Genomic DNA, 114915 nt, shown 5'->3' on the forward strand with positions numbered 1-114915 from the left:
AAACGCCCGGTTACATTCCGAACCCGGAAGCTAAGCCTTACAGCGCCGATGGTACTGCAGGGGGGACCCTGTGGGAGAGTAGGACGCCGCCGAACTCCTTTTAGAGCTCTGGCTCTTGGGCATGCAGCCCAAGAGCCAGAGCTTTTTTGCGTTGGGGTAAGGTCAGGGGGCATCGTCGGCTCGTTTTCCCCACAGGAGGCCCCCGGGTGGAGGTCCAGGAGACCCGCGTCCAGACAGACCGGGTGCTCACCATCCCGAACATCCTCAGCATGGCACGCCTGGTCGGCGTACCCATCTTCCTGTGGTTGATCCTCAGGCCCGAGTTCGGAGGCCCCAAGAGCGACGGCTGGGCGCTCCTGGTGCTGATGCTGAGCGGGATCAGCGACTACCTGGACGGTAAGCTCGCGCGGCGCTGGAACCAGATCAGCAGCCTCGGCCGGCTTCTTGATCCCGCTGCGGACCGGCTCTATATTCTCTCGACTCTCGTCGGACTCACCTGGCGCGAGATTCTGCCAATCTGGTTGACCGCGGTACTGCTGGCGCGGGAGCTGGTTCTGCTCGTGGTGGTGGGCATCCTCAGGCGGCACGGCTATCCGCCGTTGCAGGTGAACTTCCTGGGTAAGGCCGCGACCTTCAACCTGATGTACGCGTTCCCGTTGCTGCTGCTCAGTGACGGAAGCGGATGGCTTCCGTCACTCGCAGCGATTTTCGGATGGGCGTTCGCCGGATGGGGTACAACGCTGTACTGGTGGGCAGGAGTCCTCTACGTGGTACAAGTCCGCCGCCTGCTGCGCGCGGATGCCACGGCCGACTGACCTTGCCGATGGGGCGGTAACAGTCGCTCGATGGCCCGTTGCGCAAAAGTGCGGGACAATCTGGACTGGTGAAGTCGGCTAGACCGTCGTCTCTCAGAGGAGGACGCTTCCGACATGAAGGCCGTAGTGATGGCCGGAGGCGAAGGCACACGCCTTCGCCCCATGACCTCAAGCATGCCCAAGCCACTGTTGCCCGTGGTCAATCGACCGATCATGGAGCACGTGCTGAGGCTGCTCAAAAGGCATGGGCTCAATGAGACCGTAGTCACCGTGCAGTTCCTGGCCTCGCTGGTCAAGAACTACTTCGGTGACGGCGAAGAGCTCGGCATGGAGCTCTCGTATGCCAATGAGGAGAAGCCACTCGGTACCGCCGGAAGCGTCAAGAACGCCGAAGAGGCGTTGAAGGACGATGCCTTCCTTGTCATCTCCGGTGATGCCCTGACCGACTTCGACCTCACCGAACTGATCAATTTCCACAAGGAAAAGGGCGCGCTGGTCACGGTCTGTCTGACCCGGGTGCCCAATCCGCTGGAATTCGGCATCACCATCGTCGACGAGGAGGGAAAGGTCGAGCGTTTCCTTGAGAAGCCGACCTGGGGCCAGGTCTTCTCCGACACGGTGAACACGGGCATCTATGTGATGGAGCCCGAGGTCTTCGACTATGTCGAGGCCGATGTTCCCGTCGACTGGTCCGGCGATGTCTTCCCGCAGTTGATGAAGGAGGGCAAGCCGGTCTACGGCTTTGTCGCCGAAGGCTACTGGGAGGACGTCGGCACTCACGAGAGCTATGTGAAGGCGCAGGCCGATGTCCTGGAGGGCAAGGTCGACGTCGAGATCGACGGCTTCGAACTGTCGCCGGGCGTATGGGTGGCCGAGGGCGCCGAGGTGCACCCCGACGCGGTTCTCCGCGGGCCGCTCTACATCGGTGACTACGCCAAGGTCGAGGCCGGCGCCGAGATTCGTGAGCACACCGTCGTCGGGTCCAACGTCGTCGTGAAGACCGGGGCCTTTCTGCACAAGTCCGTGGTGCACGACAACGTCTACGTCGGCCAGCACAGCAATCTTCGTGGCTGTGTGGTGGGAAAGAACACCGACATCATGCGTGCCGCCCGGATCGAGGACGGCGCCGTCATCGGTGACGAGTGCCTGATCGGTGAAGAATCGATCGTGCAGGGCAACGTACGGGTCTACCCGTTCAAGACGATCGAAGCCGGTGCCTTCGTCAACACCTCGGTCATCTGGGAGTCCAGAGGGCAGGCGCATCTCTTCGGTGCGCGCGGTGTGTCCGGCATCCTGAACGTGGAGATCACTCCGGAACTGGTGGTGCGCCTCGCCGGTGCCTACGCCACGACCCTCAAGAAGGGCTCCACGGTCACCACGGCCCGCGACCACTCCCGAGGTGCCCGTGCGCTCAAGCGGGCGGTGATCTCCGCCCTGCAGACCAGCGCCATCGACGTACGGGACCTGGAGAACGTGCCGCTGCCCGTGGCCCGGCAGCAGACCGCGCGGGGCAGTGCCGGCGGGATCATGATCCGGACCACGCCCGGTGTGCCGGACTCCGTCGACATCATGTTCTTCGACAGCCAGGGCGCCGACCTCTCACAGGGGAGTCAGCGCAAGCTGGACCGGGTGTTCGCGCGGCAGGAGTACCGGCGTGCGTTCCCCGGTGAGATCGGCGACCTGCACTTCCCGGCCAGCGTCTTCGACTCGTACACCGGTTCTCTGCTGCGGAATGTCGACACGACCGGGATCGCGGACTCGGGCCTCAAGGTCGTCGTGGACGCCTCGAACGGCAGCGCCGGGCTCGTGCTGCCCAGCCTGCTCGGCAAACTCGGGGTGGACTCGCTGACGATCAATCCCGGTCTCGACGAGTCCAGGCCGACCGAGACCGCGGACTCAAGGCGGTCGGGGCTGGTGCGGCTCGGTGAGATCGTGGCCTCCGCGCGGGCCGCGTTCGGAGTGCGGTTCGACCCGGTCGGCGAGCGGCTGTCGCTCGTCGACGAGAAGGGGCGGATCGTCGAGGACGACCGGGCGCTGCTGGTGATGCTCGACCTGGTGGCCGCAGAGCGGCGCAGCGGGCGGGTGGCGCTGCCGGTGACCACCACGAGGATCGCCGAGCAGGTGGCGGCCTATCACGGGACCCAGGTCGAGTGGACGACGACCTCGCCGGACGACCTGACCAGGGTCGGGCGTGACGAGTCGACCATCTTCGGCGGGGACGGCAAGGCCGGGTTCATCATCCCGGAGTTCAGCAGTGTCTTCGACGGTACCGCCGCCTTCGTACGGCTTATCGGGCTGGTGGCGCGGACGCAGCTCACGCTGAGTCAGATCGACGCCCGGATTCCGCGGGCGCACGTCCTGAAGCGGGACCTCGCGACTCCCTGGGCCGTGAAGGGTCTTGTGATGCGCCGGGTCGTGGAAGCGGCCGGCGATCGCTTTGTCGACACCACGGACGGAGTACGGGTCGTGGAGACCGACGGGCGCTGGGTGATGGTGTTGCCCGACCCGGCCGAGGCGGTCACGCATCTGTGGGCCGAAGGGCCCGACGACGCTTCCGCGCAGGCCCTGTTGGACGAGTGGTCGGCGGTCGTGGACAGCGCCGGACGGTAAAACGCGGAGCACGCGCGCGTGCCGGACATGTCTCCCCAAGGGGGCCTGTCCGGCATGCCGGTGGGGCCATTCGGAGGTACAGGCCACCACGTGCGACGATGTGCGGCATGCCGCAGCAGCCCCCCGTTCGGAGCACACCCGCGCGCCCTTCGCGCCCGGACGCGTCCATGTCGCTGCTCACCAACGTCATGGACCACAGCCTCGACGATGGCTACGCCGAGGCCGCCGCCCGGAAGAAGGCGGCGGGCGCGGGCGGCCTGCCCAAGACGCTCCAGGCGAAGCTCGGGCTCGCCGCCGGCCTGGTACTGGCGGCCCTGGTGGTGACCCTGGGTGCGGCACAGGCGCGGGTGGCCGCCCCCGTGGTGGCCAAGGAGCGCCAGGAGCTGATCGACCGTATCGACAAAGAGACCAAGTCGGCGGACAAGCTGGAAAGCACCGTCGACACGCTCCGGGACGATGTGAGCGCGCGGCAGCGGGCCGCGCTGAGGACGAGCGGCGGCAGCGGCCAGGCGGACCTGGTGAGCATGCTGTCCGGTGCCACCGCGGTGCACGGCCCCGGCGTGAAGCTCGTCGTGGACGACGCGAAGGAAGCCAGCAGCGGCGGAGGCGACGACCCGCGCGAGACCGCCGACTTCTCCGACACCGGGCGCGTGCGCGACCGGGACATGCAGCGCGTCGTCAACGGACTGTGGGCGGCCGGTGCCGAGGCCGTCTCCGTCAACGGGCAGCGGCTGACGGCACTGTCGGCGATCCGGGCCGCGGGCGACGCGATACTGGTCGACAACAAGCCACTGGTGCCGCCCTACACGGTCCTCGCGGTCGGGGACGGCAGGCACCTGAGCACGAGCTTCCAGAACGGTGCCGACGGGCTCTATCTGAACGCTCTGGAAGACAACTACGGCATCAGGGCGACCATCGCCGTGGAGAGTGATCTCCGGCTGCCCGCCGCGCCGAGTGTGATCGTACGTACAGCACAGCCGAGAACTGAGAAGGGCACATCGTGATCGCCGTACTGGGCCTCATCGTGGGAGTGGTGGCCGGAATCCTGGTCCGGCCTGAGGTGCCGGTGGTCGTCGAGCCCTATCTGCCGATCGCCGTCGTCGCGGCGCTCGACGCCGTCTTCGGCGGTCTGCGGGCGATGCTCGACGGCATCTTCGACGACAAGGTCTTCGTGGTGTCGTTCCTGTCGAACGTCGTGGTGGCCGCGCTGATCGTGTTCCTGGGCGACAAGTTGGGCGTAGGCGCCCAACTGTCCACGGGCGTGGTGGTGGTTCTCGGGATCCGGATCTTCTCCAACGCCGCGGCCATTCGCCGGCACGTCTTCCGGGCGTGACGTCGATGAGCAACGAGGACGAGCGGCCGGAGAACAGGCTGCGCAGGGAACTGCCCGAGGAGGTACCGGCGTCTGCCTCTTCGGAGGCGCCGGTCGCCGAGGAGCCGTCCGCTCCCACCCTCACGGGCCGGCAGCGGCTGGTGCAGGGCCTGTGGCCGCCGCGCGCCAGCAGGGCCCAACTCATCGTCGCCGTGCTGCTATTCGGCCTCGGCTTCGGGCTGGCCGTACAGGTGGCCTCGAACAGCAACAGTGACAGCGCGCTGCGCGGGGCCCGGCAGGAAGATCTTGTACGCATCCTCGATGAACTGGATGACCGTACTCAGCGTCTTGAGGACGAGAAGCAGGGTCTTCAGAAACAGCGCGACGAGCTGGAGAACAGTTCCGACCAGGCCGAGGAGGCCCGCAAGCAGACGGCCGAGAAGGAGAAGCAACTCGGCATTCTGGCGGGCACCGTGGCCGCGCAGGGACCCGGCATCACGATGACCATCGACGACACGAAGGGAACGGTCGAGGCGGACATGCTGCTCGATGCGGTCCAGGAGTTGCGCGCCGCGGGCGCGGAGGCGATCCAGGTGAACGGTGTACGTGTGGTGGCCGGCACCTATCTGACGGACTCCGACAAGAGCGTGAGCGTCGACGGGAACAAGATCAACGCCCCCTATCGTTTCAAGGTCATCGGCAATCCGCAGGATCTCGAACCGGCGCTCAACATCCCTGGAGGTGTGGTGCAGACTCTTGAGAAGGAGCAGGCCACCGTCACCGTCGGGCGGTCGAGCAAGATCGTCGTGGATGCCTTGCGGGCCGCGAAGCAGCCTGACTACGCTCGGTCGTCCTCCCGGTGAACCGGGGGTGCATGGGGACCGTCCGGCGAGGGCATGAGGTTGCGGGGGGTCGACGCACCGATTGGGTGGTGCGTGGTGGAAACTGTCTGGTGGATACGGACGTTGTGAGGATGTCCGGGTCGACCGGTGTGTTCAATCAGGGTTCGTCCTGCCCCACGGGCGGGTCTGTTTCGGTCAAGGGGAATCGCCCGTGAAGTTGTTTGCGAAGTTGTTCGGCAAGAGTGCGAAAGAGGGCAGCGACAATCAGACCGCTCGCCACCGCTCACAACCGGACGCGGAGGGCCAGCGCCCGCTGTTCCGCGACCAGGTCGCTGGTCAGGGCGCGCCGTCGGTTGACCCTGCGCAGTCCGGCGACATAGGTTTCGGGCAACCGTCAACCTCAAGTACGGGTGGAGGGTTTTCCCCTATGTCGGCCCTGGTGTGTACGAGGTGCGGTAACCGCAACGCGGAGAACAGCCGCTTCTGCTCCAACTGCGGTGCGCCGCTGCGACCCGGCGTGACCCCGGAGCGCGCGTCCGAGACGACGTCCACGATCTCCATCTCCGGTCTTGAGGCCTACGACGCCGAGGTGACCGGTCAGACGCAGATGCCCACGCTCTCCCCGGAGGCGCAGGCGGCCGTCGACGCGCTGCCCCTGGGCTCGGCGCTCCTGGTGGTGCGTCGCGGTCCGAACTCGGGCAGCCGCTTCCTGTTGGACGGCGAGCTGACCACGGCCGGCCGTCACCCGCAGAGCGACATCTTCCTGGACGACGTGACGGTCTCGCGCCGTCATGTGGAGTTCCGGCGCGTCGCCGACGGTTCCTTCACGGTCGCCGACGTCGGCAGCCTCAATGGCACCTACGTCAACCGTGAGCGCATCGACTCGGTTCCGCTGGCCAACGGTGACGAGGTGCAGATCGGCAAGTACCGGCTGGTGTTCTACGCGAGCCAGCGGGGTTACTGACCCTCCCTCGGACTGGGTCCGGGGGGATTCCCCCAGGAAGGTCCATGCTTCAAACACCGAGCGGCGGTGCCGGGCACGGCACCGCCGCCACGGACACCGGCCTGATGAGCATCGGCACGGTGCTGAACACGCTGCACGACGAGTTCCCCGAAGTCACCATCTCCAAGATCCGTTTCCTGGAGTCGGAGGGGCTCATCGAGCCGCAGCGGACCCCTTCCGGCTACCGCAAGTTCAGCCCCGCCGATGTCGAACGCCTCGGCCATGTCCTGCGCATGCAGCGGGACCACTATCTGCCGCTCAAGGTGATCCGCGAGCACCTCGACGCCATGGAGCGCGGGGAGGCCGCCCCCTTGCCCACCGTGGGCCGTCAGCGGGACGGCGAAGTCGTCCTGGAGCCCGTGGAGGCGCCCACGGTGGCCCGGATCGGGCGGGCCGAACTGATGGCCGCCGCGGGGATCGGCGACAAGGAACTCGACGAGTGGGAGTCGTACGGACTCATCGCTCCACTGCCGGACGGCGTGTACGACGCGGAAGCCGTCACCGTCGCCGGGCTGGTCCTGGAACTGGGGCGGTTCGGGATCGAACCCCGGCACCTGCGCGCGATGAAGGCCGCCGCGGACCGCGAGGCCGGGCTCGTCGACCAGGTGGTCGCCCCGCTCAAGCGGCACCGCAATCCGCAGACCAGGGCCCACGCGGAGGCTCGTACGAAGGAGCTGGCGGGGCTCACGGTGAAGCTGCACGCGGCACTGGTGCAGACCGCGCTCGGTGTCCGGCTGCCCTGAGCCGGGCCGGATCGACGGCGCTTGATCGGTCACCCGATCCCGGCCCGACTACCCAAACGTCCCGGGCACGGCCTAGGGTTGCTGTGTGAACGAGCTCGATGTCGTAGGTGTCCGGGTCGAAATGCCCTCCAACCAACCGATCGTGCTCCTGCGTGAAGTGGGAGGCGACCGCTACCTCCCCATCTGGATCGGGCCCGGGGAGGCGACGGCGATCGCCTTCGCGCAGCAGGGCATGGCCCCCGCACGACCGCTGACCCACGACCTGTTCAAGGACGTGCTGGAGGCCGTCGGCCAGGAGCTCACCGAAGTGCGCATCACGGATCTGCGTGAGGGCGTCTTCTACGCCGAGCTGGTGTTCGCCAGCGGAGTCGAGGTGAGCGCCCGTCCGTCCGACGCCATAGCGCTGGCGCTGCGCACCGGGACGCCGATCTACGGCAGCGACGGCGTGCTCGACGACGCGGGTATCGCGATCCCCGACGAGCAGGAGGACGAGGTGGAGAAGTTCCGCGAGTTCCTCGACCAGATCTCTCCCGAGGACTTCGGCACCAACAGCCAGTGAGATCGAGGGCCGGAGCGGAAATGCCGGCATTTGCCACCGGCGTGTGAGAGCGTCCTGCGGCTCCCCGCGAGCGCATTCGGCTAGCCTTTCCCCGCGGTGGGGTACGGGAAACCACCCCAAGGGTGATTATCACTCGGCGTGCCTAGCGTGGCGATCGTTGACGCACCCCGGGTGACTGCCTACCGTCGTGAAGGCAGGTCAAGGACGGAGGTCGGCGTGAGAAGCAGCGGCGACGGTACGGCTGGGGGTGCCCCGGAACGCAGTTTCGGGGACAGTGGCCCGTACCCGCTTCATGGCAGTGCGGCCGATCACGCTCCGCATCGACCCACTGCCGTGCCGAGCAGCGGAGGGGCGGCGTCCATGGCGTCCGAGCAGATCGGCTACCGGGGCCCCACGGCCTGTGCGGCGGCCGGCATCACCTATCGGCAGTTGGACTACTGGGCACGCACCGGGCTCGTCGAGCCCAGCGTGCGGCCCGCGCACGGGTCGGGGACGCAGCGTCTCTACAGCTTCCGGGACGTGGTCGTCCTGAAGATCGTCAAGCGGTTCCTCGACACGGGCGTGTCGTTGCAGAACATCCGCAGCGCCGTCCTGCACCTGAGGGAGTGCGACTTCCGCGATCTGGAGCGCATGACGCTGATGAGCGACGGCGCCACGGTCTACGAGTGCACCTCGCCCGACGAGGTCCACGCCCTGCTCCAGGGCGGCCAGGGCGTCTTCGGGATCGCCGTGGGCGTGGTGTGGCGGGACGTGGAGAGCGCCCTGTCGCAGCTGCACGGGGAGCGTGTCGACACCGGCGAGACGCTCGTCGGCTCCAACCCCGCCGACGAGCTGGCCAGGCGGCGCAACCGGGCCGTCTGAGCCCCGCCGGAGCCGTAGCGGGGCATTGTCAGTGGCGTAGGGCAGCATCGGAGATGTGAGAACCGCGCCCACGATCCTGCATCTCGACATGGATGCCTTCTTCGCCTCGGCGGAGCAGGCGTCCAAGCCGAGCCTGCGCGGGAAGGCCGTCGTCGTGGGCGGGCTCGGACCGCGCGGTGTGGTGGCCACCGCGTCGTACGAGGCGCGGGTCTTCGGGGTGCACTCGGCGATGCCCATGGCCCAGGCGCGCAGACTCGCTCCGAACGCGGCCTATCTCGTGCCCCGCTTCGGGTTCTACCGGTCGATCAGCGAGCAGGTCATGGCGCTGCTGCGGGCGCTGTCGCCGCTCGTGGAGCCGTTGAGCCTGGACGAGGCGTTCGTGGACCTGGAGGCCGGGCGGGCGGCCTGGGACGGCGAGTCGGCCCGCCGGGCCGGGGAGCGGCTGCGCGCCGACATACGGGCCGTCACGGGACTCACCGGCTCGGTCGGCCTGGCCGCTTCCAAGATGCTCGCGAAGATCGCCTCCGAGCGTGCCAAGCCCGACGGGCTGGTGCTGATCGAGCCCGGGAGCGAGCGGACCCTGCTCGGGCCGCTGTCGGTGCGCACGCTGCCGGGGGTCGGACCGGCCACGGGCGACCATCTGCGGCGGGCCGGGATCACCACGGTCGACGAGATCGCCGAAGCGGGCGAGGACGAGCTCGTACGGCTGGTGGGCAAGGCGCACGGGCACGCGCTGTACGCGATGGCGCTGGCCCACGACGAGCGGCCCGTGGTGGCCGAGCGGGAGACCAAGTCGGTGTCGGTCGAGGACACCTACGACGTCGACATCCACGACCGGGTCCGGGTGGGACTGGAGGTGCAGCGCCTCGCCGACCGGTGTGTGCGGCGGCTGCGGGGCGCCGGCCTGTCGGGGCGCACCATCGTGCTCAAGGTGCGGCGGTACGACTTCTCGACGCTGACCCGGTCCGAGACGTTGCGCGGGCCCACCGACGACCCCGGTGTGGTGCGGGAGGCTGCGGCCCGGCTGCTGGACTCCGTGGACACCACGGGTGGGGTGCGGCTGCTCGGAGTCGGGGTCTCCGGGCTCGCCGACTACACGCAGGAGGACCTGTTCGCACAGGCGGCGGGGGAGCAGGTCGACCTTCTTGAGGAGGAGCACACCGAGGAGGAGGACGGTGAGGGGGAGCAGCCCGCGCTCGTGGAGCGACGCTGGCCCGCGGGGCACGATGTGCACCACCGCGGGTTCGGGCACGGGTGGGTGCAGGGCAGCGGGCTGGGGCGGGTCACCGTGCGGTTCGAGACGCCGGGAGATGTCGGACCGGGGCGGGTCCGGACGTTCAGGACGGACGATCCCGAGCTGGAGCCGGCTCAGCCGTTGCCGTTGGTGACGCTGGACACGGGTGAACCGGCCGACGGGTCAGGGCAGTTGGTGCCGCCCCCGGAGGACCGAAGACCCGTCGGCCCGCCCGCCGTTTCGGCTCAGCCGTCGTCCGAGCCCGCCAGTTTGCCGAAGTCCCTGTCCGGGAGGGACGGCGGCGGGGCCACGTCCAGGCCGTAGTGGTGGTAGAGCTGGAGTTCCTGGTCGGGGGAGAGATGGCGGCCCACGCCGAAGTCGGGGGCGTCCTTGATCAGGGAGCGGTCGAAGGGGATGTGCAGCGTGCCCTCGATCAGCTCGCTGGGCTCCAGGGGGACGAAGGCGTCCCTGGAGAACAGGCCGGTGCGTACGGCCGCCCACTCCGGCACGCCGGTCGCGTCGTCGAGGTAGACCTCGTCGATCGTGCCGATCTTGGCGCCGGTGCGGTCGAACGCCTTGCGGCCGATCAGGTTGCGCGGATCGATATCGGTCTGCACGGGCCCTCCTCCTGGTCGCAACTCATCCGTAAACTCTACAAAAGAGCACATTCGGGCCGGTGGCCACTCGAAGGCCCGGCTTCGTCGCTCGCTGGTAGGCTGGCCAGCGGCTGCTGACCCCGTGCGGGAGAGTCCTCCAGACTTCATCGGAGGCGCCGAAGGAGCAAATCCTCCCCGGAATCTCTCAGGCTCACGTACCGCACGGACGAGGTCACTCTGGAAAGCAGGGCGGGTGCCGGCGACGGCCCTCGCTCTCACCGACGGTGAAAACCGGTGACCTTCGGGTGGCCGGTGAAGCTCTCAGGTTGAGATGACAGAGGGGGAGGCCGTCCGGGCACCCCACTGTCGTGGTGCCCTCGAAGGTCGTGTCCGACCAGGAGGCCTCCCGAAATGACCGCCCCTCGCCCCTCGCTCTCCGAGCTCGAACAGGGCATTCCGTTCGAGCAGCGCCACATCGGCCCCGACCAGGAAGCACGGGCCAAGATGCTCGCGCAGGTCGGCTACGGCTCGCTCGACGAGCTCACGGCCGCCGCGGTCCCCGATGTGATCAAGAACGCCGACTCCCTGGACCTGCCCGGTGCCCGCACCGAAGCCGAGGTGCTGGCCGAACTGCGCTCCCTCGCGGACCGCAACGAGGTCCTCGGCTCCATGATCGGGCTCGGGTACTACGGCACGTTCACCCCGCCCGTGATCCTGCGCAACGTCATGGAGAACCCGGCCTGGTACACGGCCTACACGCCGTACCAGCCGGAGATCTCGCAGGGTCGGCTCGAAGCCCTGCTGAACTTCCAGACCATGGTCGCCGACCTCACCGGGCTGCCGACCTCCGGCGCCTCCCTGCTCGACGAGGGCACCGCCGCCGCCGAGGCCGTGGCCCTGTCCCGGCGCATGGGCAAGAACAAGAAGGGCCTCTTCCTGGTCGACGCGGACGCGCTGCCGCAGACCATCGCCGTGATCGAGACCCGCGCCGAGCCGGCCGGTGTCGAGGTCGTCGTCGCCGACCTCGCCGAGGGCATCCCGGCCGACCTCGCCGAGCGCGAGATCAACGGCGTGCTCGTGCAGTACCCGGGCGCCTCCGGTGCCGTACGCGACCTCAAGCCGCTGATCGAGCAGGCGCACGGACTCGGAGCTCTCGTCACCGTCGCCGCCGACCTCCTCGCGCTCACCCTGCTCAAGTCGCCGGGCGAACTGGGCGCGGACATCGCGGTCGGTACGACCCAGCGCTTCGGGGTGCCGATGGGCTTCGGCGGGCCGCACGCCGGATACATGGCGGTGCACGAGAAGTTCGCCCGCAGCCTGCCCGGCCGGCTCGTCGGAGTCTCCGTCGACGCCGACGGACACAAGGCCTACCGCCTCGCCCTCCAGACCCGCGAGCAGCACATCCGCCGTGAGAAGGCCACCAGCAACATCTGCACCGCCCAGGTGCTCCTGGCCGTCATGGCCGGCATGTACGCCGTCTACCACGGGCCGGACGGGCTGCGGGGCATCGCGCGGCGCACGCACCGCTACGCCACGATCCTCGCCGCCGGGCTCACCGCCGGCGGGGTCGAGGTCGTGCACGGCGGCTACTTCGACACGCTGACCGCACGCGTGCCCGGCCGGGCCGCCGAGGTCGTGGCCGCCGCCCGCGAGGACGGCGTCAACCTCCGTCTCGTGGACGCGGACCAGGTGTCGATCGCCTGCGACGAGACCACCACGCGTGCCCAACTGGCCGCCGTATGGACCGCGTTCGGGGTCGACGGAGACATCGAGGCGCTGGACGCGAGTGCCGAGGACACGCTGCCCGAGGCGCTGCTGCGGACCGACGCGTACCTCACGCACCCCGTCTTCCGGGACCACCGTTCCGAGACCGCGATGCTGCGCTACCTGCGAAAGCTGGCCGACCGCGACTACGCGCTCGACCGGGGCATGATCCCGCTGGGCTCCTGCACGATGAAGCTCAACGCGACCACCGAGATGGAGCCTGTCACCTGGCCCGAGTTCGGGCAGCTGCACCCCTTCGCGCCCGCCGAGCAGGCGCAGGGATACCTCACGCTCATCCGGGAGTTGGAGGAGCGGCTCGCCGAGGTCACCGGGTACGACAAGGTGTCGTTGCAGCCCAACGCAGGCTCGCAGGGCGAGCTGGCCGGGCTGCTGGCGGTGCGCGGGTACCACCGCGCCAACGGGGACGAGCAGCGGACCGTGTGTCTCATCCCGTCGTCCGCGCACGGCACGAACGCCGCGAGCGCGGTGATGGCCGGGATGAAGGTCGTCGTGGTCAAGACCGCCGAGGACGGCGAGATCGACGTAGCGGATCTGCGGGCGAAGATCGAGCAGTACCGCGACGAGCTGTCGGTGCTGATGATCACCTACCCGTCCACGCACGGGGTGTTCGAGGAGCACGTCGCCGACATCTGCGCGCAGGTGCACGAGGCCGGCGGGCAGGTCTACGTCGACGGCGCCAACCTCAACGCCCTGGTGGGGCTCGCCAAGCCGGGGCACTTCGGCGGCGACGTCTCGCATCTGAACCTGCACAAGACGTTCTGCATTCCGCACGGCGGGGGCGGGCCTGGTGTCGGGCCGGTGGGCGTGCGCGCGCACCTGGCGCCGTATCTGCCGAACCATCCGCTCCAGCCCGCCGCCGGTCCGGAGACGGGCGTGGGGCCCATCTCCGCCGCTCCGTGGGGCTCGGCCGGGATTCTGCCGATCTCCTGGGCGTACGTCCGGCTCATGGGCGGCGAGGGGCTCAAGCGCGCCACGCAGGTGGCCGTGCTCTCCGCCAACTACATCGCCAAGCGGCTCGAACCGCACTACCCCGTGCTCTACACCGGGCCCGGCGGGCTCGTCGCGCACGAGTGCATCATCGATCTGAGGCCGATCAGCAAGGCGACGGGTGTCTCCGTCGACGACATCGCCAAGCGGCTCATCGACTACGGCTTCCACGCGCCGACCATGTCGTTCCCGGTGGCCGGGACGCTGATGATCGAGCCGACCGAGTCCGAGGACCTGATCGAACTGGACCGGTTCTGCGAGGCGATGATCGCGATTCGCGGGGAGATCGAGAAGGTCGGCGCGGGGGAGTGGCCCGCCGAGGACAACCCGCTGCGGAACGCGCCGCATACCGCTGCCGCGCTGGGCGGGGAGTGGGGGCACGCGTATTCGCGTGAGGAGGCGGTCTTCCCGGCCGGGGTGTCCGTCGCTGACAAGTACTGGCCGCCGGTGCGCAGGATCGACCAGGCGTTTGGGGACCGGAACCTGGTTTGCTCCTGCCCGCCGTTGGACGCGTACGAGGACTGAGTTTTTCGGCTGCTGCGCCGTCGTGGCTGGTCGCGCAGTTCCCCGCGCCCCTAGAAACGGGGCGCGGGTGCTCACGCGGGATACGAGTGAGTCTGGGTTGCCTTGACCGTTGCCCAGACCAAAGCCCCCTGGTGCAGGTCCAGTTCGGCTGCCGCGACTGTCGTCAGGTCCGCCGCCAGGGGGAGTTCGCCCGTCAGGTCCACGCGGATCTGGTCGCCGTGGGTCTCCAGGCCCGCGACCTCGCAGTGCCACAGGTTGCGGGCGCTGGCGCCGGTGGGGCGGTCCCGGAACAGGGTCACCGCGCTCGGCGGGAACGCGACGAACACCTCGCCGTCGAGATCCTCCGTGGTGGTGATCGTCGGGCCGCTGTCCAGGGTGACCGTGTGGCCGTCGGAGCGGCCCTTGTAGAGGTTGAGGCCCACCAGTTGGGCGATGTAGTCCGTGCGCGGGCGGCGGGCGATGTCGGCGGGGGCGCCCTCCTGGACGATCGTGCCCTGCTCGATCACCACCAGCCGGTCGGCCAGCACCATGGCGTCCAGGGGGTCGTGGGTGACCAGGACCGCCACCGCCTCGAACTCAGCCAGATGGCGGCGGAGTTGGGCCCGCACGTCCAGGCGGGTGCGGGCGTCGAGGGCCGCGAGGGGTTCGTCGAGGAGCAGCAGGCGCGGGCGGGTCGCCAACGCCCTTGCCACGGCGACGCGTTGGGCCTGGCCGCCGGAGAGTCTGCGGGGCTTGGCACCCGCGTGCGCGGCGAGGCCCATCCGCTCCAGCCACTCGGCGGCAACGGCCCGGGACTCCGCCTTGGTCGCGCCCTGGCAGCGCGGGCCGAAGCCGACGTTGTCCAGCGCGGTCAGGTGCGGGAAGAGGAGATAGTCCTGGAAGACGACTCCCACCGGGCGTGACTCCGGTGGCGTACGGTCCAACTCGGCGCCGTCCAGCCGTAGATGACCGTCCGTCAGGTCCACCAGGCCGGCCAGGGCGCGCAGCGCGGTGGTCTTTCCGGCGCCGTTGGGGCCGAGGAGGGCGACGACGTCGCCGGGGGCGGCGGCCAGTTCGACGTCCAGGCGGAAGGTGCCGCGGTCCACGACGAGATGGGCGTCGAGGCCCTTGTCGGGTGAGGTCATGAGGTCGTCATCCAGCGGTCCCGAAGTCCCGCCAGCACCGCGATCGACACGGCGAGCAGGACCAGGCTGAGGGCGATGGCCGCCTCGGGGTCGTTCTGGAGGGCCAGATAGACCGCGAGGGGCATGGTCTGGGTACGGCCGGGAAAGTTGCCGGCGAAGGTGATCGTGGCGCCGAACTCGCCCAGCGCGCGGGCCCAGGCGAGCACCGAGCCCGCCGCGATGCCCGGGGCGATCAGGGGTAGCGTGACCCGGCGGAACGCGGTGAAGCGGGAGGCGCCGAGGGTCTGGGCGGCCTCCTCGTAGCGCGGGTCGGCGGCGCGCAGGGTGCCCTCGACGCTGATGACCAGGAACGGCATCGCCACGAACGCCTCCGCGACCACGACACCGGTCGTGGTGAAGGGCAGCGTGATGCCGAACCACGAGTCCAGCCACTGGCCCACCACGCCGTTGCGGCCCAGCGCCAGGAGGAGCGCCACACCGCCCACCACCGGGGGCAGGACCAGCGGGAGGGTCACCAGCGCCCGGACGACTCCCCGGCCGGGGAACTCCGTGCGGGCCAGCAGCCAGGCCAGCGGCACCCCCAGGACCAGGCACACCGCCGTCGCCAAGGTCGCGCTCAGCAGGGAGAGTTGGAGGGCCTGCCAGACCTGTGCGCTGGTGAGCTGGGACGGCAGGGACCGCCAAGGGGCCCGGACGAGCAGGGCGATCAGGGGGAGGAGCAGGAACGCCAGGCCGATGAGCGCGGGCAGCAGCAGGGGCAGCGGCACCCCGCGTCCGGCCGTCCGGACACGGCGACGCCGCGGCCCGCCCTTCAGGGTCTCGGCCGCGGCGTCGCAGGTGTCGGGCTCGGTCACGGCTTGAGGAAGCCCGCGGCCGACAGCACCTTCTGGCCCTCGGCGGACTGCACCAGCGCGATGAACGCCTTGGCGGCGACCGCGTTGGGCGCGTTCTTCAGGAGGACGATCGGGTAGTCGTTGATGGCGTTGGCGGACTCGGGGAACTCGACGCCCTCCACCTTGCTGCCGGCCGCGTGCACATCGGTCTTGTAGACGACCGCCGCGTCCGCCTCCTTCAGCACCACCTTGTTGAGGGCCGACTTGACGTCCGCCTCGTAGGAGACCGGGGTGAGCTTCAACTTGCTCGCGGTGAGCGCCTTCTGGGCCGCCGCGCCGCAGGGCACGGTCTTGTCGCAGAGCACGACCTTCAGCGAGGACTTGGTGAGGTCCTTGAGGGAGGTCACCTTGTCGGGGTTGCCCGGCAGGGTCGCGATCTCCAGCTGGTTGCGCACGAAGGTGGCCGGGGTGCCGACGCCGTCGCCCTTGTCGGTGACGATCGCCATGGTCTTGGGGCTGGCGGCGGCGAACACGTCGGCCGGGGCGCCGCCGGTGATGCTCGCGGCGAGGGTGTCGCTGCCGCCGAAGTTGAAGGTGACCTTGGTGCCCGGGTGGGCCGCCTCGAACTCCTTGCCCAGGGTCGTGAACGACTCCTGGAGCGAGGCGGCGGCGAAGACGGTGACGGTGCCGGACATCTTCGGGGACGCGGACGCCGAGGTGTCGGACTTCGAGGAGGACGAGTCGTCGCTGGAGGAGCAGGCGCTCAGGGCCAGCAGCGCGGCGGCTCCGGCCCCCGCGACCTGAAGGGTCCGGCGGGTCCGACGCGCGGAACGGGTCATCACGGTTCTACTCCTCTGATTCTGCTGATAAGGGGTCGTCGCGCCCTTGCCCGGCCGCAACGGCCGTGCCGCGATGATACTGCCGCATATGCAAGGCATAAGTCTCCTGTCGCATCGCATGAGCTGCGCTGTTCGCATGTGGGGTGTGCATGTGCGTTTGTACGGGACCGTCGTCCGGGTACCACATTCCGGGAGGTGACGGCTCGTGACACTCGCGCAGCTCGACCTGACGGGGGACCTCGCCCGGCCCACCCGGCTGACCGTGCCGGACCTGCTGAACTGGCCGCTGCACCGCGTCCGGGTCAGCTTCGAGTGCGCCACCAGCGGCACCCAGGTCCACCGCTTCGCGGGACCACGCCTCTACGACGTGCTGTCCTCGGCCGGTCCCGGCTTCGACCCCGTCCGCCGCAAGGACCGGCTGCGCTTCCTCATCGCGGTCAGCGGGACGGACGGGCACCACGCGCTGCTGTCCTGGGCCGAGATCGACCCCGACTTCGCTCATGCCCCTGTTCTGCTCGCCGTGAGCATCGATGACACCCCGCTCGACCGTGCCGGTCCGCAACTCGTGCTCCCGCAGGACCGTTGCGGGGCCCGGCACATCAGTGGGATCAGCGCGATACGGGTGGACGGGGGGTACGGCGCGGCGAGTCGGCCAGTGCCAGCCACACCCGGTCGCGGGTCAGCGGAAGTTCGGTGAAGCGGACGCCCGTCGCGTCCCGCAGCGCGTTGGCGAAGGCGGGCGCGACCGGGTTGAACGGGCTCTCGCTCATCGACTTGGCGCCCAACGGCCCGATGGTGTCCGCCGTTTCCATGAAATGCACCTCGGTGCGGGGCACGTCCGCGTACTGCGGGAGCCGGTAGCGCCGGAACGCGGCCGTCTCCACCGCCCCCCGCCCGTCGATGCGGACGTTCTCGAAGAGGGTCGCGCCGAGCGCCTGGGCGACCCCGCCCTCCACCTGGCCCCGGCACTGCATCGGGTTCATCACCTTGCCCGCGTCCGCCGCGTGCACACTGCGCAGGATGCGGATCTCGCCCGTGTCCGGGTCCACGGCGACCCGGAACCACTGCGCGTTGAAGGCCACCGAGCGCGGGGTCCCGCCGAAGTGCCCCTCGGAGGCGAACTCCACGCCGACCGCCGCGCCCGCCGCGTACAGCTCCTTCAGCGTGAGGCGCCCGTTCCGGTGCAGTACGGCCTCCTCCGCCAACCGGCAGTCCGCGCGCGGGAGTCGGAGATGGGCGGCGGCGAAGTCGAGCAGCTGGTCGGCCAGGGCGCGGGAGGCGCGCAGTGTGGCCTTGCCCGCGACCACCGTGCCGGTGGAGGCGAACGCGCCCGTGTCATGGCGTACGACGTCCGTGTCGGACTGGCGGACGGTGATCCGGTCGACGGTGGTGGCGAGTTCACCGGCCGCGATCTGGCGGTGGACGGTCGTCGTGCCGTTGCCGAACTCGGCGGTGCCCACGGCGAGATCGAAGCCGCCGTCGGGCAGGAGGCTCGCCCTCGCGTCGGCGATGTGGCCGCCGGGCGGGCCCGTCGCGATCATCGCCAGGGCCGTGCCCTCGCCCACCAGCCAGCCCTCGGGAGCCGCCTGCGCGGGCTCGCTCTGCGCGCGGCGCACGATCGACAGGCACTGGTCGAGACCGTAGCTCGCGATGTGCAGGTCCTCCTCCTCGCCGCCGGGGGTGATCATCGCCTCGCCGGGGCCGATGATGTTCCTGGCCTTGAACTCCAGCGGTTCCAGGCCGAGTTGCCGGGCGAGTTCGTCGAGGGCCGACTCGACGGCGAACATGACCTGGCCGAGGCCGTAGCCCCGGAAGGCGCCCGCCGGGACGGTGTGCGTGTAGACGGAGAAGGCGTCGACCTTCTTGTGCGGGGCGCGGTAGACGGCCATCGACTCGCCGACGCTGTGGAACATGACGGCGGGGCCGTGGTTGCCGTAGGCGCCCGTGTTGGAGACGACGCGCAGTTGGAGGGCGGTGAGCCGGCCGTCGCGGCGGGCGCCGGCCTTCACGTGGATCGTGAACGGGTGGCGGGTGGTCGCGCCGAAGAACTGCTCGGCGCGGGTGTACTCCAGTTTCACCGGGCGGCGCAGGCGCAGGACCGCGAGGGCCACGATGTCCTCGACGAGCATCTCCTGCTTGCCGCCGAAGCCGCCGCCGACCCGGCCGGCGATCACCCGCACCTGCTCCTCGGGGAGGTCGTAGAGCGCGCACAGGGCGCGGCGGGTCAGGAACGGGGTCTGTGAACTGGTGCGTACGGTCAGCCTGTCGTCCTCGTCGAACCAGGCCACCGCGCCGTGCGTCTCCAGGCTCGCGTGCTGGACGCGCTGGGTGCGGTACGTGTCCTCGTACACCGCGTCGGCCTCCGCGAAGCCCGCCTCGACACTGCCGATCTCGCCGTGCGCCTCGCCCACCACGTTGTCCTGCGGGCGGGAGATGCGGGCCGTGGCCGCGTCCTTGTCGTGGACGACGGGCGCGCCGGGCCGCATCGCCTCCTCCGGGTCGAGGACCGCGGGCAGGATCTCGTACGTCACCTCGACGCGGCGGCAGCCCTCCTCGGCGGCGGCCTCGCTGTCGGCCACCACGGCGGCGACGCGCTGGCCCACGTAGCGGACCGTGTCGTCGAGGACGCGGGTGTCGTCCGGGTCTTCGGTGGGGTGCTCGTGGCGGGCCGTGGAGAAGTGCCGCTCCGGGGCGTCGTGGTGGGTGAACACCGCGTGCACGCCCGGGACTTGGCGGGCCGCCGTGGTGTCGATCGCGGTGATCCGGGCGTGGGCGTGCGGGGAGCGGAGGAGCTTCATGTGGAGCAGGCCCGGGACGTCGATGTCGAAGGTGTAGCGGGCCGTGCCGGTGACCACCTGGGGGCCCGCGGGGGCGGGGAGGTTGCGGCCCACCGCCTCGCCCGCGCCCGGCGCTTCGGCATGGCACACCCCGCGTACCGCGTCCTCGATGGCGCGGTAGCCGGTGCAGCGGCAGAGGTTGCCCTTGAACGCGCGGGGGAGGTCAGCGAGTTGGTCCTCGTCTAGGGCGGCCGTCGTCATCAGGAAACCGGCCGTGCAGAAGCCGCACTGGAAGCCCTGCGCGTCGAGGAACTTCCGCTGCACCGGGTGGAGTTCGCCGTCCTCGGCGGCCAGCCCCTCGACCGTGGTGACGCTACGGCCGTCCGCGCGGAAGGCCGGGTAGAGGCAGCTGTGCACCGGCTCGCCGTCCACATGGACCGTGCAGGCGCCGCAGTCGCCCGCGTCGCAGCCCTTCTTCACCCCGAACCAGCCGCGCTCGCGGAGGTAGGTGCGCAGGCACTGGCCCGGACGGGGCTCCTCGGCGAAGGAACGGCCGTTGATGTCGATCCTCATGCTGCTGCCCCTTCCGGCACAAGCTCCCGGCGGATCTCCTCCGCGTGGCGGAACGTCATGTGCGCCCGCCATTCCGGCAGCCCGTGGATGTCGTCGAACCAGTCGTCGTCGGCCACGGCGGCGGAGATCGCCGTCCGCAGTTCCCCGGCCGTGGGCGGCAGCGGGAAGCGCAGCCGGAACGGGCGGACCGTCGAGGCCGTGATCGTCAGCGCGAACGAGCCGTCCCCCGGGTCCACCGTGCCGATGACCAGGACCCCGGAGCGGCCGAGGCCGTAGAGGGAGGCCTGCCGGAAGGCCGTACGGCAGGCCAGGGCGCGGGCCGGGACGGTGATCGAGCGCAGGAGTTCGCCCTCGGCGAGGTCCTTGCGGCCCGCGCCCGTGACGAAGTCGGCGACGCGGACGCGGCGGCGGGCGCCGTCCTGGGCGAGGAGCAGGCACTCGGCGTCCAGGGCGGCCGTGAGGGAGATCATCGGGCCCGCGGGCAGCGCGTTGCAGAGGTTGCCGCCGACCGTCGCCATGTTCCAGATCTTGAAGGAGGCGAGGAAGGCGCGGCAGCACTGTTCGAGGAGCGGGGCCGCCTCGGCCGTCAACTCCGCCGCGAAGCGCGAGAGTTGGGCGATCGTGCAGGTCGCCGCGATCTCCAGCGAGCCGTCCGGGAGGCGCTGGACGGGCGTCCAGCCGGTGCGGCTCAGGTCCACCAGGCGGCGCAGGTGCGGCTGCGGCTCGGAGAAGAGATAGGTGCCGCCGCCGAGCCAGGCGTCGCCCGGCCGCCAGGGGGTCGGCTGCCGGGCGTCGACGATCTCCGCCACCGTGTTCAGGTCCATGACCGCCAGTGAAGCAACGCCGACCCGGCCGGGACGACTGGTTCACAGCACGGAAACACCGATGTTCCAAGGCCCGGCACTGGAGGATTCACCAAGAGGCGTTTCGGGCGATTGGTCTTGCACTTACCATGCAATCACTCGTGTTCACCTGGCGAATGCGAGATGCGAGGAGCCGGAACCATGCACGTCGAACACCTCCTTCAGGACGAGTCCCTCGGCCTGCGTCTGCTGTGGGCCGAGGACGCCCAGCTGGCGCGGGAGATCAGCGGAGTGACCGTGACCGACCTGGAGGACCCCGCGCGGTTCGTGCGCCGGGACGAGGTGGTGCTCAGCGGACTGGTCTGGTGGTCGGCCGAGGACGGGCCGGGGCGGGCCGAACGCTTCGTGTCCGCGCTGCGCGGAGCGGGCGCCGCCGTGCTGCTCGCCGGCGAGGAGACGCACGGCTCGGTGCCGGACGACCTGGTCGAGGCGTGCGTCCGGCACGGAATGCCGGTGGCCGCCGTACCGGCGCACATCATGTTCCGCGCGATCACCGACACCGTGTACCTCGGGCGCTGGGGCGAGCTGAGCCGCCGGCACGCGCTGCCGGACGGGGTCCGGGGGCGGCTGAGCCGGATGGCCGCGCAGGGCGCCGGCCCGGAGGCGGTCATGGCGACCGCCTTCGCCCACCTCGAACGCGCCGTCGCCTACGTCCTCACCCCGTCCGGCCGCACGGTCGCCGCCACTCCGGGCGCGGCCGTGATACCGGCGCACAAGGCCGCCGCGCTGCTCGCGGAGGCCCTGCCCGTCGACGCCGACGGGGTCTCGCCGTACGAGCGCTGGCACCTGTGCCTGCCCGACCCCGACGACGCGCCGCCCCGCATGCTGCACGAACTCGCCTCCGTCCTCGGGCGCTGCCAGGAGGCGCGGGTCCGGTCGCGGGCCGAAGAGCGGCAGACGGCCGACGAGTTGGGGGCGCTGCTCGCCGCACCCGGCACGGACACCTCGGCCGTGACGACGGCGCTACGGGCCTGTGGGCTGCCGGAGGAAGGGCCGTATCGCGTGCTGGTCGCGGAGACCGGGGCACAGCGGGCCGGGCTCGCGGAGGGGGCGTTGGCGGAGGTGGTCGCCCATGTGGTTCCCGAGGCGGGAGTTCGGGACGGCGCGGCGGCCGTGGGACGGCTGCCGGACGGAACCGCGTTCGCGGTCCTCGCGGGGGACGCGGCCGACGCGCTTCGTGACGCCTGGCCGCTCGTCGCCGGGAGTGAACCGGCCGTGCCGCTCCACGGCGGGACCGGGACCCCGGTGCCCGGGGCGCGGGAGCTCAACGGGGCACTGGCACAGGCGCGTTACGCGCTCACCTCCGCGCGCGGCACCGCACACGGAGGCTCCGTGCTCACCGACGCCTCGACACTGACCGGGCTCGGCGCGCTGCTCACCGGAGTGCCCGACGAGGTCCGGACCGCCTTCAGCCGCACCGTACTCGGCGAACTGCGGGGCAACGCCGTCCTGTTGGAGACCCTGGAGACCTTCCTCGCCTGCGACGGCTCCTGGGCGCGGACGGCGGAGGCACTCCATCTGCACGTCAACTCCGTCCACTACCGCATCGGCCGCATCGAGCACTTCACCGGCCGCGACCTCTCCCGCCTCTACGACCGACTCGATCTGTGGGCCGCCCTGTTGTGCCGGCCGGACAGCGCCTAACCTGCCCGTCACAGGGGAGGTCAGGGATGCTGTTGCGTCAGCTGGAGTACCTCGTCGCGCTCGCCCGTGAGCGGCACTTCGCGCGCGCCGCGGCGGCCTGCTATGTCTCGCAGCCCTCGCTGTCGGCCGCGATCCGGCGCCTGGAGCACGAGTTGGACGTGCCGATCGTGCGCCGCGGCAGACGGTACGAGGGACTGACCCCCGAAGGCGAGGTGGTGCTCGTCTGGGCGCACCGCATCCTGGCCGAACGGGACGCCCTGCACCAGGAGTTGTCCACCCTGCGCGGCGGCCTCACCGGCACCCTGCGGCTGGGCGTGGTGCCGACCGCGCTGCCCGCCGCCTCCCTCCTCACCACCCCGTTCTGCGAACGGCACCCCAGGGCCCGGGTCGCCCTGGAGTCGCTGGCGTCCGTCGACATCACCCACGGGCTCGCCGAGTTCGAGCTCGACGCGGCGATGACGTACCTCGACGACGACACCCTGCGCAACGTCCGCCGCTTCCCGCTGTACGAGGAGCGGTACGTCCTCCTGACCCCCGTGGACGGGCCGCTCGGCGGTGTGTCCAGGGCGAGTTGGGCGCAGGCGGCCACCCTCCCGCTGTGCCTCCTCAACTCCCGGATGCGCAACCGCCGCATCATCGACGAGTGCTTCGCCGCCGAGGGAGCGACGGCCGCACCCGCGATCGAGTCGGACAGTGTCGCCGGGCTCTACACGCTGCTCCCGGGCGGCCGTTGGTCGAGCGTGATCTCCCATGCGTGGCTGCGCATGTTCGACGTACCCGACGGGATGCGGGTGGTGCCGCTGAACGGGCCCGCGCACGGGCCCCGGGTCGGACTCGTCGTCCCCCGCACCGAGCCCCGATCGGTGCTCGCGGAGGCCCTGTTGAAGGTGGCGCGGGAGGCGGGCGTACGGGACGCGCTCGACGAGCTGCTGCGCGCCTACCTGGGCGACGGGCGCTGATAGACGCGGGCTATCCGGGCATAGCGACGTTCGCTTTGACCAGGGCGATTCACTCCGAGGATCGTGAAGTACACCTTCCGACAACGGAGTTGAGGAGCCGCGACATGGCCAAGGTTCTCTGTGTCCTGTACGACGACCCCACCGACGGTTACCCGACCTCGTACGCCCGCGACGACCTGCCCGTGATCGACCACTACCCGGGCGGCCAGACCACCCCCACCCCCGAGGCCGTCGACTTCACCCCCGGCCACCTCCTCGGCAGCGTCTCCGGCGAACTCGGCCTGCGCGCCTACCTGGAGGCCGCCGGGCACACGCTCGTCGTCACCTCCGACAAGGACGGCGAGGGCTCGGTCTTCGACCGCGAACTGGCCGACGCCGACATCGTGATCTCGCAGCCGTTCTGGCCCGCCTACCTCACCCCCGAGCGGATCGCCGCCGCGAAGAACCTCAAGCTCGCCGTCACCGCCGGCATCGGCTCCGACCACGTCGACCTCGACGCGGCCATCGCGCACGGCGTGACGGTCGCCGAGGTGACGTACTGCAACAGCATCAGCGTCGCCGAGCACGTCGTGATGATGACGCTGTCCCTCGTGCGCAACTACCTGCCGTCCCACCAGGTCGTGCTGGACGGCGGGTGGAACATCGCGGACTGCGTGGCCCGTTCGTACGACCTCGAAGGCATGCACGTCGGGACGGTCGCCGCCGGGCGGATCGGACTCGCCGTGCTGCGGCGGCTCGCGCCCTTCGACGTGAAACTGCACTACACCGACCGGTACCGGCTGTCCGAGGACGTCGAGCGGGAGTTGGGGCTGACCTGGCACGACAGCGCCGAGGCCATGGTGCCGCACTGCGACGTCGTCACCATCAACGCACCCCTGCACCCCGAGACCGAGGGGCTGTTCGGCGACAAGCTGCTCGCGCAGATGAAGCGCGGCGCGTATCTCATCAACACCGCGCGGGCGAAGATCGTCGACCGGGACGCGGTCGAACGGGCGCTGCGCAGCGGGCAGTTGGCGGGGTACGCCGGTGACGTGTGGTTCCCGCAGCCCGCTCCGGCGGACCACCCGTGGCGCACCATGCCGCACCACGGGATGACTCCGCACATCTCCGGTTCCTCGCTGTCGGCGCAGGCCCGGTACGCGGCCGGTACCCGGGAGATCCTGGAGGCGTTCTTCGCGGGGCGGCCGATCCGGGACGAGTACCTGATCGTGGACGGGGGCGCGCTGGCCGGGACCGGTGCGCACTCCTACTCGGTCACCAAGTGACACGGTGACGTCCGGGACCCGCGTCCCCGGACGACGGCCGGGGCCGCCGCACGTCTCACACGCGGTCGATGTGCACGTTCGTCGACTTCACGCGCGCGGTGGCCTCCATGCCGACCTCCAGGCCGAGTTCCTCGACGGCCTCCCGGGTCAGCAGTGAGACCAGCCGGTGCGGGCCGGCCTGGATCTCGACCTGGGCGGCGACGTCACCGAGCTTGATCGCGGTGACGATACCGGGGAACGCGTTGCGCACCGAGGTGTAGGACGTGCCCTCCTCGACCATGCCCGACTTCGCCAACTCGACCGAGAACGCTGCCAGATCGACACCGTCGATGAGCCGCCGGCCGCCCTCGTCGCGATGGGTCGTCACCCGGCCCGCGTCCGCCCACCGCCGCGCGGTGTCCGGACTCACGCCGAGCAGCCGCGCCGCCTGGCCGATTGTGTAGGACTGCATACGCGCCACCCTAGGGGCAGAAACGGAAGTCGGTGGACGAGGGGTCGACCCTGGGGTATAACGCGATATAGCGTCAGTGTGTCGATCGGGGTGAGGGTATGTCGGGTGAGCTGATGGGCACGACCGGGTTGCGGGCCTCGCATGCGGACCGGGACCGGGTCGTCGACGTGCTGACCGGTGCGGCCGGCGACGGGCGGCTGACCGCCGAGGAGCTGGACGAGCGGGTCGGGGCCGCCCTGTCCGCCCGCACGCTGGGGGAGCTGGCGGTACTGACGGCGGACCTGCCGGTGGCCGCGGGCGCGACCCCGGCCGAGGTGAAGGACGTCGCCCGCATCGAGCAGAACGGCGGCTCGACCCGGCGCGGGGACGGCTGGGTCGTGCCGCGCCGGCTGGAGATCCGGTCCCGCCTGGGCGATGTGACCCTCGACCTCACCCAGGCGGTGATCACCCAGGCCACGCTCCGCGTCGACCTGGACATGCACCTCGGTGCGCTACGACTGCTGCTCCCGCCGGGAGTCGTGGTGAACACCGACGACCTGGTCCTCAACTACGGCAAGGTCAAGACGCGCGGGCCGGCGGACGCGGGGGCTCCGGTCCGGCTGCGGGTGGAGATCGTCGGGCAGTTGGGGTTCGGGAAGGTCCTGGTCCGCCGGACCCGGCGCGGGGTCAGGAAATCCCCGACGCCCTGAGCACCGACCGGGCACCCTCGTCGTCGACCAGGTGGCCCAGACGCCGCCGGACATCGGTTCCCTGACGCAGCGTCCCGCGCTCCATCGAGTGCCGTATGCCCGTGTCCAGTTCGTGCCAGAGGAGGGGGTTGGCGACCAGGACCCGGGGGTCCAGTTCCAGCCACTGTCCGTAGGTGTCCCGCAGCACCAGCCGCACGGAGACGTCGCCGTACTGCCGTACGACCGTCAACGCGTCCGTGTGCACCGTGCGGCGCAGCAGCGGGCTGTCCACGGTGAGCCAGCCGGGGCCCGCGGTGACGCGGTGCGGGAGGAGTACGGCGCAGAGCGCGGCCGACAGGGCGAACCACAGCAGCCCGCGGGTCAGGGTCAGGGTCCCGGCGTTCCAGTCGACCAGCAGGGTCATCCCGAGGAAGCCGAGCGCGCAGCCCACCGCCAGCCGGGCGTCGCCGCGCCAGTGGCGGTCGCCGGTCGGGTCCGGTGGTGGGGTGCTGTGCCGCATGAGGCCGACGGTAGGCCGCCCCGCCCTCGCCGTGCGGCCCGCTGACGGGCCTCTTACACTGTGCGGCCGGATTTTGTCGTGTCTCTTACGCTCCCGCCCGTCCGGCTCAGCCGGTGTGCACCCGCGGGCGCATCTCCCGGTTCGGTTCCGCCTCGCGCAGCACCTCCCGGGTGACGGGGGCCACCTCGCCCTGGCCGAAGAGGAAGAAGCGCAGGAAGTTGGCGAAGGGGTTGCCCTCGGTCCATTCGAAGTAGATGTGGGGGAGGCGGCCCGTCGTGTCGCGCACGTGGAGCAGCAGCGCGGCCAGGGCGTTCGGGATGGACGAGGACTCCAGGGTCAGCACCCGGTAGCGGTCGTGCAGCACCTCGCCGCGCACGGTCAGGCCCGCCTCGAACTCGGAGGCGTCGAGGACCGTCACCTCCACGAACACGAAGTCCTCGCCGGGGATGTCGTTGTCGGCGCGGATCTGCTCGATCTTCTCCCGGTACTCGGCCTTGTCGCGGCGGTCGGGCTCGTTGGCGACGAAGCGGATCTTCCGGCTGGCCATGTCCCGGATGAACCGTTCCGCCATCGGGTCCAACTGCACACTCGTGACGCGCAGTTCGAACGCGCGGGCCAGCCGGGACAGCAGCGAGACCAGGATGATGCCGGCGATGAAGCAGGCGCCGATCTTCACACCGTCCGGGCGCTCGATGACGTTCACGACGGTGACGTAGAGGAGGACCGCCGAGACGACCCCGAAGGCGATGGTCCAGTTGCGCTGGCGGGCGCGGCGGGCGGAGATGGTCACCGCGATGGCGGCCGAGGACATCAGGACCAGCACGCCGGTGGCGTAGGCGCCGCCCTGGGCGTCGACGCTCGCGTCGAAGATCCAGGTGACCAGGAACGCGATCAGCGTGAAGACGATCACCATCGGGCGGACCGCGCGCGCCCAGTGCGGGGCCATGCCGTAGCGGGGCAGATAGCGCGGCATCAGGTTGAGCAGGCCGGCCATCGCGGAGGCACCGGCGAACCACAGGATGGCGATGGTCGAGAGGTCGTAGACCGTGCCGAAGGCGTTGCCCAGGTACTCGTGCGCGAGATAGGCGAGCGCGCGGCCGTTGGCCTGGCCGCCCGTCTTGAACTCCTTCTCCGGGATCAGCACGGTGGTGATGAAGCTGGTCGCGATCAGGAACACGCTCATGATCAGCGCGGCCGTCGTCAGCAGCTTCTTGGTGTCCCGGATACGGCCCTTGGGATGCTCGTGGGTGTCGTCCGGGTCGCCCTCGACGTGCGGCATGACGGCCACGCCGGTCTCGAAGCCGGAGAGGCCGAGGGCCAGCTTGGGGAAGACCAGCAGGGACACCCCGACCATGGCGAAGACGTTGCCGTGCTCGGTGGTGAGGGCGCTGGTCCAGTCGGTGACCACATGGGCCTCGGTGAGCACGTGCCACATGCCGACGACCACGACCACCACGTTGAGGCTCAGGTAGATCGCCACCAGGTAGAGCGCGACACCGATCGCCTCCATGAAGCCCTTGAGGAACACCGCGCCGAGCAGGGCGACCAGGATGAGCGTGATCAGCATCTGCTTGTCGTGCAGCACGCTGGTGAGATGCGGGTTCTCCACGAGGTGGGTGGAGGCGTCCGCCGCCGACAGGGTGATGGTGATCAGGAAGTCCGTCGCCGCGAACCCGAGCAGGGTCAGCACGAACAGCTTGCCCTTCCAGAACGACAGCAGCCGCTCCAGCATCGCGATCGAACCCTCGCCGTGCGGGCTCTCCTCCGCCACCCGCCGGTACACGGGCAGCGCGCCCGCCAGGGTCACGATCACCAGCACGATCGTGGCGACCGGCGAGAGCAGCCCGGCCGCCAGGGCGGCGATGCCGGGCTGGTAGCCGAGGGTGGAGAAGTAGTCGACACCGGTCAGGCACATCACCCGCCACCAGCGCTGGCCCTGGTGCGCCTGCTGTTCGGGTTCCGGCGCGGACTGCGGCACCTGCCGGCCGCCGCCCTTGCCCATGTCGGCCAGGCCTTCCAGCATCCAGGCGCGCAGGCGACTGGGAGGGTGTTCGGTCGTGACCATGGGCGTGCTCCTGGGGTGCGGGTCAGCGTGCGGTTTCTGGCCATCACGCGGACGGCGGCACCAGCGTAAGCGGAGAGTGACGCGTGGGCCCATGGATGTCGGGGCCCCTGGGCGTCAATCTTCCGTTAAGACTGGCCGGGCGGGCGGAAGCAGCGCGTCAGGAAGGGGTGGCCGGGGGTGGTTCGGGGCGCGTTGGGCTGTATGGGGGGTGTGGGGAGGGCCGTACGGGACGGTGGACGGAAGGTGGACACCGAGCGTGACGACGGGCCGGACGCGGATGCCGGAGCGAGCGGCCACCCGGACCCGGCCCGCCGTGACCCGCTCCCGTGCCGTCCACCGCCTCACACGTCCGCCAACCTCGCCTCCTCCAGGTCCAGCGACCGCTGAAGACGCCTGCGCGTCGTGTCGCTGATGGCGTGGTCGTCGTAGAGCCGCCGGAGTTCCACCGCCTCCACGGCGATCAGGTCGCGGCGCAGCTGGCGGTAGACCAGGTCGGCCGATTCGGCGTGCGCCGCTTGGCCGTTGGGCTCGGCGAGGCGGTCGCGGGCGTCGTCGAGGCGGGCGTTGAGGCCGCGGCGCAGCCGGTCCAGGACGACGTCCGGCACGGCCTCCAACTCGGCGAGTTCGTCGAGGCGTCGGATGCCCGCGTCGGCCAACTTGCAGCGGGCGGACGCCTCTTCGCGTTCCGTGTGATCCGGTTCCAGCGCGATGCCGGAGCGGCGGACCACGGGCGCGAGGGTGAAGCCCTGCACGACGAGGGTGACGACCACGACCGAGGTGGTGAGGACCAGGACCAGCGCGCGGTCGGTCAGCGCGGCGCCGCTCCTGGTCACCTCCGGGATCGACAGGGCCGCCGCCAGCGGCAGGACACCCCGGGTGCCCGCCCAGGTCAGCACCATCGGCACCCGCCAGTTCACCCGCTGAGTCCCGCCCTTGCGCTGCACCACCGCCGACAACGGCGCCAGCCACAGCAGCCGTACGGCGATCAGGGTGCCCGCCACCGCGAGCGCGTACAGCGGCCAGGCCCGGTCGCCGTCGGACAGCGCCCGCACCTGCGTGGGCAGCGCCAGTCCGATCAGCGCGAACACCACGCTCTCCAGCAGGAACACCAACGTGCCGTAGACGGCGTGCAGTTGGAGCCGTATGCGGGCGTCGGTGAGCCGGTCGCCGCGACCGCCCAGCACGACGCCCGCCACCACCACCGAGGTCACACCGGAGGTGTGCGCGCCCTCCGCCAGCAGGTAGGCCGCGTACGGCGTGACCAGGGCGATGACCGTCTCCAGGACCGGGTCCTCGGTGCGTCGCCGGATCAGGGTCACGGCGTGCGCGACGGCCGCGCCGATGACCGTGCCGCCGCCCGCGAGCACCACGAACTCACCGCCCGCGGCCCCCCAGCCGACCGCCGCCGAGGCCACCGCGACACTCACCGCGACCCGGAACAGGACCAGCGAGGTCGCGTCGTTGAAGAGGGACTCCGCCTGCACGAGCATCTGGACCCGGGGCGGCAGCGCGAGCCGCCGGCCCAGCGCGGTGACGGCGACCGGGTCGGTGCTCGCCAGCACCGCGCCGAGCACGAACGCCATCCGCCAGGACAGCGGGGTCACCGCGGACGCCACCCAGCCCACCGCCGCCGCGGAGGCGACGACCAGGCCGATCGCGAGGATGCCGACCGGCTGCCACACGGCCTTCAGCTCGCGCCACGACACGTCCTCGGCACTGGCGTGGAGCAGCGGCGGCAGCACCACCAGCCCGATCACGTCCGGGCTGATCCCGATCGCCGGGGTGCCCGGCAGCAGGGCCACGGCCAGACCGGCGACGACCAGGAGCGAGGGGGCTGGCAGCCGCCACCGGCGGGCGAACGTCGCGACCAGCGTGGCGAGTACCACGAGAGCGAGAACCGTACCGACGCCGCGCATGCCGTCCCCTCGTGGTCCCGGACGAGCCCATGCGGACTCCCCGCCGACCAGACTTCCCGGCACACCGCGCCCAACCTAACCCGCCCCGACCTCCCGCACCCGGGCGAACGCGGTCGCCCCGGTCACACCCTCGTCAAATTCGTGTCAAGGAACGCGTGTTCGGCGCGAAGAAGCCGCAAGGAGAAGGAGGAACCAGTGGTGGTGGGACAGAACCTTGAGCGCACGCGCGCGTTCCCGTCACCGCGCGACCGTACGCGAAGGAGCCACCAGCATGACCGTTCTTGCTGTCCAGCCCGGCGAGACGCCCGCCGACGAGGAGCCCCCGGATACCGGCGAGCGCCACCGGCTGACCGCCCTCGCCGGGTTCGCCGCCCTCTCCCTGGACGCCATGGCGTCCGTGGCGTACGGCCCCGAGGCGATCGTCCTCGTCCTGGCCGCCGCCGGGGCGCACGGACTCGGCTTCACCCTGCCGGTGACGCTCGCCATCGCCGCCCTGCTGGCGGTCCTCGTCGCCTCCTACCGGCAGGTCATCGCGGCCTTCCCGGACGGCGGCGGCTCCTACGCCGTCGCGCGGACCCATCTGGGCGCCCGGACCAGCCTGGTGGCCGCCGCCTCCCTGGTGCTGGACTACGTCCTGAACGTCGCCGTCGCCGTCACCGCCGGAGTCGCCGCCCTGACCTCGGCCTTCCCACGCCTGTACGACGACCGGCTGGGACTGTGCCTCGTGGTGCTCGTGCTGGTCACGGCCGTGAACCTGCGCGGGATCGTCGAGTCGGCGCGCGCCTTCGTCGTGCCGACGCTCGTGTTCGTCGGGTCCGTCTTCGCGCTCATCGCGGTCGGCCTGTTCCGGTCCGCGCCGGTCAGCACCGCGACCGCCGACGGTCACCCCTCCGCGCTCGCGGACAACGCGACGAGCGTCGGCACCCTGCTGTTGCTGAAGGCGTTCGCCTCCGGGTGCAGCGCCCTCACCGGCGTCGAGGCCATCGCCAACGCGGTGCCCTCCTTCCGCGCGAACCGCGTCAAGCGGGCCCAGCGCGCGGAGGTCGCCCTCGGCGCGGTGCTCGGCGCGATGCTGATCGGGCTGTCGGTGCTGATCTCCCGCTTCCACCTCCAGCCGGTCCAGGGCGTCACCGTCCTCGCCCAGCTCGCGGACGCCTCCCTCGGCCACAACTGGGCTTTCTACGTCATCCAGTTCGCGACGATGATCCTGCTCGCCCTGTCCGCGAACACGTCCTTCGGCGGGCTGCCCGTGCTGCTGAAGCTGCTCGCCCGGGACAACTACCTCCCGCACGTCTTCGCGCTGAAGGCCGACCGCCAGGTGCACCGCCACGGCGTGCTCGCGCTGGCCGCGGTCTCGGCGGCGCTGCTCGTCCTCTCCGGCGGCGACACCAACACCCTCGTGCCGCTCTTCGCGATCGGCGTGTTCGTCGGCTTCACCGTCGCCCAGGTCGGCATGGTCCGGCACTGGCGCGGCGAGCGTGGCACCGGGTGGCGCGGGAAAGCCCTGCTGAACGGGTTCGGCGCGGTCCTCACCGGGGTCGCCGCGGTCGTCGTCACCGCGAGCAAGTTCGAGGAGGGCGCCTGGCTGATCGTGATCACCCTGCCCCTCCTGGTCGTGGCCTTCGAGACGGTCCACCGCGCCTACGCGCGCATCGGCGAACGGCTCGGCCTCGGCCGTATCCCCGAGCCGCCGCACCGCGACCGCTCCGTCGTGATCGTGCCCGTCTCCTCCCTCACCCGGCTCACCTCCGAGGCACTGACGGCCGCCGCGTCCCTCGGCGACGAGGTCCGCGCGGTCACCGTCTGCTACCCCGACCCCGAGGACCGCGCCCACCTCCACGCCCTGGAACACGCCTGGGCCGAGTGGAACCCCGGCGTACCCCTGGTCCGCCTCACCTGCGAACGCCGCACCCTGGGCCGCCCGATCGCCGCCTACGTACGGGACGTCTCGGCCACCGAACCGGACACCCGGGTCACCGTCCTGATCGCCGAGGTCGAGCCGGTCCGCCTGTGGCAACGCCTGCTCCAGAACCAGCGCGGCGCCGTCGTCGCCCACGCCGTACGGCGCGACACGGACGCGGTGATCTGCCGGCTGAGGTTCCGGCTGCTCTGACGCGCGGGGCGGCACCGGCCGAGGGCCGGTGCCGCCGTAAGAGTCCCGTCAAAGGCGTGGGTGCCGCCGTATGGGACCCGTCAACGGCGGCCGGATTCGGGCGGGAGCGCGGTTACCTCTAAACGTCCGTTCCATCCGCACCTCATTCCAGGAGCTCACGATGGCCGATCTGGCCTTCGTCGTCACCACGGTCGCGGTCTTCGCGCTGGTGGCCCTCGTCGCCAAGGGGGTGACGAAGCTGTGACCGCCGAGAACATCGTCGGCCTCGTCGTGGCCGTCGCTCTGCTGGGCTATCTCGTCCTCGCCCTGATCTTTCCGGAGAGGTTCTGAGCAGCGATGGGTCCCGTCCTTTCCGGTGTGCTCCAGCTGATCGCGCTCATAGCGGCACTGGCGCTCGTCTACGTCCCCCTCGGCAACTACATGGCCAAGGTCTACTCCTCCGACCGGCACTGGCGGGTCGAGAAGTGGATCTACAAGGGCATCGGCGCCGACCCGAACACCGAGATGCGCTGGCCCGCGTATCTGCGCGGAGTGCTCGCCTTCTCGGCGGTCGGGGTCTTCTTCCTGTATCTGCTCCAGCGCCTTCAGGGCATCCTGCCGGGCTCGTTGGGCTTCTCCTCGGTCGATCCGGCGCAGTCGTTCAACACGGCCGTGTCGTTCGTGACGAACACCAACTGGCAGTCGTACTACGGCGAGCAGACCATGGGGCACGTCGTGCAGACCGCCGGTCTCGCCGTGCAGAACTTCGTCTCCGCGGCCGTCGGCATCGCCGTGGCGGTGGCTCTCGTACGGGGCTTCGCGCGCTCCCGCACCGGTGAACTCGGCAACTTCTGGGCCGACATGGTGCGCGGCACGATCCGCATCCTGGTGCCCTTGTCCGTCGTGGCCGCGATCGTGCTGGTCGCGTGCGGCGCCATTCAGAACTTCTCCGGCATCCACGAGGTCGGCCAGTTCATGGGCGGTCACCAGCAGTGGAACGGCGGCGCGGTCGCCTCCCAGGAGGCCATCAAGGAACTCGGCACCAACGGCGGCGGCTACTTCAACGCCAACTCCGCCCACCCCTTCGAGAACCCGACCCCGTTCACCAACCTCTTCGAGATCTTCCTGCTGCTGGTCATCCCGTTCGCGCTCACGCGCACCTTCGGCGTGCTGGTCGGCTCGATCAGGCAGGGCTACGCGATCCTCGCCACCATGGCCACCATCTGGGTCGGCTTCGTCGCCCTGATGATGTGGACCGAGTTCGCCCACCACGGCTCGGCGCTCCAGATCGCCGGCGGCGCGATGGAGGGCAAGGAACAGCGCATCGGTGTCGGCGCCTCCTCGATCTTCGCGGTGTCGACCACCCTGACCTCGACGGGCGCGGTGGACTCCTTCCACTCATCGTTCACCGGTCTCGGCGGCGGAATCACCATGCTGGGCATGCAGTTGGGCGAGATCGCCCCCGGTGGCACCGGCTCCGGCCTCTACGGCATGCTGATCATGGCGGTCATCGCGGTGTTCATCGCGGGGCTCATGGTCGGCCGTACACCCGAGTACCTCGGCAAGAAGATCGGCACCCGCGAGATGAAGCTCGCGGCCTGCTACATCCTGATCACCCCGGCCCTGGTGCTGATCTTCGCCGCCGCCTCGATGGCACTGCCGACCCCGCCGCACTCCATGCTCAACTCCGGCGCGCACGGCTTCTCCGAGGTGCTGTACGCCTTCACCTCCGCCGCGAACAACAACGGTTCGGCCTTCGCCGGGCTGAACGCGAACACCGACTGGTTCAACACCATGACCGGGCTCGCGATGCTGCTCGGCCGCTTCCTGCCGATGGTGTTCGTGCTGGCACTGGCCGGCTCGCTCGCCGAGCAGCGGCCCGTCCCGGAGACCGTGGGCACCCTCCGCACCCACAAGCCGCTCTTCGTGGGCCTGTTGGTGGGCGCGATCCTGATCATCACCGGTCTGACCTACTTCCCGGCCCTGGCGCTGGGGCCGCTGGCCGAGGGGCTGGCGTCATGAGCACCCGTACCGGTAACACAGAGAACCAAGAGGACGCGATGTCCACAGCCACTCCGACCAGGGCGCCGCACAGCGATCTGCCGACCGGGCACAAGCCCTCCGAAAGCCGGGTCGGCGCGGGCCTGTTCGACCCGAAGCAGCTGATCAGGTCGCTGCCCGACGCGTGCCGCAAGCTCGACCCGCGGATCATGGTCAAGTCGCCCGTCATGTTCGTGGTGTGGATCGGGTCCGTGCTGACCACGGTCTTCTCCTTCAAGGACCCGGGCGACTGGTTCGGCTGGACCATCAGCGCCTGGCTCTGGCTGACCGTGATCTTCGCCAACCTCGCGGAGGCCGTCGCCGAGGGCCGCGGCAAGGCGCAGGCCGACACCCTGCGCAAGGCCAAGACCGACACGGTGGCCCGGCGGTTCGTGGGCGATCGAGAGGAGCAGGTCCCCGGCACCGACCTGAAGATCGGTGATCTGGTCGTCTGTGAGGCGGGCGACATCATCCCCGGCGACGGGGACGTCGTCGAGGGCGTCGCATCCGTCGACGAGTCGGCGATCACCGGTGAGTCCGCGCCCGTCATCCGCGAGTCCGGCGGCGACCGCTCGGCCGTCACCGGCGGCACGAAGGTCCTCTCCGACCGCATCGTCATCAAGATCACGACAAAGCCCGGCGAGACCTTCATCGACCGGATGATCGCCCTGGTCGAGGGCGCCGCCCGGCAGAAGACACCCAACGAGATCGCCCTCAACATCCTGCTGGCGTCCCTCACCATCGTCTTCCTGCTGGCCTGCGCCACGCTGCCTCCGTTCGCGGACTACGCGGGCACCCACCTCACGATGATCGTGCTGGTCGCCCTCCTGGTCTGTCTGATCCCGACCACGATCGGCGCGCTGCTCTCCGCGATCGGCATCGCGGGCATGGACCGGCTCGTCCAGCGCAACGTCCTGGCCATGTCCGGCCGGGCGGTCGAGGCCGCCGGCGACGTCTCGACCCTCCTCCTCGACAAGACCGGCACCATCACCCTCGGCAACCGCCAGGCCTCCGAGTTCGTACCGGTGAGCGGCACCACCGCGGCCCAGCTCGCCGACGCCGCCCAGCTCTCCTCGCTCGCCGACGAGACGCCCGAGGGCCGTTCCGTCGTCGTCCTGGCGAAGGAGAAGTACGACCTGCGCGAGCGCCACCAGGGCGAGTTGGCGCACGCCGAGTGGATCGCCTTCACCGCCCAGACCCGGATGTCGGGTGTGGACGTCGACGGGCGCAAGATCCGCAAGGGCGCGGCCGGTTCGGTGATCGCCTGGGTCCGGGAGCGGGGCGGCGAGGTGTCCGAGGACGCCGGCGCGCTCACCGACCGGATCTCCGCGGCGGGCGGCACCCCGCTGCTCGTCGCGGTCGAAGACCTCGACGGCGCACGGGTGTTGGGCGTCATCCACCTCAAGGACGTCGTCAAGGCCGGGATGCGCGAGCGGTTCGACGAACTGCGCCGGATGGGCATCAAGACCGTCATGATCACGGGCGACAACCCGCTGACGGCGAAGGCCATCGCCGACGAGGCGGGCGTCGACGACTTCCTCGCGGAGGCCACTCCCGAGGACAAGATGGCGCTCATCAAGCGGGAGCAGGCCGGCGGCAAGCTGGTCGCGATGACCGGTGACGGCACCAACGACGCGCCGGCCCTCGCGCAGGCGGACGTCGGCGTCGCGATGAACACGGGCACGTCGGCCGCGAAGGAGGCCGGCAACATGGTCGACCTCGACTCGAACCCGACCAAGCTCATCGAGATCGTCGAGATCGGCAAGCAACTCCTCATCACCCGGGGCGCGTTGACGACGTTCTCGATCGCCAACGACGTCGCGAAGTACTTCGCGATCATCCCGGCGCTGTTCGCGGCCGTCTACCCGGGCCTGGACAAGCTCAACATCATGCACCTGGCCTCGCCCGACTCCGCGATCCTCTCCGCGGTCATCTTCAACGCGCTGGTCATCATCGCGCTGGTCCCGCTCTCCCTGCGGGGCGTGCAGTACCGGCCGGTCAGCGCCGACAAGATGCTCCGCCGCAACCTCACGATCTACGGCGTCGGCGGGCTGATCGCGCCCTTCGTCGGCATCAAACTCATCGACCTCCTCATCTCCCTCATCCCCGGGATCGGCTGATCCGACATGAACAACTCCGTTACGAACAGCGCCCGGTTGCTCTGGGCGGCCCTGCGTGCCCTCCTCGTGCTGACCCTGGTCACGGGCGTCATCTACCCGCTGGTGGTCACCGGTGTGGCCCAGGCCGTGTTCAACAACAAGGCGAACGGCTCGGAGATCAAGGCGGACGGCAAGGTCGTCGGGTCCTCGCTCATCGGCCAACAGGGCTACAGCCTCGACTACTTCCAGGGGCGGCCCGCGAACGGCCTGGGCACCAACTCGGTCAACACCCAGTACAAGCTGATCCTCTCCGGTGCCACCAACCTCGCCGCCGACAGCAAGGTGCTCGTCAAGCAGGTGGAGGACGCCAAGGCGGCGGTCGTCAAGAACAACTCGACGGCCGACTACAAGGTCAGGCCCTCCCAGGTCCCGGCCGACGCCGTCACCTCCTCCGGCTCCGGCCTCGACCCGGACATCTCCCCGGCCTACGCCCGACTCCAGGTCCACCGGGTCGCCGAGCGCAACCACCTCTCCGTGGCCCGGGTGGAGAAGCTGGTCGAGCAGCACACCGACGGCCGCACCCTCGGCTTCATCGGCGAGCCCACGGTGAACGTGCTGGAACTCAACATCGCGCTCAAGTCCCTTGTGACGAAGAGCTGATGGCGTTACGCGACCGGCAGGGGAGCCGGCGGCCCGGGGCGGATCCCGGTGCCGCCGACTCCCGGCGCCGTACCAGGGACCACAGGAAAGGCACACCCCCATGACAAGGGTGCTGGTGGTGGAGGACGACCCGCAGCTGGTACGGGCCCTCGTGATCAACATGCAGGCCCGCCAGTACGGGGTGGACGCGGCCCCGGACGGTGCCACCGCGCTGCGGCTGGCCGCCGTACGGCAGCCGGACGTCGTGATGCTCGACCTCGGACTGCCCGACATGGACGGCGTCGACGTCATCAGGTCGCTGCGCGGCTGGACCCGCGTCCCGATCCTGGTGCTCTCGGCCCGCCAGGGCTCCGCCGAGAAGGTCGCCGCCCTCGACGCGGGCGCCGACGACTACATCACCAAGCCGTTCAGCATGGACGAACTCCTGGCCCGGCTGCGGGCCGCCGTCCGCCGCGTGGAGGACGCACCGCTCGCCCCGGCCACCACCCTGGTCACCACCGACGACTTCACCATCGACCTGCTCGCCAAGAAGGTCACCCGCGCCGGACACGACATCCGCCTCACCCCCACCGAGTGGCATCTGCTGGAGATCCTGATCACCAACCCGGGCCGCCTCGTCACGCAGAAGTACCTGCTCCAGGAGGTGTGGGGGGTGTCCCAGAGCAACAAGACCAACTACCTCCGGGTCTACATGGCCCAGTTGAGAAGGAAGTTGGAGGGGGACCCGTCGAGCCCCCGCTATCTGATCACCGAGCCCGGCATGGGCTACCGCTTCGAAGGATGACATGGGACGCGGCAAGCTCCGGATCTACCTCGGCGCGGCACCGGGCGTCGGCAAGACGTACGCGATGCTGTCCGAGGCCCACCGCCGGACCGAGCGGGGCACCGACTGCGTGGTCGCCTTCGTCGAGCACCACGGCCGGCCGCGCACCGAGGTGATGCTGCACGGCCTGGAAGAGATCCCGCGCCGCGAACTCGCCTACCGGGGAACGACGTTCAGCGAGATGGACGTCGACGCGGTGCTCGCCCGCCACCCCGAGGTGGCCCTCGTCGACGAGCTCCCGCACACCAACATCCCCGGCTCCCGCAACACCAAGCGCTGGCAGGACATCGAGGAACTCCTCGCCGCCGGCATCGACGTCGTCGCGACCGTCAACATCCAGCACCTGGAATCCCTGGGCGACATCGTCGAGTCCATCACCGGCGTCCGGCAGCAGGAGACCGTCCCGGACGAAGTCGTCCGCCGCGCCGACCAGATCGAACTCGTCGACATGTCACCACCCGCGCTGCGCCGCCGCATGGCACACGGCAACATCTACCAACCGGACAAGGTCGACGCGGCCCTGTCGAACTACTTCCGGCCCGGAAACCTCACCGCCCTGCGGGAGTTGGCGCTCCTCTGGCTCGCCGACCGGGTCGACGCCTACCTCCAGGAGTACCGCAGCGAACACCGCGTCTCGGCGATCTGGGGCTCACGGGAGCGGATCGTCGTAGGCCTCACCGGCGGGCCGGAAGGGCGCACGCTGATCCGCCGGGCCGCCCGGCTCGCCGAGAAGGGCGCGGGCGGCGAGGTGCTCGCGCTCTACATCTCCCGCAGCGACGGCCTGACCTCCGCCTCCCCGAAGGAACTGGCCCAACAGCGCACGCTCGTCGAGGACTTGGGCGGCACCTTCCACCAGGTCGTCGGCGAGGACATCCCGGTGGCCCTGCTGGAGTTCGCGCGCGGGGTCAACGCCACCCAGATAGTCCTCGGCGTCTCCCGCCGCAAGGGCTGGCAGTACGTCTTCGGACCCGGCGTCGGCGCGACGGTCGCCCGGGACTCGGGACCCGATCTCGACGTCCACCTCATCACCCACGACGAGGCGGGCAAGGGACGCGGACTGCCGGTGAACCGGGGTGCGCGGCTGGGCCGGGCCCGGATCGTCGGCGGCTGGCTGGCCGGTATCGGCGGCCCGCTGCTGCTGACCTGGCTGCTGAGCGGAGTCGCGCCCGAAGTGGGCCTGGCCAACGACATGTTGCTGTATCTGTCGCTCACCGTGGCGGCGGCCCTGCTCGGCGGACTCCTGCCCGCGCTGGCCTCGGCGGCGGTCGGATCACTGCTGCTGAACTGGTACTTCACCCCACCCGTGCACACCTTCACCATCGCCGACCCGAAGAACATCGTCGCCATCGCGATCTTCGTGTCGGTGGCGGTGTCCGTCGCGTCGGTGGTCGACCTCGCGGCCCGGCGCACCCATCAAGCGGCCCGGCTGCGCGCCGAGTCGGAGATCCTCTCCTTTCTCGCGGGCAATGTGCTGCGCGGCGAGACCAGCCTGGAGGCGCTCCTGGAACGGGTCCGGGAGACCTTCGGGATGGAGTCCGCCGCCCTGCTGGAGCGGGCGAGCGACGTCGAGCCCTGGACCTGCGCGGGCAGCGTCGGCCCGCGCCCCTGTCAGAATCCCGAGGACGCGGACGTCGACGTACCGGTCGGCGACCACATGGCCCTCGCGCTGTCCGGGCGGGTGCTCCCCGCCGAGGACCGCCGGGTGCTGGCCGCCTTCGCCGCGCAGGCCGCCGTAGTGCTCGACCGTCGACGGTTGCGCGAAGAGGCCGACCAGGCGCGCGCGTTGGCCGAGGGCAACCGCATCCGCACGGCCCTGCTGGCGGCCGTGAGCCACGATCTGCGCACCCCCCTCGCCGGCATCAAGGCGGCCGTCACCTCGCTCCGCTCCGAGGACGTCGACTGGTCGCGGGAGGACCGGGCCGAGCTGCTGGAGGGCATCGAGGACGGCGCCGACCGGCTCGACAACCTGGTCGGGAACCTCCTCGACATGTCCCGCCTCCAGACCGGCACGGTCACCCCGACGATCCGCGAGGTGGACCTCGACGAGGTCGTCCCGATGGCACTGGGCGGAGTCCCCGAGGACACCGTCGAACTCGACATCCCGGAGACACTGCCCATGGTCGCCGTCGACCCCGGGCTCCTCGAACGCGCGGTGGCCAACCTGGTCGAGAACGCGGTCAAGTACAGCCCGGGCTCAACTCCCGTCCTGGTCAAGGCGAGTGCCATCGCCGACCGCGTCGAGATCAGGGTGGTCGACCGCGGCCCGGGCGTCCCCGACGAGGCGAAGAACCGCATCTTCGAGCCCTTCCAGCGCTACGGCGACGCCCCGCGCGGCGCCGGAGTCGGCCTCGGCCTCGCGGTGGCCCGCGGCTTCACCGAGGCCCTCGGCGGCACACTCGGCGCCGAGGACACCCCCGGCGGCGGCCTCACGATGGTCCTCAGCCTGCGCCGCGCCCCCGCGCCCGACCTTGCCCCCGCACAAGGATCCACCTACAGTCCCGCTCCGTAAGATTCGCGGAGCGGCCCGAAACTTTCGCCGGGCCGGACGGAGGGGCGGACACCCATGCGGACCTACGACAACCCGGTCATCGGCGGCTTCCACCCGGACCCCAGCGTCTGCCGGGTCGGCGAGGACTACTACCTCGCGTGCTCCAGCTTCGAGTACTTCCCCGGCGTCCCGCTCTTCCACAGCCGGGACCTGGTGCACTGGCGCCAGATCGGCAACGTCCTGGACCGGCCGAGCCAGTTGGACCTGCCGGCCGACACCCCCGCCTCGGCCGGCATCTACGCCCCGACCCTCCGCCACCACGACGGCCGCTTCCACCTCGTCACCACCGACGTGGGCGGCAGGGGCACCTTCATCGTCACCGCCGAACGGCCCGAAGGCCCCTGGTCGGACCCGGTGTTCGTCGATGTCCCGGGCATCGACCCCGACCTGGCGTGGGACGAGGACGGCACCTGCTGGTGCGCGGTCGCCGGGGTGAAGGTCGCCCGCATCGACCCCGCGACCGGCAAGGTCCTGGAGGGTCCCTTCCCCGTCTGGTCCGGCACCGGACTCCAGCACCCGGAGGCCCCGCACCTCTACCGCGTCGGCGACTGGTGGTACCTGATGCTGGCCGAGGGCGGCACCGCACACGGCCACAGCGTCTCGATCGCCCGCGCCCGCTCCCCGCGCGGGCCCTACGAGCCCGCCCCCGCCAACCCGATCCTCTCCCACCGCAGCACCGACCTCCCGGTCCAGAACACCGGCCACGCCGACCTGGTCACCGCGCCCGACGGCACCTGGTGGATGGTGCTGCTCGGCACCCGGCCCCGGGGCTGGTTCCCCGGCTTCCACGTGCTGGGCCGCGAGACGTTCCTGATCCCGGTCGAGTGGGCCGACGGCTGGCCGAAGGTCGGCCCGGTACGGGAACGGCACCCGGCGCCCGAGGCCTGGCACCCGGTCCAACTCCCGCCGGTCCGCGACGACTTCGACGAGCCGGCGCTCGCCCACTGCTGGATCTCCCCGTGCGCCAGGCCGGACGACAGCTGGTCGTTGAGCGGGCGCCCGGGGTGGCTGACCCTCCACGCGCGGTCCGGCCCCGCCTTCCTCGGGCGGCGGCAGCAGCACCCGGACTGCCGGGCGGCGGTCCGCGTCGACCCCGGCACCGGGCGGGCCGGCCTCTCCGTCCGCATGGACGGGGCCCATCACTACGACATCGAGATCGCCGGGGGAGTGGCGGGCGTGGTCGCCCGGATCGGCCCGGTACGGCAGCGGATCGCCGAACGGCAGGTGCCGCCCGGTCCGCTCACCCTCGCCGTCGCCATCAGCACGGCCGACACCGGCACGCGCGGCCCCGACACCCTCACCTTCTCCGTCGAGGGCCCCGAAGGCGCCGTGGAACTGGCCGAGTTGGACGGCCGCTATCTCTCCACCGAGGTCGCCGGAGGCTTCACCGGCCGGGTGATCGGCATGTACGTCACCGAGGGCACGGCGGCCTTCGACTGGTTCGACTACGAACAGCGGTAGCGCGGCTCGCCGCATCCATAGCGGTCGGCTACGCGGAGTGACCGGCCCCGGATACGCGTCGGGGCCGGTGCGCACCGAAGTGTGTGCGGCCGGCCCCTCATGTTCTCGAAATGCTCAGGCGGCCGTCATCACCTGGCGGTGCGGGGCGATGATCTGGCCGTCGGGCAGAAGCTCACCGGTGTCCTCGAACAGGAGGACGCCATTGCACAGCAGGCTCCAGCCCTGTTCCGGATGGCTCGCCGTGAGGCGGGCGGATTCCCGGTCGGCTGATTCGGCTGTGGGACACGGCGGCTGGTGCTTGCACATTGGTGGGATCTCTCGCTCAGTTGTGGTCATGTTCGTCCCCCGTGGTGTTGAGTTGGTCTGAACCCAGTGTTGCCCCACGGGCGTCAATCCGCAGGGATTTCGCGGCACCGCTTCTCACAGGTTGATGACGCATCACCCGCGCGGACGGTTCAGCCCAATTCCCGGCTCGTACGAGCTTTTTCCTGCTCGTACGAGCGATACGAACACAAAGACGATCGGAAACGCGATCGTACCCCGCCGCCGGGAATTCGGCGGCGGGGCACGGGGATGACAGCGGAGAGAAGTCAGGCGGGTGAGCCGAGTAGCGGTGCCGGAGTCACCCGATGTGTCAGCATCGGCAGCAACTCGGCGACCCGGTGCGGACGGTGGGCCGCGATACCGGGGGGTGCCGGGGCCAGCGGGACCAGCAGATCGGTCGCGGCGGGGTGGCCGCCGGCGCCGTCCGCGGCGAGGTCGCCGTGCAGCCACAGCGTCAGCATGTAGAGGCCGGGCACGGACAGCAGACGCGCCTGGTGGGCGCCCGGCATGGTCTCGGCCTGGCGCAACGCCTGCTCGGTCGCGGCGATGTAGGGGCCCTCGAAGAAGTGCGAGAACGCCCAGCCGTCGGGGGTCAGCATCGTCTCGGCGGCGGCGACCGCGCGGTCCCCGCAGCGGATCAGGAACCGCCATCCGGCCAGCGAGGTGACGGCGGTCCCCTCCGGCGTGACGCGGTCCAATACGTGCACGGGCAGGGGGAGTTCGGGTGTGGCGGGTCCCTGGGCGGCGCGCAGGGACGGCGTTCGGGCCTCGCGGACCGCGGTGGGGGAACCGAGTGCCGTGAGAACGGAGCGCAGGGCGGGCGCGGGAGCCGGGGGGACATGCAGCGGCATGGTGGGTCGCCTCTCATTCGACAGGCACGGTGGCGCGAGGGCGGGACGGGGGCGGACGGCGCTGTCAGCTCTCGGGGTCAGAGAGGCGGGGGCCGGGGGTGCTGTGGACATGGGCAGGGCCTGCCGCACGTCACCTCGACGGCAGGACCAGGACCGTGGGCGCCAACCTTCTGCCTTGTTCGCGGAGTTTATACGACACGTGTTCAGACGATGTTTCGTCTAACCGTTTCCCGTATGAACAACAAGGGGCTATTCGGCCAGCGATTCGCGGGAATCATCCCGGTTCCGAACCGGGGAAACAGCGATGACCTCGGGATATGTCGGCCGGGCGGTCGGCCAATTCTCGTCGGCGTTTTTCACGAGGTCCGCATTGTGCCCGGAACCGCGCATCGCGCCATGCCTCGTGAATGTGCCGCGGGTCACTTCGGACCAGAGTAGCGGGCGCCGGGCCGCCGCGGGACGTTATCGATCGCCAGGTCTGGGCATCATCCTTCCTACCCGGAACGAGGAGGTGCGGCTTCGATGGGGGAGAAGGTCGTGGCAGGGCCGTTCGAGCTCGCCGACCGCCAGCGCTACCGCGCCAAGCTGCGGCGGTGCCTGACGGGACTGGAGCGGCTGCTGGCCGAGAAGCGGTTCGACCGCCCCAAGAACCTCATGGGGCTGGAGATCGAACTGAACCTCGTCGGCACCGACGGCATGCCCAGAATGCTGAACGGGCAAGTACTGGAACGCATCGCGAGCCGAGATTTCCAAACAGAACTCGCCATGTTCAATCTGGAAGTCAACATTGCCCCACATCGATTGGAGAGCCGGGTATTCGACCGGCTCGCCGAGGAGATCCGTACGTCACTGGCATATGCCCACCGGAAAGCGGGCGAGGTCGACGCCGGAATAGTGATGATCGGCATTCTGCCCACGCTCGACCGGGACGACCTGGTCTCCTCGAACCTCTCCGCGGTCGACCGCTACACGCTGCTCAACGACCAGATCGTGGCCGCCCGCGGCGAGGATTTCGTGCTCGACATCGACGGCGTCGAACACCTCACCTGCACCTCCGGCTCCATCGCGCCCGAAGCCGCCTGCACCTCCGTGCAACTGCACCTCCAGGTCACCCCGGACCGGTTCGCCGACGTGTGGAACGCGGCCCAGGCCGTCGCCGCCGCCCAGGTCGCCGTGGGCGCCAACTCGCCCTTCCTGTTCGGCCGCGAGCTGTGGCCCGAGTCCCGCCCGCCGCTCTTCCAGCAGGCCACCGACACCCGCCCGCCCGAACTCCAGGCGCAGGGCGTCCGCCCCCGCACGTGGTTCGGCGAACGCTGGGTCACCTCCGCCCACGACCTCTTCGAGGAGAACCTGCGCTACTTCCCGCCGCTGCTCCCCGTCCACGACGACGAGGAACCCCTCGACGTCCTCGACGCCGGCGGCATCCCCACCCTCGCCGAACTCGTCCTGCACAACGGCACGGTGTACCGCTGGAACCGCCCGGTCTACGGCATCGCCGACGGCGTCCCGCACCTGCGCGTCGAGAACCGCGTCCTGCCCGCCGGACCCACCGTCACCGACGTCATCGCCAACACCGCCTTCTACTACGGCGTCGTCCGCGCCCTCGCCGACGAGACCCGGCCGGTGTGGACCCGGCTGCCCTTCGAGACCGCCGCCGCCAACTTCGACACCGCGTGCCGCCACGGCATCGACGCCCGCCTGCACTGGCCCCGGCGCGGACGGCTCGGCGGCACCACCGAGATCGACGCGGTGGCCCTCGTACGCGACGAACTGCTGCCGCTCGCCGAGGCCGGTCTCGACGCGTGGGGGGTCGAACCGGCCGACCGGGACCTGTACCTGGGCGTGATCGACGAACGCTGCCGACGCCGGACCAACGGCGCGACCTGGCAGTCCGCGACCTTCCACCGCGCCCTCGAACAGGGCCTCACCAGGGAAGCCGCCCTGGCCGCCACCACCCGCCGCTACAGCGAGTTGATGCACCTCGGGGAACCGGTCCACACCTGGCCGGTGGGCCTGCCGGAACCGGCACCGCTGGGGTGAACTCCGCCTGCCTCAGCCCGCGTCGGCGGCGGCGCCCGCCGCGCCCGCCGCCACGATGGCCTGGAGGATCACCGACTGGATCTGGGCCGGGTCGCTCACCTCGTGGCCCGAGCCGCCGGTCGCCTCGGCGATCTGCCGGGCCTCCTCCTTGTCGGCCTCGGGACCCACCGCGATCATGATCAGCGGCACCGGCCGCTCCGGGCTGGCGAGTTGGCGCAACTGCTTGAGGAGCGCGGTGCGCGAGATGCTGCCCGGGTCCTGGTTGACACCGTCCGTCAGAATCACCAGCGCGTTGAACTTCCCCTCCGCATACGAGGACGTGGCCGCCCTGTATGCGGCGAGCGTGGTGTCGTAGAGCCCCGTCGCCCCGTTCGGCACCGGCTTCAGCGCTCCGAACGCTGCCGACAGCCGGTCGCGTTGGGTGCCGCCGCCCGCGCGGTCGCCGAGCCGTTCGGTCGGCACCAGGACGCGGTAGTCCTTGTCGCCGTCGAGCTTCGTGGCGAACTCCCACAGCCCGATCTCGTCCTCGGGCGTGAACGTGGCCAGCGCCTGGAGCAGCGAGGCCTTGGTGACGTCCATCCGCGACTGCCCGGTCCCCGGCACCGACTCCGCCATCGACGACGACGCGTCCACGACCGTGGTGATCCGCGCGCTCTGCACCGTGATCGTCCACGTCCCCAGCGCCTCCTGGAGCGCCGCGTCCGAGGCCGGCTCGGCGGGCGCCACGGCGTACGGCTGCGGACTGCTGCCCCCGGCCTTCGCGACCACCGCCTCCGGCACCGCCTCGTCATCGGTGCGGAAGCCGTACTTCTCCATCAGCCGCTGCTGCGCGGGCCGGCTCAGATACGTCATGAACCGGATCGCGGCCCGGCTCTGGTCGGTCGTCAGCCGCTCCCGGTCCACCAGGTTGTACGGGTAGTCCAGCCGGGGCGAACCGTCCTTCGGATAGAACAGGTCGAGACTCGCGCCGCCGTCGGACGCGTTGTACGCGAACGCAGACTGTTCGCTGAGCACCAGCGCCTGGTTGCGCTTCGGATTGCCCTGCTCGGTGCCCGAGGAGTCGCGCGGCAGCGTGTCCAGCACCTGGCCGTCGGTGTCCGAGATCCGCTGCGACAGCGTCTTCATCATCGCCGCCGCCTGCGTGGCACCGCCCTTGACCTTGGCGGCGGCCGTACTCAGCCGCGTCAACGCGAGCAGCCCGGTCGCGCTGCGCGCCGGATCGGCCGCGCCCAGCCGCAGCGAGTCGTCCTGGAGGGTGGCCCCGGCCAGGTCCAGCCAGGTGTACGTCTTCCCCGGCCACCCCAGCGACTTCGCGGCGGCCGGGACCATCGCCACGCCGACCGGAGTCGAGGCGACATTGCCCGCGGGCGTCACCTCCGTCGCCTCCGAAGCCGCGCCCGACGTGACCCGGTCCACCCACAACTCCGAGTCGGGCACCCACACCTGCACGTCCGGGTGCCGGCCCGACGTGAGCGTGTCCGCGAACTTGTACGACTCCTGCGCGGTCACCGAGATGTTCAGGCACTGCCCGTCGGACGTGATGTTCTCCTCGCGCGCCTGCCCGGCCGCCGCGCGCAGGGCGGGCGCCATGTCGGGGGAGGCGGCCAGTTTCAGTCGTACCGCGTCCTCGCGGCAGGAGGAACCGAAGGAGAGGAGCCCGCTCCGCACCGCGAACGCGGTGCCGCCCGCGACGGTCAGCACGAGCACCGTGGCGAGGGCCACCGAGCGGCGCCGGGCCCGAGGGCGGGGGTCGCTGCCGCCCGCCCGCTGTGGATCGGGCAAGCTGTGACGTCCCATGACGGTGGTGCCCCTCCCTGTTGAACCTCGTGCCTCCGTCTCCCCCAACGGCCTGTCGCGCACGATCTTCGTAAGTTCTTTCGAGACCCTAGCGGGACGAAGATGGGCATGAGGCGGGATTTCCGAACTGAAGGCAGGTGTGCAGGTGGAGGCAGGGCAGGTGGCCGAAACTTTTCCGCTGGAGCGGCCCACACGGCGGATCCTCCGGTCCGAGACACTGCTCGTTCTGGGGCTTTCGCTCGGTGCGAGTGGAGTGTCCGCCCTGATCAGCTTTGTCGGATCGGTCACGAAACCGGGCGGCCTCAAGGACCAGGCGGCCACCCTCAACGCCTCGGCCGCGCCCGGCCGTCCATGGCTGGATCTCGCCTGGCAGCTGTTCGGCATCGCGTCGGCACTCGTCCCCGTCGCCCTCGTCGCGCACTTCCTCCTGCGGGAGGGCGAGAGCCTGCGCACGATCGGCTTCGACCGCACCCGCCCCTGGCCCGACCTGGGGCGCGGAGCGGCCATCGCGGCGGTGATCGGCAGCACCGGCATCGCCTTCTACCTGGCCGCCCGCGGCCTAGGCGCCAACCTCACGGTGGTGCCGGAGGCACTGCCCGACGTCTGGTGGAAGTACCCCGTCCTGATCCTCTCCGCGATGCAGAACGCGATCCTCGAAGAAGTGATCGTGGTGGGCTATCTCCTGCGCCGCCTCGGCCAGTTGGGCTGGACGCCGGGCACCGCGCTGGTGGCCAGTTCCGTACTGCGCGGTAGCTACCACCTCTACCAGGGCATCGGCGGCTTCGTCGGCAACATGGTGATGGGCGTGGTCTTCGTCTACCTCTACCGCCGCTGGGGCCGAGTGGGCCCCCTGGTCGTGGCGCATTCCCTGCTCGACATCGGGGCGTTCGTCGGCTACGCGCTGCTCGCGGGGAAGGTGGGCTGGCTGCCCACGGCGTAACTCCCGCACAGGGAAGTCAGGTTGCGCCCTGGGCGAGCAACTCCCCGTCGACGACCGTCACCGCCCGCCCGGTCAACAGGGTCCGCGCACCCCGCAGTTCGGTCCGCACGAGTCCCGACCGGGACGAGGCCTGGAGCCCGGTGAGCACGGTGCGGCCGAGCCGCTCCGACCAGTACGGGGCCAGCGCGGTGTGCGCGCTGCCGGTGACCGGGTCCTCGTCGATCCCGACGTTCGGGAAGAAGCCGCGCGAGACGAAGTCGTAGCCCCGCGTGGGGTCTTCGGCGCGCGCGGTGGCGATGATGCCCCGCTCGGAATGGGCGGCGAGCGCCCGGTGGTCGGGCGCCAGTCCTACGACGGTCCGCTCATCGGCGAGTTCGACCACCAGGTCCCGGATGTTCGGCCCGGTGTCGAAGGCGGCCAGCGCCTCGGCGCCCAGGGCCTCGGCCACGCCGTCCGGGATCTCGACCGGGGTGAGCGGGGCGGTCGGGAAGTCGAGAGTGATCGAACCGTCCGGCGCCGGCGTGGCGACGAGCACGCCACTGCGGGTGCTGAACCGCACGGGCCCCTCGTGGGTGCCGGTGCTGTGCAGCACATGGGCCGTCGCCAGGGTCGCGTGCCCGCACAGCGCGACCTCGGTGGCCGGCGTGAACCACCGCAGCGCCCAGTCCGCGTCCCCGCCCTCGGGCAGTCGGTGCGCGAACGCCGTCTCGGCGTGATTGACCTCCATCGCGACCTTCTGCAACCAGTCGTCCCCCTCCGGGAAGGCGTCGAGAAGCACGACCCCGGCCGGGTTCCCGGCGAAGGGACGATCGGTGAACGCGTCGACGATTCGAATCCGCATACTGCGACGCTAGGAGATCTCTGGCCTGATGGACCAAGGCCAATTCGGACGCACTGGACTGATTCGGTGGCGGGTCGCTTCGGTGGCGTGGGATTGAGGCGACGGTGTGCGACCGGTGCGGTGGCGGTGGATCGGGTTGGGCGGTGGCGCGCGCTGGACCGATTCGGCGGTGCGGCTCTGATTCGGTAGCGCGGTACCGGATCGTCCGCAGAGGCCGTTACGCCGGCGACGGACGCTCCGGCTTCCGGGCAGGACGGTGGCGTACGTCCTGGCCGATCCCAGGGCCGGTTCCTGGACCAACCGGGCGGTGATCGCGAGCCCGGCCCGCCTACGAGGCCGGCCCGAGCTCCGCCGACCGAACAGTCTCCGCGAACGCGGCCAGCATCGCCCGTGACAGCGGGTCCAACTCGGTCGGATCCTTGACGAGTTGGGCGTAGTCGGCGGCGACGGTGTCGTAGGACTCCCGGATCGCGGCGAGGTAGGAGGGGGTGGTCATGGGAGCGACCTTAGGGCAGGGAGGGAGCGCGGCCCGCCCGTTGTTCTTCCTGGACGTCGACGGGACGCTCCTGCCCCTCGGCGGGGCGCGGATTCCGTCGGGTCCTCAAGGGTGGGCCGACTGGCAGGCCCCGTCGAATCCGCAGTTGGCGAAGATCGACGCGAGCCATGTGCCGCGTCTGCTGGCCCTGCCCTGCGAGCTGATCTGGGCGACCGCGTGGATGGCCGACGCTAACAAGGTGCTGTCCCCGCTCTTGGGGCTGCCACACCTCCCCGTGGCCGACCTCCCCGACCCGCCGCCGCGGTACGGGCCCGACGTACTCAACTGGAAGACCCGAGCCCTCGTCCGAGCCGCTGCGGGGCGCCCCTTCGTCTGGGTCGACGACGAGATCGGCGAACTCGACCACACCTGGGTGTCGACACACCACGGAGGACACGCCCTGCTCCACCGCGTGGATTCGGCGACCGGCCTCACGGAGGCGGACTTCGTGGTGATCGACGAGTGGGTGCTGGGGCGGAGTTGGAGCCGGGGTCGGGGTCGGGGTCGTACGCGCGGGTAACGCTCAGTCCATCGAATAACCCTCAGTCTCCATCGAGTCCAGAACCCGGTCGAGCGTCACGCGCCCCACCCCGCTCAACGCAGGATTGCTCTCGGCGTAGTACCAGACGAGACCCATCGCCTGCTCGAACGCCCAGGCCTTTCCGCGTTCCCACTCCAGGTCGTCGCAGGCCAGGGTCCGCCGGAGCACGTCCCGGGGGCCCGGGCGGAGCAGGTGCCAGGCGCTGACCAGGTCCAGTGCGGGGTCGGCCGGGGCGAAGCCGCCGGTGTCCAGGATGCCGCTGAGGCGGTCTCCCGCGACCAGGACGTTGCCGGGGATCAGGTCGCCGTGGCTCATCACGTCGGCGGCCGTGCGCGGCAACTCCCGGAAGTGGAGCCACAGTTGGCGCAGCCGGGGCACGTCGAGCAGGTCCGCGCTCTCCTCGAAGCACTTCGCCATCCAGTCGTCGTGTCGGCCGAGGTCGCCGCCGCGACGGTCGCCGTCGAAGACCCGTCCCCGGGTGTCGGCGCCCCGCAGGGCCGTGAGGAAGGACGCGAGGTCCGTGGCGAAGGCGTACGAGTCGCCGAGGTCGGCGTCCAGGGCGACCGTTCCCGGCAGCCACGTCTGGACCGACCACGGCATGGGGTAGCCCGCTCCGGGCCTGCCCAGGGCGACGGGTTCCGGGACGGGGAACGGCGACACCCGCGCCAGCTCGGCGCTCGCCCGGGCCTCCCGCTCCAGCACCGCCAGCGTCTCGGCGGCGTCGGCCGAACGCAGGGGGAAGCGCGCGGAGAGGTCGTCGCCGATGCGGAAGACGGCGTGGACGGTCCCCGTCGAGGACAGGGGCCGGATCGTCAGGCCGCTCCACCGGGGGAACTGCTCCTGGATCAGGGCGGCGACGTTTTCGGTGGTCAGGTCCACTTGGTCGGCATGCATGGGCGTCCAGTTGTCCACGCGTCCGGGGCCGGTGCAACCGAGATTCCGCCCGGGGCTTGTCATCCGAACGGTTGCGATATATCGTTGACGCATCGCGACAGATCAACGATGGAATGGAGTGATTGCGATGCGTACCCACGGATACGAGCGTGGACATGGACAGGAAGGCCACCCCCGGCGCGGCTGGGGCGGCCCCGACGGGCGGCGCGCGGCGTTCGGTCCCTTCGGGCCGGGTGGCCCGGGCGGTCCCGGTGGCCCCGGCTTCGGACCGGGCTTCGGTCCCGGCCCCTGGGGCGGACGAGGGCGCGGCGGCCCGCGAGGCAGGGCACGGCGCGGCGACGTACGCGCGTCGATCCTGGCCCTCCTCAAGGACCGGCCGATGCACGGCTACGAGATGATCCAGGAGATCGCCGAGCGCAGCGGCGGCGCGTGGAAGCCGAGCCCCGGCTCGGTCTACCCCACCCTCCAGCTGCTGGAGGACGAGAGCCTGATCGCCAGCGCGACGGAGGGCGGCAAGAAGCTCTTCTCGCTCACCGACGCCGGTTGCACCGCGGCCGAGGAGGGTCCGGACGCGCCCTGGGAAGAGGCTTCCCGCGGTGTCGACTGGGAGGCCCTCAGTGAGATCCGCCAGGCCGGTTTCGGTCTGATGGAGGCCTTCGGCCAGGTCTGGAAGACCGGCAGCAAGGAGCAGCGCGAGAAGGCGCTGACCGTCATCAACGACGCCCGCAAGAAGCTGTACCTGATCCTGGCCGACGAGGACTGATGTCCTCGGGGTCGGAAAGGGCGGCAGGCCAAGGCGCCCCACGGGAGTTCCGTGGGGCGCCTTCCCTGTGCGCGTTCCCGTTCCTGCGGTGCCCCGGCGCCTTCCTCAGGCCACCAGCCCGCCCAGCTTGCGCAGCGATTCGTTCAGGGCGGCCGTCCCCGAGTCCTTCAGCTTGCCCGCCATCAACGTCACCGCCGCACCCGTGAACTCACCGTCGATACGGACCGTCGTGGCGTCGCCGTCGGGCGTGAGCGTGTAGCGCGTGGCGACGTTCACGGCCATCGGGCCCTTGCCCCGGATGGCCAGCACCCGGGCCGCCGCCACCTCCTCGACGGTCCACTCGACCTCCGCCGGGAAGCCCATCAGCTTCATGTTCTCCTGGAAGGTCGCGCCCACTTCGAGGGTCTCGGGGCCGCCCTTGGGGAAGTTGGTGTGGGTCGTGTTCCACTCGCCGTACGCGGGCCAGTCCGTGAGCTGGGTCCACACCTTCTCGGCCGGGGCCTCGATGCGTGCCTCCGCGCTGATTTCGGCCATACGACCACCTCTTCCTGTCGGGCTACGGTGCTGTCGGGCTACGGTGTCGCGGAACGTAGCCGCAGGGCGCGCAACATTCAATACTGATGAACCGTCAGGAAGTGTCCTCGGTCCTCGGTCCTCGGCCTGCGGTCTGCGGTCTGCGGTCCGCGGTCTCCGGTCCCTGAGCGGAACGAGCGCGTCGGCCTCAGCCCACGCGCCGTATCACCGCCGCGTCGAACAGGTCCCACGCGCGCGGGTGGGCGCTCTCGTCGTGGCAGTGCCACGCGTCCCAGAACAGGTCGGCGGGCAGCGCGTCCTCCGGGGCGTACACCCGGTACACGTACTGCCTGCCGTCGATCGCCGGCAACCCCACCAGCCAGCACCTGCTCTCCACGTTCGCGGTAGACGTACGCCGGGTGCGGGGCGGTTGCGCACGGGGCGCGCGGCAAGGCGGCGCGCGCCTCTCGGGGTTGACGCCCGTGATCTCATCCGTAAGGAGGAGATCGCGTCGCCCGGAGTCCACTCTGTGTGGGATGCCGAAATGCTTCCCTCCGGGGATGCCCTCAATGCGGGGGACTGATGGGGTAAGAGAGTGCAACCCCGTATTCCCAGGCAGTCGCATCGCGAGCAGGGCATCCACCGCGCGGACAACGATGCCAGGCTCAGTGCAGAGCTGGCAGCGGTGGTGGCGGGTGCCCGTCGCCGCGCGCTGCGGGACGGGGACCGCCAGATCGACACGGCGCATCTGCTGCACAGTCTCCTGGAGTCGGACCCCCAGGCGCGTGCCGTCTTCGGCGACGGCCCCCAGATCGCCAGACTGCTCGGCTACCTGGTGCAGCGCAGCATCGGCTACGGCCTGCGCTGGCAGGGCAGTGTCGAGGACTCCGGCGCGCTCCCCGTGATCCCGGCGGCGGAAGGCTGGTCGCCGCTGGCCGCGAGCGCCCTGGAGGACGCCTGCGAGCGCGCCGGACTCCGCGACGGCGACCTGGCCCGCGGCCTCGACCTCCTCGCCGCGCTCGTCGCCGAGCCCGAGGCCCGCGCGGTGGAGGTCCTGCACCGCGCGGGCATCGAGTCCCCCGAGGTGCTGGTGTGGATCGAGAGCCGGCCCGGGGAGTACGTCAGGGGCGGCGAGCCGGGCTGCTGACCGGGCGGGCCGTCCGCCGCGCGGAGACCGTCCACGCGCTGAGACAGGTGTCAACGGGGATGACGCTCATGTCATCCCCTGTCATCATGTGGCCGTGCATACGTCTGAGAGCAGTGCCGCCGGTGGTGCCAGGGGTGTCGGGCTGGGTCTGGCGCTCGGGTCCGCGCTGGCCTTCGGCGGATCCGGAGTCGCGGCCAAGCCGCTGATCGAGGCGGGCCTCGACCCGCTGCACGTGGTGTGGCTGCGGGTGGCGGGCGCCGCCCTGGTCATGCTGCCGCTCGCGCTGCGCCACCGCGCGCTCGTCCGCCGCCGCCCCGCACTGCTCCTCGGCTTCGGCCTGCTCGCCGTCGCCGGCGTCCAGGCCTGCTACTTCGCCGCGATATCCCGCATACCCGTGGGCGTCGCCCTGCTCGTCGAGTACCTCGCGCCCGCCCTCGTGCTCGGCTGGGTCCGGTTCGTGCAACGGCGTCCGGTCACCCGCGCCGCCGCGCTCGGGGTGGTCCTCGCGGCCGGCGGTCTCGCCTGTGTCGTCGAGGTCTGGTCGGGGCTGAGCTTCGACGCCGTGGGACTGCTGCTCGCGCTCGGCGCGGCCTGCTGCCAGGTCGGCTACTTCGTCCTCTCCGACCAGGGCAGCGACGCGGGCACCGAAGCACCCGACCCGCTCGGCGTGATCGCCTACGGCCTGCTCGTCGGCGCCCTCGTGCTGACCGCCGTGGCCCGTCCCTGGACCATGGACTGGTCCGTCCTCAAGGGCGAGGCGCACATGAACGGCACCGCGGTCCCCGCCGCGCTCCTGCTCGCCTGGATCGTCCTGGTCGCCACGGTCCTGGCCTACGTCACCGGAGTGGTCTCCGTCCGCCGGCTCTCCCCGCAGGTCGCGGGCGTCGTCGCGTGCCTCGAAGCGGTCATCGCGACGGTACTGGCCTGGATCCTGCTCGGCGAACACCTCTCCGCACCCCAGATCGTCGGCGGGGCGGTCGTCCTGCTGGGCGCGTTCATCGCCCAGTCCTCGGCCCCCGCGAAGACCTCCGGCGAACCGGTCGCCGTGGGCGGCCCCGAAAGGGAACTGTCCCGCCGGGGAACGGCCGCCTAGCAGGCCCGCCCCAAACCGACCCCTCCCCCCCTCCGAACCGACCCCTCCTCACCCGCCCCTGCTCACCTCGCCCGCCGCCGCAGCACATGCCCCCGTGCCACGTCGTCCCGCACCCCGCCCCGCCCCGCGAGCCCGTCCGCGATGCGGTCCTGGACCTCGGTGGAGCGTTTGCCCGCGTACTTGAACTTGGCGCGTACGCCGGTGACTTCGAGGCGTAGGGCACGGATGCCGGACAGCAGACGGCCGTTGGGCGGCTCGCCCGCGGCGACCGGCGCGGTGCCGCCCTCGGGCTGGAAGTGGCCGACCTGGCGGTTCAGGAGGGCCGCCTTCTCGGCCGGGTCGTCCACGAGGTGGGCGGTGCAGCGCAGTTGGACCGCCGCGTAGAAGCTGGTCGGCACGCCGTGTTCCGGTGGGCCGTCCGGCTCCGCCTGCCAGGGGCCGGGGATGTAGACGTAGTCGTCGACGACGCTCAGCACCACCTGGGGATCCGCCTCCAGCGCGGGCCACAGGGGGTTGGGGCGCGCCAGGTGGGTGATCGCCTCGCCGCGCCCGTGGTCGTAGGCGAAGTGGAGGGGCTGGACGAACGGCGGTTCGCCGGGCGGGCCGTTGACGGCGAGCTGGCCGAAGTCGTGGGTGGTGAGCCAGTGTTGCCACTCGCTGTCGTCGTGGGGCGCGTCCCAGGGGTGGATCAGCATCACAACTCCGCCAGGTAGCCGGGGACTTCGATGCCGGGGGACAGGTCGGTGTTCGGGAGCGGGGTGCCGTGGCCGGTGCGCAGCGGGAGGACGCCGGCCCAGTAGGGGAGGTCCAGGTCCTCGGGGTCGTCGTTCGCGCCGCCGGTGCGCAGCTTGGCGGAGACCTCGTCGAGGTCGAGGCGGATCACCATGGTGGCGGCGAGTTCCTTCTTGTCGCCGGGCCGTGAGTCCGCCGAACGGCCGGGCACGACATGGTCGACCAGCGCGTCCAGCGCCGTCCGCTTCTCCTCGGGGTCCGTGACCTGGTGGGCGATGCCGTGCACCATCACGGAGCGGTAGTTGATCGAGTGGTGGAAGGCGGAGCGCGCCAGCACGAGCCCGTCCACATGGGTCACCGTCAGGCACACCGGGAGCCCCGGGTCGGCCTGCCCCGTCATCCGCAGCGGGCGCGACCCCGTCGACCCGTGCACGTACAGCCGCTCGCCGACCCGCCCGAACAGCGTCGGCAGCACGACCGGCCGCCCGTCGCGGACGAATCCGAGATGGCAGACATAGGCCTGGTCGAGTATCGCGTGCACCAACTCCTTGTCGTACGACGCCCGTTCCGCGGAACGGGTCGGGACGGTGCGGTCGGTCGGGGTGTAGGTGGCGGGCTGTGACGTCGGGTGCGGGGTGGTCGCCTGCATGGCGCTCTCCGTGTTCGTCGCGGTGCGGATCGGCTTGCGATTTGTATTGCACTAGTGCATAGTGTGCTTTGTGCTAGGAGGATATCGGATCGAAGGGCGACGCGCAGCCGACATCGCTGCCGACGTCGAGCGCGCGGTGGGCTCGGGCCAGCTGGAGCCGGGGCAACTACTGCCTCCCATGCGGGAGTTGGCCGTAGAGCTCGGGGTGAATCCCAATACGGTCGCGGCGGCGTACCGGACCCTGCGGGAGCGCGGGGTCATCGAGACCGCCGGGCGGCGGGGCAGCCGGGTGCGGCCCAAGCCGGCCACGACCGGGCGTGAGTCCATCCGGGTGGAGGTGCCGGAGGGGGTGCGCGAGGTGGCGCACGGCAATCCGGATCCCGCCCTGCTGCCGTCCCTGGTGGGCGCGTTCGCCTGGGCGGCCGAGCTGTCCGGCCGGGAGCCGGTCCTGTACGGCGACGACCCCGTCGAACCGGAGCTGGCCCGCGTCGCGCGGGCCGCCCTGGACGCGGACGGAGTCCCGGCCGGTCCCGTGGCCGTCACCTCCGGGTCGCTGGACACCATCGAGCGCGTCCTCGCCGCCCACCTCAAGCCCGGTGACACCGTCGCCGTCGAGGACCCCGGCTGGGGCAGCCTGCTCGACCTCGTACCGGCGCTCGGACTGCGCCTCGCCCCGGTCCGGGTGGACGAGGACGGACCCCGTCCCGACGACGTGCGCGCCGCGCTGGAGTCCGGCGCGCGGGCCCTGATCGTCACCGACCGGGCGCAGAACCCCACCGGGGCCGTGGTGAGCGCCGCACGCGCGCGTGCCCTGCGTGCCGTGCTCCGCGACCACCCGGAGACCCTGCTGATCGAGGACGACCACGGCCACGGCTTCGTCGACCAGCCCCTGCACCCGCTGGCCGGCGCCACCCGCCACTGGGCCTTCGTGCGCTCGATGGCCAAGGCCTTCGGCCCCGATCTGCGCCTCGCCGTGGTCACCGGGGACGCGGTCACCCTCGACCGGGTCCGTGGCCGCCAGCGGCTGGGGCCGGGCTGGGTCAGCCGGATCACCCAGCGCGCGGTGGCCCGGCTGTGGGCCGACGGCGCGGTGGACACCCGTGCGGTGGCCGCCGCCTACGGCGCCCGCCGCGACGCGCTGATCGCCGCGCTCGCCGACCACGGGGTCACGGCGTACGGCCGCAGCGGCCTCAACGTGTGGATCCCGGTACCCGACGAGACCGGCGCCGTCTCCCGCCTTCTGCACGCCGGTTGGGCCGTGGCCCCCGGCGCCCGCTTCCGGCTGGGCGCACCGCCCGGCATCCGGATCACCGTCGCCACCCTGACGCCCGAGGAGACCGGGCCGCTGGCCGGGGCCGTCGCCGCCGCCTGCGGCCCGACACCGATGCGCGGCTACGCCTAGTCAGGGCCGACGCCTCGGCCGCGCCTGCGTGAGTGCCGCCCCCGCCAGCACGACCACCGCGCCGACCGGAGTCGACCAGGTCAGCGACTCGCCCAGGACGGCGACACCGGCCGCCGTGGCGATGACCGGGATGAAGTACGTGACCATCTGGGCGGTGGTCGGGCCGACTTCGGCCACCAGGCCGTACTGGAGGAGGACCGCGAGACCCGTCCCCAGGGCGCCCAGCGCGGCGACCGCCAGCAGCGGCAGGACCGGGAAGCGGGTCGGTATGGACGTGAACAGCGGGGTGATCACGGCCAGTTGGAGGGTGGCCAGCAGCAACTGGGCGCCCGTGAGGGAGAGATGCGAGGCGCTGGTGCCCGCCAGGGTCCGGCGGACGTAGATCCAGCCGATGGGATAGCTGAGCGAGGCGAGCAGGGCCATGGTGGTGCCCCTGGCGTCCAGGCCGTCGAAGCCCTGCCAGGCGCCGAGGACCGTCAGGACGCCCAGGAAGCCGAGGCCGAGCCCGGCCACCCGGACCCGGGTCGGCCGGTCCTCGGAGAGGGCGACCAGGGACAGCGCCATGCCCCACAGCGGCGAGGTCGCGTTGCAGATGCCCGCGAGCGTGGACGGGATCGTCAGCTCCGCGTACGCGAAGAGCGAGAACGGCAGGGCGTTGAGCAGGAACGCGGCCACCGCCAGATGACCCCAGGTGCGCGCGCCGCGCGGCAGCCGCTCCCGCTTCAGCGCCATCGTGCCCGCGAGCACCAGCGTGCCGAACAGCAGCCGCCCGAACGTGACTTGGAAGGGCGCGTAGCCGTCCGTGCCGACCTTGATGAACAGGAAGCTGAAGCCCCAGATGAGGGAGAGGGCCCCGAAGCGCAGTCGCCAGTCCAGGGCGGTCCGGTGGCGGGGCGGGGCGAGCGGGCTGGTGGCGGTGGCGACTGTGCTCATGGCGTCAACCGTGCGGCACCCGACCTCGTAGCACAAGCGAGATTTCGCGCGTGGTATCTCGTAGTATCGCTTACATGTTGAATCTGGAGCGGCTGCGCACCCTGGACGCCCTGGCCCGGCACGGCTCGGTCAGCGGTGCCGCCGAGGGGCTGCATGTGACGACCTCGGCCGTGTCGCAGCAGATGTCCAAGCTGGAGCGCGAGGTGGGTCAGCGGCTCCTCGCCAAGCACGGGCGGGGGGTGCGGCTCACCGACGCCGGCCGGCTGCTCGCCGAGCACGCGGGCCGGATCCTGTCCCAGGTGGAGCTGGCCCAGGCCGACCTGGAGGCCCAACGCGGCCAGGTCGTGGGCGAGTTGCGGCTCTCCGCGTTCCCGACCGCCGCCCGCGGTCTGTTCCCCACCGCGCTCGCCGCACTGCGCGCGCGGCACCCCGCGCTGCGCGTCCGCTCGGCCGAACTGGAGCCGGAGAGCGGTATCGCGGGCGTCGTGCGCGGCGATCTCGATCTCGCGGTCGTCCTCGACTGGTACAACAAGCCGATGCCGCTGCCCGACGGCCTGGTCAAGGCGCCGATCCTGGACGATCCCGCCGACGTGGCGATGCCGGTCGGGCATCCGCTCGCGGACCGAAACGAGGTGGATCTCGGGGAGTTCGCCGAGGACGAGTGGATCACCTGGGCCGAGGGCGAGTTCTGCCACGAGTGGCTGATGTTCACCCTGCGCTCCCGGGGCATCGAGCCGATCATCGGCCACCGCGCCGCCGAGACGCACACCCAACTGGGCCTGGTGGCCGCCGGGTTGGGCGTCTGTATCGCCCCGCTGCTGGGCCGCAGCCCGATGCCCGCCGGAGTCGTCACCGTCCCGCTGAAGCAGCGGGTGCGCCGGCACGTCTATGTCGTCTGGCGCGCGGACGCCGACCGCCGCCCCTCCATCCGCGCCGCGGTCGAGGCGCTGCGGGCGGCGGCCGAGACGGTCGTGTGACGGCCCGCCCGGCGATGGCTCGCCCGCGGCGCCCCCGACTCGCCCACCGCGCCGCCGACCCGCCTACAGCGTGGCCAGCTTGCGGAAGTCCCAGGAGGTGACGGTGTCCGGCGTCAGCCGGATCCACGCGTGCCGGCCGTCGTACGGCATCGAGTCCAGGCCGAAGTTCTTCTGCGCGAACAGCTTCTCCACCGCGACGAGTTCGGGATGCGGCTCACCCGTGCGCGGGGACTCGCCCACGAACTCGACGGTCCCGGACAGCTCCACGCCCCGCAGCTCGTCGTAGGCGTGCCCGCCGTCGACGACCACGGCGACGCGCGGGTCGCGGCGCAGATCGGCCCAGCGCTTGCTGCGGGTGATCGAGTACAGCCAGAACGAGGTGCCGTCCCAGGCGAACCAGAGCGGGCTGACATGCGGGGCCCCGTCGGCGGAGACGGTCGCGACCCGGCAGGTGCCCTCGGTGGTGAGGAACTCGTCCAGTTCCCCGGGCGTCATCATGATCTTCCGGCCTCGACGCTGAGTGGCGGTCATGCGATCCCCTTCGGCTACGGCACGAGCGGCGGGCAGCCGCTTCTGACGGTTCGTCAGAAATCCGGCCGGATGGGCGTCGGCCGTCTTCCGAACGCACGCGATGCTCGTTACTGTCACCCGCCCCGGCCGTCGGCGACAAGGGAGTGCCATGCCGTCGCACGCACAACTCGGTGAGATCCTCGACACGGTGAGCACTGCCCTGCTCACCGTCGAATGTCAACAGGGCGTGGTCGGCCCGGACAGCGCACTGCCCGAACTCGCCCTGGCCGCACGCTCGTCGGGCGCGCTCACCAACGTCGCCCGGCTGGTCGCCGCCGCGCACGAGAGCGGGGTCCAGGTGATCCACGCGCTCGCCGAACGCCGCCCGGACGGCCGGGGCGCGAACCACAACGCCCGCCTGTTCCGCGCCGCCGAACGCCTGCCCGTCCAGCAGCTCTCGGGCACCGCCGCGGTCCGCGTGGCACCCCCGATCGAGGTCGCCGAGGAGGACTTCGTCGTACGACGGCTGCACGGTCTGTCGCCGATCCAGGGCACCGAGGTCGACGCGCTGCTGCGGAACCTGGGCTGCCGCACCCTGATCGTCACCGGCGTCTCGGCCAACGTGGCGATCCCCAACGCGGTGTTCGACGCCGTCAACCGCGGCTACACCGTCGTCGTACCGAAGGACGCCATCGCGGGGGTGCCCTCGGAGTACACCCCCGCGATGATCCGCAACACCCTCGCATTGGTCGCTACGGTCGCGACCACGGACGAGGTGCTGGGCTGTCTCAAGCGACCGCGCGGGGCCGCTCGACGCTGACCGTCACGCCAGCGTGATGGAGTCCCCGGTCACGGTGATCTGCTCGGCGGGCAGCGCCTGCGTCGCGGGTCCCTGCTTGACACTGCCGTCGGTGATGGAGAACTCGCTCTTGTGGCACGGGCAGCCGATGACACCGTTGCTGATGGTGGTCACGGCACAGCCCTGGTGGGTGCACTTCGACGAGAACGCCTTGTAGGTGCCCGCCGTCGGCTGGGTGACCACCACGCCCTGGCTGGCGAAGATCTTGCCGCCGCCCTCGGGGATGTCGGTGGTCTTCGCCAGTTCGGTGCCACCGGCGTCGCCCTGCGCGGTGGACGCGCCGGCCGTGGTGGTGGAGCCCGAGGTGTCCGAGGAGTTCGACGACGAGTCGTCGCTCGACGAGCACGCGGTCAGCGCGACGGCGAGTCCCGCCGCGCCGACCGCCGCCAACGCGGTGCGACGGGAGGGCGACGTGACGGGTTCGATCGAATCGCTGGTCATGCTGACGTTCCTTCCAGAAGAAAGCATTCGTGGGTCTGCAAAGGGGTACGGGACAGGGATGACCGTCGTTCAGACGGTGTCGAGAGCTTGGCCTGATCGAGATCAGGCAGGCGTAAAACGTCGCTGTCGTTCCGCTGTCAGTACCGCACAAGCCCTGACCAGGCGCCCGTGCGGCACACCAGTAATCTGGGGCGATGCTCAAGGAAGTCATCGCGACCCGCTACATCACCCCCCTGCGGGAGGGCGGCTCGCTGCCGGGGCTCGTCGAGGGCGACGACTTCGCGCCGTACGTCATGAAGTTCAGCGGCGCCGGACAGGGCCGCAAGACGCTCGTCGCCGAGGTCGTCGTGGGGGAACTGGCCCGCAGGCTGGGTTTCCGGGTGCCCCGGCTGGTGATCCTGGACCTCGACCCGGTGCTCGGGCTCGGTGAACCCGACCAGCAGGTCCAGGAGTTGCTGAGGTCCAGCGGCGGCACCAACCTCGGCATGGACTTCCTGTCCGGCGCCCTCGGCTTCGACCCCCTGGCCTTCACGGTGAGCGCCGAGGAGGCGGGCCGGATCGTCTGGTTCGACGCGCTGGTCAACAACGTCGACCGCTCCTGGCGCAACCCCAACCTGCTGATGTGGCGCGGCGAGCTGTGGCTCATCGACCACGGCGCCACCATGATCTGGCACCACAACTGGCCCGGCGCGCAGGCATCGGCGGCCCGCCCCTACGACGCCGCCGACCACGCCCTGGCCCGCTTCGCCCCCGACCTCGCGACCGCCGCCGCCGACCTGGCCCCGAAGGTCACCGAGGACCTCCTCGCCGAGGTCACGGCCGAGATCCCCGACGCCTGGCTGACCGGCGAACCCGGCTTCGAGCACCCCGACGACCTCCGCCGGGCCTACGCGGCGCCCCTCCTCGCGCGCGCCGCCGCCGTCCACGAGCGCATCAAGGGGGACCAGTGACCGAGCGCCACATCATCCGGCCCAGCGAGGCCAACGAACGGGACGTCTTCGAGTACGCCCTGCTGCGCGTCGTACCGCGCGTGGAACGCGGCGAGTGCATCAACGCCGGAGTGCTCGTCTACTGCCGGGCCCGGTCCTACGTCGGCGCCCGCACCCATCTGGACGAGGCGCGGCTGCTCGCCCTCGACCCGGGGGCCGACGTGGCCGGGATCAGGGCCGCGCTGGGTGCCGTGGAGGGCGTCTGCGCCGGGGGCGACGCGGCCGGTCAGGCGGCCGGGGACGACGCCGGGCGGCGCTTCCGCTGGCTGATCGCGCCCCGGTCCACCGTCGTGCAGCCAGGGCCCGTGCACACCGGTCTCACCGTCGATCCGGCGGCCGAGACCGAGCGCCTGCTCGACCTGCTGGTGAGGTAATGGATCACACCCGGCCCTGCGCACGTTGACACCGGGTGCCAGGGCTTCTAGCGTCACGTCTGCCGAAGGTACTAAGCGGTCGCTCACCAGCGGGCCGCGGTTTTCGGGGCGAGAGTCTCTCAAGGGCGAGGAGAACCAGGAATGTCCACCACTGAGCAGCGGGTCGCGATCGTCACCGGCGGAGCGCGGGGCATCGGCGCCGCCACCGCCGTACGCCTGGCGGCCGAGGGCCGCGCGGTCGCCGTGATCGACCTCGACGAGGCCGCCTGCAAGGACACCGTGGAGAAGATCACCGCGGCCGGCGGCAAGGCCCTCGCGGTCGGCGCCGACGTCTCCGACGAGGCCCAGGTCGAGGCCGCCGTCGCACGCGTCGTCGCCGAACTGGGCGCGCCGACCATCCTGGTCAACAACGCGGGCGTGCTCCGCGACAACCTGCTCTTCAAGATGAGCGCCTCCGACTGGGACACCGTCCTGAACGTGCACCTGCGCGGCTCGTTCCTGATGACCAAGGCCGTCCAGAAGCACATGGTCGACGCGGGCTTCGGCCGGGTCGTCAACCTCTCCTCGTCCTCCGCCCTCGGCAACCGCGGCCAGGCCAACTACTCCGCCGCCAAGGCCGGTCTCCAGGGCTTCACCAAGACCCTGGCCATCGAGCTCGGCAAGTTCGGCATCACGGCCAACGCCGTCGCCCCCGGCTTCATCGCCACCGACATGACCGCCGCGACCGCCGCCCGCGTCGGCATGGGCTTCGAGGACTTCAAGGCCGCCGCCGCCACCCAGATCCCGGTGCAGCGCGTCGGCGAGCCCGACGACATCGCCAACGCCGTCGCCTTCTTCACGAACGAGGCGGCCGGCTTCGTCTCCGGCCAGGTCCTCTACGTCGCCGGCGGACCGCTCAACTAGGGAATGCGGGAACACGGAACCATGACTGAACAGCCTGAACTGCCCGCGCTCTCCGGCAAGGTCGCCGTCATCACCGGCGCCAGCCGAGGCATCGGCTACGGCGTCGCCGAGGCGCTGCTCGCCCGCGGCGACCGGGTCTGCATCACCGGCCGCAACGAGGACGCCCTCAAGGAGGCCGTCGAGGCGCTCGGCGCCGAGCGGGTCATCGGCGTGGCCGGCAAGGCCCACGACGAGGCCCACCAGGCCACCGTCGTCGAGCGCACGATGGAGGCCTTCGGCCGCGTCGACTACCTGGTCAACAACGCCGGTACGAACCCGGTGTTCGGCCCCATCGCCGACCTCGACCTCAACGTCGCCCGCAAGGTCTTCGAGACCAACGTCATCTCGGCGCTCGGCTTCGCCCAGAAGACCTGGCACGCCTGGCAGAAGGACAACGGCGGCGCCATCGTCAACATCGCCTCCCTCGCCGGGATCTCCGCCTCGCCGTTCATCGGCGCGTACGGCGTCAGCAAGGCCGCGATGGTCAACCTGACGCTCCAGCTGGCGCACGAGTTCGCGCCGGGCGTCCGGGTCAACTCGATCGCCCCGGCGGTCGTGAAGACCAAGTTCGCCGCCGCCCTGTACGAGGGCCGCGAGGCCGAGGCCGCCGCCGGCTACCCGCTGGCCCGGCTCGGCGTGCCCTCCGACATCGGCGGCGCCGCCGCGTTCCTGACGTCGGACCAGTCCGAGTGGATCACCGGCCAGACCCTCGTCGTCGACGGAGGCATCCTCCTGAACGCCGGAGTGGCCTGAGCCGACGACCCGGGCGCCGGTCCCTTTGCTGTTCCCTGTACGGAACCGGCGCCCGTGTCGAGGTACGAAAACGCGCACAGCGGACTGACAACGTCGTCATGAAACCGCTGATCAAGCGCCCTGCCCGAACCACGCTCGACCGGCCGGGGCACTGCGGTATGGTCTGCCGACCCTTGGTACGGCGGATCGAGGAGCGTGCGCGTGTTCAACCGGAACCGAGGCCTGCGGAGAGCCGCGGCGCTCACGTCGATATCCCTGGTGGCCGGATGCGGGGTGTTCTCGGACGGGAATCCGGACGACAAGGGACCCATCGTCGTCGGCACCACCAGCGCCCCCAGCACACTCGACCCGGCCGCCTCCTGGGACGGCTCGTGGGAGCTGTTCCGCAACATCTACCAGACGCTGCTGGCCTACCCGACGGGCGCCACCGCCCCCGAGCCGGACGCCGCCAAGAGCTGTGGTTTCACTGACGGTTCGAACACGACGTACCGCTGCGAACTGCGCGCGGACATGAAGTTCGCCGACGGGGACACCCTCGACGCCCAGGCCGTCAAGCACTCCATCGACCGCATCCGGCAGATCGACGTGCCGGGCGGACCCGCGGGCCTGCTGGGCAGCCTCGACCGCGTCCAGGTGACCGGGCGGCGCGAGGTCCTCTTCCACCTCAACAAGCCCGACGCCACCTTCCCGTTCGTGCTCGCCACCCCGGCCATGTCGATCGTCGACCCCGACGACTACCCCGCCCACTCACTGCGCAAGGACGGCAAGGTCTTCGGCTCCGGGCCGTACGTCCTGAAGTCCTACGACGACGGGAAACAGGCCGGGCTCGTCCGCAACGACCGCTACAAGGGCTTCGCCGAACGGAAGAACGACGCGGTGACGATCCGCTACTTCCAGGACTCCGGTGCCATGGTCAAGGCGCTGCGGGCCGGGAAGATCGACGTCACCTACCGCGGCCTCGCCGCCGACGACATCGTCACCCTCCAGGGCAGCCCCTCCAAGGACCTGCAACTGGTCGACGGCTCCGGCACCGACATCAACTACCTGGTGTTCAACCCCAAGGACCAGTGGGCCAAGAACCCCGCCGTCCGCAAGGCCGTCGCGCAGGTCGTCGACCGCGGGGCGATCACCCACAAGATCTACCGCGACACGGTGGACCCCCTCTACTCCATGGTCCCCAAGGGCCTCACCGGCCACACCACCGCGTTCTTCGACGACTTCGGGGACCCCAGCGTCCCCAAGGCGCGGAAAATCCTCACCCGCGCGGGCATCACCCAGCGCGTCCCGCTCACCTTCTGGTACACCAGCGACCGCTACGGCTCCGAGACCGCCCTGGAGTTCAAGGAACTCAAGCGGCAGCTGGACGCCTCGGGTCTCTTCACCATCACCTTGAAGAGCCGCCCCTGGAAGACGTATGTGACGGGCTACCAGAAGGGCGAGTTCCCGGTGTTCGGGCGGGGCTGGTTCCCTGACTTCCCCGACGCCGAGAACTTCATCGCGCCCTTCGTGGGACAGCAGAACGCGCTCGGCACGCCCTACCCGTCGCCGAGGATCACCGACGTCCTGCTGCCCGAGTCCCGCAAGGAGACCGACCGGGCCGACGTGGTCAAGGAGTTCGAGGAGGCGCAGCAGATCCTGGTCGACGACACCCGCCTGCTGCCGCTGTGGCAGGGCCGGCAGTACGTCGCCGCCAGCGACGACATCTCCGGCGGGGAGCAGGCCCTCGACCCGTCGACGATCATGATGATGTGGCAGCTGTACCGCAAGACGAGCTGGTGACGGGCTTCCGGCACCGGTTGTCAGTGGCCGCCTGTAGGTTCTGGGACATGGAAGCGACCGCACTCCGCGCTCGCTCCGCATCGCAGTCGCCGCACACGGTAAGGAAGTTGACGTGACCGACATCTCCATGCTCCCCGAGTCCTGGCGCGGAGTCCTGGGCGACGAGCTTCAGCAGCCCTACTTCAAGGAGCTGACCGAGTTCGTCGAGGAGGAGCGGGCGAAGGGTCCGGTCTACCCGCCGCGCGAGGAGGTCTTCGCCGCCCTGGAGGCGACGCCGTACGACCAGGTGAAGGTGCTGGTCCTCGGCCAGGACCCGTACCACGGCGAGGGCCAGGGACACGGCCTGTGCTTCTCGGTCCGCCCCGGTGTGAAGACCCCGCCCTCCCTGCGGAACATCTACAAGGAGATGAAGGAGGAACTGGACCTCCCGATCCCGGACAACGGCTATCTGATGCCGTGGGCCCAGCAGGGCGTCCTGCTGCTCAACGCGGTGCTCACGGTCCGCTCCGGCGAGGCCAACTCCCACAAGGGCAAGGGCTGGGAGAAGTTCACGGACGCGGTGATCCGCGCGGTGGCCGACCGCCCCGACCCGGCGGTCTTCGTCCTGTGGGGCAACTACGCGCAGAAGAAGCTCCCCCTGATCGACGAGGAGCGGCACGTGGTGGTCAAGGGCGCGCACCCCTCCCCGCTGTCCGCCAAGAAGTTCTTCGGCTCCCGCCCGTTCACCCAGATCGACGAGGCCGTCGCCCAGCAGGGCCACACCGCGATCGACTGGCGCATCCCGAACCTGGGCTGACCTCGCCGGGGGCGGGCCGGGGCCGCCTGACGGGGATTGTCAGTGGCTCCGGTTAGCGTCGACGCAGACAGTCGACGAGGCGCGGAGGACGCTGTGACGGAGCGACAGGAGCAGGCGGCACCGGACGCCCTGCTGACGCGGATCGGACAGGTCGTCATGCTGCACCACGGGGGCGACCGCGAGGAGGCCAGGGAGCGGCTGCTCGGCCTGTGGGCGGAGCTGGGTGAGGACGGCGACCCGCTGCACCGCTGCACCCTGGCCCACTACCTGGCCGACACCCAGGACGACCCGAGCGACGAACTCGCCTGGGATCTGCGGGCGTTGTCGGCGGCGGACGAGCTGACGGACGGCCGGGCGCCGGGGGACACCGGCCGCCAGGGGGCGAGCGCGGTGCGCGCCTTCTACCCCTCCCTGCACCTCAACCTCGCCGCCGACTACGTCAAGCTCGGCCGCTCCGACGCCGCCCGCACCCACCTCCGCCGGGCCCGCGGCGCCTGCGCGGTCCTCACCGACGACGGCTACGGCAACGGCGTACGGGCCGCGATCGGCCGACTGGAACTCCGGCTCGACACAGCGGACGGCACGAACGGGGACGGCACGAACGGGGACGGGACGTCCGGAGGGGGGACGTGGGGACCCCCGGGACAGCGGTCCTAGAGGCCTGCGGATCCGTCCCCGCGGGCCTCAACGCCCGTACGTCTGGCCGCAGATGATCGACTGTGGGCTGTCCGACCGCCAGCCGCCGTACTTCCTGCCCAGGGCGCACACGTCCGAGGTGTTCTTCGGGACCGACCCGACCACGTCGGGGATGTCCGCGCCCGACTGCCGGGGGTGCCGGGGCTTCGGGTGCGGATGCGGGTGGGGGCGCGGCTGCGCGTGCGAGCGGGGGACCGGTACCGGCGCCTGCGCCGCCCGGGAGGGCGGGGCGGGCGCGTGGCGCGGTGGGTGCGCGGTCGGGTCCCTCCGGTGCGAGGGGTCGATCAGCTCCAGCGCCTCCCGGGCCGGGGCCTGCACGACCTGCGGCGCCGCGCTGCCGTCCGGGCGCGGCACCGACGCTTGGGACGGTACGGCCGGGGGAGCGGGAGCCGGAGGCCGCTGGACGGTCACACAGCCGGACAGGGCCGCGACAGCCACGGTGACCAGGAGCGTTGCGGTCGTCGTCGTTCGATGCACCCGCGCAACTCTGCTGGTTCGGGCCCCGTTCGGGACAGCGGACGGGCGGATGATGCCCCGCACGGGTGATCTCCGCCCCCTTACGGACGGCCCGCGCCCGCCCCGGGTGACGTGCCGTGACCTCAGTCGCCGGTGCTGCCGTCGATCCGCTCCCGGAGCAGATCCGCGTGGCCGTTGTGCCGCGCGTACTCCTCGATCATGTGGGTGTGGATCCAGCGCAGGTTGAAGCTCTCCCCGGTGCGCCGGTGCTTGCCGAGGGAGATGTCGTCCAGCGTGAACCGGGCCGCGTGCTCGTCCGCCGCCTGGATCTCGGCCCGCCAGGTCGCGTGCGCCTCCGCCCAGGTGTCGCCCTCGGTGACATGGAAGTCGCCGTCCGGATCCTCCTCGGTGTAGTAGATCGGGCCCACCTGCTCGTCGGCCATGACCCGGCGGTACCAGCCCCGCTCCACCTCCGCCATGTGCCGTACCAGACCCATGAGGGACATCGAGGACGGCTCCACGGCGGTGGTCCGCAACTGTTCGTCGGTCAGGCCCTCGCACTTCAGGGCGAGGGTCTCGCGGTGGTAGTTGAGCCAGCCGTCCAGCATGGTGCGTTCGTCGGCGGTGGTCGAGGGTTCACTGCGCTCGATGGTCATCCCCGCATCCTCGCGTGCCCGCTCCGCCCGCACCACCGGATATCGACCCGCCGTATGCTTCCGGGAACGTACCGCAGGGCGAGCGCCAGGGAGGCTCCGTGAAGGTCGGCTGCATCGGACTCGGTGACATCGCGCAGAAGGCCTACCTGCCGGTGCTCGGCGCCCTGCCCGGTGTCGAACTGCATGTGCAGACCCGCACCCCCGCCACCCTCGCCCGCGTCGCCGACGGCCTCCACCTGCCGGCCGACCGGCGGCACGCGGACCTCGACGCGCTCCTCGCCCAGGACCTCGACGCCGCGTTCGTGCACGCGCCCACGACCACGCACCCCGATATCGTCACCAGGCTGCTGACGGCGGGCGTACCGACGTACGTCGACAAGCCGCTCGCCTATCAACTCGCGGACTCCGAGCGGCTGGTACGGCTCGCGGAGGAGCGGAACGTGTCGCTCGCGGTCGGCTTCAACCGCCGCTACGCCCCCGGGTACACGCAGTGCGCCGACCATCCGCGCGAGCTGATCCTCATGCAGAAGAACCGGATCGGGCTCCCGGAGGAGCCGCGCGCGATGATCCTGGACGACTTCATCCACATCGTGGACACCCTGCGCTTCCTGGTGCCCGGACCCGTCGACGACGTCACCGTGCGCGCCCGCGTCCAGGACGGACTGCTGCACCACCTCGTGCTCCAGCTCTCCGGTGACGGCTTCACCGCGCTCGGTGTGATGAACCGGCTCAGCGGCTCGGTGGAGGAGATCCTGGAGGTCTCCGGCCAGGACACCAAGCGGCAGGTCGTCAACCTCGCCGAGGTCGTCGACCACAAGGGCCAGCCGACGCTGCGGCGCCGCGGGGACTGGGTCCCGGTGGCCCGCCAGCGCGGTATCGAGCAGGCCGTGCTCGCCTTCCTGGACGGTGTCCGCGCGGGGAAGGTGCTCAGCGCCCGGGACGCGCTGGCGACTCATGAACTGTGCGAGCGGGTGGTACGAGCGGTTGCGGAGCGGTCCGCCGCAGCCTGACCGCCCGCGCGCCCTCCCCGGCGCACATCGCCGCCAGCACCAGCAGGGCCAGGCCCACCGGCCAGGCGCCGTAGCGGACGTACGGGGTGATGCCGTGCGCGAGCGGGACGTCGTAGACCTCGGTGGTGCTGGAGTCCGTGCCGAGCCAGGGGCCGACGCGTTCGCCGCTCGGGCCGTAGACGGCGGAGACGCCGGTCAGGGTGGCGTGGACCATCGGGCGGCCGGTCTCGGCGGCGCGCAGCGCGCCGAGCGTGGCGTGCTGTTCGGGGGCCCAGCTGTTCTGGAAGGACGAGGTCGAGGACTGGGCGAGGAGGACGTCGGCGCCGTCCTGGGCGAGATGGCGGCTCATGTCGGGGAACGCGGTCTCGAAGCAGATCAGCGGGCCGATCCGCAGCCCGTGCCCGACGTTCATCACGACCTGCTGGGTGCCGTGCCTGCGGTCCACGCCCGCCGCCTTGCCGACGGAGGTGGCCCAGCCGAGCAGCGAGCGGAACGGGATGTACTCCCCGAAGGGGACCAGCCGCATCTTGTCGTAGCGGTCGCCGGTGAGCCCCTTCGGGCCGACCAGGACCGAGCTCTTGTAGATGCCGGGCTTGTCGGAGCGTTCGGCGTCCACGTTGACCAGGATGTCGGCGCCGGTCTCCTGCGAGAGGGCCGCGAGCCGGCGGGCCAGGTCGGGCCGCTTGACGAGGTCGAAGCCGACGCTGCTCTCGCCCCAGGCGATCAGGTCGACGTGCCGGCCGGCGAGTTCGCGGGTCAGCCGCTCCTCGCGGTCGAAGCGCCGGTCCCCGCTGGCGTCGCCGTCGACGACCCCCGGCTGTACGACGGCGATCCGCACCCGGCCGTCGACGTCGGGGCGCGGCGACCACACCCAGGCCGCCGAGGTCACGGCGGCGGTGGCCACCAGCCCGGCGACCGCCGGCACCCGCACCGCGCGGACCGCGACCAGCACGGCGACCGCCACATTGACGGCCACCACGAGGAAGCTCAATAGCCACACCCCGCCGACCGAGGCGAGCCGCAGCGCCGGTTCCACCTGCCACTGGGTGGAGCCGAGCAGCCCCCAGGGGCCGCCCAACCCCTGCCAGGACCGCACCAGTTCGACCATCAGCCAGCCCGAGGGCAGGACCAGCAGCGCGGCGGCGCCACGGCGCGCCGAGGGCACGCCCCCGAGGAAGCGCCGCACCAGCCAGCCCCACGGCGCCCACAGCGCGCCCAGCAGACCCGCGATGACGACGATGAACACACTCAGGCTCGGCACCAGCCAGCTGTGCACGGCCAGCATGAACCCCAGCCCGCCGCACCAGCCGTCGTAGACCGCCCGTCGTGGGGTCGGTGCCGAGCGGGTCAGCAGGATCCAGGGGACGAGCGCGACGTAGGCGAACCACCACCACGACGGCGCGGGGAACGCGAACACGGGCAGCGCGCCCGCGAGCGCTGCGAGCAGCGAGCGCCGCCATGGGGAGGCGAGCCAGTCGCCGAAGGTCTTCATACGGCACCTCCCTACCCGCTGATCGCTCCAGTGTGCGTGTTGCGGACGATCTCGCACAGAGGGCTTCGCGCCGACCACGTCAACCGGCTCAGTTGATCACGGCTTCCGGGCGCCGCTCGGGAAGACGCCGCCACTTCTCCTCGACGACGACCTCGGTCAGCCGCCAGCCGTCGGGCGTCCGCAGCAGCCCGAACCGGTACCGCCCGCCGCACACGAAGTCGGGCGCGGTGGACGTGTCGTCGCCGTCCTCCTTGGCGAAGCGCATCGGATTGACGTAGTCGGCGCCGACGCGTGCCGTGTCGTCGGTGTCGTGGTCCAGGGTGCCGAAGCGGATCCGCCGGTTGACGATCAGGTGCTGCCGCATCGGGAACAGCCGCATGCTTTCGGCGAGCCACCCGGCGACGTCCGCCGCGGTCCCCTCGATGCCTCCGGCGGACCGGTAGTCGGCCCGTCCGTTCGGTGCGAACAGTTTCCGGTACGCCTCCCAGTCGCCGTCGTCCACCGCCACCGCGTACTCGGTGATCAGTTCGTCCACGGCCAGCCGGTCCATCACGATCGCCAGTTCCACACGCTGCGTCATCGGCCAAGTGTTGGTCACGCGGTGTGCCGAGCCAAGAGGTGCGCGGGGACAACGTGGGGAACATTCGGTGGTGTTCGGTGGTGTTCGGTGGCACGGGGACCGCGGCGCGCGCCGCTGCGGCGCGAGCGCGGCCGGTCCGCCCGTCAGCTCCGATGCCGGTCGCCGGGCGCCTCCAACAGCCGTTCCAGCTCGTCCGCGGCCCCTTCGTACCCGGCGTCGGAGATTCGTTGCAGCCCGCGCAGGTCCCCTGCGGCGGTCGCGCGCCGGGTCAGGAGGAACCCGGCGCGCGAGGATCCCTCGTCCAGCAGTTCGCCCAGTTCCGCGAGGTCACCGGCCTCGTCGGCGAGGTCGGCCAGCCGGTCCAGGGCCCTCTCGTTGCCGTTGTCGGCCAGCTCGCGCAGGGTCTCCCGGTCGATGTGCGTGTTCGTCATGCCCCCATGCTGCGACCCTGCCCCAGGGGCGGGGTCAAGTGGGACGATGGCCGGGTGATCACCATCGGGCAGCTGGCCGGGTACGCCGGGGTCTCGGTCAAGACGGTCCGCGTCTACCACGCCAAGGGACTGCTGCCCGAACCCGGCCGGGACGCGTCCGGATATCGCCGCTACGGCGCGCAGGACGCCATCGACCTCATCAAGATCCGCGCGCTCGCCGAGGCCGGTGTCCCCCTGTCCCGGATCCGCGAGCTGAGAGCGGCGGACGAGGAGGAGTTCGGGCGGGCGCTGCGGGCCGTAGACGACGACCTCACCGCCCGCATCCGCGAGCTGCGGGCCACCCAGGCCCGGCTGCGCCGACTCGCCGCCGGTGACCTCTCCCCGCTGCCCGACGAGGTGACCGCCCACCTGGCGGAGCTGAGCGGCTGGGGGTTCACCCCGCGCTGGGTGGAACTGCAACGGGACCTGTGGATCCTCGTGTTCGCCACCCACCCCGACCACGCGATCACCCTCTTCCACGACCAGGCCCGGACCTTGGCCGACCCGGAGCCGCGACAGCTCTTCCTGGACTACGACCGCGCGCACGATCTGGATCCCGACGACCCGCGCGTCGACGACCTGGCCGGCCGTATCGCCCGGGCGCACCGGGAGCGCTACGGACCGGCCGGACCGCCCGGGCCCACCGACTCCGAGATCCCCGCCCTCATCCAGGGCACGGTCAACGCCTCGTCCCCGGCATGGCGGCGACTCGACACACTGATCCGCGCCCGCCTCGGCCTGCCGAGTTCCTGAACGGGCCCGCTCCTGAACCGAACAGGCCCGTTCTTGAACAGGCCCTTTCCTGAAGGGGAGTTCGCATGAAACGTCTCGTCACGGTCGTCACCGGCGGCAGCCGGGGCATCGGCGCCGCGACCTGCGCGCGCCTCGCGCAGGAGGGACACGACGTGGTCGTGGGGTACCTCCGGGACGCGGCGGCGGCCGAGCAAGTGGCGGACCGGGTACGGCAGTCCGGGGCACGGGCCGTGTGCGTCGGCGCGGACACGTCCGTGGAGGCCGACGTGGAGCGGCTGTTCACCACGGCGGAGCGGCAACTCGGGCCTGTCACCGGGCTGGTGAACAACGCCGGGGTGACCGGCCCCTTCGGCCGGCTCGCGGACGTCGGCACCGCCGAGCTGCGCGAGGTGGTCGAGGTCAACCTGCTGGGCACGCTGCTGTGCGCACGCCGGGCCGCACAGGTCATGACGGCCCGGGGCCGGGGCGTGATCGTGAACGTGTCGTCGTCCGCCGCCACGCTCGGCAGCCCCGGGGACTACGTGCACTACGCGGCGACGAAGGCCGCCGTGGACGCCCTCACTCTGGGCCTGGCCAAGGAACTCGGCCCCGACGGCATCCGCGTCAACGCGGTCGCGCCCGGCGTCGTCGAGACCGGGATCCACGCCAGGAGCGGCGACCCGGACCGCGCCAGACGGGTGTCGGCGTCGATCCCGCTGCGGCGCCCCGGACAGCCGGAGGAGATCGCCGCGGCCGTCGCCTGGCTGATGTCACCGGACGCGTCGTACACGACGGGCACGGTGCTGCGGGTGTCGGGCGGACGGTGACCGCTCGGCCGCTCGGCTGTTCGGCCGCTCCGCTCGGCGCCCGCGCTCAGGCCGCTTCGATGACCTCGTCGCGTATCGCCGCGGCCCACTCGACCACCAGCAGTTCGTATTCCTCCCGCTCCTGGGTGGAGAGCGATCCGCCCGCGCGCAGCCAGAGAGCCCGGATCTGCTCGTTCACCTCGTAGGCAGACCGCACGGAACCAGGGGGCACGGAATCGGGGGACATGCGGAACAGCCTAGGGGCAAGGACTGACACTGCGCTACCGGACGGCTACTCAGACCGTATGGGGTTGGTCACGGGCGAGGCGATCACCGAAGTCAGTGGCCTTGGTCGGCTCCCGCTCGTGTCTCGGCCCACGTCCGCGACCAGTCGAGCAGCGGCCCCATCGCCGTCACCAGGTCCGTCCCGAGCGGGGTCAACTGCCATGCCCCGTCCGGTGTCCGACCCGCGATGCCCGCCTCGCGCAGCTCCGTGAGGCGGGTGGACAGGACGCTGGAGGACATGGCGTCGCAGTGCCGTCGCAGGTCGCGGAAACCGATCGGCGCGGGACGGCGGTGGAGCTCCCAGATCACGCGGAGCGTCCAGCGTCGCCCCAGGAGGTCGAGCGCGGCCATGACGGGACGCCCGGTGTCCGACCCGCGCACGGGACGGCCCGGAGCGGGGACCGGTTCCAACAGGGCCTCCTCGCACGGTTCTTGGCGATTTCCCGACACGCGACGCAGTCTTGCGCTTCGATTTCAGAAGCGCAAGAGTCGGTGCCCATGAGACAGCGCATCGAGAAGCAGAGCCCCGAAGGGCAGCGCATCGAAGGAGTCACCCCGCCCTACGCCCCCGACACCGGCCGCGCCCTGCGCCGCTGGATGCCGCCCGGCGTCACCCACGAACCCCTCATGCTCTTCAAGGTCCTCGAACGCCACCCCGAACTCGCCTCCCGCATGCGGGCGTTGGGTGCCGGACTCCTCGTCCACGGCCGCCTGGACGCCGCCGACCGCGAACTCGTGATCGCCCGCGTCTGCGCCCGCGCGGGCTGCGCCTACGAGTGGGGCGTCCACATGGCGGCGTACGCGGAAGCCGCCCGACTCACCCCGGAGCAGGTCACCTTGACCGCGACCGGCACCTCGGACGACCCGGCCTGGTCGCCGCGGCAGTCCGCGCTGCTCCGGGCCGTCGACGAACTCGACGACGGCGCAGGGCTGGGCGACCCGGTCTGGTCCGCCCTGCGGGAGCACCTCGACGAGCCGGAGGCCCTCGAACTCCTCGTGCTGGCGGGGTGGTACCGCACGATCGCCTACGTCGCCAACGGCGTCCGGATCGCGCCCGAGCCCTGGGCCCTCGCCCTGCCCGAGCGCTGACTCAGCCCGCCGACTCCGCCGCGTGCGGGCTCAGTACGCCCGCCGTGACCAGCGCGATGATGACGATGCCGAGGGCGATGCGATACCAGACGAACGGCATGAAGCTCTTGTGCGAGATGAACTTCATGAACCAGGCGATGACCGCGTATCCGACCGCGAACGCGACCACCGTCGCGAACATCGTCGGCCCCCACGCGATGTGCCCCTCCTCGGCCGCGTCCTTCAACTCGAAGGCGCCGGAGGCCAGTACGGCCGGCATGGCGAGCAGGAAGGAGTAACGGGCCGCCGCCTCACGGGTGTAGCCCATGAACAGGCCGCCGCTGATGGTCGCGCCCGAGCGGGAGACGCCGGGGACCAGCGCCATCGCCTGGCAGACGCCGTACAGCAGGCCGTCCCTGGCGTTCAGGTCGACCAGTGTCTTGCGCTGCTTGGGTGCTCGGTGTCGGCCGCCCGTCTCGTCGCGGGCCGCGAGGCGGTCGGCGACGCCGATGACGACACCCATGGCGATCAGCATCGTGGCGGTGATCCGCAGGTCCCGGAAGGGTCCCTCGATGTGGTCCTTGAGCGTGACCCCGAGCACACCGATCGGGATCGAGCCGACGATCACCAGCCAGCCCATCTGGGCGTCGTGGTCGCGCCGCATCTCCTTGTTCGTGAGCGACCGGAACCACGCGGCGAGGATCCGCCCGACGTCCTGGCGGAAGTAGATCAGCACCGCCGCCTCGGTGCCGAGCTGGGTGATCGCCGTGAAGGCCGCGCCCGGGTCCTTCCAGCCGGAGAAGGCCGCCGTCAGCCGCAGGTGGGCGCTGGACGACACGGGCAGGAACTCGGTCAGCCCCTGGACGAGCCCGAGGATGAGGGATTCAAACCAAGACATGGATTTACGGAGTCCAAGTGCTGCTCGCGGAGGGGCAAAGGACACACCAAAACGCCGCGCACGGTGATCGAGTGTGTGTGAGGGGCAGCGTAGCGTCCCGGTGTGACAGGCCCGACACAGGGGTTTGGCGGGCGGTCCGCCGACTCCGCGTGTGTGGTGTTGACCAGGCGCGGGGGCGGCGCATACGTTGCAGCGGAGGAAAGCGCTTGCTGACGCGCTCGCTGCATCCGGAGGAGTGCTGATCACGCCCATGTCCACACCCGCCACCCGCCCCGGGGCGTCCGAGCCCCTGGCCCCCTTGGCCGGCCGACGCGTCAGGGCCGCCGTGGTCGGCGCCGGTGCCATCGGCCGCGGCTCGCACTTCCCCGCGCTCGCGCGGCTCGCCGAGGAAGGCGAGACCGAGGTGGTCGCGGCCGTTGACATCGATGCCACCGCCGTCGAGTCCTTCTGCGCCGAGGCCGGGATCCCGCACGCCTACACCGACCTGGAGCGGATGCTCCGGGAGCAGCGGCCCGACCTCGTCACCATTTGCACCCCGCCCACCCTGCACCGCGCGCAGACCGTCGCCGCGTTGCGGGCCGGCGCCTGGGTCTGGTGCGAGAAGCCGCCGGTGCCGTCCCTGGCCGACTTCGACGCCGTCGAGGACGAGGAGGGCAAGGACGGCGGGCCGTACGCCTCCATCGTCTTCCAGCACCGCTTCGGGTCGGGCACCCGGCATGTACGTCGGCTGCTCGCGGAGCAGGCCATGGGACGGCCGCTCGTGGCGCACTGCCAGACCACCTGGTACCGCGACACCGCCTACTACGCCGTGCCCTGGCGCGGGCGCTGGGCGACCGAGGGCGGCGGACCCGCCATGGGGCACGGCATCCATCAGATGGACCTGCTGCTCGATCTGCTGGGACCGTGGCGCGAGGTCAAGGCCATGGCCGGGCGACTGGTCCACGACGTGGAGACCGAGGACGTCTCCACCGCCCTGGTCCGCTTCGAGAACGGCGCGATGGCGACCGTCGTCAACAGCGTCCTGAGCCCCGACGAGGTCAGCCGCATCCGCATCGACTGCGAGCGCGCCACCGTCGAACTCACCCACCTCTACGGGCACTCCAACGACAACTGGCGCATCACGCCCGCCCCCGACGTCCCGGGGGACCAGGCCGCCGCCTGGCGGAACTTCGGTCCTGACGTGCCGAGTTCGCATCAGGAGCAGCTGCGCGAACTGGTCGCGAGCATGCGCGCCGGTGAACGCCCGCGCAGCAGCGGCACCGACGGGCGCACCAGCCTGGAGCTGATCACCGCGCTCTACAAGTCGGCGTTCACGGACACGACCGTACGGGCCGGCGAGATCGGCCCCGGTGACCCCTATTACACGGCGCTGCACGGCGGTGCCCCCGGCTGGGCGCCCGTGGCGCGCGAGGAGGTGTCGGCATGACCGGCCTGCGTATCGTCCATGCCCACGGCGACCGCGTCACGGTGACCGAACCGGCCACCGGCGTCGAGCTGTTCAGCTACGTCTACCGGCCCGAGGCGGCCTGGGAGGCGCCGAAGCCCTACCTCCACCCGATCAGGACGCTGGCCGGCGACATCGTCACGGACTACCGGCCCAACGACCACCGCTGGCACAAGGGCCTCCAGTTCACCGCCTCGCATCTGTCGGGCCAGAACCTGTGGGGCGGCAACACCTACGTCCACGGCGAGGGGTATCTCGAACTCCCGGAGCGGGTCGGCTCGATGGCGCATGTCGCCTTCGACGAGCTCTACGCCGACGAGGAGCGCCTGGTCATCGCCGAACGGCTGACCTGGCACCCCCACAGCGGTGAACTCTGGGCCGACGAACGGCGCCGGATCGAGGTGCACGACGTCGACGTGGAGTCGGGCTCGTGGGCGCTGACCTGGACCAGCGCGGTGACGAACCGCCGCGACGAGCCCCTGCTGTTCGGCAGCCCGACCAGCCACGGGCGGTCGGCGGCCGGCTACACCGGTCTGTTCTGGCGCGGCCCGCGCGCCTTCCGCGACGGCCGCATCATCGGCCCCGAGGGCGAGGGCCCCGAGCTGATGGGCTCCCAGGGCCCCTGGCTCGCCGTCTCCGGAGAGCACGACGGCACGGACGGCCACGCCACGGTCGTCTTCGAGCACGCCCCCGAGAACGACCAGGCCGGCGCCGAGGGCGCCCACCCCGCCCACTGGTTCGTGCGCAACGAGCCGTTCGCCGGGATCGCCCCCTCCTTCGCCTTCCACGACGAGCTGGTGCTCGACCCCGGCGACACGCTCACCCGGCGCTACCGGGTCGTCGTCGCCGACGGGGCATGGGAACGGGAGGAGATCGCCAAGTACCTTGAGGCGCGGCCGTGGTGAGCGCCGAGGGTTTCGGCGGACTGCCGGGCGGGGTCGCCGTCTCGCACCTTTCCGTCTACGACTGGCCCGCCGAGGCCGACGGCCACGGCCGGGTGTGCGGCGGAACTCCCCATATGCACCTGACCTGTTCGGAGGGGTACGTCGTCACCGGCGGGCGCGGCGCGGTGCAGACGCTCACGACGTCCGGGTACGAGGTCACCCCGCTCACGGCCGGAACCGTCGCCTGGTTCACGCCCGGGACCATCCACCGGCTCGTCAACCAGGGCGAGTTGCGCATCACCGTCCTCATGCAGAACAGCGGGCTGCCCGAGGCGGGCGACGCCGTGCTCACCCTGCCGCCCCGGTACCTCGCCGACCCGGAGACGTACGCCGCCGCCACCGCCGTCCCGGCCGACGCGCCCGAGGCGGAACAGGAACGGGCCGCCCGCGCCCGTCGCGACCTCGCCCTGGAGGGCTACGAGGCGCTGCGCTCCGCGAAGGGCCCGGAAGCGCTTGCCGCCTTCCACCGGGCCGCCGCCGCGCTGGTGCTGCCCCGGCTCGCGGAATGGCGCGAACGCTGGGAGCGGGGCGCGCGGGCCGCCGCCGAGGCCACCCGGGAGCAGCTCGACCGGCTCGGCCGGGGCGACTTCTCCCACCTCGCCGACGCCGTCGTACGGGCCGAACAGCCCGCGCAGCACGGCAGGTTCGGGATGTGCGGGCGGCTGGACGTGTACCGGGGGACCGGCTGAGACCGAGGGGTTCCGCGACCCTGCCGGGCGCGTCACGGTCCCGCCCGTCGCGGTCCGGCCCGTCAGCGGGCGCGCAGGTGGTGGCGCTTGCGCCAGGCCACCACCGCGCCGCCGAGGGCGGGCAGGGCGATGCAGGCCATCGCGATCAGGAAGGCCGGAGACGTGGGGCTGGAGGCCCGGGCACCGGCGACGACGTACGCGGCGGTGTTGGGGAGCGAGCCGAGCGCCGTCGCGAGCAGGAACGGGGTCCAGCGCATACGGGAGACGGCGGCGCAGTAGTTCACGCCCCAGAACGGCAGTCCCGGGAAGAGCCGGGCCGCCATCATCGAACGGAAGCCGTGCCTGCTGAGCTGGCCGTCCGCGGCCCGCAGCCACCGGCCCCGCAGCAGCGGGCGCAGCGCGTCCTGGCCCAGCACCCGGCCCAGGCCGAAGGAGATCCCGGCCCCGAGCACCGTCCCCGCCAGCGCCGCGCCGGTGCCCAGCTGGGAGCCGAACAGCGCGCCCGCCGCGAGGTTGAGCAGCGGGCGCGGCACGAACGCCACGCTGCACAGGCCGTAGGCCGCGGCGAACACCAACGCGGCCGTGGCGCCGGTGAGTTGGGGTGGCCAGCCGTTGGAGAGGAGCCGCTGCGGGTGGAAGAGCAGCACGCTCGAAGCCGCCCCGGCGAGCAGCACGAGGAGCAGCGACAGGCGGGACCACGGCGAGAGCAGGGCTCTTGTGCAGCGCGCGGCGAGGCCGGTCGGGGCGACGGACGGCTGAGGCGTGACGGGGACGGTCACGACGGCGGCGCGCTCCGTGGCGGTCATCTGGGCCGGGGCCTGGGGAATGGCCGTGGCGGTGCCCCCGGAGCGGGCGGTGGCATCGGCGAGCATGTCGGCGACCCTAACCGACCCGTGTATGTGATCGCCGTATGGTTCGTCTCATGAGCGTCACAGGTGCGGGCACCCCGAAAGTGCCGGGAAGTGTTCTCGCCGACACCGTGCTGGAGCGGCTCACCGCCACGTACGCCGCCGCGGCCGACCCGGAACGGGCCGTACCGATGCGTGCCTACATGAAGGACGTCGCGCCCTTCCTGGGGCTGACCACGCCCGTACGCAGGGCTTTGTCCCGCACGGTCCTGGAGGGCACGCCCCGCCCCGACGAGGCCGACTGCGCCGCGGTCGCGCTGCGCTGCTGGCAACTGCCGGAGCGCGAGTACCAGTACTTCGCCGTGGACTACCTGCGCCGCCATGTGAGGCACTGCACGTCCGGCTTCCTCCCGGTCGCCCGCCATCTCGTCTCCACGAACCCGTGGTGGGACACCGTCGACGCCCTCGCCGCCCACGTGGTGGGAGGCCTGGTCGCCGCCGATCCGGGGCTGCGGGCCGACATGGACGCGTGGATCCTCGACGAGGACCTGTGGGTCGCGCGCACGGCCCTGCTCCACCAACTGCGCCACAAGGAGCGCACCGACACCGAACGCCTCTTCGCGTACTGCCTGAGCCAGTCCGGGCACCCCGACTTCTTCATCCGCAAGGCGATCGGCTGGTGCCTGCGCGAGTACGCGAAGACGGACCCGGAGGCGGTACGCGGGTTCCTGGCGAGGGAGAAGGGGCGGTTCGCGCCGCTGTCCGTGCGCGAGGCCCTGAAGAACATCGGGGCCTGAAGGGCCCGAACTCCCCGGCCCGCGTAAATCGTTCGACGCGGGGCAAAGCGTCGGCAATGATCGGAGCCATGTTCCGGTACGCCTTCCACCTCGCAGCATCCGCGGTCGCGGATGCCCCGAAGGCTGCCGCTGCCGTGCCTGTTCCGCTCCTCGCGGCCGACGGCGCCCGAAGCTGACCCTCTCCGGATCGTCCGGCGGACCCCGCAGGGGGAGGGTCGGTGAGTCCTCGGGGTACCCGCATTCCACTTCACCAGGCTTCGAGGTACCGCCATGTCCAAGACGGCATACGTCCGCACGAAACCGCATCTGAACATCGGCACGATGGGCCATGTCGACCACGGCAAGACCACCCTGACCGCCGCCATCACCAAGGTCCTCGCCGAGCGCGGCGCGTCCACCTTCGTCCCGTTCGACCGGATCGACCGGGCGCCGGAGGAGGCCGAGCGCGGCATCACCATCAACATCGCGCACGTCGAGTACGAGACCGACACCCGGCACTACGCGCACGTCGACATGCCCGGCCACGCCGACTACGTCAAGAACATGGTCACCGGGGCCGCGCAGCTCGACGGGGCGATCCTCGTCGTCTCCGCGCTCGACGGGATCATGCCGCAGACCGCCGAGCACGTGCTGCTCGCCCGGCAGGTGGGCGTCGACCACATCGTGGTCGCGCTCAACAAGGCCGACGCGGGTGACGAGGAGCTGACCGACCTCGTGGAGCTGGAGGTCCGCGAACTGCTCACGGCGAACGGCTACGGCGGCGACGCCGTCCCCGTCGTCCGGGTGTCCGGCCTCAAGGCCCTTGAGGGGGACCCGCGTTGGACGGCGTCGATCGACGCGCTGCTCGACGCCGTGGACACGTATGTGCCCATGCCCGAGCGGTACCTGGACGCGCCGTTCCTGCTGCCGGTCGAGAACGTGCTCACGATCACCGGGCGCGGGACCGTCGTCACCGGGGCGATCGAGCGCGGCACGGTCCGGGTGGGCGACCGGATCGAAGTGCTCGGGGCCGCCGTCGACACGGTGGTCACCGGCCTGGAGACCTTCGGCAAGCCCATGGCGGAGGCCCAGGCCGGCGACAACGTGGCGCTGCTGCTGCGCGGGGTGCCGCGCGACGCGGTCCGTCGCGGGCACGTTGTCGCGGCGCCCGGCAGCGTCGTGCCCAGCCGCCGCTTCTCCGCGCGGGTGTACGTCCTGTCGGCGCGCGAGGGGGGTCGTACGACCGCGGTGTCGACCGGCTACCGGCCGCAGTTCTACATCCGGACCGCGGACGTGGTCGGGGACATCGACCTCGGTGCGGTGGCGGTCGCGCGGCCCGGGGACACCGTCACGATGTCGGTGGAGCTGGGCCGGGAGGTCCCGTTGGAGCCGGGGCTCGGCTTCGCGATCCGTGAGGGCGGCCGGACGGTCGGCGCGGGCACGGTGACCGAGGTCGGCTGAACGGACGGGGTGCCCGTCCCCAAGGGGTGCCCGTCCCCACGGGGGCGGGCACCTTCGCGCGTGCGCGGGCGAGCGGTGCCGCCCCGCCCGCGTCCCCCCGCCCGGCCCCGGCACAATGGACCCGTGAACGAGCCGACACCCGTGGACGAGTCGATACCGGCGCACGAGCCGGTTCCCGTGATCCGGGAGGTCGATCACGGGACCGCCAAGCTGATGCCCGACCTGGACCGGGCGCGGGCCTGGCTGCTCACCGTCGACGGGGCACCGCAGTCCTATGTGGACCTGGACGCGCCGACGCACCTGGAGTTCGAGTACACGCGCCGGCTCGGGCATGTGCTGGACACCGTCGCGGAGCCGGCCCGCCCGCTGGACGTGGTGCATCTGGGCGGTGGAGCGCTCACCCTTCCCCGCTACCTGGCGGCGACCAGGCCCGGCTCGCGGCAGGACGTCGTCGAGGCGGACCTGGGACTGCTGCGGCTGGTCGCCGAGCAGCTGCCGCTGCCGGACGGCGCCGCGATCACCGTGCACGGCACCGACGCCCGGGCCTGGCTGGAGGCGGCACCGGACGGTTCGGCGGACGTCGTCGTCGCGGACGTCTTCGGCGGGACGCGGGTACCGGCCCACCTGACCTCCGTGGCGTACGCTCGCGAGGCCGCACGGGTGCTGCGTGCCGACGGGTACTACCTCGCCAACCTCGCGGACTCCGCCCCCTTCACGTTCCTGCGCTCTCAACTCGCCACGTTCGGCGCGGTGTTCGGGGAGCTCGCGCTGATCGCGGAACCGGGGGTGCTGCGCGGACGCCGGTTCGGCAACGCGGTGCTCGTCGCCTCCCACCGGCCGCTCGACACCGTGGCCCTGACCCGGCTCGTGGCCTCGGACGTCTTCCCCGCGCGGCTCGAACACGGGCTCGCGGTAAGGGAGTTCATCGGCGACGCGCGGCCCGTCCGGGACGCGGACGCCGTACCGTCACCCGAGCCCCCCGACGGAGCGTTCGGGATCGGCTGAGCCGTTCACGGCCTTCGGCTCCTCCTGGCCGTGCGGTCCGGTGCGCCGCCGCAGGTTCCGTACCTCCGGCACGCACAGCGCGACCGCCGTGACCAGCGCGACCAGGGCGGTGCAGCCCCACAGGGCCGCCGTCCGGCCGAAGGCCGACTCCGCGGGGCCCGCCGCCGCGGCGGCCACCGGCATCAGCGCGATCGACCCGAACCAGTCGTAGGCCGCGATCCGGGAGAGCTTCGACTCGGGGATCTCCTGGTGCAGCGCGGTCATCCACGACACCCCGAACACCTCTACGGTCGCTCCGGCGACGAACATCACCCCGCACAGGACGCCCACCGGCACCGGTATCGCCAGCGCGGCGGACGGCAGGGCCAGCGGGAAGATGCCGAGCATGCCCGCGAGGAGCAGCCGGCGGGGTTTCCACCTGGTCATCAGCAGGGCACCGGCGACCGTGCCCGCGCCGAACGCGGCCAGGGCCAGCCCCCAGGGACCCGCGCCGCCGAGGCTGTCCCGGGCGACGAGCGGGCCGTAGACACCGTCGGCCGCGCCGACGACCGCGTTGGCGACGGAGAACGCCAGCACGATGGACCACAGCCAGGGGCGGCCGACGAACTCCCGCCAGCCGTCGCGCAGATCGGCCAGCATCCCGCCGCCCGGCGCGCGCGGCGGGATGTGGCTCACGTCGAGGAAGGCGCGCAGCGCCCCGGCGACCGCGAACATCGCCGCGTCGAGGGCGAGCACCCAGCCGGGGCCGACCGCCGCGACCAGCGCGCCGCCGAGTGCCGCGCCGCCCAGGGACGCGCCCTGCATCGCCATCCGGAACACCGCGAAGGCCCGGCCCGCCTGCTCCCCGCTCACCGAGGACATCAGCATGCCCTCGGCGGCCGGACCGAAGAACGCCTGCCCGGTGCCGCCGAGCGCGGTCAGCAGCATCATCTGCCACAGCCGTGGCTCACCGGCCAGCACCAGCACCGCGAAGGCCGCCTGCGACACACAGCTGAGGGCGTTGGCCGCGACCATCACCCGGTGCCGGGGCACCCGGTCCGCGAGCGCGCCGCTGATCAGCAGGAACACCACCAGCGGCAGCGTGCGCGAGGCGGCCACCAGTCCCACGTCGCCGCCGTCGCCGCCCGCGTCCAGCACCGCGAACGCGGCGGCGATCAGCGCGCCGCTGCCACCCAGTCCGGTCGCCACCGCGGCGGTGGTCAGCAGGGTGTAGTTGCGGCCCGCCCACTCGGGACGGCGTGGGTGGCGGGGGGCGGCGGTGTCGTTCACCGGCCGACTATCGCCGCCCGCGCCACCGCCTGCCAAACCATTTGCCGCCAGAATCCGGCCAACCGGCCGGACGTCAGCCAGTGCTGCCCGTCGGATCCCCGTGCAGCCGTACGGTGCTGAGGATCTTCTGGATCGTCGCGTCCGGGATCTCCTCGCTGACGCCCTTGGCGCCGTAGAGCGTCCAGGAGACGAAGTCGCCCGCCGAGTTCTTGAAGGCGAACGTGGTCGCCTTGCCGTCCGTGGAGCACTTGCCGGACTTCGGCACACCGCTCGTGTACGAGGTGGCGACGCTGCCGACGACCCCCGACTTCGTCGTGTACGACTTCGCCGCGCCGATCTTCAGGTACTTCTTGGACGAGTCCTTCTGGTCCGTGTACCCGCCGAACGCGAACGCCGCCGCGTCACCGCGCGCGGTGCTCGCGGTGTCCTTCGCGCCGTCCTCGCCCTTGGTGCCGCTGGACGCGAGCGACGAGGTCTCCTTGGTGCCGTCCTTGTTGTCGTCGGACTCGCACCAGTCCTGCTTGAGATAGGCGGGCGCGGAGAACCCGATGTAGGGGGAGCCGTCGCCCTTCTGCTCGTCCTCGAAGAAGGTGAAGGTGCCGGGCTTGCCCACCTCCCAGTCGGCGGGGACGTCGAAGGCGGTGCCGTACTTCTGGTTGACGACGACCTTCCAGCCCGCGATGGTCGGCTGCTCGGTCTCGCCGCCGCGCGGGTTGTCGTCCGAGCCGGAGGAGGAGGCGCTCGGGTCCGCGGATGCCGAGGGCGACCGGCTCGACGTGTCCTTGCCGCCGTCCGCCTTGTCGTCCTTCTTGCCGCCCAGGACCAGGAATCCGGTCACCGCGGCGGCCACCACGACGGCTGCGGCGGCGACGATCGCGACCAGCTTCGTGCGGTTTCCGCCGCCCCCGCCCTGCGGCGGCTGCGGTCCGCCGGCGGGGCCGGGAGCACCCCACTGAGGCTGCTGCCCATAGGGGTTGGGCTGCTGGTAGCCGGGTTGCTGATACGGATTCGGCTGCTGGTACCCCGGCTGCTGGTACGGGTTCTGCTGCGGGTTCTGCTCGCCCCCGGGCGGCTGCTGTCCTGGCCACATGGGCAGTAACCCTAGTGCGGCCCGGGACACGGTGGGGTCACCGGGCCTTGTCAGGGTCGTACCAACTCGGGGACCGGTCGGTGTTTGCCGGCGCACAGGTCTGGCCCGGATTGACTACCCGTGGGTAACATACGGCTCATGAGCGCAGACCAGATGTCCATAGGCGAGTTGCTCGCCGCCACGGTGCCGATGGTTCGGACCCTGAACCTGGAGTACCTGGAGACCAGTCCGGAGCGGGCCGTGCTGGCCCTGCCGGACCAGAGCGAGTACCGCAACCACGTCGGCGGGCCGCACGCCGGTGCCATGTTCACCCTCGGCGAGTCCGCCAGCGGCGCGATCGTCCTCGCCGCCTTCGGCGACCAGCTCTCGCGGGCCGTGCCGCTCCCGGTCAACGCCGAGATCGCGTTCAAGAAGATCGCCCTCGGCCCGGTGAAGGCCACCGCGACCCTCGGCCGTCCCGCCGCCGACGTCGTCGCCGAACTCGACGCGGGCACGCGCCCCGAGTTCCCGGTGACCGTCGCCATCCAGCGCGAGGACGGCGCCGTGACGGGCGAGATGACGGTCGTCTGGACGCTCCGGCCGAACGGCTGACCGGCACGGGACAGCAGTGAGGGCCCGGTCGCCGCGTACCGCGTGACCGGGCCCTCGCGCGTGCGGAGTTCAGGCCGCGAACCGCTCGCTCTCGTGCCCGTTCTCGTTCTCGTGCTCGCTCTCGGCGGGTGCCGCGTCCTCCAGTCCCGTCACGAACTCCTTGAGCCAGGAGACGAATTCGGGCCCCAGGTCCGGGCGGTCGCAGGCCAGCCGCACCACCGTGCGCAGATAGTCGGCCTTGTCGCCGGTGTCGTAGCGCAGGCCGTCGAAGACGACCCCGTGGACCGTGCCGTCACCGGCCAACTCCTGGAGGGCGTCCGTGAGTTGGATCTCGCCGCCGCGGCCGGGCGGGGTGCGCTCCAGGGTGGGGAAGATCGCGGGGTCCAGGACGTAGCGGCCGATGACGGCGTAGCGGCTCGGCGCGTCCTCGCGGGAGGGCTTCTCGACCAGGTCGGTGACCCGTACGACCCCGTCCTCGCCGGTCGGTTCGACGGCCGCGCAGCCGTAGAGGTGGACCTGTTCCGCCGGGACCTCCATCAGGGCGACCACGCTGCCCGCGTACCGCTCGCGGACCTCCAGCATCCGGCTGAGCAGGGTCTCGCGCGGGTCGATCAGGTCGTCGCCGAGCAGCACGGCGAACGGCTGGTCGCCGACGTGATGGCGGGCGCACAGCACCGCGTGGCCCAGGCCCAGCGGGTCGCCCTGGCGGATGTGGTGGATGTCGGCGAGGCGCGCGGGATCGCGTACGGCGTCCAGGCGCACGGTGTCGCCCTTGGCGGCCAGGGCCTGTTCGAGTTCGAAGGCGTGGTCGAAGTGGTCCTCGATGGCGCGCTTGTGCCGGCCGGTGACCATCAGGATGTCGTCGAGACCGGCCGCCGCGGCCTCCTCGACGACGTACTGGATCGCGGGCTTGTCGACGACCGGGAGCATCTCCTTCGGTGTCGCCTTCGTGGCGGGCAGGAACCGCGTGCCGAGCCCGGCGGCCGGCACGACCGCCTTGCGGACCGTGGGGACGGGGGCGGACGCGGAGCTGGCTGAAGAGTGGGGGGCGATCATGCGGATCATGGTGGCCCACGGTGATTTGAGCACCCCGGGAGAAACCTCGGAGTTCCCTGTGCGACTCCCTTAGTCGTCGGGAGAGTTGGAGATTTCGTGGAGACGCCTGTGGATACCGTCGGTAACCAATCTGAATTCATCGCGTTTTGAACAACAGTCACCCCAACTTCTTGTTTCCTGTCAGGGGCTTGTGCGAGTGTGAGCCACCTCATGAGGTCGGCCGTGAGAAGGCAATGGTCAGGGTCGTTTCTGACATCTCATAGGTATGCACCAATCAAGCACCTGCTTTCCGATGGTCGGGCATTCGTGTGCCGTCCCGCGGCTTGGAAGGAAATGGTCCCGTGCAATCCCCCTACCCCCCACGACCGCCGTTCCCGCCTCGCCCCGGATCGAGTCCGGGGGAGTCGGACCGCAATCTCGTGGCGCAACTCGGCGACAAAGGCGCGGGCACCCGTGCCGTCGCCCTGCTGCTCGCGCGCCACTGGCAGGCGACAAGTGAATATGCGGCCATCTGCCTCGCCACCGCCGGGACTTCGGCGTCCATGGTGGCGGGCGCCGCCTTCCACCAGGTACTCGCCGGCCGGGTGACCGGCGGCGCCCTGCGCCCCCAACTCCTTGTGGCGGTAAGGGAGATGGTGAAGAAGTGGGCCGCCGACGAACGAATTCCCGCGCTGTTGCCGGAACTTCGCAAACCCACGGGCGCCCGCGGTCTGCGCGCGGCCAGGCCCGGCACCGCCGAAAGGCGGAAGCTCGCGGAACGCGCTTTCGGCAGGCTCCCGGGCGCCTCCCAATGCCTGTTGTGGCACACCGAGGTCGAGGCCGAACCCATATCCGTACCGGCCGGTCTGCTGGGCGTTGACGAGGCCACCGCGAGTGCCGCGCTGGAGCAGGCGCGGGAACAATTCAGGGCGGGCTGCGTCCGCGCCCACCTGGAACTCGCGCCGACCCCGGAATGCCGCTACTACCACCGTCTCCTCGACGTCCCGATCCGTCGCGGCGGCAGCCTGTTGCCCGATGTGCAACGCCATCTGATGACGTGCCGCTACTGCCGTTTCGCGGCCGAGCAGTTGAGCCATTTCGACGGCGGCCTCGAAGTGCTGCTCGCCGAGACCGTCCTCGGCTGGGGCGCCCGCCGCTACCTCGACTCGCGGCCCGGCCGGGCCACACCCGAGACCGCCACCCGTGCCACCCGCCGCCCGATGGGCCGCCACCGTCCCACCCCGGACGGTCTGCTCGCCTTCCCGCGACGGCACCCCAAGGCCGCCGCCGTGGGCGTGGGCCTGACCTCCCTCGCGCTGCTCGCGACCGTGCTCGTCGCCAAGGGCTGGTCCCAGGGCGGCACCCCCGACCCGCGGGTCACCTGGGGTGCGCCCAGCGGCAGTTCGACCCGCCAGAGCCCGGTCGCGGTGCCCTCGTCGGGCGGCGCGGAGTCGGCCGCCGGCGCGGTCGGCGAGGGAGCCGTCGGCGGGGACGTCGTCCAGCAGGGTGCACTGCGCGCCCTCGCCTCCGGGCTCTGCCTTGACGTGTCCGGCGGGCGGGTGCGGTCCGGCGCCGCCGCCACGCTGGCCGCCTGCTCCACCGCCGGATCACAGCAGTGGTCGTACGACCAGGACGGTCTGCTGCGCAGTCTCGACGATCCCGGGCTGTGCCTCGCCGCCGACACCACCAGGGGCACGGTCGCGCTGGGCGGGTGCCTGGTGCACGCGGGCGAGGTGCACTACGACCTGACGGTGCGGGGCGAGTTGCTGCTCCGCTGGCGGGCGGGGCTGGCCCTCGCTCCGGCGGACGGGAGGAAGGGCGCGCGAATCGTGCTGGTGGGCCGCGACGGGTCGGCCGGGCAGCGCTGGGCGCTCGGATCCGCCGCCGATACGGGGACCGGGGGCGGCGGACCGGCGGACGGCCGGGGGCCGCAGGGCGGGGGCGGCACGCCTCGCGGCGACGCTCCGTCGCCGCCCGAGGGCGGTGTCGTTCCGCAGTCGCCCCCCACCGATGTGCCCCGGCAGGACCAACCGCAGCACAGGCCCCGCGCCGCGCAGGTCGCCTGCTGCGAGGACCCCGCGCCGCAGCCGGTGCCCGTGTCGGTGAGCGAAGCCGCGGCGCCGGTGACCGGAGCCGTGCAGCCGGTGCTGACGGCTGTCGGGGATGTCGTGAACACTGTCACCGGCACGGTCGCCGGCGTCCTCACCGGGCTCGCCCCGGCCCGGCATTGAACCGGCGGCCCGGCGTTGCATTGGAGGTAAGGTAAGGCTAACTTTACCTAGGGGGTTTCGCATGGCAGACACCGCAAGCGCCCCGGCGTCCGGGTGGACGCTCACCGGAGTGCGGCTCGGCGCTGGTGGACCGCCCGCCCGGCTGCGGGTGGCGGACGGCAGGATCACCCATGTCGTCCCGGAGACCGACGCGACCGCGGACGTCCCCGGGACCGACGGCGGACCCGTCCTCGATCTCGGCGCGCGGGTGCTGCTGCCCGGCCTGTGGGACGCCCATGTCCACCTCGCGGAATGGGCGAGCGCCCGGCACCGGCTGGACCTGGCCGGAACGGACTCCGCGCGGGCCGTGACCGACCTGGTCCGGCAGCAGGCCGGCGCGGACGACGGCACGGTGCTCTACGGCTACGGGTTCCGCGACGGCCTGTGGCCCGACGCCCCGGACAAGGCGCTGCTCGACGCGGTGCTGCCCGGCCGGCCGGTCGCGCTGGTCAGCGCCGACCTGCACGCCGCGTGGTTCAACTCGGCCTGCCTCGCGCTCGTCGGCCGCGCCGACCACCCCACCGGACTGATCCGCGAGCACGAGGCCCACGAAGTCCTCGCCGCCCTCCCCACCACCCCGGCCGACGTGCTCGACGGCTGGATCGAGGAGGCCTGCGCGGCGGCTGCCGCGCGCGGGGTCACCGGCGTCATCGACTTCCAGTTCGGTGACACGGTCGCGGACTGGGAACGCCGCGCGGCCCGGTTCCGGCCCGCCGTACGCGTGTCGGCCGCGGTGTATCCGAGTCATCTGGACGCGGCGATCGAGCGCGGGCTGCGGACCGGGGACGCGATCGGCGGTCTGGTCGGCGTGGGCCCGCTGAAACTCTTCACGGACGGCTCCCTCAACACCCGCACCGCCCTGTGCCGCGACCCCTACCCCGGCCTGGAGGGCACGGACGGCGCCCACGGCATCGAGCAGACCGCCCCCGGCGAACTGGTCCGGCTCATGCGGCGGGCCGCCGCGCACGGCATCGAACCGGCGGTGCACGCCATCGGCGACCGCGCCAACACCGTCGCCCTGGACGCCTTCGAGGCGGTGCGCTGCCGCGGCCGGATCGAGCACGCGCAGCTGCTGAGCCCCCAGGACCTCCCGAGATTCGCCGAGTTGGGAGTGATCGCGGGAGTCCAGCCCCGGCACGCGACGGACGACCGTGACGTGGCGGACCGGCACTGGGCCGGACGGACCGAACGCGCCTTCGCCTACCGCGACCTGCTCGCCGCCGGCGCCCGGCTGGAGTTCGGCTCCGACGCCCCGGTCTCGCCCCTCGACCCGTGGCTCGCCATCGCCTCGGCGGTCAGCCGCACCCACGACGAACGCCCCGCCTGGCACCCGGAGCAACGCCTCTCCGTCCGGGACGCGTTGGTCGCCGCGGCCCGTGGCCGCCGGCGCATCAGGGTCGGCGACCCGGCCGACCTGGTGGTCGTGGACACCGACCCGCTGGACGCCGATCCGGACACCCTGCGCGGGATGCCCGTGCACGCCACGATGACGAACGGCCGCTGGACCCATGGCCCTTACTGAGCCGGTCCGGTGTCCCGAGTCCCCCTCGACGTCCGACGACCGGTGAGAGGCCGACACGCATGCCGTCATCCGACATGATCCCGTACGACATGCCGGGCCCCGCCGCCCTGCCCCCGGACCGCACCGGCTGGTCCGTCGACGCGCGCCGGGCCGCCCTGGTCGTCCTGAACGTCCAGAACCACTTCCTGCACGTGCTGCGCGAGTCCTCCGCGCCGGTCGGGCAACTCCTCACCGGAGTCGGCCTGTTGACGGAGTCCGCGCGGGCCGCGGGCATCCCCGTGCTCTACACCCTCAAGACCGCCGAGCGTGAACCGGACGGGCGCGAGAGCAGTTTCGGGCATCCGCGGCTGCCCGGCGGCGAGGACTCCCGGGACATCGCGGACGCGATCCGGCCGCAGGTCGGCGACAGCGTGCTGGTCGCCAAGCGGTTCAGCGCCTTCGCGGGCACCCGACTGCGGCGCAGGCTTGCGGAGTTGGGGCGCGACCAGCCGGTGATCGTCGGGGTGTTCGCACGCACCCAGGTGCTGCTGACCGCCGCCGACGCCTGGATGCAGGACATGGAGCCCTTCGTCGTCGCGGACGCGGTGGCCGACCGGGCGCACGAGGACCACCGGATGGCCGTGGACTGGATCGCGGCGACCTGCGGCGCGGTGCGGACCGTACGGGGCGTCGTGGACGTGTTCGGTGAGCCGGTGTCCCGACGCCGTTGACCGCAGGCGGACTCGGTGCCACCCACGCAGCGGACTCGGCGCCTCCCACGCAGGAGAAAACCCCGGGCCCGGAAGGGACCGTACCCTCCGGGCCCGGGGAGTCGTGGCGGGTCAGACGGCTACCTTCGTGGCCCGCACCGAGCGGTGGATCTCCTCCGCCCGGACCGCGACCGTCGACAGCAGGGTGCTGGTCAGCCCGTGGGTGTGCTCGGTGCCGCCCTGGAGATAGAGCCCGGCGGACACCTCCGGGACGGTCTCGACCCGGTGGTCCCGGCCCACGCGGATCTCGTCCCCGTCGTCCCTGAGGCAGAGCTTGGCCGCCTCGCCGAGCAGCGAACCGAGGTCGCGCGGCCGGTAACCGGTGGCGAGCACCAGCACATCGGCGGCCAGGACCTGCTTCTCGCCGGTGGGCAGGAACTCCACGGCGACGTCGAGACCGCCGTCCGCCCCGGGGTCCACGGCACGGACCCGCGAGACGTTCAGGAAGCGCAGCCGCTCCCGTCCCGCCACCTTCTCCCGGTACGCGGTGGCGTACAGGGCCTCGATCAGGTCCATGTCGACCACCGAGTAGTTGGTGGAGCGGTGGTAGTCGAGGAGCGACTGCTTGACCTCGGAGGGCGCCGAGAAGTACACGTCCACCGCCTCCGGGTCGAAGATGCGGTTCGCGAACGGGCTGTCGTCGGCCGGGGTGTAGCCGTACTTGGCGAACACCGAGCACACCTCGGCGTCCGGGAAGGTGCGGTGCAGATAGTCGACCGCCTCGGCGGCGCTCTGGCCCGCGCCGAGCACCACGGCCCGCCGCACCGGCTGTCCCGCGGCGGCGAGTTCGGTCGCGCGGGGGATCAACTCGCTGTTGTGCCAGAGCCGTTCGCCCAGTTCAAGACCTGGCGGTACATGCGGTTCGAGTCCCATGGCCACGCTGATGTTGCGGGCCCGTCGGGTCACGGTCGCGCCGTTCGCCGCCGGGTCCCGGCTGGTGACGTCGAAGAAGGCCACCTCGCCGTCGTCGCCGCGCACCGGGTCGACGGAGACGACCTCGCTGTCGTAGGACACGAGGTGGGAGACGCGCTCGGCGGCCCACTCGAAGTACTCGTGGAACTCCACGCGCAGCGGGAAGAGGGTCTTCTGGTTCAGGAAGTCGATCAGTCTGCCCTGCTCGCGCAGGAAGCAGAGGAAGCTGTAGTCGCTGGTGGGGTTCCTCAGTGTGACCAGGTCCTTGAGGAACGACACCTGCATCGTGGCGTCGTCGATGAGCATGCCCCGGTGCCAGCCGAAGCGCGGCTGGCGTTCCAGGAACAGGGCGTTGAGACGGCTGTCTGCCGGAAGGCTCTTGTTGTGCTCCTCAACCGCTATGGACAGAGCGAGATTTGACGGACCGAATCCGATTCCGAGTATGTCGTGGACCACTTCGGAATCCAGTAGCGGTGACTTCACCGTGGCATCGCCTCCCTCAGGCAGCCCAATGCTAGATAAGGTAAGGCTTACCTTGCAATGAGTCGTTGAAGGGAAGGACCGTCATGCGGGTCGTCATGCTCGGCTATCAGACCTGGGGTCACCGCACGCTCCAGGCGCTGCTGGACTCCGACCACGAGGTCGTTCTCGTGGTCACCCACCCGAAAAGTGAGCATGCCTACGAGAAGATCTGGGACGACAACGTCGCCGAACTCGCCGAGAAGAACGACGTCCCCGTCCTGCTGCGCAACCGCCCCGACGACGCCGAACTCCTCGACGCCGTACGGGAAGCACGGCCGGACATCATCGTCGCGAACAACTGGCGCACCTGGCTGCCGCCGGAGCTGTTCGACCTCCCGCCGCACGGCACGCTCAACGTCCACGACTCGCTGCTGCCGTCGTACGCGGGCTTCTCGCCGATCATCTGGGCGCTCCTGAACGACGAGCCGCGCGTCGGCGTCACCGCGCACCGCATGAACGGCGAACTCGACGCCGGGGACATCCTGATCCAGCGCTCGGTGCCGGTCGGCCCCACCGACACCGCGACCGACCTGTTCCACCGGACCGTCGACCTCATCGCGCCCATCGTGCGCGAGTCGCTCGACCTGATCGCCTCCGGCCGCGACGCCGGCCAGTGGGTGCCGCAGGACCGCAGCCGCGCCAGCTTCTTCCACAAGCGCTCGGCCGAGGACAGCCGGATCGACTGGAGCTGGCCCGCGGAACGCCTGGAGCGCCTCGTACGGGCCCAGTCGGACCCGTACCCGAACGCGTACGCCTTCCACCGCGGCGAGCGGCTGAGGATCGTCTCGGCGGCCGTCTCGGAGGGACGCTACGGCGGCACCCCGGGCCGGATCTTCATCCGCGAGGGCGACGGCGTGGTCGTCGTGGCCGGCCCGGAGGCCCACAACGGGCGCGGGCGCGGCCTGTTGGTGCGCCGGGTGCGCACGGACGACGGCACCGAGTACGCGGCCGGCGACTACTTCCGCACCATGGGCGGGTACTTGAGGTCCCGGCCCTGACGGGCCGTGCGGGCCCCTGTCGCCGCCGATGGGGGCCCGCACCGCGGATCAGTCGCCGGCCGAGGCCGAAACGGTGTCCTGGGCCGGGGAGTTGTGGCCGTCGTGGTGGTGCCGCCCCAGCGGGATCACCAGCGGGGTGCCGCTGACCGGGTCGGGCGTGATCCGGCAGCGCAGGTCGAAGACGTCCTCGACGGTCGCCTCGGTGACCACGTCGGCGGGCGCGCCCTCGGCGACGATCCGGCCGCCCTTCATGGCGATGACGTGATCGGCGTACCGGCAGGCCTGGTTGAGGTCGTGCAGGACCATCACCACCGTGCGGCCCTCGCGCCGGTTGAGGTCCGTGATCAGGTCGAGCACGTCGATCTGGTGGGCGAGGTCGAGATACGTCGTCGGCTCGTCCAGGAGCAGCACGGGCGTGCCCTGGGCGACCGCCATGGCTATCCACGCGCGCTGCCGCTGGCCGCCGGAGAGCTCGTCCACCGAACGGTCCGCGAGTTCGGTGAGGTTGGTGGCCTCCAGGGCCGCGTGCACGGCCTCCTCGTCGGCGGCCGACCACTGCCGCCACCAGGTCTGGTGGGGGGACCGGCCCCGGCCCACCAGGTCGAGGACGGTCAGCCCCTCGGGCGCCACCGGGGTCTGCGGCAGGATGCCGAGTTTGCGGGCGAGTTCACGGGTCGGCACGGACCGCAGCGCGACGCCGTCCAGCTCCACCACGCCCTGGCGCGGGGCCAGCAGCCGGGCGAGCGCCCGCAACAGGGTCGATTTCCCGCAGGCGTTGGCGCCGACGATGGCGGTGATCCGGCCGGTCGGCACGGTGAGGTCGAGGTTCTCGACCACCGCCCGTCCGTCGTAGGCGAGATGAAGATCACGTGCCCGCAACTCGGGCCCGGAGGCGGGCGATTCGGACGTCCGCGGGGCGCGCGGGTCAGTGGTCGACATGCGATCAGCCTCCAGAGCCCGCGCGGTTGACGCGGATGAGCAGCCACAGCAGGATCGGCGCGCCCAGGGCGCCGGTGACGATACCGACCGGCAGTTCCGTCCCCGGGACCGCCTCGCGGGCGAGGAGGTCCGAACCGAGGACGACGAACGCGCCGGTGAGACCGGAGACGAGCGGGGGCGGCGACGAGGTGCCCGCCAGCCGCTGGGCGATCTGCGGACAGGCCAGCGCGACGAACGCCACCGGACCGGCCGCCGCCGTACCGAACGCGACCAGCCCCACCCCGGCCAACAGCAGTGCCAGCCGCACGACTTGGACGGGGGTGCCGAGTCCGGCGGCCACGTCGTCGCCGAGCATCAGCGTGCGCATCCAGCGCCCCATGCCCAGCGTCACGGGCAGGAGCACGGCGAGCGCGACGGCCAGGGAGTCGACCTGGCCCCAGGTCCGGCCGTTGAGGTTGCCGACCAGCCAGCCGAGGGCGGCCTCCGCCTCGAAGCGGTTGCCGCGCGCCACAAGGAAGTTGGTGGCGCTGGAGCAGATCCAGGACACCCCGATGCCGACCAGGATGATCCGGTACCCGGTGGCCCCGCCCTTCCACGCCAGCGCGTACACGAGCAGCGCGGTGACCAGGGCGCCGAGCAACCCCAGTGTGGACAGGCCGAGTCCGCCGGTCCAGCCCAGAACCACCGCCGCCACCACGGCGGTTCCGGCTCCTTCGGTGAGCCCGATCATGTCGGGGCTGGCCAGCGGATTGCGGGTCATCGTCTGGAACACCGCCCCGGACACCCCGAACGCGATCCCCACCAGCAGCCCGACCAGCGCGCGCGGCAGCCGCAGATCCTGGACGACGATGACCGTGCCCGCGTCGCCGGAACCCCACAGCGCCCTGATGACGTCGGTGAACGCCACGGGATAGTCGCCGATGGTCAGACCCCAGCAGAACAGCAGGAACGCGCCGGTCGCGACGCCGACCCCGGTGAGGAGCAGGCGCGGGCGCAGCACGCCGGACACCGGCGGGACGGTGAGCCGGAACGGCCGGTTGCCCAGGGCGGCCGGTGACGGTGGTGCGGACACTCTCATACCTCCGCGAGCTTCCGGCGGCGGACCAGGACGATGAAGAACGGGCCGCCGAGGAAGGCGACGAGGACACCGGCCTGGATCTCGCTCGGGCGGTCCACCATCCGGCCCAGGATGTCGGCGGACAGCAGCAGCACGGGCGCCAGCGCGGCGGACAGCGGCAGCAGCCACCGGTAGTCGGGGCCGATGCCGACCCACTGGGCGAGAACCCGGGCGATGTGCGGGACGACCAGACCGAGGAAGACCACGGGCCCGATGACGGCGACGGACGCGCCGGTCAGCAGCACGACCGCGGTGACCCCCTGGAGCCGGACCAGACCCAGCCGCCGTCCCAGCGAGGCGGCCACGTCGTCGCCGAGGGCCATGCTGTTGAGGGCGGGCGCGCAGGACAGCGCCAGTACGGCGCCCACGGCGAGGAAGGGCAGGACGCGCACCAGGTCGCCGGAGTCCTGGTCGGCCAGGGTGCCGGCCGACCAGAAGCGGTAGCGGTCCAGGGCGTCCTGGTCGGTCAGCACGATGGCGCTCGTGAAGGACTGGAGCAGTGAGGTGACGGCGACCCCGGCGAGCGCCAGTTTGACCGGAGTCGCCCCGGACCTGCCGAGCCGCCCCAGGAAGAAGACCACGACACTGGCGACCAGCGCCCCGCCGAACGCGAACCACACATAGCCGTAGAGCGAGGTGGCCCCCAGCACGCCGACCGCCAGGACGATCGCGAAGGACGCGCCCGCGCTCACCCCGAGGATTCCCGGGTCAGCGAGCGGATTGCGGGTCAGGGCCTGCATCAGCGCGCCGGACAGGCCGAGCGCGGCGCCCGTCGTCAGGCCGAGCAGGGTGCGCGGCACCCGGACCGACCAGATCACGTTGTCGATCAGCCTGCTGGGCGGATGGCCGAGCACCGACCGCACCACCTGGTCGAGCGGGACGCTGAGCGCGCCCAGCGCGACGGACAGCAGGGACAGCAGTACCAGGAGGGCGACGACGAGGGTCACCAGCACCGTGGTGCGAAGCCTTCTGCCTGAAGCCACGTGCGGGTCTCCATGTCGTCTTCCGGGTCATCTTCCGTGCTCCGGAGCCCTGTTGGCGGACCACCGGACAGCCCGGCCAGCAGCTTAGGTGAGCATAACCTCAGTGGCTGTGACATGGAGCGGTGGTTCCCGGGAGGGTCTATCAAGTAAGGCAATGCTTACCTTACTATGCGAGCGGTCGCGGCTCCGCTGAGCCGTTCCACACGCATTGGGAGGCACGGGCAACTGTGGCGGGCAACACGCTTTCTTCGGCACAGGCAGAGGCGCAGGCAACGGCGACGAACGAGTTCTGGCGACGGCGCTTCGCCGCACCGGTGCCGGAGACGGCACTGCCGCTGGACTTCCCCCGTCCGCCGCGCCAGGACGCCCCGGTGTCCCGCGCGCACCGCACCGTCCCACTCGGCGCCACGGCCGACCCGGCCACCCAACTGGCCGCCTTCGCCGCCCTGTTGCACCGCTACAGCGGCACACCGGCCACCGAGACGGCGATCGCCCACCAGGGCCTCCCGCTGCGCGTCACGATCGACGGCGACACCCCGTTCGCCCGACTCCGCGACCGGCTCAAGGCCGTCCGGGCCGAGGCCGCCACCCACCACCTGCCGACCACCGATCTCCTACGGCTCCTCGCCCCCGAACCCTTCCGGGGCGGCGGCCTGTTGTGCGCCACGGGCTTCGGCGCCGACCCCTGGGACGAGAGCGGCCCGCTGGACCTGGCCCTCACCGTGACCGACGGCGAGGTGACGGCCGACTACCGCACCGACCTCTTCACGCCCGCCACCGTCGACCTCGTCCTCGGCCACTACGCCAGCCTCCTCGCCGACGCCCTCGCCCGCCCGGACGCCCCGGTCGCCGACCTCGAACTCCTCGGCGCCGACGAGCACCGGCGCATCGTGCGCGACTGGAACGACACCGCGCACGACGTGCCCGCGCTCACCTGGCCCCGCATGTTCGCCGACCAGGTCGCCGCCCGCCCGCACGAGATCGCCCTCATCCACGAGGACGTCCGCCTCACCTACGCCGAACTCGACGCCCGCGCCGCGAAGTTGGCGCAGGCACTGGTGGCCCGGGGCGCCGGACCCGAGCAGGTCGTCGCGCTCGCCGTACCGCGCTCCGCCGACATGATCGTGGCCGAGGTCGCCGTCCTGAAGGCGGGCGCCGCCTATCTGCCCGTCGACACCGACTACCCGGCCGACCGCATCGCCTACATGCTCGCCGACGCCCGCCCGGTCTGCCTCGTGACCACCGCCGAGATCGCCCCCGACCTCCCGCCGGGCCTGGACCCGCTGGTCCTCGACGCCCCGGAGACGGTCGCCGAACTGGCCGCCCGTCCCGCCCAGGACCCGGGCACCGCCGACGAGTTGACGACCGCGCACGCCGCCTACGTCATCTACACCTCCGGCTCCACCGGCCGCCCCAAGGGCACCGTGCTGTCCCACGCGGGTGTCGCCAAACTGGTCGCCACCCAGCGGGAACGCTTCGGCATCGGCCCGCACAGCCGGGTCCTCCAGTTCGCCTCGCCCAGCTTCGACGTGGCGTTCTGGGACCTGTGCCTCGGCCTGCTCTCCGGCGGCCGGCTCGTCGTCGTCCCCGCCGACCGCCGCGTCCCGGGCGCCCCCCTCGCGGACTACGCGAACGAGCACGGCATCACCTTCATGATCCTGCCGCCCGCCCTCCTCGCGGCCATGCCCGACGACGTCCGACTCCCGCCCGAGGCAACCCTCCTGGCAGGAACGGAGCGCGTCTCGCCCGAACTGGTCGGACGCTACGCGCGCGGCCGGATGATGTTCAACGCCTACGGCCCGACCGAGGCCACCACCAACTCCACCCTCGGCCTGTGCGACCCGGACACCCCGGCCGGCACCATCGTGCCCATCGGCGTCCCCGACCCCGGCACCCGCGCCTACGTCCTCGACGACCGGCTGCGCCCCGTCCCCGCCGGGGTCACGGGAGAGCTCTACCTCGCGGGCGACGGCCTGGCCCGCGGCTACCTCGGCCGCCCCGCCCTGACCGCCGAACGCTTCGTCGCCGCACCCGCCGAACTGGCCGCCGCCCCCGGCGAACGCCTGTACCGCACCGGCGACTTGGTGCGCTGGAAGGCGGACGGCCGACTGGAGTTCCACGGCCGCGTCGACACCCAGGTCAAGATCCGCGGCTTCCGCATCGAACCGGGCGAGATCGAGTCCGTGCTGCGCTCCCACCCGGCCGTCGACCAGGCCGCCGTCGTCGTCCGCGAGGACCGGCCCGGCGAACGCCGCCTCGCCGCCTACGTCGTGCCCTCGCTGGACGCCGAGGCCACCCCCGACGAGGGCGTCGCCGACTGGAAGGACCTGCACGAACTCCTCTACTCCGCCGCCGGATCGGACGGCTTCGAGGAGAACTTCGCGGGCTGGAACAGCATGTACGACGGCCTGCCCATCCCGCTCGCCGACATGCGCGAGTGGCGCGAGACCACCCTCGACCGCATCCGCGCGCTGCGGCCCCGCCGCATCCTGGAGATCGGCGTCGGCTCCGGCCTGCTGCTCTCCCGGCTCGCCCCCGACTGCGCCGAGTACTGGGGCACCGACCTCTCCGAGGAAGCCGTCCGCGCCCTCGACGCCCAGGTGTCCGCGATCCCCGAACTCGCCGACCGCGTCACCCTGTCGGCCCGCCCCGCGCACGACCTCACCGGACTGCCCGAGGGCCACTTCGACACCATCGTCGTCAACTCCGTCATCCAGTACTTCCCCGGCGGCGACTACCTCACCGACGTGCTGCGCGCCGCCACCGCACTGCTCGCCCCCGGCGGCGCGGTGTTCGTCGGAGACGTCCGCAACCTGCGCCTGCTGCGCACCCTGAGCGCCGCCGTCGAGAGCGGGCGCGAGCGGGACGAGGCCGAGTCCGACAAGGAGGCCCTGCGCGCCGCCGTGGACCGGGCCGTCGCCTGGGAGGGCGAACTCCTCGTCGACCCCGACTACTTCACCACCCTCGACGGCCTCACCGCCGACATCCGCGTCAAGCGCGGCACCCACCACAACGAACTCACCCGCTACCGCTACGACGTCGTCCTCCACGCGCGGCCCGACGCCCCCGAGGAGACCCCCGACACGCCCTGGCCCGCGCTCGGTTCGCCGCGGGCGCTGGACGCCCTGCTCACCGCCCGCCCGCCGAGGTCGCGCGTCACCGGCATCCCCAACTCCCGCCTCGCCGACGACCTCGCCGCGCTCGACGCCCTCGCCGACAGCAGCAGGCCGGCCGCCGGACCCCACGGCGTGGACCCCGAGACCCTCTACGAGATCGCCGCCCGGCACGGCTACGAGCTGGCGCTCACCTGGAACGGGGACGCCGAGGACGGCAGCCTGGACGCCGTGTTCGCCCTCGGGACGGAGGCGCGGGCGCCCTACCGCCCCGGCGGCGGCCACCCGCTCACCAACCGCCCCGCCCCCTTCCGCAACGTCAACGCCCTGATGTCGACCCTGCGGACCCACGCCACCGAGTACCTGCCCGACTACATGGTCCCGGCCGCCTTCGTCCCGCTGGACCGGCTGCCCGTCACCCCCAGCGGCAAGCTCGACGCCGCCGCCCTGCCCGTCCCGGACCTCACCCGGCAGCTCAACGCGGGCCGCGCACCCGGGACCGCCCGCGAACAACTGCTCTGCGACCTGTACGCGCGGGCCCTCAAGGTCCCCTCGGTCGGTGTCGACGACGACTTCTTCGCGCTCGGCGGCGACAGCATCGTCGCCGTCCAACTCCTCATCCTCGCCCGCCGGGCAGGCCTGGAACTCACCCCGCGCGACGTGTTCCGCCACCGCACGGTCGCCGAACTCGCCACCGTCGCCCGTGCCAACACGGCCGACGACCCGGCCGCCACCCCGTGGCAGTCCCTGAGCGCGGACGAACTCGCCGCAGTACAGGGCGAGTTCCCCGTCACCGTCGAAGAGGTCCTGCCCCTCGGCCCGCTCCAGGAGGGCTTCTTCTTCCACGCCCTGGTGGACGGCGCCGAACACGACGCCTACGTCGTGCAGCAGGTCGTCGAACTGTCCGGCCCGGTCGACGGCACCCTGCTGCGCACGGCCGCCCGGCGACTCGTCGAACGGCACGCCCCGCTGCGCGCCTGCTTCCGCCAGACGCCGGACGGCCGACCGGTCCAGCTCATCGCCACCGGCCTCGAACTGCCGTGGCACGAAGTCGACCTGGCGGCCCAGGACGACCCCGCGGTCCGCCGCGCCCTCGCCGAGGCCGTGGCCGCCGACGAACGCGCCCACCGCTTCGACCTCGCCCACCCGCCGCTCATCCGCTGCGCCCTCATCCGCTTCGGCGAGGACCGCAGCCGACTGGTCCTGACGTTCCATCACATCGTCGCGGACGGCTGGTCCCTGCCCGTCCTGCACCGCGAACTCCTCGCCCTCTACGGCGAGCACCCCACCCCCCTGCCCGAGGTCGCCCCCTACCGCGGCTACCTGCGCCGGATCGCCGGAGCCGACCGCGACGCGGCCCGCGCCGCCTGGCGCACCGCGCTCGCCGGCGTCGACGAGCCCACCCGTCTCGTCACCACCCCCGTACCCGCCGGACCCCTCGAACCCGCCCAGATCCGAGTCGAGTTGACCGAACGGATCACCGCACGGCTCACCGCCCGCGCCCGCGAACGCGGAGTCACCCTCGGCACCCTCGTGCAGGGCGCCTGGGGCCTGCTCGTCGGCCGTATGACCGGCCGCCAGGACGTGCTGTTCGGCACCACGGTCGCCGGCCGCGACGCCGCCGTCGACGGCATCGAGTCGATGATCGGCCTGTTCATCAACACCCTGCCCACCCGCCTGCGCTGGGCCCCCGGCGACACCCTGGGCGCACTGCTCGACCGGCTCCAGGACGAACAGAGCGCGCTCCTGGACCACCAGCACCTCGGCCTCGCCGACATCCAGCGCGCCACCGGCCACGCGGGCGACGGCGAACTCTTCGACACCCTCGTGGTGTTCGAGAACTACCCCGGCGGCGAGGGCGCCCCCGGCATCACCGACCCCACCGGCACGGTCGCCGTCGCCGGACACGCCTTCCATGACGCCGTGCACTACCCCCTCGCCCTCATCGTCAAGCCCGGCCGCCGCCTCGACCTGCGCCTCAAGCACCACGCCGGACGCCTCGACGCCGACGCCGTGCAGGCCCTCGCCGACCGGCTCACCCTCGTCCTGCACGCCCTGGCCGACGACCCCGGCGCCCGTGTCGCCGACCTCGACCTGCTCACCCCGGACGAGAAGACCAGCGCCCACCCGGCGGGCGAGACCCGGGCGGTCCCGGCCACCACGCTCGCCGCCGCGTTCGCCGCGCAGGTTGCCCGCACCCCGGACGCCACGGCCGTCGTCTTCGCCGACACGACCCTGACCTACGCCGAACTGAACGCGCGGGCCGAGGAGTTGGCCGCCCGCCTGCGGGCCGGGGGAGCGGGCCGCGAGCGGTTCGTCGCCGTCGCCGTACCCCGTTCCGCCGAACTGATGGTGGCGCTCCTCGGCGTCCTGAAGTCGGGGGCCGCCTATCTGCCCCTCGACCTCGACTACCCGGCCGAGCGCCTCGCGTACATGCTCACCGACTCGGGCGCCACCACGGTCGTCACGACGGAACGCGACGCGCACCGGCTCCCCCCGGTCGAAGGCCTCGACGTGCTGCGGCTCGACGCGCGGGACGAGGAAGCCCCGTTCGGCGGGACGGAGGAAGCCCCGTTCGGCGGAGCCGAGGACCCCGCCCGCCCCGACGACCCCGCCTACCTCATCTACACCTCCGGCTCCACCGGCCGCCCCAAGGGCGTCGTCGTCACCCACCGCGCCATCGGCAACCGGCTCGCCTGGATGCAGGGTGAGTACGAACTCACCGCCGACGACCGGGTGTTGCAGAAGACGCCGTCCAGCTTCGACGTCAGCGTGTGGGAGTTCTTCTGGGCGCTGCGCGAGGGCGCGGCCGTCGTCCTCGCCGCGCCGGACGGCCACCGCGACCCCGCCTACCTGGCCCGCCTGATCCAGGCGGAGGGCATCACCACGATGCACTTCGTGCCCTCGATGCTGGAGGCCTTCCTCGCCGCCGACGAGGTCACCGCCGACCCCGCCTGGGCGGTCGGCCTGCGCCGCGTGTTCAGCAGCGGCGAGGCCCTGTCCGGCTCCGCGGCCCGCCGCTGGCACGAGCTGACCGGCGTTCCGCTGCACAACCTCTACGGCCCCACCGAGGCCGCCGTCGACGTCACCTACCACGCCTGGGACGGCGCGCCCGACGCCACCGTGCCCATCGGCCGCCCCGTCTGGAACACCGGCCTGCGGGTCCTCGACTCCTGCCTGCGCCCGGTCCCGGACGGCGTCCCCGGCGAGCTGTATCTGACCGGCGTCCAGCTGGCCCGCGGCTACCACCGGCGCCCCGCGCTCACCGCCGACCGCTTCGTCGCCGACCCGTACGCCACGGAGCCCGGCGCCCGCATGTACCGCACCGGCGACCTGGTCCGCCGCCGCCCCGACGGCACGATCGACTACCTCGGCCGCACCGACCGCCAGGTCAAACTGCGCGGCAACCGCGTGGAACTCGGCGAGATCGAGGCCGAGTTGACCCGCGTAGCGGGCGTGGCCCGGGGCGCGGTCGTCATCCGCGACCAGCGGCTCGTCGCGTACGCGGTTCCCGCGTCCGGGGCGGTCCTCGACCCCGCCGCCCTGCGCACCGCCCTCGCCGACGCGCTGCCCGCGCCGCTCGTCCCCGAGGCGTACGTCCTCCTCGCCGACCTCCCGCTCACCCCCAGCGGCAAGCTCGACCAGGCCGCCCTGCCCGCCCCCGAGACCGAGCGCGCCGAACGCCGGGCACCTGAGGGGCCGTTGGAGCAGCGGCTCACCGAGATCTTCGCCGCCGTCCTCGGTATCGAGGACGCGGGCCCCGACGACGACTTCTTCCGCCTCGGCGGCGACAGCATCAGCTCCATCGGCGTCGCGAGCCGCGCCCGCGCGGCGGGCCTGGAGCTGAGTCCGCGCGACGTGTTCACCCACCGCACACCGGCCGCCCTCGCGCTGGCGGCCGGCACCGCGACAGCCGTACCCGCCCACCGCGTCGAGGCGTTCAGCCTCACCGACGCCGAACAGGCCCGCGTCCGCGCCGTCGCCGCCCCGGCCCAGGTTGCCGACGTCTGGCCGCTGGCCCCCCTCCAGGAGGGCCTGTTCTTCCACTCGGCGTACGACGAGGGCGCGTTGGACGTCTACACCGTCCACGAGACCTTCGACTTCGCGACCCGGCTCGACACCGCCCGGCTGCGCGCCGCCGTCCGCACGCTCCTCGACCGCAACCCCGGTCTGCGCGCCGGATTCGTCAGCGACGGCCTCGACCAGCCCGTGCAGTTCATCGTCGAGGACCCGGAGATCCCCCTCGAAGAGGTGGACCTCTCCCTCCTCCCGGAAGTCGAACAGGACGCACTCCTCAAGGAGTTGACGGACGCCGAGCGCAACCGCCGCTTCGACCTGTCCGCACCCCCGCTCTTCCGGCTCCTGCTGCTCCGCCTCGGCGCGGAGCGCGGCGACCGGCTCGTCGTCGGCCGCCATCTGATCCTGTGGGACGGCTGGTCGGCCTGGCTGTTCCTCGACGAGCTGTTCGCGCTCTACGAGACGGGCGGCGACGCCGATTCCCTGCCCGCGCCCGGAAGTTACCGCGACTACCTGACCTGGCTGGAGGAGCAGGACGACGCGGTCGCCACGGCCGCCTGGCGCACCGCGCTGGCCGGTCTCGACGAGCCGACCCTGCTCGCGCCCACCGCGGCCGACGGCCTCGAACCGGTCATCCCCGACCAGCTCGACACCCTCCTGTCCGCCGAACTCGGCGACCGGCTGCGCGCGTTGGCGCCCGCTCACGGTCTGACCCTGAACACCGTCCTCAACGCGGCCTGGGGGCTCACCCTCGCCTCCGCGACCGGCCGCGCCGACGTGGTGTTCGGCACCACCGTCGCGGGCCGGCCCAGCGAGGTCCCGGACGTCGGCAACATCATCGGCCTGTTCCTCAACACCGTGCCGACCCGTATCGCCCTCGACCCCACCGAGCCGGTCCTCGACCTGCTCCGCCGCGTCCAGGGCGAACGCCTCGACCTGATGCCCTACGAGCACCTCAGCCTCGGTGTCCTCCAGGCCGAGACCGGTCACCGCAAGCTCTTCGACACGCTGTTCGTGCTGCGCAACAACGACACCGAGGAGCGGCTCGCCGACCTGAAGACCCGGCACGGCGCGACGGCCGTCGCCAACGTCGACGCCACCCACTACCCGGCCAACCTCGTCATCACCCCCGGCCGCGAGATCGCCGTCACCCTCACCCACCGCCCGGACCTCGTCCCGACCGACCGGGCGCAGGCCCTCCTGGACCGCTTCGCCCTGCTCGTCGACCGCCTCACCGCGGACCTCACGGCCCCGGTCGGCTCCCTCGACGCCCTCCTGCCCGCCGAACTCGACGCGCTGCGAAGGGAGTCGGCGGCCAGCCGGGTCCCCGCCCCCGAGGACACCATCGCCGACCTGCTGGCCGCCCAGGCGATCCGCACCCCGGACGAACGCGCCCTCGTCTTCGGCGAGCGGAGCATGACCTACGCCGAACTCGACGCCGCCGTCAACCGCATGGCCCACCTGCTGACCGACCGCGGCGCGCGCCCCGAGCAGGTCGTCGCCCTCGCCCTGCCGCGCTCCCTCGACATGGTGGTCGCGCTCTTCGCGGTGCTGCGCACCGGAGCGGCCTATCTGCCCCTGGAACTGGACCACCCGGCCGACCGGCTCTCCCTGATGCTGGCCGACGCGAGCCCCCTCCTCCTGCTCAGCATCACGGCCGTGTCCGCCACGCTGGACGGCGACATGACCCGCGTCCTGCTCGACGACCCGTACACCAAGGGGGAGTTGGCGGAACAACCGGACACCCCTGTCCACCGCCGCTTCAGCCTCGAACACCCCGCCTACGTCATCTACACCTCCGGCTCCACCGGCCGCCCCAAGGGCGTCGTCACCCCCTACCGGGGCCTGACGAACATGCAGTTGAACCACCAGAAGGAGATCTTCGAACCCGCCATCGCCTCGGCCGGCGGACGGCGGCTGCGGATCGCGCACACCGTGTCCTTCGCCTTCGACATGTCGTGGGAGGAACTGCTCTGGCTCGTCGAGGGCCACGAAGTGCACGTCTGCGACGAGGAGTTGCGGCGCGACGCCGAGGCACTGGTCGCCTACTGCGAACGCCACCGCGTCGACGTCGTCAACGTCACGCCCACCTACGCCCGGCTGCTGATCGAACAGGGCCTGCTGGAGGGCCATGTCCCGCCCCTGGTGCTCCTCGGCGGCGAAGCCGTCCCGGAGACGGTGTGGGCGGCACTGCGCGACACCGACGGGACGTACGGCTACAACCTCTACGGGCCGACCGAGTACACCATCAACACCCTCGGCGGCGGCACCCTCGACAGCGACACCCCGACCGTCGGCAAGCCGATCCGGGGCACCCGCGCCCACATCCTCGACGCCTGGCTGCGCCCGGTGCCGGACGGCGTGCCCGGCGAGCTGTACATCGCCGGAATCGGCCTGGCCCGCGGCTACTTGGACCGGCCCGCGCTGACGTCGGAGCGCTTCGTCGCGGACCCGTTCGGCGAGCCCGGCGAGCGCATGTACCGCACCGGCGACCTGGTCCGCCGCAACCCGGACGGCAACCTCGACTTCCTCGGCCGCACCGACGACCAGGTCAAGATCCGCGGCTACCGCATCGAACCCGGCGAGATCGAGACCGCCCTCAGCCGCCACCCGCTGGTCTCCCAGGCCGCCGTGGTCGTCCGCGACGAACGCCTCGTCGGCTATGTCGTCCCCTCCGGCGCCGACCCGTCCGAGCGCACCGCCGCCGAGGCCGCGCAGGTGGGGGAGTGGCAGGAGATCTACTCCGACGAGTACGAGGAGATCGGCACCGCCGTCTTCACCGAGCGGTACGACGGCTGGGACAGCTCCTACGACGGCCGGCCCATCCCCTTCGAGGAGATGCACGAGTGGCGCGAGGCCACCCTCGCCCGCATCGGCTCGCTCAAGCCCCGCCGCATCCTCGAAGTCGGCGTCGGCTCCGGCCTGTTGCTGTCCCGGCTCGCCCCGGAGGCGGAGGCGTACTGGGCCACCGACTTCGCCGCCCCCGTCATCCGCAAGATCGGCGAGGAGGTCCGCCGCGACCCCGCCCTCGCCGCCAAGGTCGAACTGCGCTGCCGCCCGGCCGAGGACCTGAGCGGGCTGCCGTCCGCCTACTTCGACACGATCGTCATCAACTCCGTCATCCAGTACTTCCCGAGCATCGACCACCTGACCACCGTCATCAACGGCCTGATGGACCTGCTCGCGCCCGGCGGCGCCCTGTTCGTCGGCGACGTCCGCAACCTGCGGCTCGCCGGCACCTTCCACACCGAGATCCAGCGCACCAGGGGCACCGCCGAGGCGGACCTGGAGCGGACGGTGGAACGCGGTCTGCGCCTGGAGAAGGAACTCCTCGTGGACCCCGACTACTTCACCACCCTCGGCCACGGCGTCGACCTCCGCACCAAGCGCGCCCAGCACCACAACGAGCTGTCCCGGCACCGCTACGACGTCGTCCTCTACGCCGACGCGCCCGACGTGGACCTGGACGCCGTCCCGTCCGTCGACTGGGCCACCGGCAACACCATCGGCGAACTCCTGCGCGGCGACTGGACGTCGGCCGAGGCGATCGGTCAACTCCTGCGCGGCGGCTGGTCCGCGACCGGCGCCACCGCCGAACGCCCGCGCGGCGAACGCCCCGAGGCCCTGCGCCTCACCGGTATCCCCGACGGCCGTACCACGGAGACGGGCGTCGACCCCGAGCACCTGCACGAACTCGGGACGGCGGCCGGATACCAGGTGCTGACGACATGGTCGGAGCGGCCGGGCACCTATGACGCCGTGTTCCTGAAGGCGTCCGAACTCCGCCTGACCGGCGGCCTGTTCAAGCCCGGCGGCGGCACCCACCCCTACGCCAACGACCCCACCGCCGCCCGCGAGGCCAGCGCGCTGGTACGACGGCTGCGCGAGGACCTGGGCCGCGAACTGCCCGACTACATGGTCCCGTCCGCCTTCGTCACCGTCGACGGCCTGCCCATGAACGCCAACGGCAAGCTCGACGTCCGCGCCCTGCCCGACGCCGAACCCGCCGTCGCCCTCGGCGGTGGACGCGGCCCGCGCACCCCCCGGGAAGAGGTGCTGTGCCGCCTGTTCGCCGAGGTGCTGGGGCTGCCGGAGGTCGGCGCCGAGGACAACTTCTTCGACCTGGGCGGCCATTCGCTGCTCGCCACCCGGCTGGTCAGCCGCGCCCGCACCGAACTCGGCGCCGAACTCGCCATCCGTGACCTGTTCGAGGCCCCGACCCCCGCGCTGCTCGCGGGCCGCGCGGACACGGCGAGCCCGGCCCGTCCGGCGGTCGCTCCCGTCGCCGACCGGCCCGCCCGCATCCCGCTGTCGGCCGCCCAACGACGGCTGCTGCTCGTCGAACAGATCACCGGCAGCTCGGTCGCCTACAACTTCCCACTGGTCTTCCGGCTGCGCGGCACCCTCGACACCGAGGCCCTGGCCGCCGCCCTGCGCGATGTCGCCGGCCGGCACGAGGCGCTGCGGACCGTCTTCCCGACGCACGAGGGCGAGCCGTACCAGCGGATCGTCCCGGCCGAGGAGGCGGTCCCGGCCTGCACGGTCGTCGACTGCGCCGAGGACGGACTGCCCGCGCTGATCGAGTCCGCCCAGCGCCGTCCCTTCGACCTCACCGTCGAACTCCCGCTGCGCTGCGAGGTGTTCAGGCTCGGCGCCGACGAGCACGTGGTGGCCGTCGTGCTGCACCACATCACCACCGACGAGTGGTCCGACCGCCCCTTCCTCGCCGACCTGGACACCGCCTACGCGGCCCGCCGCGAGGGACGGGCCCCCGACTGGGCGCCCCTGCCGGTGCAGTACGCCGACTACACGCTCTGGCAGGACGACCTCCTCACCCGCACCGGCGAGGCCCAACTCGCCCACTGGGCACAGGCCTTGACCGGTCTGCCGGACGAACTCGCCCTGCCCGCCGACCGGCCGCGTCCCGTGGAGCCGACCGGCCACGGCGGCAAGGTTCGCCTGGAACTGCCCACCGCGACCGGCCACGCCCTGCGCGACCTCACCACCGCCACCGGGACCAGCATGTTCATGCTGTTCCAGGCGGCCACCGCCGCACTCCTGAACCGGCTCGGCGCGGGCGACGACATCCCGCTCGGCGCCCCCATCGCGGGCCGCACCGACGAGGCCCTCGCCGACCTGGTGGGCTTCTTCGTCAACACCCTCGTGCTGCGCACCGACGTGTCCGGCGACGAACTCACCTTCCGTGAACTCCTGGGCCGGGTGCGGGAGTCGTCCCTCGCCGCCTTCGAGTACCAGGACCTGCCCTTCGACCGGGTCGTGGAGGCCCTCAACCCGCCCCGCGTGGCGGGACGCAACCCGCTTTTCCAGGTCATGCTCGGCTACCACCACCGCCCCGACGGCGACCCGGACGTGCTCGGTCTCGCGACCGAGTGGTTCGACATGGACACCGGCATGGCCAAGTTCGACCTGCACTTCACCTTCGTCGACGAGACCGGCCACGACCGGGTGGTCCTGCTCCTGGAGTACGCGACCGACCTCTTCGACCACGCCACCGCCGAACGCGTCGCCGGCCGCATGGCCCGCCTCCTGGACCACGCGGCGGCCGAACCCGACCGCCCAGTGCGGGACTTGGACCTCCTGGAGGACACCGAGCGCGCCGTGGTGCTGGGGGAGTGGAACGCCACCGAGCACCCCGTCCCCGCCACCACCCTCCCGGAACTCTTCCGCGCCCAGGTGGCCCGCACCCCCGACGCGACGGCCCTCGTCTTCGAGGGCCGGCGGCTCACCTACACGGAGCTGGACGCCCGAGTGGAGCGCACGGCACGGGTGTTGACCGCGCTCGGCGCGGGCCCCGAGCGGACCGTCGCCGTGGCCCTGCCGCGCTCACTCGACCTCGTCGTCGCCCTGCTCGCCGTCCACCGCGCCGGAGCCGCCTACCTCCCGCTCGACCCCGACTACCCGCAGGACCGCCTCGCCCTCATGGTCGAGGACGCCCGCCCGGTGTACGTCCTCCGCGACATCCTGCCGACCGGCCCCGAGGCCCAACTCCCCACGTCCTACGACCCGTCGAGCCCGGCGTACGTCATCTACACCTCCGGCTCCACCGGCCGCCCCAAGGGCGTCGTCGTCCCGCACGAGGGCATCGTCAACCGGCTGCTGTGGATGCAGGACGCGTACGGACTCACGCCCGACGACCGGGTGTTGCAGAAGACACCGTCCAGCTTCGACGTGTCGGTGTGGGAGTTCTTCTGGCCCCTGATCACCGGCGCCACCCTGGTCGTCGCCCGCCCCGAAGGGCACCGCGACCCGGCCTACCTGGCCCGGCTGATCCGCGAACAGGACGTCACCACCGTCCACTTCGTGCCCTCCATGCTCCAACTCTTCCTGGAGGAACCGGCCGCGGCCCACTGCGCCGGACTGCGCCGCGTGATGTGCAGCGGCGAGGCCCTGCCCGTCGCCCTCACCCACCGCTTCCACGACGTCCTGACCGGCACCGAACTGCACAACCTCTACGGCCCGACCGAGGCCTCCGTCGACGTGACGGCCATCGAGATCGCACCGGACGCGGCGAGCGTGCCGATCGGCCGCCCGGTGTGGAACACCCGCACCTACGTCCTCGACGCGGGCCTGCGCCCGGTACCGCCCGGTGTCCCGGGCGAGCTGTACCTCGCGGGCGGGCAGCTCGCGCGCGGCTACCTCGACCGGCCCGGCCTGACCGCCGAACGCTTCGTCGCGGACCCGTACGGCGCGCCCGGCACCCGGATGTACCGGACCGGCGACCTGGCCCGCTGGAACGCGGACGGGACGATCGACTACCTGGGCCGCACCGACCACCAGGTGAAGGTGCGCGGCTTCCGCGTCGAACCCGGCGAGATCGAGGGCGTGTTGACCACGCACCCGTCCGTCGCGCACGCGGTCGTGGTGGTCCGGGAGCAGAACCTCGTCGCCTACGTGGTCCCGGCCGGCTCCGTCGACGTGACCGCGCTGCGCGCCCACACCGCCGCCGCCCTGCCCGCCCACATGGTCCCCGCCGCCTTCGTCACGCTGGACGCGCTGCCGCTGACCCCCAACGGCAAGCTCGACCGCGCCGCCCTGCCCGCCCCCGACTTCACGACCGCCACGGGCACGGGCACGGGCACCGCGCCGCGCGGCCCGCGCGAGGAGATCCTCACCGGACTCTTCGCCGACGTCCTCGGCCTCGAACAGGTCGGTGCGGACGGCGACTTCTTCGCGCTCGGCGGCCACTCCCTGCTCGCCATGCGCCTGGTCAGCCGCGTCCGTGCGCTGCTCGGCGCCGACCTCACCGTCCGTACCGTCTTCGAGGCCCCCACACCCGCCCTGCTCGCGGCCCGGCTCGACGACCCGGCCGGCGGCCTGCCCGCCCTCGCCCCCGCCGAGCGACCCGACGAACTCCCGCTCTCCTTCGCCCAGCAGCGCCTGTGGCTGCTGCACCGCATCGAAGGGCCGGGCGCCACCTACACCATCCCGGCCGCCTGGCGGCTGACCGGCACGCTCGACCGGGACGCGCTGTCCGCCGCGCTCGACGACCTCGCCGCACGCCACGAAAGCCTGCGCACGGTCTTCCCCGAGCGGGACGGCCGCCCCCGGCAGATCGTGCTCGACCAGGCCACGGTGCCCCTGCGCCACCGCACGGTCACGGAGACCGAACTGCCCGGCCTGCTCGCCGAAGCGGCGGCGCGCGGCTTCGACATCGACCGCGAACTCCCGCTGCGCGCCCATGTGTTCGAGGTGAGCGAGGACCAGCATGTGCTGCTGCTGGTGCTGCACCACATCGCCGGCGACCAGTGGTCGGACGGTCCGCTCTGGCGCGACTTGGCCACCGCCTACGAGGCCCGCCGCGAGGGACACGCACCCGCGTGGGCGCCGCTTCCCGTGCAGTACGCCGACTACGCCCTCTGGCACCGCGACGCACTCGGCGACCCCGACGCCCCGGACAGCCGCCAGGCCCGCCAACTCGCCTACTGGCAGCGGACGCTGGCCGGTATTCCCGACGAACTCGCGCTGCCCGTCGACCGGCCCCGCCCGCTGGAGAGCAGCCACCGGGGCGGTGCCGCGGAGCTGACCCTCGACGCCGAACGGACCGGCGCGCTGCGGGCGTTGGCCCGTCGCCACGGCGTCAGTATGTTCATGGTCACCCAGGCCGCCGTCGCCGCGCTGCTGCACCGGCTCGGCGCCGGGGACGACATCCCGCTGGGCGCGCCGATCTCCGGGCGGGCCGACGAACACCTCGAAGACCTGATCGGGTTCTTCGTCAACACCCTTGTCCTGCGCACCGATCTCTCCGGCGACCCCACGTTCGCCGAGCTGCTCGCCCGCGTCCGGGACACCGACCTCGCCGCCTACGAGCACCAGGACCTGCCCTTCGAGCGGCTGGTCGAGGCGGTCAACCCGGCCCGCTCACTGGCCCGGCACCCGCTGTTCCAGGTGATGGTCGTCCACCTCGACGACGAGGGCGCCACGCCCGCGCTGCCCGGACTGACCGCCAGGCGCGAGGAACTCGGCCAGCAGGGCGCCAAGTTCGACCTCAGCTTCGACTTCGTCGAGCGGGGCGCGGACGGCATGCGCTGCTGGATCGAGTACAGCGCCGACCTCTTCGACCGGTCCACCGCCGAACTCCTCGCCCAGCGGCTGGAGTCGCTGCTGTCCCAGATCGCCCTGGACCCCGACCGGCGTATCGGCGCCCTCGACGTCCTGCGCGACGACGAGCGCGCCCGCGTCCTCACCGACTGGAACGCCACCACCCGTACCGTCCCCGACCTCACCCTGCCCGAGCAGTTCCGCCGCCAGGTCGCCCGGACCCCCGAGGCCACCGCGGTCGTCTTCGAGGACACCGCCCTCACCTACGCCGAACTCGACCTGCGCGTGGAGAAGTTGGCGCACACCCTCGCCGCACACGGGGCACGGGCCGAGGCCGTCGTAGCCGTGGCGCTGCCGCGCTCCCTCGCCCTCGTGGTCGCCCTGCTCGCCGTCCACCGCGCGGGCGCCGCCTACCTGCCCCTCGACACCGGCTACCCGGCCGACCGCATCGCCTACACGCTCACCGACGCCCGCCCCGTCTGCCTGGTCACCGCCGAGGGCGTCGCCCTCCCGGACACCGACGTGCCCACCCTCACGGTCGGCACCGACGGCACCCCCGACCGGCCGGCGCACGCGCCGCTGCCCACCGTCCACGACCCCCGCCACCCCGCCTACGTCATCTACACCTCCGGCTCCACCGGCCGCCCCAAGGGCGTCACCGTCCCCCACCAGGGCATCAGCAACCGCCTGTCGTGGATGCAGGACACCTACCGCCTCGACGCCGAGGACCGCGTCCTCCAGAAGACCCCGGCCGGATTCGACGTGTCCGTATGGGAGTTCTTCTGGCCGCTGATCACCGGGGCGACGCTCGTCGTGGCCCGCCCCGAGGGCCACCAGGACCCGGCCTACCTCGCCGGGCTGATGCGGCGTCAGCACATCACCACGGCCCACTTCGTGCCGTCCATGCTGCGCGCCTTCCTCGACGAACCCACCGCCACCGGCTGCGCCGACCTGCGCCATGTCATGTGCAGCGGCGAGGCCTTGCCCGCACCGCTGGCCGCCCGCTTCCACCAGGTGCTGCCGGACGTACGCCTGCACAACCTCTACGGCCCCACCGAGGCGTCCGTCGACGTCACCGCCCACGAGGTGCCCGCCGACCCGGCCACCGTGCCCATCGGCCGACCGGTGTGGAACACCCGCACCTACGTCCTCGACGCCCACCTGCGCCCGGTACCGCCCGGCGTGGCCGGCGAACTGTACCTGGCGGGAGTCCAGTTGGCGCGCGGCTACCTCGGCCGCTCCGCCCTGACCGCCGAACGCTTCGTGGCCGACCCGTACGCGGGCGAACCCGGCGCCCGGATGTACCGCACCGGCGACCTGGCCCGCTGGACCCGCGACGGTGAACTGGAGTACCTGGGCCGCGCCGACGACCAGGTCAAGCTGCGCGGCTTCCGGATCGAACTCGGCGAGATCGAGAGCGTGTTGGCCGCGCACCCGAGCGTCGCGCACACGACCGTCCTGGTCCGGGACGAACGGCTCGTGGCGTACGTCGTCCCGGCCGGCGCCCCCGCCGGATCCGCCGAACTCCGCGCCCACGCGGCCCGTTCGCTGCCCGACCACATGGTCCCGGCGGCCGTCGTCACCCTCGACGCCCTTCCGCTCACCCCCAACGGCAAGCTGGACCGCCGCGCGCTGCCCGCGCCCGACTTCGCCGCCGAGGTCACCGACACCCGGCCGCGCACCGGACTGGAGGAGACCCTCTGCGCGCTCGTCGCCGACGTCCTCGGGCTCGAACGGGTCGGTGTCGAGGACGACTTCTTCACCCTCGGCGGCGACAGCATCGTCGCCATGCAGCTGGTCGCCCGCGCCCGCGCGGCCGGGCTCACCTTCAGCCCGCGTGACGTCTTCCGCCACAAGTCGGCGGCCGGGCTCGCCACGGTGACCGCCACCGCCGTCACCGCCGAGCGTGCGGGCGACACCGTGCTGCTCGACCTCACCGACGACGAGCGCGCCGAACTCGCCGCGCTGCCCGCCGGAACCGAGGTCCTGCCCGTCTCCCCGCTCCAGGCCGGCCTGCTCTTCCACGCCGCCCTCGACTCGGGCGACGACGGCCCGGACGTCTACACCGTCCAGGTCTCCTACGACCTCGAAGGCGCCCTGGACGCCGACCGGTTGCGCACCGCCGCACAGGCGGTGCTCGACGCGCACGAGAACCTGCGCAGCGGCTTCCGCCACCTGTCCTCCGGGCGGCCGGTGGCCGTCGTGGCGCGGACGGCCGTACTGCCGTGGCGGCAGCTCGACCTGGCCGACGAGCCCGCGGAGTGGGAGCGGCTGCTGGTGCAGGAGCGGCGCCGCTTCGACCTCGAACAGCCGCCGCTGCTGCGGCTGTTGCTGGCCCGCCTCGGCCCGGACCGGCACCGGCTCGTGCTCTCGCACCAGCACCTCCTGCTCGACGGCTGGTCGCTG

95 protein-coding genes, 1 rRNA gene, 1 pseudogene and 1 riboswitch (1 of these 98 only partly in view) are annotated in these 114915 nt (G+C 71.7%); of the genes and pseudogenes, 58 read left to right on the forward strand and 39 right to left on the reverse strand.

All coding sequences use genetic code 11. From position 1 onward, the window contains the following. The 11 genes from rrf to ACIQPR_RS37995 form a co-directional block, all read left to right on the forward strand. Positions 1–95: ribosomal RNA gene (rrf, locus tag ACIQPR_RS37945) — 5S ribosomal RNA — on the forward strand; the annotation flags it as partial. A 111-nt stretch (positions 96–206) separates the two neighbouring features. Continuing rightward, on the forward strand, positions 207–815 hold the full coding sequence (locus ACIQPR_RS37950; RefSeq protein ID WP_403658197.1) for a CDP-alcohol phosphatidyltransferase family protein: 609 nt from the start codon (positions 207–209) through the stop codon (positions 813–815). A 114-nt stretch (positions 816–929) separates the two neighbouring features. Then, the gene (locus ACIQPR_RS37955; protein ID WP_403658200.1) at positions 930–3425 is read left to right on the forward strand and encodes a sugar phosphate nucleotidyltransferase; all 2496 of its coding nucleotides are present in this window, start codon (positions 930–932) and stop codon (positions 3423–3425) included. Between the two features lie 167 nt (positions 3426–3592). Next, positions 3593–4429, forward strand: a complete 837-nt coding sequence (locus ACIQPR_RS37960; protein ID WP_403658909.1) for a DUF881 domain-containing protein — start codon at positions 3593–3595, stop codon at positions 4427–4429. Continuing rightward, positions 4426–4758 carry a small basic family protein gene (locus ACIQPR_RS37965; protein WP_019059351.1) on the forward strand — a complete coding sequence of 111 codons (333 nt, stop codon included), beginning with the start codon at positions 4426–4428 and terminating at the stop codon, positions 4756–4758. Before ACIQPR_RS37960 ends, ACIQPR_RS37965 begins: the two co-directional genes overlap by 4 nt. Positions 4759–4763: 5 nt before the next feature. After that, on the forward strand, positions 4764–5600 hold the full coding sequence (locus ACIQPR_RS37970) for a DUF881 domain-containing protein (protein ID WP_403658203.1): 837 nt from the start codon (positions 4764–4766) through the stop codon (positions 5598–5600). A 61-nt stretch (positions 5601–5661) separates the two neighbouring features. Continuing rightward, complete coding sequence (locus ACIQPR_RS37975) at positions 5662–6543, forward strand: FHA domain-containing protein (RefSeq protein WP_403658206.1); 882 nt, start codon at positions 5662–5664, stop codon at positions 6541–6543. A gap of 44 nt (positions 6544–6587) precedes the next feature. Further along, positions 6588–7325, forward strand: a complete 738-nt coding sequence (locus ACIQPR_RS37980; protein ID WP_403658209.1) for a MerR family transcriptional regulator — start codon at positions 6588–6590, stop codon at positions 7323–7325. Between the two features lie 85 nt (positions 7326–7410). Then, on the forward strand, positions 7411–7884 hold the full coding sequence (locus ACIQPR_RS37985; protein ID WP_006123076.1) for a bifunctional nuclease family protein: 474 nt from the start codon (positions 7411–7413) through the stop codon (positions 7882–7884). 216 nt (positions 7885–8100) lie between these two features. Next, a complete protein-coding gene (locus tag ACIQPR_RS37990) occupies positions 8101–8745 on the forward strand; it encodes a MerR family transcriptional regulator (RefSeq protein ID WP_403658213.1) in 645 nt (214 codons plus the stop codon). 55 nt (positions 8746–8800) lie between these two features. Then, the gene (locus ACIQPR_RS37995) at positions 8801–10303 is read left to right on the forward strand and encodes a DNA polymerase IV (RefSeq protein WP_403658216.1); all 1503 of its coding nucleotides are present in this window, start codon (positions 8801–8803) and stop codon (positions 10301–10303) included. On the opposite strand, the gene ACIQPR_RS38000 is transcribed toward ACIQPR_RS37995, so the two are convergent. After that, positions 10225–10596 (reverse strand): PRC-barrel domain-containing protein, encoded by a 372-nt coding sequence (locus ACIQPR_RS38000; protein ID WP_403658219.1) that lies wholly within the window; start codon positions 10594–10596, stop codon positions 10225–10227. The genes ACIQPR_RS37995 and ACIQPR_RS38000 overlap by 79 nt on opposite strands. A gap of 114 nt (positions 10597–10710) precedes the next feature. Then, positions 10711–10806, forward strand: a riboswitch (glycine riboswitch). 180 nt (positions 10807–10986) lie between these two features. On the opposite strand from ACIQPR_RS38000, the gene gcvP reads away from it, so the two are divergent. Continuing rightward, complete coding sequence (gene gcvP, locus ACIQPR_RS38005) at positions 10987–13872, forward strand: aminomethyl-transferring glycine dehydrogenase (protein WP_403658222.1); 2886 nt, start codon at positions 10987–10989, stop codon at positions 13870–13872. A 71-nt stretch (positions 13873–13943) separates the two neighbouring features. Here the strand turns inward: gcvP and ACIQPR_RS38010 are convergent, their stop codons facing one another. The 3 genes from ACIQPR_RS38010 to modA are packed head-to-tail and all read right to left on the reverse strand — an operon-like array spanning position 13944 to position 16668. Then, a complete protein-coding gene (locus ACIQPR_RS38010; RefSeq protein WP_403658225.1) occupies positions 13944–14996 on the reverse strand; it encodes an ABC transporter ATP-binding protein in 1053 nt (350 codons plus the stop codon). Further along, positions 14993–15850, reverse strand: a complete 858-nt coding sequence (gene modB, locus ACIQPR_RS38015) for a molybdate ABC transporter permease subunit (RefSeq protein ID WP_403658228.1) — start codon at positions 15848–15850, stop codon at positions 14993–14995. Before modB ends, ACIQPR_RS38010 begins: the two co-directional genes overlap by 4 nt. After that, entirely contained in the window at positions 15847–16668 is an 822-nt protein-coding gene (gene modA / locus ACIQPR_RS38020) for a molybdate ABC transporter substrate-binding protein (RefSeq protein ID WP_403658231.1), read from the reverse strand. Before modA ends, modB begins: the two co-directional genes overlap by 4 nt. Before the next feature lie 205 nt (positions 16669–16873). Here modA and ACIQPR_RS38025 point away from each other — a divergent pair, with 205 nt between their 5' ends. After that, complete coding sequence (locus ACIQPR_RS38025) at positions 16874–17365, forward strand: molybdopterin-dependent oxidoreductase (protein ID WP_403658234.1); 492 nt, start codon at positions 16874–16876, stop codon at positions 17363–17365. Here the strand turns inward: ACIQPR_RS38025 and ACIQPR_RS38030 are convergent. Both ACIQPR_RS38030 and ACIQPR_RS38035 read right to left on the reverse strand, forming a co-directional pair. Further along, positions 17277–20018, reverse strand: coding sequence for a molybdopterin-dependent oxidoreductase (locus tag ACIQPR_RS38030; RefSeq protein ID WP_403658236.1), 2742 nt, complete (start codon positions 20016–20018; stop codon positions 17277–17279). The two genes, ACIQPR_RS38025 and ACIQPR_RS38030, sit on opposite strands and share 89 nt — an antisense overlap. Then, entirely contained in the window at positions 20015–20842 is an 828-nt protein-coding gene (locus ACIQPR_RS38035; RefSeq protein WP_403658240.1) for an FAD binding domain-containing protein, read from the reverse strand. The genes ACIQPR_RS38030 and ACIQPR_RS38035 overlap by 4 nt, the downstream gene beginning before the upstream one ends. Positions 20843–21022: 180 nt before the next feature. Here ACIQPR_RS38035 and ACIQPR_RS38040 point away from each other — a divergent pair, with 180 nt between their 5' ends. The 3 genes from ACIQPR_RS38040 to ACIQPR_RS38050 all read left to right on the forward strand — a co-directional run bounded on the left by ACIQPR_RS38040 (position 21023) and on the right by ACIQPR_RS38050 (position 24749). Further along, positions 21023–22525, forward strand: a complete 1503-nt coding sequence (locus tag ACIQPR_RS38040) for a PucR family transcriptional regulator (protein WP_403658243.1) — start codon at positions 21023–21025, stop codon at positions 22523–22525. A 26-nt stretch (positions 22526–22551) separates the two neighbouring features. Beyond that, entirely contained in the window at positions 22552–23484 is a 933-nt protein-coding gene (locus tag ACIQPR_RS38045; RefSeq protein WP_403658246.1) for a LysR substrate-binding domain-containing protein, read from the forward strand. Between the two features lie 104 nt (positions 23485–23588). Next, positions 23589–24749, forward strand: a complete 1161-nt coding sequence (locus ACIQPR_RS38050) for an NAD-dependent formate dehydrogenase (protein ID WP_403658249.1) — start codon at positions 23589–23591, stop codon at positions 24747–24749. Positions 24750–24804: 55 nt separating this feature from the next. Here ACIQPR_RS38050 and ACIQPR_RS38055 read toward each other — a convergent pair whose 3' ends face one another. Then, positions 24805–25200 (reverse strand): molybdopterin-binding protein, encoded by a 396-nt coding sequence (locus ACIQPR_RS38055; RefSeq protein ID WP_403658252.1) that lies wholly within the window; start codon positions 25198–25200, stop codon positions 24805–24807. Between the two features lie 98 nt (positions 25201–25298). Here ACIQPR_RS38055 and ACIQPR_RS38060 point away from each other — a divergent pair, with 98 nt between their 5' ends. Further along, positions 25299–25889 carry a DUF1707 domain-containing protein gene (locus ACIQPR_RS38060; RefSeq protein WP_403658255.1) on the forward strand — a complete coding sequence of 197 codons (591 nt, stop codon included), beginning with the start codon at positions 25299–25301 and terminating at the stop codon, positions 25887–25889. Here ACIQPR_RS38060 and ACIQPR_RS38065 read toward each other — a convergent pair. The 3 genes from ACIQPR_RS38065 to ACIQPR_RS38075 form a co-directional block, all read right to left on the reverse strand. Further along, a complete protein-coding gene (locus ACIQPR_RS38065) occupies positions 25867–26388 on the reverse strand; it encodes a hypothetical protein (protein ID WP_403658257.1) in 522 nt (173 codons plus the stop codon). The genes ACIQPR_RS38060 and ACIQPR_RS38065 overlap by 23 nt on opposite strands. Before the next feature lie 106 nt (positions 26389–26494). Further along, entirely contained in the window at positions 26495–28453 is a 1959-nt protein-coding gene (locus ACIQPR_RS38070; RefSeq protein WP_403658260.1) for an amino acid transporter, read from the reverse strand. A gap of 341 nt (positions 28454–28794) precedes the next feature. Then, the gene (locus tag ACIQPR_RS38075) at positions 28795–30369 is read right to left on the reverse strand and encodes a Na+/H+ antiporter (RefSeq protein ID WP_403658263.1); all 1575 of its coding nucleotides are present in this window, start codon (positions 30367–30369) and stop codon (positions 28795–28797) included. Between the two features lie 271 nt (positions 30370–30640). Between ACIQPR_RS38075 and ACIQPR_RS38080 the strand changes: the two genes are divergently transcribed. The 9 genes from ACIQPR_RS38080 to ACIQPR_RS38120 all read left to right on the forward strand — a co-directional run bounded on the left by ACIQPR_RS38080 (position 30641) and on the right by ACIQPR_RS38120 (position 42092). Then, entirely contained in the window at positions 30641–32482 is a 1842-nt protein-coding gene (locus ACIQPR_RS38080) for an APC family permease (protein ID WP_403658266.1), read from the forward strand. 70 nt (positions 32483–32552) lie between these two features. Beyond that, a complete protein-coding gene (locus ACIQPR_RS38085) occupies positions 32553–32726 on the forward strand; it encodes a hypothetical protein (RefSeq protein WP_403658269.1) in 174 nt (57 codons plus the stop codon). Then, the gene (kdpF, locus tag ACIQPR_RS38090) at positions 32723–32812 is read left to right on the forward strand and encodes a K(+)-transporting ATPase subunit F (protein ID WP_016434100.1); all 90 of its coding nucleotides are present in this window, start codon (positions 32723–32725) and stop codon (positions 32810–32812) included. Before ACIQPR_RS38085 ends, kdpF begins: the two co-directional genes overlap by 4 nt. A 6-nt stretch (positions 32813–32818) precedes the next feature. Then, positions 32819–34483, forward strand: a complete 1665-nt coding sequence (gene kdpA / locus ACIQPR_RS38095; RefSeq protein ID WP_403658272.1) for a potassium-transporting ATPase subunit KdpA — start codon at positions 32819–32821, stop codon at positions 34481–34483. Between the two features lie 38 nt (positions 34484–34521). After that, positions 34522–36621 (forward strand): potassium-transporting ATPase subunit KdpB, encoded by a 2100-nt coding sequence (gene kdpB, locus ACIQPR_RS38100; RefSeq protein WP_403658275.1) that lies wholly within the window; start codon positions 34522–34524, stop codon positions 36619–36621. 6 nt (positions 36622–36627) lie between these two features. After that, complete coding sequence (locus ACIQPR_RS38105; protein WP_403658278.1) at positions 36628–37260, forward strand: potassium-transporting ATPase subunit C; 633 nt, start codon at positions 36628–36630, stop codon at positions 37258–37260. Between the two features lie 100 nt (positions 37261–37360). Further along, positions 37361–38044, forward strand: a complete 684-nt coding sequence (locus ACIQPR_RS38110; protein WP_403658281.1) for a response regulator — start codon at positions 37361–37363, stop codon at positions 38042–38044. Position 38045: 1 nt separating this feature from the next. Continuing rightward, positions 38046–40592, forward strand: coding sequence for a DUF4118 domain-containing protein (locus ACIQPR_RS38115; RefSeq protein ID WP_403658284.1), 2547 nt, complete (start codon positions 38046–38048; stop codon positions 40590–40592). A gap of 54 nt (positions 40593–40646) precedes the next feature. Next, the gene (locus ACIQPR_RS38120; RefSeq protein WP_403658286.1) at positions 40647–42092 is read left to right on the forward strand and encodes a glycoside hydrolase family 43 protein; all 1446 of its coding nucleotides are present in this window, start codon (positions 40647–40649) and stop codon (positions 42090–42092) included. A gap of 114 nt (positions 42093–42206) precedes the next feature. On the opposite strand, the gene ACIQPR_RS38125 is transcribed toward ACIQPR_RS38120, so the two are convergent. After that, the gene (locus tag ACIQPR_RS38125) at positions 42207–42398 is read right to left on the reverse strand and encodes a DUF5999 family protein (protein WP_200713605.1); all 192 of its coding nucleotides are present in this window, start codon (positions 42396–42398) and stop codon (positions 42207–42209) included. Between the two features lie 284 nt (positions 42399–42682). After that, positions 42683–43267, reverse strand: a complete 585-nt coding sequence (locus ACIQPR_RS38130) for a hypothetical protein (RefSeq protein WP_403658289.1) — start codon at positions 43265–43267, stop codon at positions 42683–42685. 522 nt (positions 43268–43789) lie between these two features. Between ACIQPR_RS38130 and ACIQPR_RS38135 the strand changes: the two genes are divergently transcribed. Then, a complete protein-coding gene (locus ACIQPR_RS38135; protein WP_403658292.1) occupies positions 43790–45307 on the forward strand; it encodes a glutamate--cysteine ligase in 1518 nt (505 codons plus the stop codon). A gap of 12 nt (positions 45308–45319) precedes the next feature. Here ACIQPR_RS38135 and ACIQPR_RS38140 read toward each other — a convergent pair whose 3' ends face one another. Continuing rightward, complete coding sequence (locus ACIQPR_RS38140; RefSeq protein ID WP_403658295.1) at positions 45320–47104, reverse strand: substrate-binding and VWA domain-containing protein; 1785 nt, start codon at positions 47102–47104, stop codon at positions 45320–45322. Between the two features lie 139 nt (positions 47105–47243). On the opposite strand from ACIQPR_RS38140, the gene ACIQPR_RS38145 reads away from it, so the two are divergent. Next, positions 47244–48044: a CPBP family intramembrane glutamic endopeptidase gene (locus tag ACIQPR_RS38145; RefSeq protein ID WP_403658298.1), complete on the forward strand. Its 801-nt coding sequence runs from the start codon at positions 47244–47246 to the stop codon at positions 48042–48044. 16 nt (positions 48045–48060) lie between these two features. Here the strand turns inward: ACIQPR_RS38145 and ACIQPR_RS38150 are convergent, their stop codons facing one another. Together ACIQPR_RS38150 and ACIQPR_RS38155 are read right to left on the reverse strand one after the other, a co-directional pair. Further along, positions 48061–48885: a PhzF family phenazine biosynthesis protein gene (locus tag ACIQPR_RS38150; RefSeq protein WP_403658301.1), complete on the reverse strand. Its 825-nt coding sequence runs from the start codon at positions 48883–48885 to the stop codon at positions 48061–48063. Positions 48886–49216: 331 nt separating this feature from the next. Then, positions 49217–49381, reverse strand: a pseudogene (locus tag ACIQPR_RS38155) (SAM-dependent methyltransferase); the annotation flags it as partial. Here ACIQPR_RS38155 and ACIQPR_RS38160 point away from each other — a divergent pair. Further along, the gene (locus tag ACIQPR_RS38160; RefSeq protein ID WP_403658304.1) at positions 49380–49940 is read left to right on the forward strand and encodes an HAD domain-containing protein; all 561 of its coding nucleotides are present in this window, start codon (positions 49380–49382) and stop codon (positions 49938–49940) included. The pseudogene ACIQPR_RS38155 and the gene ACIQPR_RS38160 overlap by 2 nt on opposite strands. A 3-nt stretch (positions 49941–49943) precedes the next feature. Here ACIQPR_RS38160 and ACIQPR_RS38165 read toward each other — a convergent pair whose 3' ends face one another. After that, entirely contained in the window at positions 49944–50855 is a 912-nt protein-coding gene (locus tag ACIQPR_RS38165) for an aminoglycoside phosphotransferase family protein (RefSeq protein WP_403658307.1), read from the reverse strand. 127 nt (positions 50856–50982) lie between these two features. On the opposite strand from ACIQPR_RS38165, the gene ACIQPR_RS38170 reads away from it, so the two are divergent. Continuing rightward, positions 50983–51618: a PadR family transcriptional regulator gene (locus ACIQPR_RS38170; RefSeq protein ID WP_403658310.1), complete on the forward strand. Its 636-nt coding sequence runs from the start codon at positions 50983–50985 to the stop codon at positions 51616–51618. 105 nt (positions 51619–51723) lie between these two features. On the opposite strand, the gene ACIQPR_RS38175 is transcribed toward ACIQPR_RS38170, so the two are convergent. Both ACIQPR_RS38175 and ACIQPR_RS38180 read right to left on the reverse strand, forming a co-directional pair. Further along, a complete protein-coding gene (locus tag ACIQPR_RS38175; protein WP_403658313.1) occupies positions 51724–52152 on the reverse strand; it encodes an SRPBCC family protein in 429 nt (142 codons plus the stop codon). 187 nt (positions 52153–52339) lie between these two features. Continuing rightward, positions 52340–52507, reverse strand: a complete 168-nt coding sequence (locus tag ACIQPR_RS38180; RefSeq protein WP_403658316.1) for a hypothetical protein — start codon at positions 52505–52507, stop codon at positions 52340–52342. Between the two features lie 219 nt (positions 52508–52726). Between ACIQPR_RS38180 and ACIQPR_RS38185 the strand changes: the two genes are divergently transcribed. After that, positions 52727–53278: a Clp protease N-terminal domain-containing protein gene (locus tag ACIQPR_RS38185; RefSeq protein ID WP_403658319.1), complete on the forward strand. Its 552-nt coding sequence runs from the start codon at positions 52727–52729 to the stop codon at positions 53276–53278. An 88-nt stretch (positions 53279–53366) separates the two neighbouring features. Then, positions 53367–54371 carry an EamA family transporter gene (locus ACIQPR_RS38190; RefSeq protein ID WP_403658322.1) on the forward strand — a complete coding sequence of 335 codons (1005 nt, stop codon included), beginning with the start codon at positions 53367–53369 and terminating at the stop codon, positions 54369–54371. Positions 54372–54433: 62 nt separating this feature from the next. Here the strand turns inward: ACIQPR_RS38190 and ACIQPR_RS38195 are convergent, their stop codons facing one another. Together ACIQPR_RS38195 and ACIQPR_RS38200 are read right to left on the reverse strand one after the other, a co-directional pair. Then, positions 54434–55066 carry an FMN-binding negative transcriptional regulator gene (locus ACIQPR_RS38195; RefSeq protein ID WP_403658325.1) on the reverse strand — a complete coding sequence of 211 codons (633 nt, stop codon included), beginning with the start codon at positions 55064–55066 and terminating at the stop codon, positions 54434–54436. Continuing rightward, the gene (locus ACIQPR_RS38200; RefSeq protein ID WP_403658328.1) at positions 55066–55752 is read right to left on the reverse strand and encodes a pyridoxamine 5'-phosphate oxidase family protein; all 687 of its coding nucleotides are present in this window, start codon (positions 55750–55752) and stop codon (positions 55066–55068) included. Before ACIQPR_RS38200 ends, ACIQPR_RS38195 begins: the two co-directional genes overlap by 1 nt. A gap of 70 nt (positions 55753–55822) precedes the next feature. Between ACIQPR_RS38200 and ACIQPR_RS38205 the strand changes: the two genes are divergently transcribed. Next, positions 55823–57154 carry an aminotransferase class I/II-fold pyridoxal phosphate-dependent enzyme gene (locus ACIQPR_RS38205; protein ID WP_403658331.1) on the forward strand — a complete coding sequence of 444 codons (1332 nt, stop codon included), beginning with the start codon at positions 55823–55825 and terminating at the stop codon, positions 57152–57154. Here ACIQPR_RS38205 and ACIQPR_RS38210 read toward each other — a convergent pair whose 3' ends face one another. Continuing rightward, positions 57155–58087, reverse strand: coding sequence for a DMT family transporter (locus ACIQPR_RS38210; RefSeq protein WP_403658333.1), 933 nt, complete (start codon positions 58085–58087; stop codon positions 57155–57157). A gap of 74 nt (positions 58088–58161) precedes the next feature. Between ACIQPR_RS38210 and ACIQPR_RS38215 the strand changes: the two genes are divergently transcribed. Beyond that, on the forward strand, positions 58162–59064 hold the full coding sequence (locus ACIQPR_RS38215; RefSeq protein WP_403658336.1) for a LysR family transcriptional regulator: 903 nt from the start codon (positions 58162–58164) through the stop codon (positions 59062–59064). A gap of 63 nt (positions 59065–59127) precedes the next feature. On the opposite strand, the gene ACIQPR_RS38220 is transcribed toward ACIQPR_RS38215, so the two are convergent. After that, the gene (locus ACIQPR_RS38220; protein WP_403658339.1) at positions 59128–59595 is read right to left on the reverse strand and encodes a pyridoxamine 5'-phosphate oxidase family protein; all 468 of its coding nucleotides are present in this window, start codon (positions 59593–59595) and stop codon (positions 59128–59130) included. A gap of 148 nt (positions 59596–59743) precedes the next feature. Between ACIQPR_RS38220 and ACIQPR_RS38225 the strand changes: the two genes are divergently transcribed. Next, the gene (locus ACIQPR_RS38225; protein WP_403658342.1) at positions 59744–60394 is read left to right on the forward strand and encodes a cysteine hydrolase; all 651 of its coding nucleotides are present in this window, start codon (positions 59744–59746) and stop codon (positions 60392–60394) included. A gap of 3 nt (positions 60395–60397) precedes the next feature. Here ACIQPR_RS38225 and ACIQPR_RS38230 read toward each other — a convergent pair whose 3' ends face one another. After that, positions 60398–60874: a Rieske (2Fe-2S) protein gene (locus ACIQPR_RS38230; protein ID WP_403658345.1), complete on the reverse strand. Its 477-nt coding sequence runs from the start codon at positions 60872–60874 to the stop codon at positions 60398–60400. A 194-nt stretch (positions 60875–61068) separates the two neighbouring features. Between ACIQPR_RS38230 and ACIQPR_RS38235 the strand changes: the two genes are divergently transcribed. From ACIQPR_RS38235 to ACIQPR_RS38265, 7 genes are all read left to right on the forward strand, one after another. Further along, positions 61069–61824 (forward strand): HipA family kinase, encoded by a 756-nt coding sequence (locus ACIQPR_RS38235; RefSeq protein ID WP_403658348.1) that lies wholly within the window; start codon positions 61069–61071, stop codon positions 61822–61824. Beyond that, positions 61821–62237: a DUF3037 domain-containing protein gene (locus tag ACIQPR_RS38240; protein WP_403658351.1), complete on the forward strand. Its 417-nt coding sequence runs from the start codon at positions 61821–61823 to the stop codon at positions 62235–62237. The genes ACIQPR_RS38235 and ACIQPR_RS38240 overlap by 4 nt, the downstream gene beginning before the upstream one ends. A 141-nt stretch (positions 62238–62378) precedes the next feature. Continuing rightward, positions 62379–63140: a 3-oxoacyl-ACP reductase FabG gene (gene fabG, locus ACIQPR_RS38245; RefSeq protein WP_403658353.1), complete on the forward strand. Its 762-nt coding sequence runs from the start codon at positions 62379–62381 to the stop codon at positions 63138–63140. 21 nt (positions 63141–63161) lie between these two features. Continuing rightward, positions 63162–63932: an SDR family oxidoreductase gene (locus ACIQPR_RS38250; RefSeq protein WP_403658356.1), complete on the forward strand. Its 771-nt coding sequence runs from the start codon at positions 63162–63164 to the stop codon at positions 63930–63932. A 201-nt stretch (positions 63933–64133) separates the two neighbouring features. Next, entirely contained in the window at positions 64134–65711 is a 1578-nt protein-coding gene (locus ACIQPR_RS38255; protein ID WP_403658359.1) for an ABC transporter substrate-binding protein, read from the forward strand. Between the two features lie 112 nt (positions 65712–65823). After that, positions 65824–66507, forward strand: a complete 684-nt coding sequence (gene ung, locus ACIQPR_RS38260) for a uracil-DNA glycosylase (RefSeq protein WP_403658362.1) — start codon at positions 65824–65826, stop codon at positions 66505–66507. Between the two features lie 93 nt (positions 66508–66600). Next, the gene (locus ACIQPR_RS38265; RefSeq protein WP_403658365.1) at positions 66601–67164 is read left to right on the forward strand and encodes a hypothetical protein; all 564 of its coding nucleotides are present in this window, start codon (positions 66601–66603) and stop codon (positions 67162–67164) included. Between the two features lie 27 nt (positions 67165–67191). Here ACIQPR_RS38265 and ACIQPR_RS38270 read toward each other — a convergent pair whose 3' ends face one another. After that, on the reverse strand, positions 67192–67680 hold the full coding sequence (locus ACIQPR_RS38270; RefSeq protein ID WP_403658368.1) for a hypothetical protein: 489 nt from the start codon (positions 67678–67680) through the stop codon (positions 67192–67194). Between the two features lie 122 nt (positions 67681–67802). Then, on the reverse strand, positions 67803–68315 hold the full coding sequence (locus ACIQPR_RS38275) for a DinB family protein (protein WP_403658371.1): 513 nt from the start codon (positions 68313–68315) through the stop codon (positions 67803–67805). A 98-nt stretch (positions 68316–68413) separates the two neighbouring features. Here ACIQPR_RS38275 and ACIQPR_RS38280 point away from each other — a divergent pair, with 98 nt between their 5' ends. Beyond that, a complete protein-coding gene (locus ACIQPR_RS38280) occupies positions 68414–69325 on the forward strand; it encodes a Gfo/Idh/MocA family protein (protein ID WP_403658374.1) in 912 nt (303 codons plus the stop codon). On the opposite strand, the gene lnt is transcribed toward ACIQPR_RS38280, so the two are convergent. From lnt to ACIQPR_RS38295, 3 genes are all read right to left on the reverse strand, one after another. Further along, positions 69243–70817 (reverse strand): apolipoprotein N-acyltransferase, encoded by a 1575-nt coding sequence (gene lnt, locus ACIQPR_RS38285; protein WP_403658377.1) that lies wholly within the window; start codon positions 70815–70817, stop codon positions 69243–69245. The genes ACIQPR_RS38280 and lnt overlap by 83 nt on opposite strands. An 88-nt stretch (positions 70818–70905) precedes the next feature. Continuing rightward, positions 70906–71397 (reverse strand): nuclear transport factor 2 family protein, encoded by a 492-nt coding sequence (locus ACIQPR_RS38290; protein ID WP_403658380.1) that lies wholly within the window; start codon positions 71395–71397, stop codon positions 70906–70908. Between the two features lie 143 nt (positions 71398–71540). After that, positions 71541–71828 carry a hypothetical protein gene (locus ACIQPR_RS38295; protein WP_403658383.1) on the reverse strand — a complete coding sequence of 96 codons (288 nt, stop codon included), beginning with the start codon at positions 71826–71828 and terminating at the stop codon, positions 71541–71543. Positions 71829–71882: 54 nt separating this feature from the next. Between ACIQPR_RS38295 and ACIQPR_RS38300 the strand changes: the two genes are divergently transcribed. Further along, positions 71883–72620 carry a MerR family transcriptional regulator gene (locus ACIQPR_RS38300; protein ID WP_403658386.1) on the forward strand — a complete coding sequence of 246 codons (738 nt, stop codon included), beginning with the start codon at positions 71883–71885 and terminating at the stop codon, positions 72618–72620. Between the two features lie 65 nt (positions 72621–72685). Further along, on the forward strand, positions 72686–73426 hold the full coding sequence (locus ACIQPR_RS38305; RefSeq protein WP_403658389.1) for an SDR family NAD(P)-dependent oxidoreductase: 741 nt from the start codon (positions 72686–72688) through the stop codon (positions 73424–73426). 46 nt (positions 73427–73472) lie between these two features. Here ACIQPR_RS38305 and ACIQPR_RS38310 read toward each other — a convergent pair whose 3' ends face one another. Both ACIQPR_RS38310 and ACIQPR_RS38315 read right to left on the reverse strand, forming a co-directional pair. Next, on the reverse strand, positions 73473–73652 hold the full coding sequence (locus ACIQPR_RS38310) for a hypothetical protein (RefSeq protein ID WP_403658392.1): 180 nt from the start codon (positions 73650–73652) through the stop codon (positions 73473–73475). A 92-nt stretch (positions 73653–73744) separates the two neighbouring features. Beyond that, a complete protein-coding gene (locus tag ACIQPR_RS38315) occupies positions 73745–74041 on the reverse strand; it encodes a winged helix-turn-helix transcriptional regulator (RefSeq protein WP_403658912.1) in 297 nt (98 codons plus the stop codon). Between the two features lie 147 nt (positions 74042–74188). Between ACIQPR_RS38315 and ACIQPR_RS38320 the strand changes: the two genes are divergently transcribed. Then, entirely contained in the window at positions 74189–74779 is a 591-nt protein-coding gene (locus ACIQPR_RS38320) for a carboxymuconolactone decarboxylase family protein (protein ID WP_403658395.1), read from the forward strand. A gap of 1 nt (position 74780) precedes the next feature. Here ACIQPR_RS38320 and ACIQPR_RS38325 read toward each other — a convergent pair whose 3' ends face one another. Continuing rightward, positions 74781–75656: an undecaprenyl-diphosphate phosphatase gene (locus tag ACIQPR_RS38325; protein ID WP_403658398.1), complete on the reverse strand. Its 876-nt coding sequence runs from the start codon at positions 75654–75656 to the stop codon at positions 74781–74783. A gap of 250 nt (positions 75657–75906) precedes the next feature. Here ACIQPR_RS38325 and ACIQPR_RS38330 point away from each other — a divergent pair, with 250 nt between their 5' ends. From ACIQPR_RS38330 to ACIQPR_RS38340, 3 genes are read left to right on the forward strand one after another with little or no spacing between them, the layout of a single operon-like run. After that, positions 75907–77082, forward strand: a complete 1176-nt coding sequence (locus tag ACIQPR_RS38330; protein ID WP_403658401.1) for a Gfo/Idh/MocA family protein — start codon at positions 75907–75909, stop codon at positions 77080–77082. After that, positions 77079–78005, forward strand: a complete 927-nt coding sequence (locus ACIQPR_RS38335) for a PmoA family protein (RefSeq protein ID WP_403658404.1) — start codon at positions 77079–77081, stop codon at positions 78003–78005. Before ACIQPR_RS38330 ends, ACIQPR_RS38335 begins: the two co-directional genes overlap by 4 nt. Next, positions 77999–78733, forward strand: coding sequence for a cupin domain-containing protein (locus ACIQPR_RS38340; protein WP_403658407.1), 735 nt, complete (start codon positions 77999–78001; stop codon positions 78731–78733). Before ACIQPR_RS38335 ends, ACIQPR_RS38340 begins: the two co-directional genes overlap by 7 nt. Positions 78734–78795: 62 nt before the next feature. On the opposite strand, the gene ACIQPR_RS38345 is transcribed toward ACIQPR_RS38340, so the two are convergent. Further along, the gene (locus ACIQPR_RS38345) at positions 78796–79605 is read right to left on the reverse strand and encodes a TVP38/TMEM64 family protein (protein WP_403658410.1); all 810 of its coding nucleotides are present in this window, start codon (positions 79603–79605) and stop codon (positions 78796–78798) included. Positions 79606–79655: 50 nt separating this feature from the next. Between ACIQPR_RS38345 and ACIQPR_RS38350 the strand changes: the two genes are divergently transcribed. From ACIQPR_RS38350 to ACIQPR_RS38360, 3 genes are all read left to right on the forward strand, one after another. Then, complete coding sequence (locus ACIQPR_RS38350; RefSeq protein WP_403658413.1) at positions 79656–80378, forward strand: DNA alkylation repair protein; 723 nt, start codon at positions 79656–79658, stop codon at positions 80376–80378. A 270-nt stretch (positions 80379–80648) separates the two neighbouring features. Then, the gene (gene tuf, locus ACIQPR_RS38355; RefSeq protein WP_403658416.1) at positions 80649–81818 is read left to right on the forward strand and encodes an elongation factor Tu; all 1170 of its coding nucleotides are present in this window, start codon (positions 80649–80651) and stop codon (positions 81816–81818) included. A gap of 213 nt (positions 81819–82031) precedes the next feature. Beyond that, complete coding sequence (locus ACIQPR_RS38360; RefSeq protein WP_403658914.1) at positions 82032–82823, forward strand: spermidine synthase; 792 nt, start codon at positions 82032–82034, stop codon at positions 82821–82823. Here the strand turns inward: ACIQPR_RS38360 and ACIQPR_RS38365 are convergent. After that, entirely contained in the window at positions 82785–84092 is a 1308-nt protein-coding gene (locus tag ACIQPR_RS38365; RefSeq protein ID WP_403658419.1) for an MFS transporter, read from the reverse strand. The genes ACIQPR_RS38360 and ACIQPR_RS38365 overlap by 39 nt on opposite strands. 73 nt (positions 84093–84165) lie before the next feature. After that, positions 84166–85182, reverse strand: coding sequence for a hypothetical protein (locus ACIQPR_RS38370; protein WP_403658422.1), 1017 nt, complete (start codon positions 85180–85182; stop codon positions 84166–84168). Positions 85183–85335: 153 nt separating this feature from the next. Between ACIQPR_RS38370 and ACIQPR_RS38375 the strand changes: the two genes are divergently transcribed. Continuing rightward, the gene (locus tag ACIQPR_RS38375) at positions 85336–85773 is read left to right on the forward strand and encodes a DUF4442 domain-containing protein (RefSeq protein ID WP_403658917.1); all 438 of its coding nucleotides are present in this window, start codon (positions 85336–85338) and stop codon (positions 85771–85773) included. A 69-nt stretch (positions 85774–85842) separates the two neighbouring features. On the opposite strand, the gene galU is transcribed toward ACIQPR_RS38375, so the two are convergent. Next, on the reverse strand, positions 85843–86829 hold the full coding sequence (galU, locus tag ACIQPR_RS38380) for a UTP--glucose-1-phosphate uridylyltransferase GalU (protein ID WP_403658424.1): 987 nt from the start codon (positions 86827–86829) through the stop codon (positions 85843–85845). Between the two features lie 419 nt (positions 86830–87248). Here galU and ACIQPR_RS38385 point away from each other — a divergent pair, with 419 nt between their 5' ends. The 3 genes from ACIQPR_RS38385 to ACIQPR_RS38395 all read left to right on the forward strand — a co-directional run bounded on the left by ACIQPR_RS38385 (position 87249) and on the right by ACIQPR_RS38395 (position 91310). Continuing rightward, positions 87249–89039 (forward strand): ricin-type beta-trefoil lectin domain protein, encoded by a 1791-nt coding sequence (locus ACIQPR_RS38385; protein ID WP_403658920.1) that lies wholly within the window; start codon positions 87249–87251, stop codon positions 89037–89039. Positions 89040–89100: 61 nt separating this feature from the next. Beyond that, positions 89101–90600 (forward strand): amidohydrolase, encoded by a 1500-nt coding sequence (locus ACIQPR_RS38390; RefSeq protein ID WP_403658427.1) that lies wholly within the window; start codon positions 89101–89103, stop codon positions 90598–90600. 59 nt (positions 90601–90659) lie between these two features. Next, positions 90660–91310: an isochorismatase family protein gene (locus ACIQPR_RS38395; RefSeq protein ID WP_403658430.1), complete on the forward strand. Its 651-nt coding sequence runs from the start codon at positions 90660–90662 to the stop codon at positions 91308–91310. A 111-nt stretch (positions 91311–91421) separates the two neighbouring features. Here ACIQPR_RS38395 and ACIQPR_RS38400 read toward each other — a convergent pair whose 3' ends face one another. After that, the gene (locus ACIQPR_RS38400; protein ID WP_403658432.1) at positions 91422–92744 is read right to left on the reverse strand and encodes a lysine N(6)-hydroxylase/L-ornithine N(5)-oxygenase family protein; all 1323 of its coding nucleotides are present in this window, start codon (positions 92742–92744) and stop codon (positions 91422–91424) included. Between the two features lie 83 nt (positions 92745–92827). On the opposite strand from ACIQPR_RS38400, the gene ACIQPR_RS38405 reads away from it, so the two are divergent. Further along, positions 92828–93781: a methionyl-tRNA formyltransferase gene (locus tag ACIQPR_RS38405; protein WP_403658435.1), complete on the forward strand. Its 954-nt coding sequence runs from the start codon at positions 92828–92830 to the stop codon at positions 93779–93781. A gap of 48 nt (positions 93782–93829) precedes the next feature. Here the strand turns inward: ACIQPR_RS38405 and ACIQPR_RS38410 are convergent, their stop codons facing one another. The 3 genes from ACIQPR_RS38410 to ACIQPR_RS38420 are packed head-to-tail and all read right to left on the reverse strand — an operon-like array spanning position 93830 to position 96820. Continuing rightward, positions 93830–94720: an ABC transporter ATP-binding protein gene (locus tag ACIQPR_RS38410; RefSeq protein ID WP_403658438.1), complete on the reverse strand. Its 891-nt coding sequence runs from the start codon at positions 94718–94720 to the stop codon at positions 93830–93832. Positions 94721–94724: 4 nt separating this feature from the next. After that, positions 94725–95798, reverse strand: a complete 1074-nt coding sequence (locus ACIQPR_RS38415; RefSeq protein ID WP_403658441.1) for a FecCD family ABC transporter permease — start codon at positions 95796–95798, stop codon at positions 94725–94727. Further along, positions 95795–96820, reverse strand: a complete 1026-nt coding sequence (locus ACIQPR_RS38420; protein ID WP_403658444.1) for a FecCD family ABC transporter permease — start codon at positions 96818–96820, stop codon at positions 95795–95797. Before ACIQPR_RS38420 ends, ACIQPR_RS38415 begins: the two co-directional genes overlap by 4 nt. Positions 96821–97047: 227 nt before the next feature. On the opposite strand from ACIQPR_RS38420, the gene ACIQPR_RS38425 reads away from it, so the two are divergent. Next, positions 97048–114915, forward strand: the 5' portion of a protein-coding gene (locus ACIQPR_RS38425; protein WP_403658447.1) for a non-ribosomal peptide synthase/polyketide synthase. Its footprint extends 4080 nt past the window's final position; only the first 17868 of its 21948 coding nucleotides appear in the window; its start codon is at positions 97048–97050; its stop codon lies beyond the right edge, outside the window.

The organism is Streptomyces sp. NPDC091280 (genome assembly GCF_044768565.1).
Lineage (GTDB): Bacteria > Actinomycetota > Actinomycetes > Streptomycetales > Streptomycetaceae > Streptomyces.

Bases quoted from the DNA above. Each gene is read 5' to 3' on its own strand.
- ACIQPR_RS37955 (WP_403658200.1), top strand. From the start codon at position 930: ATGAAGGCCGTAGTGATGGCCGGAGGCGAAGGCACACGCCTTCGCCCC.
- ACIQPR_RS37960 (WP_403658909.1), top strand. From the start codon at position 3,593: ATGTCGCTGCTCACCAACGTCATGGACCACAGCCTCGACGATGGCTAC.
- ACIQPR_RS37970 (WP_403658203.1), top strand. From the start codon at position 4,764: ATGAGCAACGAGGACGAGCGGCCGGAGAACAGGCTGCGCAGGGAACTG.
- ACIQPR_RS37980 (WP_403658209.1), top strand. From the start codon at position 6,588: ATGCTTCAAACACCGAGCGGCGGTGCCGGGCACGGCACCGCCGCCACG.
- gcvP (WP_403658222.1), top strand. From the start codon at position 10,987: ATGACCGCCCCTCGCCCCTCGCTCTCCGAGCTCGAACAGGGCATTCCG.
- ACIQPR_RS38010 (WP_403658225.1), bottom strand. From the start codon at position 14,996: ATGACCTCACCCGACAAGGGCCTCGACGCCCATCTCGTCGTGGACCGC.
- modA (WP_403658231.1), bottom strand. From the start codon at position 16,668: ATGACCCGTTCCGCGCGTCGGACCCGCCGGACCCTTCAGGTCGCGGGG.
- ACIQPR_RS38030 (WP_403658236.1), bottom strand. From the start codon at position 20,018: ATGAGGATCGACATCAACGGCCGTTCCTTCGCCGAGGAGCCCCGTCCG.
- ACIQPR_RS38035 (WP_403658240.1), bottom strand. From the start codon at position 20,842: ATGGACCTGAACACGGTGGCGGAGATCGTCGACGCCCGGCAGCCGACC.
- ACIQPR_RS38040 (WP_403658243.1), top strand. From the start codon at position 21,023: ATGCACGTCGAACACCTCCTTCAGGACGAGTCCCTCGGCCTGCGTCTG.
- ACIQPR_RS38045 (WP_403658246.1), top strand. From the start codon at position 22,552: ATGCTGTTGCGTCAGCTGGAGTACCTCGTCGCGCTCGCCCGTGAGCGG.
- ACIQPR_RS38050 (WP_403658249.1), top strand. From the start codon at position 23,589: ATGGCCAAGGTTCTCTGTGTCCTGTACGACGACCCCACCGACGGTTAC.
- ACIQPR_RS38055 (WP_403658252.1), bottom strand. From the start codon at position 25,200: ATGCAGTCCTACACAATCGGCCAGGCGGCGCGGCTGCTCGGCGTGAGT.
- ACIQPR_RS38060 (WP_403658255.1), top strand. From the start codon at position 25,299: ATGTCGGGTGAGCTGATGGGCACGACCGGGTTGCGGGCCTCGCATGCG.
- ACIQPR_RS38065 (WP_403658257.1), bottom strand. From the start codon at position 26,388: ATGCGGCACAGCACCCCACCACCGGACCCGACCGGCGACCGCCACTGG.
- ACIQPR_RS38070 (WP_403658260.1), bottom strand. From the start codon at position 28,453: ATGGTCACGACCGAACACCCTCCCAGTCGCCTGCGCGCCTGGATGCTG.
- ACIQPR_RS38075 (WP_403658263.1), bottom strand. From the start codon at position 30,369: ATGCGCGGCGTCGGTACGGTTCTCGCTCTCGTGGTACTCGCCACGCTG.
- ACIQPR_RS38080 (WP_403658266.1), top strand. From the start codon at position 30,641: ATGACCGTTCTTGCTGTCCAGCCCGGCGAGACGCCCGCCGACGAGGAG.
- ACIQPR_RS38085 (WP_403658269.1), top strand. From the start codon at position 32,553: ATGGGACCCGTCAACGGCGGCCGGATTCGGGCGGGAGCGCGGTTACCT.
- kdpA (WP_403658272.1), top strand. From the start codon at position 32,819: ATGGGTCCCGTCCTTTCCGGTGTGCTCCAGCTGATCGCGCTCATAGCG.
- kdpB (WP_403658275.1), top strand. From the start codon at position 34,522: ATGTCCACAGCCACTCCGACCAGGGCGCCGCACAGCGATCTGCCGACC.
- ACIQPR_RS38105 (WP_403658278.1), top strand. From the start codon at position 36,628: ATGAACAACTCCGTTACGAACAGCGCCCGGTTGCTCTGGGCGGCCCTG.
- ACIQPR_RS38110 (WP_403658281.1), top strand. From the start codon at position 37,361: ATGACAAGGGTGCTGGTGGTGGAGGACGACCCGCAGCTGGTACGGGCC.
- ACIQPR_RS38115 (WP_403658284.1), top strand. From the start codon at position 38,046: ATGGGACGCGGCAAGCTCCGGATCTACCTCGGCGCGGCACCGGGCGTC.
- ACIQPR_RS38120 (WP_403658286.1), top strand. From the start codon at position 40,647: ATGCGGACCTACGACAACCCGGTCATCGGCGGCTTCCACCCGGACCCC.
- ACIQPR_RS38125 (WP_200713605.1), bottom strand. From the start codon at position 42,398: ATGTGCAAGCACCAGCCGCCGTGTCCCACAGCCGAATCAGCCGACCGG.
- ACIQPR_RS38130 (WP_403658289.1), bottom strand. From the start codon at position 43,267: ATGCCGCTGCATGTCCCCCCGGCTCCCGCGCCCGCCCTGCGCTCCGTT.
- ACIQPR_RS38135 (WP_403658292.1), top strand. From the start codon at position 43,790: ATGGGGGAGAAGGTCGTGGCAGGGCCGTTCGAGCTCGCCGACCGCCAG.
- ACIQPR_RS38140 (WP_403658295.1), bottom strand. From the start codon at position 47,104: ATGGGACGTCACAGCTTGCCCGATCCACAGCGGGCGGGCGGCAGCGAC.
- ACIQPR_RS38150 (WP_403658301.1), bottom strand. From the start codon at position 48,885: ATGCGGATTCGAATCGTCGACGCGTTCACCGATCGTCCCTTCGCCGGG.
- ACIQPR_RS38160 (WP_403658304.1), top strand. From the start codon at position 49,380: ATGGGAGCGACCTTAGGGCAGGGAGGGAGCGCGGCCCGCCCGTTGTTC.
- ACIQPR_RS38165 (WP_403658307.1), bottom strand. From the start codon at position 50,855: ATGCATGCCGACCAAGTGGACCTGACCACCGAAAACGTCGCCGCCCTG.
- ACIQPR_RS38170 (WP_403658310.1), top strand. From the start codon at position 50,983: ATGCGTACCCACGGATACGAGCGTGGACATGGACAGGAAGGCCACCCC.
- ACIQPR_RS38175 (WP_403658313.1), bottom strand. From the start codon at position 52,152: ATGGCCGAAATCAGCGCGGAGGCACGCATCGAGGCCCCGGCCGAGAAG.
- ACIQPR_RS38195 (WP_403658325.1), bottom strand. From the start codon at position 55,066: ATGCTGATCCACCCCTGGGACGCGCCCCACGACGACAGCGAGTGGCAA.
- ACIQPR_RS38200 (WP_403658328.1), bottom strand. From the start codon at position 55,752: ATGCAGGCGACCACCCCGCACCCGACGTCACAGCCCGCCACCTACACC.
- ACIQPR_RS38210 (WP_403658333.1), bottom strand. From the start codon at position 58,087: ATGAGCACAGTCGCCACCGCCACCAGCCCGCTCGCCCCGCCCCGCCAC.
- ACIQPR_RS38215 (WP_403658336.1), top strand. From the start codon at position 58,162: ATGTTGAATCTGGAGCGGCTGCGCACCCTGGACGCCCTGGCCCGGCAC.
- ACIQPR_RS38220 (WP_403658339.1), bottom strand. From the start codon at position 59,595: ATGACCGCCACTCAGCGTCGAGGCCGGAAGATCATGATGACGCCCGGG.
- ACIQPR_RS38225 (WP_403658342.1), top strand. From the start codon at position 59,744: ATGCCGTCGCACGCACAACTCGGTGAGATCCTCGACACGGTGAGCACT.
- ACIQPR_RS38230 (WP_403658345.1), bottom strand. From the start codon at position 60,874: ATGACCAGCGATTCGATCGAACCCGTCACGTCGCCCTCCCGTCGCACC.
- ACIQPR_RS38235 (WP_403658348.1), top strand. From the start codon at position 61,069: ATGCTCAAGGAAGTCATCGCGACCCGCTACATCACCCCCCTGCGGGAG.
- fabG (WP_403658353.1), top strand. From the start codon at position 62,379: ATGTCCACCACTGAGCAGCGGGTCGCGATCGTCACCGGCGGAGCGCGG.
- ACIQPR_RS38250 (WP_403658356.1), top strand. From the start codon at position 63,162: ATGACTGAACAGCCTGAACTGCCCGCGCTCTCCGGCAAGGTCGCCGTC.
- ACIQPR_RS38275 (WP_403658371.1), bottom strand. From the start codon at position 68,315: ATGACCATCGAGCGCAGTGAACCCTCGACCACCGCCGACGAACGCACC.
- lnt (WP_403658377.1), bottom strand. From the start codon at position 70,817: ATGAAGACCTTCGGCGACTGGCTCGCCTCCCCATGGCGGCGCTCGCTG.
- ACIQPR_RS38290 (WP_403658380.1), bottom strand. From the start codon at position 71,397: ATGACGCAGCGTGTGGAACTGGCGATCGTGATGGACCGGCTGGCCGTG.
- ACIQPR_RS38295 (WP_403658383.1), bottom strand. From the start codon at position 71,828: ATGACGAACACGCACATCGACCGGGAGACCCTGCGCGAGCTGGCCGAC.
- ACIQPR_RS38305 (WP_403658389.1), top strand. From the start codon at position 72,686: ATGAAACGTCTCGTCACGGTCGTCACCGGCGGCAGCCGGGGCATCGGC.
- ACIQPR_RS38310 (WP_403658392.1), bottom strand. From the start codon at position 73,652: ATGTCCCCCGATTCCGTGCCCCCTGGTTCCGTGCGGTCTGCCTACGAG.
- ACIQPR_RS38315 (WP_403658912.1), bottom strand. From the start codon at position 74,041: ATGGCCGCGCTCGACCTCCTGGGGCGACGCTGGACGCTCCGCGTGATC.
- ACIQPR_RS38320 (WP_403658395.1), top strand. From the start codon at position 74,189: ATGAGACAGCGCATCGAGAAGCAGAGCCCCGAAGGGCAGCGCATCGAA.
- ACIQPR_RS38325 (WP_403658398.1), bottom strand. From the start codon at position 75,656: ATGTCTTGGTTTGAATCCCTCATCCTCGGGCTCGTCCAGGGGCTGACC.
- ACIQPR_RS38330 (WP_403658401.1), top strand. From the start codon at position 75,907: ATGTCCACACCCGCCACCCGCCCCGGGGCGTCCGAGCCCCTGGCCCCC.
- ACIQPR_RS38335 (WP_403658404.1), top strand. From the start codon at position 77,079: ATGACCGGCCTGCGTATCGTCCATGCCCACGGCGACCGCGTCACGGTG.
- ACIQPR_RS38345 (WP_403658410.1), bottom strand. From the start codon at position 79,605: ATGCTCGCCGATGCCACCGCCCGCTCCGGGGGCACCGCCACGGCCATT.
- ACIQPR_RS38350 (WP_403658413.1), top strand. From the start codon at position 79,656: ATGAGCGTCACAGGTGCGGGCACCCCGAAAGTGCCGGGAAGTGTTCTC.
- tuf (WP_403658416.1), top strand. From the start codon at position 80,649: ATGTCCAAGACGGCATACGTCCGCACGAAACCGCATCTGAACATCGGC.
- ACIQPR_RS38360 (WP_403658914.1), top strand. From the start codon at position 82,032: ATGCCCGACCTGGACCGGGCGCGGGCCTGGCTGCTCACCGTCGACGGG.
- ACIQPR_RS38370 (WP_403658422.1), bottom strand. From the start codon at position 85,182: ATGTGGCCAGGACAGCAGCCGCCCGGGGGCGAGCAGAACCCGCAGCAG.
- ACIQPR_RS38375 (WP_403658917.1), top strand. From the start codon at position 85,336: ATGTCCATAGGCGAGTTGCTCGCCGCCACGGTGCCGATGGTTCGGACC.
- galU (WP_403658424.1), bottom strand. From the start codon at position 86,829: ATGATCGCCCCCCACTCTTCAGCCAGCTCCGCGTCCGCCCCCGTCCCC.
- ACIQPR_RS38390 (WP_403658427.1), top strand. From the start codon at position 89,101: ATGGCAGACACCGCAAGCGCCCCGGCGTCCGGGTGGACGCTCACCGGA.
- ACIQPR_RS38395 (WP_403658430.1), top strand. From the start codon at position 90,660: ATGCCGTCATCCGACATGATCCCGTACGACATGCCGGGCCCCGCCGCC.
- ACIQPR_RS38405 (WP_403658435.1), top strand. From the start codon at position 92,828: ATGCGGGTCGTCATGCTCGGCTATCAGACCTGGGGTCACCGCACGCTC.
- ACIQPR_RS38410 (WP_403658438.1), bottom strand. From the start codon at position 94,720: ATGTCGACCACTGACCCGCGCGCCCCGCGGACGTCCGAATCGCCCGCC.
- ACIQPR_RS38415 (WP_403658441.1), bottom strand. From the start codon at position 95,798: ATGAGAGTGTCCGCACCACCGTCACCGGCCGCCCTGGGCAACCGGCCG.